The sequence below is a fragment of the Streptomyces sp. NPDC059679 genome (genome assembly GCF_042734105.1).
Classification (GTDB): Bacteria; Actinomycetota; Actinomycetes; order Streptomycetales; family Streptomycetaceae; genus Streptomyces.
In genome coordinates, this window is record NZ_JBHWES010000021.1 from 1 (window position 1) to 113,091 (window position 113,091).

The 113,091-nt window shown below is 69.1% G+C and carries 99 protein-coding genes and 17 pseudogenes; 55 read left to right on the forward strand and 61 right to left on the reverse strand.

The window, feature by feature from the left end:
• Positions 1–157 precede the first annotated feature (157 nt).
• The 4 genes from ACFV2X_RS22615 to ACFV2X_RS22630 form a co-directional block, all read right to left on the reverse strand.
• Positions 158–337: a hypothetical protein gene (locus ACFV2X_RS22615; protein ID WP_385619213.1), complete on the reverse strand. Its 180-nt coding sequence runs from the start codon at positions 335–337 to the stop codon at positions 158–160.
• Positions 338–461: 124 nt separating this feature from the next.
• Positions 462–1,226 (reverse strand): malonate transporter subunit MadM, encoded by a 765-nt coding sequence (gene madM / locus ACFV2X_RS22620; protein ID WP_385619216.1) that lies wholly within the window; start codon positions 1,224–1,226, stop codon positions 462–464.
• Between the two features lies 1 nt (position 1,227).
• The gene (madL, locus tag ACFV2X_RS22625; protein ID WP_385619217.1) at positions 1,228–1,638 is read right to left on the reverse strand and encodes a malonate transporter subunit MadL; all 411 of its coding nucleotides are present in this window, start codon (positions 1,636–1,638) and stop codon (positions 1,228–1,230) included.
• 110 nt (positions 1,639–1,748) lie between these two features.
• Positions 1,749–4,688, reverse strand: a complete 2,940-nt coding sequence (locus ACFV2X_RS22630; RefSeq protein WP_385619219.1) for an AMP-binding protein — start codon at positions 4,686–4,688, stop codon at positions 1,749–1,751.
• Between the two features lie 132 nt (positions 4,689–4,820).
• Between ACFV2X_RS22630 and ACFV2X_RS22635 the strand changes: the two genes are divergently transcribed.
• Positions 4,821–5,498: a GntR family transcriptional regulator gene (locus tag ACFV2X_RS22635; protein WP_385619221.1), complete on the forward strand. Its 678-nt coding sequence runs from the start codon at positions 4,821–4,823 to the stop codon at positions 5,496–5,498.
• Here ACFV2X_RS22635 and ACFV2X_RS22640 read toward each other — a convergent pair.
• Positions 5,440–5,919: an ABC transporter substrate-binding protein gene (locus tag ACFV2X_RS22640; RefSeq protein WP_385619223.1), complete on the reverse strand. Its 480-nt coding sequence runs from the start codon at positions 5,917–5,919 to the stop codon at positions 5,440–5,442. The two genes, ACFV2X_RS22635 and ACFV2X_RS22640, sit on opposite strands and share 59 nt — an antisense overlap.
• 9 nt (positions 5,920–5,928) lie before the next feature.
• Positions 5,929–6,773, reverse strand: a pseudogene (locus ACFV2X_RS22645) (integrase core domain-containing protein).
• A gap of 15 nt (positions 6,774–6,788) precedes the next feature.
• On the opposite strand from ACFV2X_RS22645, the pseudogene ACFV2X_RS22650 reads away from it, so the two are divergent.
• Positions 6,789–6,938, forward strand: a pseudogene (locus tag ACFV2X_RS22650) (IS982 family transposase); the annotation flags it as partial.
• On the opposite strand, the gene ACFV2X_RS22655 reads toward ACFV2X_RS22650, so the two are convergent.
• Positions 6,935–7,351 carry a VOC family protein gene (locus ACFV2X_RS22655; RefSeq protein ID WP_385619225.1) on the reverse strand — a complete coding sequence of 139 codons (417 nt, stop codon included), beginning with the start codon at positions 7,349–7,351 and terminating at the stop codon, positions 6,935–6,937. The pseudogene ACFV2X_RS22650 and the gene ACFV2X_RS22655 sit on opposite strands and share 4 nt — an antisense overlap.
• 231 nt (positions 7,352–7,582) lie before the next feature.
• Here ACFV2X_RS22655 and ACFV2X_RS22660 point away from each other — a divergent pair, with 231 nt between their 5' ends.
• Positions 7,583–8,218 (forward strand): hypothetical protein, encoded by a 636-nt coding sequence (locus tag ACFV2X_RS22660; RefSeq protein ID WP_385619227.1) that lies wholly within the window; start codon positions 7,583–7,585, stop codon positions 8,216–8,218.
• On the opposite strand, the pseudogene ACFV2X_RS22665 reads toward ACFV2X_RS22660, so the two are convergent.
• Positions 8,215–8,433, reverse strand: a pseudogene (locus ACFV2X_RS22665) (hypothetical protein); the annotation flags it as partial. The gene ACFV2X_RS22660 and the pseudogene ACFV2X_RS22665 sit on opposite strands and share 4 nt — an antisense overlap.
• Between ACFV2X_RS22665 and ACFV2X_RS22670 the strand changes: the two are divergent.
• From ACFV2X_RS22670 to ACFV2X_RS22680, 3 genes are all read left to right on the forward strand, one after another.
• Entirely contained in the window at positions 8,383–8,727 is a 345-nt protein-coding gene (locus ACFV2X_RS22670) for an integrase core domain-containing protein (RefSeq protein ID WP_385619504.1), read from the forward strand. The pseudogene ACFV2X_RS22665 and the gene ACFV2X_RS22670 overlap by 51 nt on opposite strands.
• A gap of 199 nt (positions 8,728–8,926) precedes the next feature.
• On the forward strand, positions 8,927–9,385 hold the full coding sequence (locus tag ACFV2X_RS22675; RefSeq protein WP_385619228.1) for an SRPBCC domain-containing protein: 459 nt from the start codon (positions 8,927–8,929) through the stop codon (positions 9,383–9,385).
• A complete protein-coding gene (locus tag ACFV2X_RS22680; RefSeq protein WP_385619230.1) occupies positions 9,382–9,726 on the forward strand; it encodes an ArsR/SmtB family transcription factor in 345 nt (114 codons plus the stop codon). The genes ACFV2X_RS22675 and ACFV2X_RS22680 overlap by 4 nt, the downstream gene beginning before the upstream one ends.
• 16 nt (positions 9,727–9,742) lie before the next feature.
• Here ACFV2X_RS22680 and ACFV2X_RS22685 read toward each other — a convergent pair.
• Positions 9,743–10,581, reverse strand: a protein-coding gene (locus tag ACFV2X_RS22685; protein ID WP_385619232.1) for an IS5 family transposase whose coding sequence is annotated in 2 segments (ribosomal slippage) — positions 9,743–10,227 and positions 10,227–10,581 — 840 coding nt in all. Because the reading frame shifts where the segments join, the coding sequence is not laid out codon by codon here.
• A gap of 79 nt (positions 10,582–10,660) precedes the next feature.
• Here ACFV2X_RS22685 and ACFV2X_RS22690 point away from each other — a divergent pair.
• The gene (locus ACFV2X_RS22690; protein WP_385619234.1) at positions 10,661–10,939 is read left to right on the forward strand and encodes a hypothetical protein; all 279 of its coding nucleotides are present in this window, start codon (positions 10,661–10,663) and stop codon (positions 10,937–10,939) included.
• Positions 10,940–10,948: 9 nt separating this feature from the next.
• Here ACFV2X_RS22690 and ACFV2X_RS22695 read toward each other — a convergent pair.
• Positions 10,949–11,209, reverse strand: a pseudogene (locus tag ACFV2X_RS22695) (transposase); the annotation flags it as partial.
• A 326-nt stretch (positions 11,210–11,535) separates the two neighbouring features.
• Between ACFV2X_RS22695 and ACFV2X_RS22700 the strand changes: the two are divergent.
• The 4 genes from ACFV2X_RS22700 to ACFV2X_RS22715 all read left to right on the forward strand — a co-directional run bounded on the left by ACFV2X_RS22700 (position 11,536) and on the right by ACFV2X_RS22715 (position 15,672).
• Positions 11,536–11,766, forward strand: coding sequence for a WXG100 family type VII secretion target (locus ACFV2X_RS22700; RefSeq protein WP_385619236.1), 231 nt, complete (start codon positions 11,536–11,538; stop codon positions 11,764–11,766).
• 253 nt (positions 11,767–12,019) lie between these two features.
• A complete protein-coding gene (locus tag ACFV2X_RS22705; protein ID WP_385619238.1) occupies positions 12,020–12,472 on the forward strand; it encodes a hypothetical protein in 453 nt (150 codons plus the stop codon).
• Entirely contained in the window at positions 12,472–13,605 is a 1,134-nt protein-coding gene (locus tag ACFV2X_RS22710; protein ID WP_385619240.1) for a DUF6973 domain-containing protein, read from the forward strand. The genes ACFV2X_RS22705 and ACFV2X_RS22710 overlap by 1 nt, the downstream gene beginning before the upstream one ends.
• A gap of 420 nt (positions 13,606–14,025) precedes the next feature.
• Positions 14,026–15,672, forward strand: coding sequence for an IS1182 family transposase (locus ACFV2X_RS22715; RefSeq protein WP_385619242.1), 1,647 nt, complete (start codon positions 14,026–14,028; stop codon positions 15,670–15,672).
• A 324-nt stretch (positions 15,673–15,996) separates the two neighbouring features.
• Here ACFV2X_RS22715 and ACFV2X_RS22720 read toward each other — a convergent pair.
• Positions 15,997–16,241 (reverse strand): annotated as a pseudogene (locus ACFV2X_RS22720) (transposase); the annotation flags it as partial.
• On the opposite strand from ACFV2X_RS22720, the pseudogene ACFV2X_RS22725 reads away from it, so the two are divergent.
• The 12 genes and pseudogenes from ACFV2X_RS22725 to ACFV2X_RS22780 form a co-directional block, all read left to right on the forward strand.
• Positions 16,239–16,801: pseudogene (locus ACFV2X_RS22725) on the forward strand (transposase); the annotation flags it as partial. The pseudogenes ACFV2X_RS22720 and ACFV2X_RS22725 sit on opposite strands and share 3 nt — an antisense overlap.
• 328 nt (positions 16,802–17,129) lie before the next feature.
• Positions 17,130–18,329 (forward strand): pentalenolactone synthase, encoded by a 1,200-nt coding sequence (penM, locus tag ACFV2X_RS22730; RefSeq protein WP_385619244.1) that lies wholly within the window; start codon positions 17,130–17,132, stop codon positions 18,327–18,329.
• Positions 18,330–18,604: 275 nt separating this feature from the next.
• On the forward strand, positions 18,605–19,456 hold the full coding sequence (gene ptlH / locus ACFV2X_RS22735; protein WP_385619247.1) for a 1-deoxypentalenic acid 11-beta-hydroxylase: 852 nt from the start codon (positions 18,605–18,607) through the stop codon (positions 19,454–19,456).
• A gap of 58 nt (positions 19,457–19,514) precedes the next feature.
• Positions 19,515–20,969: an MFS transporter gene (locus ACFV2X_RS22740; protein WP_385619249.1), complete on the forward strand. Its 1,455-nt coding sequence runs from the start codon at positions 19,515–19,517 to the stop codon at positions 20,967–20,969.
• Positions 20,970–21,096: 127 nt separating this feature from the next.
• The gene (gene ptlF / locus ACFV2X_RS22745; RefSeq protein ID WP_385619252.1) at positions 21,097–21,897 is read left to right on the forward strand and encodes a 1-deoxy-11-beta-hydroxypentalenate dehydrogenase; all 801 of its coding nucleotides are present in this window, start codon (positions 21,097–21,099) and stop codon (positions 21,895–21,897) included.
• A 17-nt stretch (positions 21,898–21,914) separates the two neighbouring features.
• Positions 21,915–23,669, forward strand: coding sequence for a neopentalenolactone/pentalenolactone D synthase (gene ptlE / locus ACFV2X_RS22750; protein WP_385619506.1), 1,755 nt, complete (start codon positions 21,915–21,917; stop codon positions 23,667–23,669).
• Between the two features lie 33 nt (positions 23,670–23,702).
• Positions 23,703–24,602 carry a neopentalenolactone/pentalenolactone F synthase gene (ptlD, locus tag ACFV2X_RS22755; protein WP_385619254.1) on the forward strand — a complete coding sequence of 300 codons (900 nt, stop codon included), beginning with the start codon at positions 23,703–23,705 and terminating at the stop codon, positions 24,600–24,602.
• Positions 24,599–25,612 (forward strand): polyprenyl synthetase family protein, encoded by a 1,014-nt coding sequence (locus ACFV2X_RS22760; protein ID WP_385619257.1) that lies wholly within the window; start codon positions 24,599–24,601, stop codon positions 25,610–25,612. The genes ptlD and ACFV2X_RS22760 overlap by 4 nt, the downstream gene beginning before the upstream one ends.
• Positions 25,613–25,736: 124 nt before the next feature.
• Positions 25,737–26,750 carry a pentalenene synthase gene (gene ptlA / locus ACFV2X_RS22765; RefSeq protein WP_385619260.1) on the forward strand — a complete coding sequence of 338 codons (1,014 nt, stop codon included), beginning with the start codon at positions 25,737–25,739 and terminating at the stop codon, positions 26,748–26,750.
• A gap of 111 nt (positions 26,751–26,861) precedes the next feature.
• The gene (gene ptlI / locus ACFV2X_RS22770) at positions 26,862–28,256 is read left to right on the forward strand and encodes a pentalenene oxygenase (protein WP_385619262.1); all 1,395 of its coding nucleotides are present in this window, start codon (positions 26,862–26,864) and stop codon (positions 28,254–28,256) included.
• Positions 28,257–28,982: 726 nt separating this feature from the next.
• On the forward strand, positions 28,983–29,207 hold the full coding sequence (locus tag ACFV2X_RS22775; RefSeq protein WP_385619264.1) for a hypothetical protein: 225 nt from the start codon (positions 28,983–28,985) through the stop codon (positions 29,205–29,207).
• A gap of 174 nt (positions 29,208–29,381) precedes the next feature.
• Positions 29,382–29,555, forward strand: coding sequence for a hypothetical protein (locus tag ACFV2X_RS22780; protein WP_385619266.1), 174 nt, complete (start codon positions 29,382–29,384; stop codon positions 29,553–29,555).
• Between the two features lie 452 nt (positions 29,556–30,007).
• Here the strand turns inward: ACFV2X_RS22780 and ACFV2X_RS22785 are convergent, their stop codons facing one another.
• Both ACFV2X_RS22785 and ACFV2X_RS22790 read right to left on the reverse strand, forming a co-directional pair.
• Entirely contained in the window at positions 30,008–30,604 is a 597-nt protein-coding gene (locus tag ACFV2X_RS22785; protein ID WP_385619268.1) for a LysR family substrate-binding domain-containing protein, read from the reverse strand.
• The gene (locus ACFV2X_RS22790) at positions 30,601–31,431 is read right to left on the reverse strand and encodes a helix-turn-helix transcriptional regulator (RefSeq protein ID WP_385619271.1); all 831 of its coding nucleotides are present in this window, start codon (positions 31,429–31,431) and stop codon (positions 30,601–30,603) included. Before ACFV2X_RS22790 ends, ACFV2X_RS22785 begins: the two co-directional genes overlap by 4 nt.
• 71 nt (positions 31,432–31,502) lie before the next feature.
• Here ACFV2X_RS22790 and ACFV2X_RS22795 point away from each other — a divergent pair, with 71 nt between their 5' ends.
• The gene (locus ACFV2X_RS22795) at positions 31,503–32,219 is read left to right on the forward strand and encodes an SDR family oxidoreductase (protein WP_385619273.1); all 717 of its coding nucleotides are present in this window, start codon (positions 31,503–31,505) and stop codon (positions 32,217–32,219) included.
• Between the two features lie 289 nt (positions 32,220–32,508).
• Here ACFV2X_RS22795 and ACFV2X_RS22800 read toward each other — a convergent pair whose 3' ends face one another.
• Positions 32,509–33,681: a Tn3 family transposase gene (locus ACFV2X_RS22800; RefSeq protein ID WP_385619275.1), complete on the reverse strand. Its 1,173-nt coding sequence runs from the start codon at positions 33,679–33,681 to the stop codon at positions 32,509–32,511.
• Between ACFV2X_RS22800 and ACFV2X_RS22805 the strand changes: the two genes are divergently transcribed.
• The gene (locus ACFV2X_RS22805; RefSeq protein WP_385619278.1) at positions 33,616–33,981 is read left to right on the forward strand and encodes an integrase core domain-containing protein; all 366 of its coding nucleotides are present in this window, start codon (positions 33,616–33,618) and stop codon (positions 33,979–33,981) included. The genes ACFV2X_RS22800 and ACFV2X_RS22805 overlap by 66 nt on opposite strands.
• Before the next feature lie 157 nt (positions 33,982–34,138).
• Here the strand turns inward: ACFV2X_RS22805 and ACFV2X_RS22810 are convergent, their stop codons facing one another.
• The 3 genes from ACFV2X_RS22810 to ACFV2X_RS22820 form a co-directional block, all read right to left on the reverse strand.
• Entirely contained in the window at positions 34,139–34,381 is a 243-nt protein-coding gene (locus ACFV2X_RS22810) for a DUF5302 domain-containing protein (protein ID WP_385619280.1), read from the reverse strand.
• Between the two features lie 159 nt (positions 34,382–34,540).
• A complete protein-coding gene (locus tag ACFV2X_RS22815) occupies positions 34,541–35,956 on the reverse strand; it encodes a DEAD/DEAH box helicase (protein WP_385619283.1) in 1,416 nt (471 codons plus the stop codon).
• 114 nt (positions 35,957–36,070) lie between these two features.
• Entirely contained in the window at positions 36,071–37,285 is a 1,215-nt protein-coding gene (locus ACFV2X_RS22820) for an integrase core domain-containing protein (RefSeq protein ID WP_385619284.1), read from the reverse strand.
• A 135-nt stretch (positions 37,286–37,420) separates the two neighbouring features.
• On the opposite strand from ACFV2X_RS22820, the gene ACFV2X_RS22825 reads away from it, so the two are divergent.
• Positions 37,421–37,828, forward strand: coding sequence for a hypothetical protein (locus ACFV2X_RS22825; RefSeq protein WP_385619286.1), 408 nt, complete (start codon positions 37,421–37,423; stop codon positions 37,826–37,828).
• Between the two features lie 93 nt (positions 37,829–37,921).
• Positions 37,922–38,434, forward strand: coding sequence for an NUDIX hydrolase (locus ACFV2X_RS22830; protein ID WP_385619287.1), 513 nt, complete (start codon positions 37,922–37,924; stop codon positions 38,432–38,434).
• A gap of 5 nt (positions 38,435–38,439) precedes the next feature.
• Here the strand turns inward: ACFV2X_RS22830 and ACFV2X_RS22835 are convergent, their stop codons facing one another.
• On the reverse strand, positions 38,440–38,724 hold the full coding sequence (locus tag ACFV2X_RS22835; RefSeq protein ID WP_385619290.1) for a hypothetical protein: 285 nt from the start codon (positions 38,722–38,724) through the stop codon (positions 38,440–38,442).
• Positions 38,725–40,057: 1,333 nt separating this feature from the next.
• Between ACFV2X_RS22835 and ACFV2X_RS22840 the strand changes: the two genes are divergently transcribed.
• The 3 genes from ACFV2X_RS22840 to ACFV2X_RS22850 are packed head-to-tail and all read left to right on the forward strand — an operon-like array spanning position 40,058 to position 41,000.
• Positions 40,058–40,261: a hypothetical protein gene (locus ACFV2X_RS22840; RefSeq protein WP_385619292.1), complete on the forward strand. Its 204-nt coding sequence runs from the start codon at positions 40,058–40,060 to the stop codon at positions 40,259–40,261.
• Positions 40,258–40,674: a PIN domain nuclease gene (locus ACFV2X_RS22845; protein WP_385619294.1), complete on the forward strand. Its 417-nt coding sequence runs from the start codon at positions 40,258–40,260 to the stop codon at positions 40,672–40,674. The genes ACFV2X_RS22840 and ACFV2X_RS22845 overlap by 4 nt, the downstream gene beginning before the upstream one ends.
• Positions 40,675–40,691: 17 nt before the next feature.
• The gene (locus tag ACFV2X_RS22850; RefSeq protein ID WP_385619296.1) at positions 40,692–41,000 is read left to right on the forward strand and encodes a helix-turn-helix domain-containing protein; all 309 of its coding nucleotides are present in this window, start codon (positions 40,692–40,694) and stop codon (positions 40,998–41,000) included.
• A 963-nt stretch (positions 41,001–41,963) separates the two neighbouring features.
• On the opposite strand, the gene ACFV2X_RS22855 is transcribed toward ACFV2X_RS22850, so the two are convergent.
• Positions 41,964–42,677, reverse strand: coding sequence for a GntR family transcriptional regulator (locus tag ACFV2X_RS22855; protein ID WP_385619299.1), 714 nt, complete (start codon positions 42,675–42,677; stop codon positions 41,964–41,966).
• Between the two features lie 211 nt (positions 42,678–42,888).
• Here ACFV2X_RS22855 and manD point away from each other — a divergent pair, with 211 nt between their 5' ends.
• The 6 genes from manD to ACFV2X_RS22885 all read left to right on the forward strand — a co-directional run bounded on the left by manD (position 42,889) and on the right by ACFV2X_RS22885 (position 50,013).
• Complete coding sequence (gene manD / locus ACFV2X_RS22860; protein ID WP_385619301.1) at positions 42,889–44,097, forward strand: D-mannonate dehydratase ManD; 1,209 nt, start codon at positions 42,889–42,891, stop codon at positions 44,095–44,097.
• Positions 44,094–45,548, forward strand: coding sequence for a mannitol dehydrogenase family protein (locus ACFV2X_RS22865; RefSeq protein WP_385619304.1), 1,455 nt, complete (start codon positions 44,094–44,096; stop codon positions 45,546–45,548). The genes manD and ACFV2X_RS22865 overlap by 4 nt, the downstream gene beginning before the upstream one ends.
• A 99-nt stretch (positions 45,549–45,647) precedes the next feature.
• A complete protein-coding gene (locus ACFV2X_RS22870; RefSeq protein WP_385619307.1) occupies positions 45,648–47,042 on the forward strand; it encodes an MFS transporter in 1,395 nt (464 codons plus the stop codon).
• Between the two features lie 65 nt (positions 47,043–47,107).
• On the forward strand, positions 47,108–48,139 hold the full coding sequence (locus ACFV2X_RS22875; protein WP_385619310.1) for an L-idonate 5-dehydrogenase: 1,032 nt from the start codon (positions 47,108–47,110) through the stop codon (positions 48,137–48,139).
• Between the two features lie 136 nt (positions 48,140–48,275).
• Positions 48,276–49,313 carry a sugar kinase gene (locus ACFV2X_RS22880; RefSeq protein ID WP_385619312.1) on the forward strand — a complete coding sequence of 346 codons (1,038 nt, stop codon included), beginning with the start codon at positions 48,276–48,278 and terminating at the stop codon, positions 49,311–49,313.
• Between the two features lie 61 nt (positions 49,314–49,374).
• Positions 49,375–50,013 (forward strand): bifunctional 4-hydroxy-2-oxoglutarate aldolase/2-dehydro-3-deoxy-phosphogluconate aldolase, encoded by a 639-nt coding sequence (locus tag ACFV2X_RS22885; protein WP_385619314.1) that lies wholly within the window; start codon positions 49,375–49,377, stop codon positions 50,011–50,013.
• Between the two features lie 32 nt (positions 50,014–50,045).
• Here ACFV2X_RS22885 and ACFV2X_RS22890 read toward each other — a convergent pair.
• Both ACFV2X_RS22890 and ACFV2X_RS22895 read right to left on the reverse strand, forming a co-directional pair.
• Positions 50,046–50,226, reverse strand: a pseudogene (locus ACFV2X_RS22890) (integrase core domain-containing protein); the annotation flags it as partial.
• A 37-nt stretch (positions 50,227–50,263) separates the two neighbouring features.
• Complete coding sequence (locus ACFV2X_RS22895; RefSeq protein ID WP_385619317.1) at positions 50,264–50,491, reverse strand: hypothetical protein; 228 nt, start codon at positions 50,489–50,491, stop codon at positions 50,264–50,266.
• 38 nt (positions 50,492–50,529) lie between these two features.
• On the opposite strand from ACFV2X_RS22895, the pseudogene ACFV2X_RS22900 reads away from it, so the two are divergent.
• Positions 50,530–50,751: pseudogene (locus ACFV2X_RS22900) on the forward strand (integrase); the annotation flags it as partial.
• 125 nt (positions 50,752–50,876) lie between these two features.
• Positions 50,877–52,061: an acyl-CoA dehydrogenase family protein gene (locus ACFV2X_RS22905; protein WP_385619320.1), complete on the forward strand. Its 1,185-nt coding sequence runs from the start codon at positions 50,877–50,879 to the stop codon at positions 52,059–52,061.
• A gap of 11 nt (positions 52,062–52,072) precedes the next feature.
• Here the strand turns inward: ACFV2X_RS22905 and ACFV2X_RS22910 are convergent, their stop codons facing one another.
• The 3 genes from ACFV2X_RS22910 to ACFV2X_RS22920 form a co-directional block, all read right to left on the reverse strand.
• On the reverse strand, positions 52,073–52,708 hold the full coding sequence (locus tag ACFV2X_RS22910; RefSeq protein WP_385619323.1) for a cysteine hydrolase family protein: 636 nt from the start codon (positions 52,706–52,708) through the stop codon (positions 52,073–52,075).
• A gap of 131 nt (positions 52,709–52,839) precedes the next feature.
• Positions 52,840–53,031 carry a hypothetical protein gene (locus tag ACFV2X_RS22915; protein ID WP_385619325.1) on the reverse strand — a complete coding sequence of 64 codons (192 nt, stop codon included), beginning with the start codon at positions 53,029–53,031 and terminating at the stop codon, positions 52,840–52,842.
• Positions 53,004–53,444, reverse strand: a complete 441-nt coding sequence (locus ACFV2X_RS22920) for a hypothetical protein (RefSeq protein ID WP_385619326.1) — start codon at positions 53,442–53,444, stop codon at positions 53,004–53,006. Before ACFV2X_RS22920 ends, ACFV2X_RS22915 begins: the two co-directional genes overlap by 28 nt.
• Positions 53,445–53,587: 143 nt before the next feature.
• Between ACFV2X_RS22920 and ACFV2X_RS22925 the strand changes: the two genes are divergently transcribed.
• Positions 53,588–54,208 (forward strand): hypothetical protein, encoded by a 621-nt coding sequence (locus tag ACFV2X_RS22925; RefSeq protein WP_385619328.1) that lies wholly within the window; start codon positions 53,588–53,590, stop codon positions 54,206–54,208.
• A 503-nt stretch (positions 54,209–54,711) separates the two neighbouring features.
• Here the strand turns inward: ACFV2X_RS22925 and ACFV2X_RS22930 are convergent.
• From ACFV2X_RS22930 to ACFV2X_RS22945, 4 genes and pseudogenes are all read right to left on the reverse strand, one after another.
• Positions 54,712–55,317 (reverse strand): lytic polysaccharide monooxygenase, encoded by a 606-nt coding sequence (locus tag ACFV2X_RS22930; RefSeq protein ID WP_385619508.1) that lies wholly within the window; start codon positions 55,315–55,317, stop codon positions 54,712–54,714.
• A gap of 666 nt (positions 55,318–55,983) precedes the next feature.
• Positions 55,984–56,379, reverse strand: a pseudogene (locus tag ACFV2X_RS22935) (integrase core domain-containing protein); the annotation flags it as partial.
• On the reverse strand, positions 56,298–56,540 hold the full coding sequence (locus tag ACFV2X_RS22940) for a hypothetical protein (protein ID WP_385619520.1): 243 nt from the start codon (positions 56,538–56,540) through the stop codon (positions 56,298–56,300). The pseudogene ACFV2X_RS22935 and the gene ACFV2X_RS22940, both read right to left, overlap by 82 nt.
• Before the next feature lie 2 nt (positions 56,541–56,542).
• Positions 56,543–57,294, reverse strand: a pseudogene (locus ACFV2X_RS22945) (response regulator transcription factor).
• 103 nt (positions 57,295–57,397) lie between these two features.
• Between ACFV2X_RS22945 and ACFV2X_RS22950 the strand changes: the two are divergent.
• The 3 genes from ACFV2X_RS22950 to ACFV2X_RS22960 are packed head-to-tail and all read left to right on the forward strand — an operon-like array spanning position 57,398 to position 59,549.
• Positions 57,398–58,114, forward strand: a complete 717-nt coding sequence (locus tag ACFV2X_RS22950; protein ID WP_385619329.1) for a glycosyltransferase family 2 protein — start codon at positions 57,398–57,400, stop codon at positions 58,112–58,114.
• A 17-nt stretch (positions 58,115–58,131) separates the two neighbouring features.
• Positions 58,132–58,752: a DUF2064 domain-containing protein gene (locus tag ACFV2X_RS22955; protein ID WP_385619511.1), complete on the forward strand. Its 621-nt coding sequence runs from the start codon at positions 58,132–58,134 to the stop codon at positions 58,750–58,752.
• A complete protein-coding gene (locus ACFV2X_RS22960; protein ID WP_385619331.1) occupies positions 58,749–59,549 on the forward strand; it encodes a class I SAM-dependent methyltransferase in 801 nt (266 codons plus the stop codon). The genes ACFV2X_RS22955 and ACFV2X_RS22960 overlap by 4 nt, the downstream gene beginning before the upstream one ends.
• Positions 59,550–59,865: 316 nt before the next feature.
• Here ACFV2X_RS22960 and ACFV2X_RS22965 read toward each other — a convergent pair whose 3' ends face one another.
• Complete coding sequence (locus ACFV2X_RS22965; RefSeq protein ID WP_385619333.1) at positions 59,866–61,101, reverse strand: molybdopterin-dependent oxidoreductase; 1,236 nt, start codon at positions 61,099–61,101, stop codon at positions 59,866–59,868.
• Between the two features lie 113 nt (positions 61,102–61,214).
• Here ACFV2X_RS22965 and ACFV2X_RS22970 point away from each other — a divergent pair, with 113 nt between their 5' ends.
• The 3 genes and pseudogenes from ACFV2X_RS22970 to ACFV2X_RS22980 all read left to right on the forward strand — a co-directional run bounded on the left by ACFV2X_RS22970 (position 61,215) and on the right by ACFV2X_RS22980 (position 65,197).
• Positions 61,215–62,588: a hypothetical protein gene (locus ACFV2X_RS22970; RefSeq protein WP_385619335.1), complete on the forward strand. Its 1,374-nt coding sequence runs from the start codon at positions 61,215–61,217 to the stop codon at positions 62,586–62,588.
• 154 nt (positions 62,589–62,742) lie between these two features.
• A complete protein-coding gene (locus ACFV2X_RS22975) occupies positions 62,743–63,234 on the forward strand; it encodes a MarR family winged helix-turn-helix transcriptional regulator (protein WP_385619337.1) in 492 nt (163 codons plus the stop codon).
• 230 nt (positions 63,235–63,464) lie between these two features.
• Positions 63,465–65,197 (forward strand): annotated as a pseudogene (locus ACFV2X_RS22980) (chloride channel protein).
• On the opposite strand, the gene ACFV2X_RS22985 reads toward ACFV2X_RS22980, so the two are convergent.
• Complete coding sequence (locus tag ACFV2X_RS22985; protein ID WP_385619339.1) at positions 65,115–65,666, reverse strand: nitroreductase family deazaflavin-dependent oxidoreductase; 552 nt, start codon at positions 65,664–65,666, stop codon at positions 65,115–65,117. The pseudogene ACFV2X_RS22980 and the gene ACFV2X_RS22985 sit on opposite strands and share 83 nt — an antisense overlap.
• 170 nt (positions 65,667–65,836) lie before the next feature.
• On the opposite strand from ACFV2X_RS22985, the gene ACFV2X_RS22990 reads away from it, so the two are divergent.
• Both ACFV2X_RS22990 and ACFV2X_RS22995 read left to right on the forward strand, forming a co-directional pair.
• A complete protein-coding gene (locus ACFV2X_RS22990) occupies positions 65,837–67,783 on the forward strand; it encodes a galactose oxidase-like domain-containing protein (protein WP_385619341.1) in 1,947 nt (648 codons plus the stop codon).
• Positions 67,784–67,964: 181 nt separating this feature from the next.
• Positions 67,965–68,630: a DUF4142 domain-containing protein gene (locus ACFV2X_RS22995; protein WP_385619344.1), complete on the forward strand. Its 666-nt coding sequence runs from the start codon at positions 67,965–67,967 to the stop codon at positions 68,628–68,630.
• Positions 68,631–68,717: 87 nt separating this feature from the next.
• Here ACFV2X_RS22995 and ACFV2X_RS23000 read toward each other — a convergent pair.
• The 13 genes and pseudogenes from ACFV2X_RS23000 to ACFV2X_RS23060 all read right to left on the reverse strand — a co-directional run.
• Positions 68,718–69,131, reverse strand: a pseudogene (locus ACFV2X_RS23000) (PP2C family protein-serine/threonine phosphatase); the annotation flags it as partial.
• Positions 69,132–69,357: 226 nt separating this feature from the next.
• Positions 69,358–69,660, reverse strand: a pseudogene (locus tag ACFV2X_RS23005) (formate dehydrogenase accessory sulfurtransferase FdhD); the annotation flags it as partial.
• Between the two features lie 19 nt (positions 69,661–69,679).
• Complete coding sequence (locus tag ACFV2X_RS23010) at positions 69,680–71,062, reverse strand: L-serine ammonia-lyase (protein WP_385619346.1); 1,383 nt, start codon at positions 71,060–71,062, stop codon at positions 69,680–69,682.
• Positions 71,063–71,129: 67 nt separating this feature from the next.
• Positions 71,130–72,401 (reverse strand): serine hydroxymethyltransferase, encoded by a 1,272-nt coding sequence (gene glyA, locus ACFV2X_RS23015; RefSeq protein ID WP_385619348.1) that lies wholly within the window; start codon positions 72,399–72,401, stop codon positions 71,130–71,132.
• Positions 72,398–72,736 carry a glycine cleavage system protein H gene (locus ACFV2X_RS23020; protein ID WP_385619512.1) on the reverse strand — a complete coding sequence of 113 codons (339 nt, stop codon included), beginning with the start codon at positions 72,734–72,736 and terminating at the stop codon, positions 72,398–72,400. The genes glyA and ACFV2X_RS23020 overlap by 4 nt, the downstream gene beginning before the upstream one ends.
• A 95-nt stretch (positions 72,737–72,831) precedes the next feature.
• Positions 72,832–74,006: pseudogene (locus ACFV2X_RS23025) on the reverse strand (NAD(P)/FAD-dependent oxidoreductase).
• 173 nt (positions 74,007–74,179) lie between these two features.
• Positions 74,180–74,622: pseudogene (locus ACFV2X_RS23030) on the reverse strand (ATP-binding protein); the annotation flags it as partial.
• An 88-nt stretch (positions 74,623–74,710) separates the two neighbouring features.
• Positions 74,711–74,851 (reverse strand): annotated as a pseudogene (locus ACFV2X_RS23035) (dihydropteroate synthase); the annotation flags it as partial.
• Positions 74,842–75,111, reverse strand: a complete 270-nt coding sequence (locus ACFV2X_RS23040) for a dihydropteroate synthase (RefSeq protein WP_385619350.1) — start codon at positions 75,109–75,111, stop codon at positions 74,842–74,844. The pseudogene ACFV2X_RS23035 and the gene ACFV2X_RS23040, both read right to left, overlap by 10 nt.
• 110 nt (positions 75,112–75,221) lie before the next feature.
• Complete coding sequence (locus ACFV2X_RS23045; RefSeq protein ID WP_385619353.1) at positions 75,222–75,824, reverse strand: sarcosine oxidase subunit gamma; 603 nt, start codon at positions 75,822–75,824, stop codon at positions 75,222–75,224.
• Entirely contained in the window at positions 75,817–79,083 is a 3,267-nt protein-coding gene (locus ACFV2X_RS23050; RefSeq protein ID WP_385619354.1) for a sarcosine oxidase subunit alpha family protein, read from the reverse strand. The genes ACFV2X_RS23045 and ACFV2X_RS23050 overlap by 8 nt, the downstream gene beginning before the upstream one ends.
• A gap of 11 nt (positions 79,084–79,094) precedes the next feature.
• Complete coding sequence (locus ACFV2X_RS23055; protein WP_385619356.1) at positions 79,095–80,327, reverse strand: sarcosine oxidase subunit beta family protein; 1,233 nt, start codon at positions 80,325–80,327, stop codon at positions 79,095–79,097.
• A 70-nt stretch (positions 80,328–80,397) separates the two neighbouring features.
• On the reverse strand, positions 80,398–81,258 hold the full coding sequence (locus ACFV2X_RS23060; RefSeq protein ID WP_385619358.1) for a bifunctional methylenetetrahydrofolate dehydrogenase/methenyltetrahydrofolate cyclohydrolase: 861 nt from the start codon (positions 81,256–81,258) through the stop codon (positions 80,398–80,400).
• Between the two features lie 502 nt (positions 81,259–81,760).
• Here ACFV2X_RS23060 and ACFV2X_RS23065 point away from each other — a divergent pair.
• From ACFV2X_RS23065 to ACFV2X_RS23080, 4 genes and pseudogenes are all read left to right on the forward strand, one after another.
• Positions 81,761–84,265, forward strand: a complete 2,505-nt coding sequence (locus ACFV2X_RS23065; RefSeq protein WP_385619360.1) for an FAD-dependent oxidoreductase — start codon at positions 81,761–81,763, stop codon at positions 84,263–84,265.
• A gap of 49 nt (positions 84,266–84,314) precedes the next feature.
• Positions 84,315–85,082, forward strand: coding sequence for an electron transfer flavoprotein subunit beta/FixA family protein (locus tag ACFV2X_RS23070; protein WP_385619362.1), 768 nt, complete (start codon positions 84,315–84,317; stop codon positions 85,080–85,082).
• The gene (locus ACFV2X_RS23075; protein WP_385619364.1) at positions 85,079–86,068 is read left to right on the forward strand and encodes an electron transfer flavoprotein subunit alpha/FixB family protein; all 990 of its coding nucleotides are present in this window, start codon (positions 85,079–85,081) and stop codon (positions 86,066–86,068) included. The genes ACFV2X_RS23070 and ACFV2X_RS23075 overlap by 4 nt, the downstream gene beginning before the upstream one ends.
• A gap of 299 nt (positions 86,069–86,367) precedes the next feature.
• Positions 86,368–88,539, forward strand: a pseudogene (locus ACFV2X_RS23080) ((Fe-S)-binding protein); the annotation flags it as partial.
• 773 nt (positions 88,540–89,312) lie between these two features.
• On the opposite strand, the gene ACFV2X_RS23085 reads toward ACFV2X_RS23080, so the two are convergent.
• From ACFV2X_RS23085 to ACFV2X_RS23105, 5 genes are all read right to left on the reverse strand, one after another.
• Positions 89,313–89,984 carry a GntR family transcriptional regulator gene (locus ACFV2X_RS23085; protein ID WP_385619366.1) on the reverse strand — a complete coding sequence of 224 codons (672 nt, stop codon included), beginning with the start codon at positions 89,982–89,984 and terminating at the stop codon, positions 89,313–89,315.
• Positions 89,985–90,199: 215 nt separating this feature from the next.
• Positions 90,200–91,186 (reverse strand): ABC transporter substrate-binding protein, encoded by a 987-nt coding sequence (locus ACFV2X_RS23090; protein WP_385619368.1) that lies wholly within the window; start codon positions 91,184–91,186, stop codon positions 90,200–90,202.
• A 13-nt stretch (positions 91,187–91,199) separates the two neighbouring features.
• Positions 91,200–93,200 (reverse strand): ABC transporter permease, encoded by a 2,001-nt coding sequence (locus ACFV2X_RS23095; RefSeq protein ID WP_385619370.1) that lies wholly within the window; start codon positions 93,198–93,200, stop codon positions 91,200–91,202.
• Positions 93,200–94,285 (reverse strand): glycine betaine/L-proline ABC transporter ATP-binding protein, encoded by a 1,086-nt coding sequence (locus tag ACFV2X_RS23100; protein WP_385619371.1) that lies wholly within the window; start codon positions 94,283–94,285, stop codon positions 93,200–93,202. Before ACFV2X_RS23100 ends, ACFV2X_RS23095 begins: the two co-directional genes overlap by 1 nt.
• A 20-nt stretch (positions 94,286–94,305) precedes the next feature.
• Positions 94,306–95,775: an aldehyde dehydrogenase family protein gene (locus tag ACFV2X_RS23105; RefSeq protein WP_385619374.1), complete on the reverse strand. Its 1,470-nt coding sequence runs from the start codon at positions 95,773–95,775 to the stop codon at positions 94,306–94,308.
• Positions 95,776–95,994: 219 nt separating this feature from the next.
• On the opposite strand from ACFV2X_RS23105, the gene purU reads away from it, so the two are divergent.
• Positions 95,995–96,867: a formyltetrahydrofolate deformylase gene (purU, locus tag ACFV2X_RS23110; protein ID WP_385619376.1), complete on the forward strand. Its 873-nt coding sequence runs from the start codon at positions 95,995–95,997 to the stop codon at positions 96,865–96,867.
• A 492-nt stretch (positions 96,868–97,359) separates the two neighbouring features.
• Here purU and ACFV2X_RS23115 read toward each other — a convergent pair whose 3' ends face one another.
• From ACFV2X_RS23115 to betA, 3 genes are read right to left on the reverse strand one after another with little or no spacing between them, the layout of a single operon-like run.
• The gene (locus tag ACFV2X_RS23115; RefSeq protein ID WP_385619379.1) at positions 97,360–97,536 is read right to left on the reverse strand and encodes a hypothetical protein; all 177 of its coding nucleotides are present in this window, start codon (positions 97,534–97,536) and stop codon (positions 97,360–97,362) included.
• A gap of 12 nt (positions 97,537–97,548) precedes the next feature.
• Positions 97,549–98,385: a 5,10-methylenetetrahydrofolate reductase gene (locus tag ACFV2X_RS23120; RefSeq protein WP_385619381.1), complete on the reverse strand. Its 837-nt coding sequence runs from the start codon at positions 98,383–98,385 to the stop codon at positions 97,549–97,551.
• A gap of 3 nt (positions 98,386–98,388) precedes the next feature.
• A complete protein-coding gene (gene betA / locus ACFV2X_RS23125; RefSeq protein ID WP_385619383.1) occupies positions 98,389–100,059 on the reverse strand; it encodes a choline dehydrogenase in 1,671 nt (556 codons plus the stop codon).
• Between the two features lie 203 nt (positions 100,060–100,262).
• Between betA and ACFV2X_RS23130 the strand changes: the two genes are divergently transcribed.
• Entirely contained in the window at positions 100,263–101,009 is a 747-nt protein-coding gene (locus ACFV2X_RS23130; RefSeq protein WP_385619514.1) for an IclR family transcriptional regulator, read from the forward strand.
• Here the strand turns inward: ACFV2X_RS23130 and ACFV2X_RS23135 are convergent.
• From ACFV2X_RS23135 to ACFV2X_RS23170, 8 genes are all read right to left on the reverse strand, one after another.
• A complete protein-coding gene (locus ACFV2X_RS23135; protein WP_385619386.1) occupies positions 100,997–102,142 on the reverse strand; it encodes an aromatic ring-hydroxylating dioxygenase subunit alpha in 1,146 nt (381 codons plus the stop codon). The genes ACFV2X_RS23130 and ACFV2X_RS23135 overlap by 13 nt on opposite strands.
• 164 nt (positions 102,143–102,306) lie before the next feature.
• Entirely contained in the window at positions 102,307–103,470 is a 1,164-nt protein-coding gene (locus ACFV2X_RS23140) for an NAD(P)/FAD-dependent oxidoreductase (RefSeq protein WP_385619388.1), read from the reverse strand.
• Positions 103,467–103,829, reverse strand: a complete 363-nt coding sequence (locus tag ACFV2X_RS23145; RefSeq protein WP_385619390.1) for a bifunctional 3-phenylpropionate/cinnamic acid dioxygenase ferredoxin subunit — start codon at positions 103,827–103,829, stop codon at positions 103,467–103,469. The genes ACFV2X_RS23140 and ACFV2X_RS23145 overlap by 4 nt, the downstream gene beginning before the upstream one ends.
• Before the next feature lie 214 nt (positions 103,830–104,043).
• On the reverse strand, positions 104,044–104,673 hold the full coding sequence (locus tag ACFV2X_RS23150) for an MBL fold metallo-hydrolase (RefSeq protein ID WP_385619392.1): 630 nt from the start codon (positions 104,671–104,673) through the stop codon (positions 104,044–104,046).
• Entirely contained in the window at positions 104,673–105,758 is a 1,086-nt protein-coding gene (locus ACFV2X_RS23155; protein WP_385619395.1) for an S-(hydroxymethyl)mycothiol dehydrogenase, read from the reverse strand. Before ACFV2X_RS23155 ends, ACFV2X_RS23150 begins: the two co-directional genes overlap by 1 nt.
• Positions 105,759–106,439: 681 nt before the next feature.
• The gene (locus ACFV2X_RS23160) at positions 106,440–106,619 is read right to left on the reverse strand and encodes a hypothetical protein (protein ID WP_385619398.1); all 180 of its coding nucleotides are present in this window, start codon (positions 106,617–106,619) and stop codon (positions 106,440–106,442) included.
• Positions 106,620–106,668: 49 nt separating this feature from the next.
• The gene (locus ACFV2X_RS23165; RefSeq protein WP_385619400.1) at positions 106,669–107,061 is read right to left on the reverse strand and encodes a hypothetical protein; all 393 of its coding nucleotides are present in this window, start codon (positions 107,059–107,061) and stop codon (positions 106,669–106,671) included.
• 78 nt (positions 107,062–107,139) lie between these two features.
• Positions 107,140–107,283 (reverse strand): hypothetical protein, encoded by a 144-nt coding sequence (locus ACFV2X_RS23170; protein WP_385619402.1) that lies wholly within the window; start codon positions 107,281–107,283, stop codon positions 107,140–107,142.
• Positions 107,284–107,602: 319 nt separating this feature from the next.
• Here ACFV2X_RS23170 and ACFV2X_RS23175 point away from each other — a divergent pair, with 319 nt between their 5' ends.
• Both ACFV2X_RS23175 and ACFV2X_RS23180 read left to right on the forward strand, forming a co-directional pair.
• Complete coding sequence (locus tag ACFV2X_RS23175) at positions 107,603–108,478, forward strand: helix-turn-helix domain-containing protein (protein WP_385619404.1); 876 nt, start codon at positions 107,603–107,605, stop codon at positions 108,476–108,478.
• A gap of 86 nt (positions 108,479–108,564) precedes the next feature.
• The gene (locus tag ACFV2X_RS23180; RefSeq protein ID WP_385619407.1) at positions 108,565–110,718 is read left to right on the forward strand and encodes an MMPL family transporter; all 2,154 of its coding nucleotides are present in this window, start codon (positions 108,565–108,567) and stop codon (positions 110,716–110,718) included.
• Between the two features lie 207 nt (positions 110,719–110,925).
• Here ACFV2X_RS23180 and ACFV2X_RS23185 read toward each other — a convergent pair whose 3' ends face one another.
• Positions 110,926–112,377, reverse strand: coding sequence for an ATP-binding protein (locus ACFV2X_RS23185; RefSeq protein ID WP_385619409.1), 1,452 nt, complete (start codon positions 112,375–112,377; stop codon positions 110,926–110,928).
• Positions 112,374–113,066 carry a response regulator transcription factor gene (locus ACFV2X_RS23190; RefSeq protein WP_385619412.1) on the reverse strand — a complete coding sequence of 231 codons (693 nt, stop codon included), beginning with the start codon at positions 113,064–113,066 and terminating at the stop codon, positions 112,374–112,376. The genes ACFV2X_RS23185 and ACFV2X_RS23190 overlap by 4 nt, the downstream gene beginning before the upstream one ends.
• Positions 113,067–113,091 lie beyond the last annotated feature (25 nt).

Here is a 113,091-nt window from a genome sequence, read left to right on the forward strand (position 1 = left end):
GACCAGCAGCTTGACCAGCGCGGACGCGGGCAGCAGGGCGTACGGCTCCCCGTCGTCGTCCATCACCAGCACCCCGGGCAGCCGCTGCTCGGCCAGCAACCGCGCCGCGTCCAGCGCATCGCTGTCCAGCCTCACCGACGGGTACTCCACCACCAGATCACGTGCGCGCATCCGCGTCCTCCTCCATCCGGATCTTCGACGGCGTGGCCCCGGCAACCCGCGTCGCCTTCTCCTCACCCTCATCGTCATCGTCCGGAATGCCGACGAGATCCTCGACGTCGAAGAGACGGGCGACCGGCACGTCCGTGCTGCTGTGGGCGGCGATGCAGAACGCCATGCGCAGAAGGCCGCCGCTGGCTTCTCCCCCGGCCGAAGCGAGTGTCGATCAGCGAGATCGCACAGGTTGTGGAGTCAGGAAGGCACCACCGATGGTGCCCCGCTCACCCCACCGACGATCGCCCTCACCCACCGACGATCGCCCGCAACACCATGTACAGCAGCGACGGGCCGAGCAGGCAGCCGACGCCCGTGTAGAAAGTGGCCGTCATGGCCCCGTAGGGGACCAGGCGCTTGTCGGTGGCCGCGAGACCGCCGGCCACGCCGGAGGTCGTACCCAGCAGGCCGCCGAAGGCCATGGCGGACTTCGGGTTGTTCAGTCCGATCAGTGGGGCGATGAGTGGTGTCCCCACCATCACCACCACGGATTTGACCAGCCCGGCCGCCACCGACAGGGCAATCACGTCCGAACTCGCGCCCACCGCCGTGCCGGTCACCGGCCCGACGATGTACGTGGCCGCACCGGCGCCGATGGTCGTCAGCGATTTGGCGTCCGTGTAGCCGAAGAAAGCGGCGATCACGGCCCCGACCACGAACGAGATGAGTACGCCCAGCAGGATCGACAGACCGCCGGACAGTCCGGCACGCTTGATCACCTTCAGGTCGACGCCGTAGGCGGTGGAGACGATCGCGAAGTCCCGAAGCATCGCGCCGCCCATCAGGCTCAGCCCGGAGAGCGCTGAGAAGTCGGCGAGCCCGTGCTCGCCGTCGGTCACCGTGCCGCCCCAGTAGGCCAGGACCAGGCCGAGGAGGATGGCGATGGCGGAGCCCTGCATCCGGCCGCGGGTCAGCGTCTTGGACAACCACCCGCCGACCAGCATCAGCGCGCCGACCAGCCCGAAGGCCACGAGCAGGCCGTTGTCTTGGAAGACGGATGTGAACCGGTCCATTTCATGCCTCCTGCTTCTCGTCCGTGCTCAGCGTCTGCGGCGTCTCCAGTGGTTCGCCCGGTTCGCCGATCCGCGCCAGCGCTGGTACCAGGGCGAACCCCGCGGCGACGGCACCGAGGCCCGCCAGGATCGCCATCGGGCCGCCGGTGACCGCCTTGACCACGTTCTGCGCGGAGGCCATGGCGATGACGATCGGTATGTACATCGCGCTCCAGAAGAGCACGCCCTGCTCGGAGGCCTCGGGGAACTTGCCCTTCCGGCGGAGCTGGTGGGTGACCAGCACCAGCATGATCATGGCGAAGCCGACTCCGCCGACATTGGCATCGACGCCGACCACGGCGCCGAGCAGTTCACCGACGAGTGCGCCCGCGAGCATGCACACCGCCAGTGCTGCAACTCCATAGATAACCATCGTCTTCTCCACACTGAGAGACACTGGGGGACATTGGGAAACAGGGGGACTTGCAGGGTGGGAGAGGGGTGGGGCCGGGCGGCGCCGTTGTCCACGTCCTGGCCGGTGGGTCAGGCGTCCGCGCCCGCGAACAGGTCGGCGTAGCGCTTGCGCAGTTCGGCCTTCTGGACCTTCCCCATCACATTGCGAGGCAGGGCGTCGACGACGCGAACGGCGCGCGGGTGCTTGAACCGGGCGAGGTCCTTGGCGACGAAGTCCAGCAGTTCCGCCTGTTGGGGTTGCTGGTCCGGAGCCGGTACGACGACGGCCACCACCGTCTCGCCGAAGTCCGGGTGGGGAACGCCGATCACGGCGGACTCCTGCACCGTGGGGTGGGCGTCGAGCAGTTCCTCGATCTCCTTGGGATAGATGTTGTAGCCCCCGGAGATTACGAGGTCCTTACCCCGGCCGACGATGCGCAGATAGCCGTCCTCGTCGATGCGGCCCAGGTCACCGGTGATGAAGAAGCCGTCCTCGCGGAACTCCGCGGCGGTCTTCTCGGGCAACTGCCAGTAGCCGGTGAAGACGTTCGGACCGCGAACTTCGATGCTGCCGACCTCGCCGTCGGGCAGCGGCCGTCCGGTCGTGCCGTCCGCCACCCGGATCTCGGTGCCGGGGAGCGGCATGCCGACAGTGCCGGGCTTGCGCGGTCCGCCGGTGTAGGGGTTGGTGGTGTTCATGCCGGTCTCGGTCATCCCGTAGCGCTCCAGGATGGCGTGGCCGGTGCGGGCCTCGAATGCCTGGTGATCGCTCGCGAGCAGCGGAGCCGATCCGGAGACGAACAGCCGCATCGAGGCGCAGGCCTCGGGGGTGAGCCGGTCGTTCTTCAGCAGCCGGGTGTAGAAGGTGGGGACGCCCATGAGCACCGTGGCCCCAGGTAGCAGGTCGACGATCGTCCCGGCGTCGAACTTCGGCAGGTAGTACATGGAGGCGCCCGCCGCCAGGGTCATGTTCGCGGCGACGAAGAGCCCGTGGATGTGGAAGATCGGCAGGGCGTGGATCAGCCGGTCCTCGGCGGTGTACTGCCAGGCTTCCAGCAGCGCCCGGCAGTTGGAGGCGAGGTTGCCGTGGGAGAGCACCGCGCCCTTGGAGCGCCCGGTGGTGCCGGACGTGTAGAGGATCGCCGCCGGGTCGTCGGCCGATGCGTCGAAGACCTTCTCATGCCGACCGTCGCCGTCGCCGTCGCCGTCGCCGTCGAGGAGGGTGCCGTCGCCGGTGGTGCCGAGGGTTTCGACGACGAGCCCCTGCTCCGCGCGGTGCGCGTGGTCGGCCAGCCGGTCCGGGGAGCAGACGAGGACACGGGGCCGGGCGTCGCCGATGAAGTACTCCATCTCCGCACCGGTGTAGGCGGTGTTGAGCGGCAGGAAGACGCCGCCGATCCGCAGGGTCGCCAGGTACAGTGCGATGGCCTCCGGGGATTTCTCCACCTGCATGGCGACCCGGTCACCGGGGGTGACGCCGTCGGCGACGAGACGGGCCGCGATCCGCCGCACGGTCTCCGCAGTCTCGCGATAGGTGATCCTCTGCCCGTCGGGCAGCTCGAAGAGCGCCTTGTCCGGCCGGCGCTCCGCCTGCTCGACGAAGGACCGGTAGATGGTCGTGAAGGGCGCCATCGGGGGTGTTCCTCTCTCGTCGTCCGAGGTGGTGGACGCGTCTGTGGTGGGGGAAGCCGTCGGGGCATCCGGGAGGACGTCGCGCAGCGGTCCGCCGAGCGCCACGGTGCGGTTGCGGACGAAGTCCTCGTGCCGGCGCTCCAGCTTCTCCGGCTCATAGCGGTAGTTGATCATCGCGCCGTAGGACTGCCGCCAGGCCTCCGACGAGCTGTTCGCCGGCCAGTTCAGCCGCCAGGCGATGGCCCCGTTGCCCAGGTGGAAGCGGGCGACCGGGTCGAGGGGGCGCCCGTCGTCGCGCCGCTCGACCGCGATGTACCGCGCCAGGACGGGAAGGAGCCGGGGACGGATCTGCTCGGCGTCCTCCGAGCCGAGGTTCGCCGGTTCTTCCACAGTGTCCAGCTCCCGGACGAGCAGCCGCAGGTCGGCGTCCTGCTCGGCCCGCTCGCCGAGCCAGCGCCGGAATCCGGGGATGGGCGAGAGCGTGACGAACTGCGCCAGGTGCGGCAGTTGCTCCCCCACTTGCTCGATGACCTGTTTGATGAGGAAGCTGCCGAAGGAGACTCCGGCCAGGCCGTCCAGGGCGTTGTTGATCGAGTAGAGCGCTGCCGTGTCTGCTTGCGAGGGGCTCAGTGCCGGGCCGTTCTCCAGAAGCGGGGCGATGCGCTCCGGCATGCCGCGCATCAGGGCGACCTCCACGAAGATCAGTGGTACGTCCCCGGTGGCCGGGTGGAAGAAGGCGTACACACGGCGGTCCTCGGGCTGCAGACGACGGCGGAGCTCGGCCCTGCCCGCCATCGGGTGGACCTTCTCGTAATGCAGCAGGTGGTCGTGCAGCTCCCTCGGTGAGTCCCAGGTGATCTCCTCCATGCGGAGGAAGCCGCGGTTGAACCAGGAGGTGAGCAGGTGGTGGAAGTCGTGGTCGAGGGACCGCAGCTCCGGATGACGGCGCGTCAGCCGACGCAGGTCCGCGCGCATCCGGACCAGGGCGAGCGTGGCACCGGGTGCGTGGTTCATCCGGCGCAGCAGCTGCTGGCGGGCCGGCTCGACCACGTCGAACAGCCGGACCAGTTCCTCGCCGCCGTCGGATCCGGAGTTCCTGGCGTCCTCCCACCGGCGGAAGGCGGCGCGGACCCGCTCTGCGTCGACATCGTAGGTCTTGGTGATGTGGGTGAAGAAGACGAGCCTGCCGACGTCGTCGAGCGTGTCGTAGGCGGACAGGGCTCGAGCCGCGACCGCCCGCATCGAGGCTTCACCCACGTCACTCATCAGGACTTCACAGGCGGCGAGCAGCTGGTCCAGCGGGGAGTCGTACGGCTCTCCGGCCGCCGGGTCGCCGCCACGCCGTCGCCCGAGCGCCTGGAACAGCTCGGTGAGCAGCCAGCCGTCACGACGTCCCATCTCCGCTCCTTCGCCCTGCCTCCGGTTCCAGACGCATTTCATATGCGTAAACGCGTCTGATGTATATAACAGCGCGAGAGTGAGATGCACCACCCCCTGTCCAGGTCGGATATTCTGGGCTCGGAGGTGTCCATGGCTCGAGTCCCGGAATCACAGCGCGTGCGGGACGCGCTCGAGAACGCCGTCATCGACGGCCGCTACCGCCCCGGTGAACGCCTCGATCCAGCACAGCTCGAGCGGGAGTACGGATGCTCGCGCACGCCGATCCGAGAAGCCCTCCAGGCCCTGGAGCGCTCCGGACTGGTGCAGATCCGCCCCAAACGCGGCACATTCGTCACCGAGTTGAGCATCTCCGAGCTGGCCGAACGCTTCGAAGTCATGGCCGAGCTCGAGGGAATGGCGGCACGGCTCTCCGCCCGCCGTATCGAGCGGGAGTCGCTGGACGAGCTCGAACGCGCCCTGCAGGAGTGCGTGAAACACGCCACGGCCGGCGACGCCGACCGCTACTACTACGCCAACGCCTGGTTCCACGACATCGTCTATGACTCCTGCGGCAACGAGTACCTGCGGCAGCAGGCCCATGCGCTCAAACGGGCCCTCCAGCCGTACCGGCGGCTGCAGTTGCGCGTGCCGGATCGCATGCGGCGCTCGCTGGCCGAGCACCGTGAGATCGCCGACGCCATTGCCGGCGGGGACGCGGACACCGCGGAGAACGCCGCCCGCGACCATGTGCTCGTCCAGGTCAAGGAGTTCAGCCAGCTGATGCGGACGTGGCGGCAGGTGACGGAGCCGGCACACAGCGCCAGGTGAACCGCGCTCCCGGTACCGCGGAGGCGGCCGCGAGCATCATCCATCCGCTGCGAGGGCCTCCGCGGCGATCGTGTGGTCGATCGCCGCGTTCCAGTCGACGCTCTTGGTCAGGACGCCGGACGCCTTGAGTTCCCTCTCCTGGCGCGAACGGGTCCCAGGTCTGTACGGCGCCCACGGAGCCGGTCAGCAGCGCGGCGGTGATCTGGTCGGTGTTGAGGGGGACGAACTTGATCTCGCCCGCGTCGATTCCGGCCTTCTCTGCCGCGGGCAGCACGAACAGGTTCGCGTTGATCGTGGTGCCGTAGGAGCCGAGCTTCCTGTCCTTGAGATCAGTGACGCTCTTGATACCGGAGTCCCTGCGGACCAGCAACGCCTGCGAGCGTCTTCTGCTTCTACAGCACTGCGGGTGCCGATAAATCATCCGTGCAGTTCACGCCGCGTGCTGGTATTCGTGGAGGATTCCGCCGAGTCGGTCTCGTCTGTGGACTTCCAGGTGGGCGAGTTGGGCTTGTTGGGTGATGGGCGTGGGCAGCGGGCGGCAGGGAGCGGCTTGTTCCAGGGCCCTGTGCGGGCGGTGCTCGTTATAGAAGGATTCGTACTCGCGCAGGGCGTGGAGGAGGTGGCTCCGGTTCCAGATCAGGGTCCGGTCCAGCAGCTCCCTGCGGCAGGTCTGCATCCAGCGCTCCATGACCGAGTTCATACGCGGTATCCGAATGCCGGTGGTGACGACCTTGAGACCGGCATCGGTCATCAGGGCATCGAAGGCGGATGTGAACTTGGAATCGCGATCGCGATGAGGAACTTCGCCTTGCCGTCCGCACCCTCGAGGTCCATGAGGAGATTGCGTCCGAGCTGCACGATCCACTCCGCAGTGGGGTGTCGGGTGGCGCCGAGGACCCGGATGCGACGGGTGGCGTGCTCGATGACAGCGAAGACGTACAGGCGCGCCCCCGTCAGCGAGCGGACTTCGAACAGATCGCGGGCGAGAAGAGCCTTGGCCTCTGGCTGCGGAGAAAGTCGGCCCAGGTCCCACGCGGCATTCTCCCTGGCCAGGCGAAGAACCAGGGCGCGGATCGACCGTAGGGTGCGCGGGCGTCCGCGTCGCCTGGGTACGCAGGTTGCGGCATGGCGCCGCCTGAGCAGTTCACGATGCCAGTGCAAGATGGTCTCGGGGCGGACCAGCAGCAGAAGGTGCCGCAGTCTGTCTTTGGGGAGGTGGTGGAGCAGGCCCGCGAGGACGGCACGGTCGCTGTCGATGAAGCCCGGCTTGCCGATTTATCGGCACCCGCACAGCTCGACCTGGAGCGGCACCACGGCCGCACACCCGCCGGCGTCGTCGCCCGCGTCATGCAGCGCATCCTCCCGCTGACCACCGCCATCTGGCACAACGACCAGAGCGGACAGCCCATCCTGCGCTCACTGACTGCCTACGACCACTAACCCTTGGGATCGATCATGTAGTTGGACGGTGCCAGGGTGCGCAGGACGTCGAACTCGTTGCCCTCGGGGTCGGCCATGACCACCCAGCTCCGGCCGGATCCCTGGCCCCCGCCCACCTTGGCGGCGCCAAGGCCAAGCAGTCTGGCCATCTCGTCGTCAGTACTGCCGTCGATCGGACTGACGTCCAGGTGGAGCCGGTTCTTCACCATCTTGCCGTCGGGCACCCGGATAAACAGCAAGGTGGGCGGCATCTGGCGGGCCCGGACCTCCTCGACGGTCGGCTCCCAGGAGCCGATCTCGACCTTGCCCTCGCTCCGGTCGATCACCTTGAAGTCCAGGACCGCGCACCAGAAGGCCGCGAGCCGCTCCGGATCGTGGCAGTCGACAACCAACTCGGTGAACCTACTGGTCATTACTCCCCCAGACAGTGCGGACGGGGGCTCAGCCTATGGGGCCGCGCCACCAGTCCGGCAGGTCCGGGATCGTTAGGACCCAACCCTTGGAATCGATCATCTAGTGCAGTTCGGTTACAGAACGGCCGTTCCCCGCACCACCGATCTGTACAAGGATTCCAGGCATCGACACACTGACCTGGATCAGTCGTCATACTGACCTGGTCCATCGGGAATGTACGGGGGGATCCCATGCGCCGTTCCATCGCGGCTGCCGCCGCAGTCGTCACGCTCACCGCCACCCTTGTGGCATGCGGGGGTTCGGACGGGGGCAGCGACAAGGCCGGGCCCACGGGGCCCACGGGGCCCACGAAGGGCGTCGGCTCCAGCAGCACCGCCCAGCCGGCCGGGGAGCAGTCGCCCGGCGGCAGCACGCAGGCGCCGGTCGGCAAGCTCGGCGACACCCTGAAGCTGGTGGGGATGGAAGGCAGCCTGAACGGCACGGGCACGCTCGAGGCCGACTTCACGTTGGAGAAGTTCGAGAACCACGCCAAGTCGTCGATCGGCGCACTCGAACCGGCCGCCGCAAACCGCCTCGTGGCCGCCAAGTTCACCATCGTCGAGACCGGCACCGGCACCTACCAGGACTCCGGGTACGCGGAGGCGATGGTCTACGACGCGAACGGGCAGGGATATCAGGGCAAGCCCGGAACCCCCACCGTCGGCAAGTCCCTTGGCGGCCTCCAACTGATCGTCAAGCCGGGTCAGCGGGTCTCCGGCTGGATCGTCTTTGAGGTGCCGAAGGACGCGAAGATCACGTCCGTGACGTACCTGATGGAAAAGGTCGGGCCGGACCCCGAGCGCACGGGCAAGTGGACCCTCGACTAGGCGGTTTCGTTTGGATCACCGGCGGACCAGAGGAAGATGCCGGCGATGTGGAGTCCGGCCAGGTAGATGGTGGCTGTCTTCTCGTAGGGGTTGGCGATGCCTCGCCACTGCTTGAGGCGGTTGATGCACCGCTCGACGGTATTGCGCTGCTTGTAGGTCTCGCGATCGAAGGCCAGTGGTCTGCCTCCTCGGCTGCCGCGTCGCAGTCGGTGGCCGTCAGCGGTGTTCAGATGCCGAGGATGAACTCGATCATGGAACGGTGGGTACAGACCTGCAGACGGGAACTCCTGGACCGCACCCTGATCTGGAACCACCGGCACCTGCTCCACGCCCTGCGAGAGTTCGAGCAGTTCTACAACGCACACCGGCCACACCAGGGCATCGCGAACGCCAGACCGCTGCACGCCTTACCCACGCCGATCGACGATCCTGAGCAGATCAGCCGTCTCGACATACGACGACGCGATCGACTCGGCGGCATCCTCCACGAATACCGACATGCTGCGTGACCTGCATGGATGACATTCTCGGCAAGGGCAGGGTTGCCGGCGCGAGTCCGGCTCAGAACTCCTAACGGAATGAGAGCCGGTGTTCGACGCTGGGTGGGGTGTCCGGGCGGCCACCAGCCTCATGCGCAACAATCTAGTTGCGCATGCGGTCCGGATGTGCAACCTTGGGGTAGCGCATCCGGATGAGGAGAGGTTGCCAATGATCCCCAACACGATCGAACGCGCCATCGTGATCAATGCCTCCAGGGAACGGGTCTGGTCCGTTCTGACGGAACCCGCGTTCCTCGGCCGCTGGTTCGGTAGCGGAGAGCCGGTCAAGATCGACCTGCGCCCCGGCGGTCTTCTGGTCTTCGACCACGGGATCCACGGCGTCATTCCCGCTCGTATCCAGGCGGTCGAACCACCACACGTTTTGTCCTGGCGGTGGTCCCAAGGTGCCGCCGGCGAGGAGCCGGACGGCACCAACGCCACCCTGGTCGAGTTCACTCTGGCCGCGGACGACTCCACAGGAGGCACCAGGCTCACCATGGTCGAGAGTGGCTTCGTACACCTCGGGCTGCCCACCGACGAGGCCACCGACCGGCACCGCGCCAACAGTCAGAACTGGCCCGGCAAGCTCAACCAACTGCGCGCGGATTGCGAACCGATCACGGCATGACCCGCACCACCGAGCGCGAACCAGCCCCCGAGGACGTCCTGGTGGCCCTGGCCGACCCGATCCGCCGGGAGGTGCTGGCCATCCTCGCCCGCGAAGGCGGCGCGACCTCGACATCGCTGGCAGCAAGCCTTCCCGTCACCCGCCAGGCGGTGGCCAAACACCTCGCAGTCCTCGATCGTGCCGGGCTGGTACGTGCCCACCGAGCCGGACGGGAGGTCCGCTACGAAGCCGATCTGCAACCGTTGAAGCGGGCAACACGGTGGATGGACGCCCTCGCTGCCCAGTGGGAACACCGCCTGAACGCGATCAAGGATCTGTCGGAGGGATCCGCTTCCCCTTGAACTCGGCAGGGGCGGCTCAATGACCCATCAGGGGACGCAGCCTTCTCCAGCAGATTAGTGCGCATCCGAGGGTGAGGAAGGCTTCGTGGATGTCGTCACGTATCTCCCAGCGGATCCGCAGGCGGCGGAACCAGTGCAGATGGGCGAACGCGCGCTCCACGACCCAGCGTTGGGTGCCCAGCCCGGAGCCGTGCTCGGTGCCCCGGCGGGCGATCAGCGGCTTCACGCCGAGATCTCGGACCAGGCGGCGGTACTTGTCGTGGTCGTAGCCGCGGTCGCCCAGTACAACGTCCGGGCGGCGCCGGGGCCGGCCTCGTTTGCCCCGCACCGGCGGTACAGCCTGAAGCAGTGGGATCAGCTGGGTGACGTCGTTGCGGTTGCCGCCGGTCAAGGTGGCGGCGAGTGGGATGCCGGTGGCATCAGTGATCAGGTGGTGCTTGCTGCCCGTCCTGCCCCGGTCGACGGGGCTTAGTCCGGTCTTTGGGCCCCCTTTAACACCCGGATGTGGGAGCCGTCGACGGCCGCCCGGGAGAAGTCGAGGGCGTTTGCGCTGCGAAGCCGGGCCAGGAGGACCTCGTGCAGCCGGGGCCACACACCGGCTTCGGTCCACTCGGCCAGGCGGCGCCAGCAAGTCATGCCTGAGCCGAAGCCGAGTTCCTGCGGGAGGTGTTCCCAGGCAATCCCGGTGTGCAGCACGAACAGGACGCCCTGGAACACCAATCGGTCCGGATGGCGCTTACGCCCGGGATGCCGGGCCCGACGCTCGACCTTGGGCAGCAGTGGCTCGATCACCGCCCACAGCTCGTCGTCGACCTCCCATGGCTTTGGCCGAGCCACCCAGCACCCCCGGATCATCAGTCCCAGAGTGATCCAACCACCTCGAAGATCATTTCGTTAGGAGTTCTTAGTCCCCATCGTGCTGGAGGTCGTCTCAATGCCTGCTGCGTACCCGTCCCTGACGCGAGTTCTGGCCGAGGCGCTGGTCGATGTCCTCTGGTTCATTGACGGTTCTGAAGACGAGCAAATGGATCCGGACGACGCCCTCAAGGTCCTGGAGGGCGTCGCCTGCGTCGTGAGCAAACTGTCGCCCGGGCAGCGGAACGAGTTCCTCGACATGCTCAGCACGATGGCCCGCGAGGAGTCCAATCCGTCTCGGCGGGCGTTTCTGGAGGAGTTCCCGGACGGCTTCGGGCTCCTGGAGGACGAGGGCTGACGCGGACCCTCAGGCAAGCAGGACCCGTTTGCGGAGAAGGCCGAAGCTGGCGCGGCCGAACATCTGCCGTTTGAGCATCTTGATCCGGTTGACTGCGCCCTCGACCGGGCCGGAGTTCCAGCCGGTCGTCAGGCCGGCGGTCACCGCGTCGAAGTCGCTGTGCAGGCCGACGGCGAAGCTGCTGATGCCGGGCAGGTTGGCGTCCGTGGCCTCGGTGATCCAGTTGGGCAGGCGGGTGCCGCCGAGCGTGGTGAGCATTTCAGCGAACGAGCTGGTCAGCTCGGCGCAAACCCACCCCTGTCAGACGATCTACACCCCAAACTGCAGCCCACGACCAGCACGCACCCCGAACCGGCGTCACACCAGCGCCCTGACCAGCTACTTCAAGATGAAGCAGCTTTAATTAATGAGCACAGCCACGCAGCCTGACCAGCAGCGATGGGTTTCTGAACGACACAGGAACAGTGCTTGATTTCGTTGCGCTGGACGTCAAGAACCCTTGCGCCTGGCGTCAATGACATCCCGGTTCCTACCGGGGAAGCTCCTTTCAATGCCTCACCCATGGGCAGACCATACGACCGAAAGGAAAACCACTCATGTCCAGTCTCCGCGGTGGCAATCTCGAAGAGATGCGACTGACGGCAAAGATGTTCACCGAGAACCTGGACAAGCTGAACGGCATCATCAGCGCCCTGAACAGCCGTACGGTGGGCAGCGAACACATTTGGACCGGGTCCGCCGCCGACCGATTCGCCAGATCAGGACCGCGCTGGAACGGCTGCCCGGCTGTTTCGGCACGATCGCCCGGAACCTTCGCGATACGGTGAAGGACCTCAGGTCCAAGGACCATCACTAGCCCCGCCCGCTCCGGGCGGCGCTCCTGCTCACCTCAACCTCGCTCGCGTCCCGGAGATCCGCGATCTGCTCACAGAGCTCGTCCCCGCGACCGGCACCTGCAGACCACGATCAGCGGTCACGCCCACGTTCGCGCCATCGCAAATACCAGGTCAGCCGCCATAGGGGCTTCCTATGAGTCTCAACGTGATGACGCTCATGGGCTAAACAATACATGGGGGAAATATGTCCTTTGAGGAGGAATGGGCACGGCTGAAAGCTGACGCGGCAGCACGGCACTCCACTCACGTGCGCCTCAACCAGCTACCCGGTTCACCCGCAGCCGGCGGCAGCGATCCGCAGGGCGACCTTCGGGTGGATCAAAAGGACTTGGCCGCTATCGGCGACGCCGCGTATAGGCTGCACCAGAACCTGGGCCGGGACGGGTACCACGCCCAGACCATGAGTTACCAGGCGGCGAGGGGGCTGAAGACGGACTTCGCCATCGGTGCCGCGCTCGACCATGTGACCACGCGCTGGGGCGACCAGCTTCGCTCCCTGCAGGGCGCGTGCGCTCACATCTCCAACCACCTCGACTACACGCAGCATGCGCACCAGGGCGATGAGACGTATCTGGTCACGAAGTTCAGCGAGATCTCTACCCTGGACCAGGGCTTCAGTGAGGGAGTCGTGCCTTAATGGATCTCGACGCCTTGCGTAACGGGAACTTCAAGGATCTCGATGCCGCCATCACCGACTGGGACCAGATGGTGCACAAGCTGGAGAAGCTTCAGTCGCATGCTGAGGAGGGGCTCGACGGCAAGTCCCGGAGGGCCAACTGGGCAGGTGTGAACGCCACGGTCACGCGGGAGTTCATCACCAAGACGTCCAGAGAGTTCAAGCAGGCGGTCACCGAGGCCACCTCGATCCGCAACATTCTCCGCGACACCTACGCCGAACTGATGTATTACCAAAAGGAGTTGACGGGGGCTCTCGACCGGGCCAGAAAGCGGGACATCCACGTCATCGACAAGGGCGAGGGGAGGTTCAAGGTGATGGCCCTGTGTGAGGTCGACCCCAAGAAACAGGCTTCACAAGCGGAGGTCGACGGGCTCACAGCGGAGGTGCAGGGCATCCTCTCCAAGGCCGCGAACTCCGACGACTCCGCGGCGAAAGCCCTGCGCGGACTGGTGGACCTGGCGCAGGTGGGATTCAGCAGTGCGCCAGTGATGGCCGACCGTGACCACGCGGGCGCGGTCATACGGCGGGAGCAGATCCGGCAGAGAGGGATCAAGCTCGCCGCGGACTACCGGAAGAACACCAAGTGGCCCTTCGAGTGGGGCCCGGACGGCACTCACCCGAGGGGTCGCGCGGCGGAGTCCGATCAGCAAGGCGTCCACTGGGCGGAGCGGGACCTGTTGAAACAGCGTCCGTGGGAGGCGGCGAAATGGGCCGACATCACATACTGGGCGAAAAAGACAGCCGAGCAAGAGCACCACAAGAATCCCAACATCGACGAGAACGCGTTTCGCCACACCATCTGGCAGGCCAGACTTACCTACGAGTTGGGCAGTGAGGGGGCGGAGCGCTGGGCCGATGCCCATGAAGCGTACTACCCCAAGTCCGAACGCGCGGATCATATGGCGGACTTGGTAAACAACGAAAACGGAAGAAATTTAGGCAAACAGGCCAAGGAGAGGGTTCCGTTCGAGGCACCGCCCAGGGGCGTCCCGAACTACAGGTCACCTGTGGAACAGTACATTCTCAACGAGGCGCGCCGTTACGCACAGTCCGACCAGGCAGCGAAGCAGCAACACTTTGCGGACCGGTGAGCGAACAGCCCCTCGCGAAGGTGAACACCGTTGATGGTTGGTCGGTTGCGCCTGCCTGAAGCGTGTCTCTATTGCAGTACGGTCGTTGACCTGGGGCTTTGTGTTGGCCCAAATAAGCGCGGCACTCCTGCTGCTGTCGTCGACGCTGTGTTTCGCGACGGCAACAGCAAGGCCCCCGAGGTGCTTCGCTGCATGAACACCTCGCGGGACGCTGAGAAGCTTGTGCAGTTCAGAAATGCGTCGCTGCAGCTCATAGGGGGGTCTGGCGAGACCTTGTCGGACTCCGTCGCCCGATTCTTGGGAATCGGCTGACCTGGGGGTTCTCGGGGTGGGATGGTGTTGGGGATCGGTCTGTTCGCGGGGAAGTGAGGAGGATCGGCGGTATCGCTGCGTCCTGTCCCCGCTCCCGAGATTCCTGAGATGACCGCTCGGGTTGCTCGTGCGGCTTTCCCCAAGGGCTGTCTGGCGATGCGGGTCCGCGATGAGCTGGGTGTGCTGTTCCAGGACGCGGACTTCGCGGCAGCGTTCCCGGCCCGTGGCGGGCCGGGGCTTGCTCCGGGGATGCTGGCCGTGGTGTCGGTCATGCAGTTCGCTGAACGGCTGACGGACCGCCAGGCTGCCGATGCCGTCCGCTCCAGGATCGACTGGAAATATCTCCTCGGGCTGGAGCTGGAGGACGAGGGCTTCCACTTCTCCGTCCTCTCCGGCTTCCGGACACGCCTGGTTGAACACAGCCGCGAGCAGGTGGTCCTGGACCGGCTGCTGGCGCGCCTGTCCGGGTTGGGTTTCCTGCGTGCGGGCGGACGTGTGCGCACGGACGCCACCCATGTCCTGGCTCTGGTGAGGGATGTGAACCGGCTGGAGTTCTGCGCAGAGACCCTGCGGTGCGCGCTCGAGGCCCTGACGGTCGCCGCCGGTGACTGGCTGCGCGCGGCCCGGATCGCGGATGTGTCCTGGCAGGAGCGTTACGGACAGCGCGCGGACTCCTACCGGCTGCCGAAGGGCGATGTGGAGCGCGGGGATTTCGCGGTGCAGGTCGGAGTGGACGGCTTCGCCCTGCTGGAGGCGGTCCATCGGCCTGATGCGCCGGCCTGGTTGCGGCAGCTGCCTGCCGTGCAGGTCCTGCGCCGGGCATGGATCCAGCAGTACCACCGAGGCGGCGAGCACGGTGAGGGGGTGCGCTGGCGGGAGGGCAAAGACCTCCTGCCGGGCAGATTCCGGCTGGTCAGCCCGCACGATACGGACGCACGTTGCGCGGTCAAGCGCGGCATGATCTGGGACGGTTACAAGGTCCACTACAGCGAGACCTGCGACAATGATCTCCCTCATTTGATCGTGAACGTGGCCACCACGCACGCCGCGGTGGACGACTCCCGCCTGGTCGCAACCGTCCACGAACACCTGGAACGACGCGGGGCAGAACCAGGAGAGCACCTGGTCGACGGCGGCTACACCTCCGCCGCAATCATCCTGACCGCACGCGCCCAGGGCATCGACATCCTCGGGCCACTACCACCCGCAAGTGACCGCCAGACCCGGGCCAACAAAGGCTTCGCGCTCACCGACTTCCAGATCCACTGGGACGAGGAGTACGCCGTCTGCCCCAAGGGGGCCAAGAGCCGCTACTGGGGCAGCACCCGCATGGACGGACAGCCGCGGACCGTGGTCATCTTCCCCGAATGGGACTGCCGCAACTGCAAGGTCCGCACCTCGTGCACCAGCGGCTTCACCCGACGCCTCACCCTGCACCCCCGCGAGGAACACGAACTCCTCCAACAGCAGCGCGTCGCGCAGGAAACCGACGCCTGGAAACAACGCTTCGCAAAGCGCGCGGGCGTCGAGGGCACGATCTCCCAGGCCGTCGGCACTACTGGCATCCGCCGCAGCCGTTACCGAGGCCAGGCCAAGACCGCCCTGGCCCACGTCTTCAGCGCCGCAGCAATCAACCTCCACCGCATCGACGCCCACCTGACCGGGCGCCCTATCGGCACCACACGCCGCACCCACTTCGCCGACCTCGACCTCAATCCCCCACCCCGCAGGAAAACACGCACACGACGTCCATGAATCGGGCGACAGAGTCGCACAGGCTGCCGCTTCACCGTGTCTGCGGTCCGGCTTCCTCCAGTCATTTATGGAAGACGGCAAGTCGTCCAGCCATACCACGCCGCGCTCGCCGGCGTCCGCCGATGGAAATCGGTCGACCCCGCCACTGACAGGCATGCAGAAGTAAAGTTGTCGCAGTTCTTCGGAGGTTGAGTTGGCATAAACCTCCAACATAAGACGAGCGGGGGTTCAACTGATTACCGCCCAGATAGTCGGCCCTGCGGCAGTGCCGATCAGGTGGTCGACTCCGCTGCAGCCGAGTCGCGCTATTACACTGAAATGACTGGCGCTGGGCTCGCTCGGGCGGCCTTCGGCCTCGCGGACTTTGCTGCGTAAGAGGCCGGTGAGCTGGTCGAATATGCCATCGGCTTCCCAGCGGGCGAAGTAGCCATAGACGCTTTGGTTGGGCGGGAAGTCGTGGGGCAGGTGGCGCCAGGGATGCCGGCGCGGTCGACGCAGAGGATGGCGTTCATCAGGGTGGGCAGGTCGTGGGTGGGTTTGCGGATGCCGTTGCGGGCCTGACGCCAGGCAAGGGAGCGGAGTCGTCCGCGTGCGCGATCGACGCGCAGAGCGTCAAGACGTCCACCAGCGTCCCGACCGCCGGGCAGGGCACGGATGCGACGAAGAAGACATCGTGGGCCGCAAGCGGAGCATCGTCACCGACACCCTCGGACTGCTGCGCGCGGTGCTGGTCACGGCCGCGAGCGTGCAGGACTCCGTCGCCGACACCCACCTGGTCGGCTAGGTCGCGGCCGCCCATCCCTCGATCCGCAAGGCCGGGGTGAACGGTGGCTACCTGCAGCACCTCGTCGAGCACGCCGCCCGCCTTGGCGTCGACATGGAAAGCGTCCAGCGCGCCCCCGGGACCAGCGGATTCACCCCACCGCCGAGGCGCTGGACGGTGGAGCGGACCTATGGGTAGCTGATGTTCCACCGCCGCCTGGCCCGCGAAGACGAGACCCTGCCCGCCCGCTCCGAAGCCATGATCCACCTCGCCATGACCGACCTGATGGCCCACCGTCTCACCGACGAAGCCACCATCTCCTGGCGCGACCCGACACCGTGGGATCAAACAGCAATTCCGGGATGAAGCACAGGAGAAAACGACCTCTTAGTACGTTCTGGGATCGCCGCCGCCTGGATCGGGCATTCGCCTTGGGGCACAGGGCTGCCCTATCAAGGAAGACTTACCGCAGAAGCTCCCCTACGCCGTGCTCGCAGCCAAGGGGGTCGCTGTGTGATCTCCCCGAAGCTGATGGCCTGCTATTTCCCGCCGATGTCAAGGAAACGGCACCGGCATTCTCCCGGACTTCGAGCAAACACGCTGGCACTAACAGTCAACCCACGTTGATTCGACCACTGAAATACCTGACTCAAACTTATTGACATAAAAACCCTACACATATGATCATGACCACATGAAGGAACTGCCGAGGTTACCGTTCGACAACCCAGCCGTGCTCGGCATCGCGCCCCAGTTGCGCGCACTGCAGCAGGAGGGGCCGATCACCAGGGTGCGGACCGCCGGTGAAGATACTGCCTGGCTGGTCACCCGTTACAACGAAGTGAGGGCGCTACTCGCCGACCGCCGACTCGGCCTCAGCAATCCCGACCCGCAGCAGTCGGCCAAGAGCGCGGCCAGGCGCTTCATGGTCGCGCTGATGGCAGGGGACGACCCCGACACCGAGGCCACCAGGCATGCGCAGATGCGCGCGCTGCTTGTGCCCCGGTTCTCCACGCGCCGGATGCGCCTGATGAAGACCCGCATCGAGCACCACGTGGACGACCTGCTCGACCAGTTGGCCGCCGGCACTGCGCCGGTCGACCTGCACCGCGCGCTGTCGTTTCCGTTGCCGACCATGGTGATCTGCGATCTACTCGGCGTGCCGCTGGCCGACCGGGAGCGGTTCGGGCAGTGGGCGAGAGGCACGTTCGACCAGACCGACGACCAGCACTCGGCGAACACCTTTCAGCAGGTCGTCGACTACATGACGGAACTGGTGGCGCGCAAGCGAACCGAGCCGGGCGACGACATCCTGTCCGAGCTGATCGCCGATAAAGACGGCGCACTGTCCGATGCAGACATTGCCCACTTGGGTAACGCCGTGCTGTTGTTCGGCTACGAGACCACCATTGTGCGCATCGACCTCGGCACCCTGCTGCTGCTGCGCAATCCGGCCCAGCGTGTCCTGCTGGCCGAGAATCCCGAACTCGCGTCGGTCGCGGTCGAGGAGATCCTGCGCCTGGGCGTTGGCGGCAACGGAGCCAACGCGGTAATACCCCGCTACGCGCACAGCGACATCACCGTCGGCGAGACAGTGATCAGGACCGGAGACGCGGTGATGCTGGCCATCGGCGCGGCCAACTACGACGGCCGGGTATTCCCCGACGGCGACCTGCTCGACTTGGTCCGGCACAAGCCCAAGTCACACCTGGCATTCGGGCACGGCGCCCGGCACTGCATCGGCCGCACACTGGCCCGGATCGAGCTGACCGCGGTGTTCGAGCGGCTGTTCCGCAGACTGCCCAACCTGCGGCTCGCGGTGCCCGAGGAGTCGCTGCGCTGGCAGGAGCACCGAATCACCGGCGGGTTCGATGAACTCCCCGTTACCTTCTAAGTGGCATTGCGCGAGTGAAACACAGCCGTCCACCGTTCATGGTCGACCGCTTCGCCAGAACGATGCCTGGCGTGTCGTCTCTGACGGATCATCTCTGACGGATCACAGCGCGTCGGCGCATCACCGGCCCCCGCCATCCTGAACGTCAGCACCAGCCGTCCCCGGCGGTCGTCCCTCGTCACCTCCGCCTCACCCGGCGCCACCGAAGCCGTCCGCCCGACCGGATGTTTGACGCTCCTTCCCCTCACGCACAGACGTCAGGAGGACAAGGAACCATGACGGACACTTTCAGCGACTACGTCGACTGCACGCCTCTTCTCGACGACCGTGAGGCCCTCGACCGCTTCTACGACGAGCACGGCTACCTCTATCTGCGCGGCGCCCTGGACCGTGAACTCGTCCGGACCGCCGCCGAGCAGATGCTTGAGGGCCTGATCGCACTCGGCCACGCCGCCCCCGGCACCACGCTCGACACCCTCACCATCGAGTCCTTCGAGGCGGTCGACGAAGTGGCGATGCACGACTACGTCAAGTACGACGACCTGTGGAACCACCCCTCGGCCCTGAAGGTCTGGGAGAAGGTCTTCGGCGAGCCCGTCTTCGTCTTCAAGTCGACGACGATCCGCTACTACCCCTCCGCCGCGGGCTCCGCGGAGCCGAGCTTCCTGACCCCGCTGCACCAGGACGGCTTCTACATCGGCCCGAACAAGGACTTCCGCACCGCCTGGGTGCCGCTGCTCGCGACGACCCCCGAGATAGGCGGCGTCGCCGTCGCCGACGGCAGCCACCAGAAGGGCCCGCGCGAGCACGTCGTGACCGAGAACTTCCGCCGCTTCGGCCACGCCGTGCGCGGCATCCCGGCGGAGAAGTTCGGCGCGGACGAGCAACTGCTGTTCTCGCCCATGGAACCGGGCGACGTAATCATCTTCCACGCCTTCATGTGCCACAAGTCCATCCCGAACGTCTCGGTGAACCCGGCCGGCATGCGGATGTCGATGGACACCCGTATCCAGCCCGCCTCCTCGCACCGCGGGTTCAACGCTCTGACCCCCTGGCCGGAGTCCGCGAAGGACCCCTCCAAGGGAGTCATGTCGAAGATCACCGGCACCCCCACCACCACCGAGTGACATTGTTATCCCCGCACCCGCCTCAACCGTCCCCCACAAACGCCTGGGTAGGCAGCGCATGACGAAACACGAGGGCCTCCCCCCTCTGAAGGGGCCCAACGCGACACCCGAGTCCTCGGCCGACACGGAGCCGGCCGCCGCGGGGCTCAGTGGCATCGCCCTCGTGGTGGTGCTCACCGGATACGCCCTGTCCATCGTGGACGCCTCCATCGTCAATGTGGCGCTGACCTCGATCAGTGACGACCTCCACGGCGGCCCCGCCGCACTGGAGCTGGTGGTGTCCGGCTACGGCCTCACCTACGCCCTCGGCCTGGTGCTGGGCGGACGGTTGGGCGACGCCTTCGGCAGACGGCGCCTGTACGCCTACGGGCTCGCGGCGTTCACCGTCACCTCGGCGCTGTGCGGACTCGCCCCGACCATCGAGTTCCTTGTCGCGGCCCGGCTGCTGCAGGGCGCCGCCGGCGCCATGCTCGTACCGCAGGTGCTGGCGACGATCCAGGCGGCCACCGAGGGCCAGGCGCGCGCCCGTGCGATCGGCATGTACGGCGCGACCGCGGCCCTCGGCATGGTCACCGGGCAGATCCTGGGCGGGCTGCTGGTCTCGCTGGACGTCGCCGGGATCGGCTGGCGGTCGGTCTTCGCGATCAATGTGCCGATCGGAGTGGCCGCGCTGCTGGCCGTCCGACGTGTCCCCGCGACCAGGGCCGACACGAAGCCGGGCTTCGATCCGGTGGGTACCGTGCTGTTCGGTGTCACCATGGTCTGTGTGCTGGCCCTGGTCGTGGCGGGCCCCGACCTGGGCTGGCCGCTGTGGCTGTGGTCGCTGCTCGCGGTCGCCGCGGTGGGGGCGCTGGCGCTGGTGCGGGCCGAGCGTGGGCTGGAGGCACGGGGCGGCTCACCGCTGCTGTCCCCGTCGGTGCTCTCCCAGCCGGGGATGCGCAGAGGGCTGGCGGCGATGGTGCCGTTCTCGGCCGGCTTCGGCGCCTTCCTGTTCGTCTACGCGCTGATCGCGCAGGGTCACTTCGGCTTCGGCGGGCTCGCCTCCGGCGGGGTGCTGACGCCGTTCGCTGCGGCGTTCTTCGTGGTGACGCTGTTCACCCCGAGGATCGCGGCGGCCCTGGGCAGCCGGATCGTCACCCTGGGCGCCCTCGTCCAGGGCATGGGCCTGCTGCTGCTGGCACTGGTGCTCCGGCTGGGTTGGCCGCATCCCTCCCTGGCGCTCGTGCTCGTCGGGATCGCCTTCTTCGGCGCAGGCGCGGCGCTGATCGGCCCGACGCTGTTCCGGACGATCCTCGCCGACGTACCCCCCGCGCAGGCCGGCATGGGCAGCGGTGTGCTGGTGACCAGCCAGCAGATGGCGACCGCGCTGGGCGCGACCGTCGGCGGAACCTTCTATCTCTCCCTGGCCAGTTGGCTGTCGACGGTGTCAGCGGCCGTGCTCGTGCTTGCCCTGTTGGCATGTTTCTCGGTGACCGTTCTCGTGATCAGTCTGAAGCTCCCCGACCCCAGCTGACACCCGCGCCCCTCGAACGGCGCGATCTGATCCAGACCTTCTCGTTGGCAACGGCGCGCCGTCCTTCGGCGTACCCGCGCGCAGAAGCGGAGACAGCCAAGTGCATTTACAGACAAGGACAGCCGTGGTGACCGGCGCGGCCAGCGGCATCGGCCTCGCCCTCAGCGCCCGCTTCGCCCGGGCCGGCGCCGGCGTGGTCATGGCGGACGTCGAAGGCGACGCACTGCACCGCCGTACCGCCGAACTCACCGCACAGGGCGCTCAGGTCACCGCAGTGACCGCCGACCTGACCGACCCGGACGCCGTCGAACGGCTCGCGGACACGGCGTTCGACCTGCTCGGCGACATCGACGTGGTGTGCAACAACGCCGGGGTCCTCGGCCCCGTGGGACAGCCCCTGTGGGAGGTGCCGCTGGAGCGGATGCGGCAGGTCTTCGAGGTGAACCACTGGGCGCACGTCCTGGTGGCCCGCGCCTTCGTTCCCCGGCTGCTGGAGCGCGGCCGGCCCGCTCATCTGATCCACACCGCCTCGATGTCCGCCTTCGTCGTCGGCGCCGGCAGCGCCGCCTACGCCGCCTCCAAGCACGCCGACCTCGCGGTCGCCCGCAGTCTGCGCGCCGATCTGCGGGGCACCGGGGTCCGGGTGTCGGTGCTGTGTCCCGGCCGGGTCGACACCCCCATGGTCCAAGGCCTGACGGCCCCGCGCGGCGCGGGCGGCGACACCTCGGTGAGCGCCGAGGACGTCACCGGACTCGTATGGGAAGCCCTCGGCTCCGATCGCTTCTATCTCTTCACCAACTCCGACGCCCCGATGCGGCTGCGCGATCAGTTCGACGACGTATGGCGTCATGTTTCCCTTCCACCCCCTTCCCCCGAGGAGGAGCTGTGGCCCGCGCCGAAAGCGACGACCGCGGCGATGAAACGCTGACCATCGACCTGGAAGCGGTGAGGGAGAAATACCGGCAGGAACGCGACAAGCGCAGCGTCGGTCGCACCTACCAGTTCGCGCGCGGTGACTTCAGCCGCTACGCGCGAGACCCCTACACCGAGCGACAGGAGCGCGAGCCGCTCACCGACGAGGTGGACGTTGCCGTTGTCGGCGCCGGCATCGGCGGCCTACTGACCGGCGCCCATCTGCGCAAGGAGACCGGCCTGAAGCGCATCCGGCTGATCGACGAGGCCGGCGACGTCGGCGGCACCTGGTACTGGAACCGCTTCCCCGGCATCCGGTGCGACGTCGAGAGCTACATCTATATGCCGCTGCTCGAAGAGATCGGCACGATACCCACCGAGAAGTACTCCACCGGGCCCGAGATCTTCGCCCACCTCCAACAGATCGCCCACAAGTACGACCTCTACCGCGACGCCCTCTTCCAGACCACCGTCACCGAGCTGCGCTGGGACGAGGCCGCCATGAAGTGGCTGGTGAGCACCGACCGCGGGGATCTGATCCGAGCCCGGTACGTGGCCATGTCGATCGGTCTGATGCACCGCCCCAAACTCCCCGCGCTGCCGGGTCTGGAGACGTTCGCCGGGCACTCCTTCCACACCAGCCGCTGGGACTTCGACTACACCGGCGGCGACAGCACCGGCGGCCTGACCAAGCTCAAGGACAAGAAGGTCGGCGTCATCGGCACCGGCTCGACGACCATCCAGCTCGCCCCGCACCTCGCCGAGTGGGCCCAGCAACTCGTCCTCTTCCAGCGCACCCCGGCCACGGTCGACGTCCGCGGCAACCGGCCCACCCCGCCCGACTGGGCGGACAGCCTCGAACCGGGCTGGCAGCAGCGCCGGATGGAGAACTTCCACGCGCTGACCTCCGGTATCCCGCAGGACGAGGACCTGGTCCAGGACCGCTGGACCCAGACCACGGCCAAGCTGGCCGCCGCCATCCTGCCCACCGGCGACACCGGGGGCGACCCGAAGGAGCGGGCGCTCGCGGCCGAGCGGGCGGACTTCCTCAAGATGGAGGAGCTGCGCGCCCGCATCGACAGCGTCGTCACCGACCCCGCGACCGCCGCCGCCCTCAAGCCGTACTACCGCGTGTACTGCAAGCGGCCCTGCTTCCACGACGGCTACCTTCAGACCTTCAACAGGCCCAATGTGACCCTGGTCGATACCCAGGGGCAGGGCGTGGAGCGGCTCACCCCGGCCGGGGTGGTCGCCAACGGCCGGGAGTACCCGGTCGACTGCCTGATCTTCGCCACCGGCTACGAGCATGAGTTCTCCGTCCCGTACACGCACCGCGCCGGCTACGACATCGTCGGCCGCGACGGCGTGAAGCTGTCGGAGAAGTGGGCGGACGGGGCACACACTCTGCACGGACTCCAGGTGAACGGCTTCCCTAACTGCTTCATCCTGTCCAAGATCCAAGCCGGCCGGCACGTCAACATCCCCTACATACTGTGCGAGCAGACCCGGCACCTCGCGCACATCGTCAAGTGCGTCGAGGAGCGCGGCCACCAGGTCGTGGAGGCCTCCGAGGCCGGCGAGAAGGAATGGGTCGCAGAAATCCTCCGGCTCGCCGCCAACGACCTCGACTTCCTCGAGAACTGCACGCCCGGCCTCTACAACAACGAGGGCGACCCGAGCGGACTGCCCCGTCTCAACTCCAGCTACGGCGGCGGCTCGGTGGAGTTCGTGAACATCCTCAGGCGCTGGCGCGAGGCGGGCGACCTCGTCGGCCTCGAACTGCGCTGACACCCCACCCTTCTGTGAAAGGCGGCAACGCCCATGGACGTAACGCCGATACCCGGCGCCGCTCTCGGCGCCGTCGTGCACGGCGCCCATGTCACCGGCCATATGGACAAGACCCAGTCAGAGGAGATCTGGGCGGCGCTCGACGCGCATCTCGTACTCGTCTTCCGCGGCCATCAGACCCCCTCCTACAAGGAGTTCCTGGCCTTCGGCCGCCGCTTCGGGTACATCCCGAAGACCGGCCTGACCAGCGGCGCCCACCCCGACCACAACGAGATCCTGATCGTCTCCAACCTGGTCGAGGACGGCCGCAAGATCGGCGTCGGCGACGCCGGGTGGATGGACTGGCACACCGACTACTCCTTCCGCCCCCGCGTCTCGCAGGTCGGTTTCCTGGAGGCCATGGAAGTGCCGGCCTCCGGCGGCGGGCAGACCCTCTTCACCGACATGTACGCCCTGTACGAGTCGCTGTCGCCCGAAGAGCGCCGACGCCTGTACTCCTACCGGGTCCGCCACGCCCTGCGCACCGGGTACGAGGAGACCATCGAGGAGGAGCTTCAGGGCGAGGTGTCCCTCGGCGAGAGCACCGAACAGATCCAGCCCGAGGACGGCACATCCACCATCCACCCGCTGATCGCCCGCAATCCGCGCACCGGCCGCCAGTCGGTCTACGTCAGCACCCTGAACACCAAGCGGATCGTGGACCTCGCCCCCGACGACAGCCGCAAGCTGCTCGATGAACTGCTGTCGCACGCGGGCAAGCCCCAGCACACCTACGCCCACACCTGGCAGCCCGGGGACATCGTCGTATGGGACCAGCTCGGCACCGTCCACGCCAAGCATGCCTTCGACCCGGCCGAACGGCGCATCATGCGCCAGGTCGTCAGCATCTTCGACGACCCGACCGCCCCCTGGCGCGCGGAGGTCGCGGCATGAGCACCGCGCCCGCCTGCCTCAGCCACGGCCGGGTCACGATCACCCCGGCGCTGCGCGCCGCCGTCGACCGGCTCGACCACCGCTCACGTCACCAGGCGGCCTACCACTTCGGCTGGATCACCGTCGGCGGCGCGCCCACCAGCGCCGATGCCGGCAAGGCCGTACGGCCGGCGCTCGCGCTGCTGTCGGCCGAGGCGGTCGGCGCACCGCCGGAGGTCGCCCTGCCCGGCGCCGTCGCCGTGGAGCTCGTGCACAACTTCTCCCTGGTGCACGACGATCTGATGGACGGCGACGAGGAGCGCCGCCACCGGCGCACGGTGTGGAAGCTGTGGGGTCCGTCCAGCGCCATCCTGACCGGTGACGCGATGCTGGCGCTCGCCCAGGAGGTGCTGCTGGACACCGGGCTGCTGACGGCGGCCCCCGCCGCCCGGCTGCTGGCCCGCGCCACCCGGCAGCTGATCCGCGGCCAGGTCCAGGACCTGTCCTTCGAACAGCGCTCGCACGTCACGGTCGAAGAGTGCGTCGACATGGCCGCCGGCAAGACCGGCGCGCTGCTGTCGGCGAGCGCCGCGATCGGCGCCGTCCTCGCCGGGGCACCGGAGGCGACGGTGGACGCGCTGGCGCTCTACGGCGACCAGGTCGGCGTCGCCTTCCAGCTCGTCGACGACGTTCTCGGCATCTGGGGCGACCCGGCCGTCACCGGCAAGTCGGTCCACTCCGATCTGCGCTCCCGCAAGAAGTCCCTGCCGGTGAGCCACGCACTGAACCAGGACGGCCCGCTCAGCGACGAGCTGGCCGCTTGGCTCGCCACCCCCGGCGAACCCGGCGAGGAGGAACTACGACGCGTGGCCGGCCTGATCGAGGGCGCCGGCGGCCGGGACTGGGCGCTGGCCGAGGCCGCCCGGCGGATAGCGCTGGCCGAGGACGCGCTGACCAGTATCACGTTGGACGCCGGCGCGCGGGACGAACTCCTCGCGCTCGGGCGGTTCGTCGTCGACCGCGAGGTCTGAGACCGAGCCGGCCCCGTACCCGTATGCCCCTTTCTGACTTCTGACTCTCCGATCAGCGCACCACCCCCGCCAGGGCACCACCATGCCCACTGCCCCTCCGCAACCCACTCCCAAGGATTCCGTCATGCCCCAGGACATCGACTTCCACATACCCCTGCCGGGGCGGCAGAGCCCGGATCACGCGCGGGCCGACGCCGAGCAGCTCGCCTGGCCGCGGTCGCTCGGGCTGATCAAGTCCGAGGCGGCGGCGACGCGTCATCTGCGCGGCGGCTACGCCGACCTGGCCTCCCGCTTCTACCCGCACGCCACCGGCGCCGACCTGGACCTGGGCGTCGACCTGATGTCGTGGTTCTTCCTCTTCGACGACCTCTTCGACGGGCCGCGCGGCGAGAACCCGGAGGAGACCAAACAGCTCACCGACGCGGTCGTGGCGGCGCTGGACGGCCCCCTCCCCGACACCGCGCCCCCCATCGCCCACGGCTTCGCCGACATCTGGCGGCGCACCAACGAGGGCATGACACCCGCCTGGTGCGCGCGCAGCGCCCGGCACTGGCGCAGCTACTTCGATGGCTACGTCGACGAGGCGGAGAGCCGCTTCTGGGACACGCCGTACAACTCCGCGGCCCAGTACCTGGCCGTGCGCCGGCAGACCATCGGGGTGCAGCCGACGGTCGACCTCGCCGAGCGCGCCGGCCGCTTCGAGGTGCCGCACCGGGTCTTCGACAGCGCCGTGCTCTCCGCGATGCTCCAGATCGCCGTCGACGTCAATCTGCTGCTCAACGACATAGCCTCGCTGGAGAAGGAAGAGGCCCGCGGCGAGCAGAACAACATGGTCATGATCCTGCGCCGGGAGCACGACTGGTCAAAGGACCGCAGCGTCGCCCACATCCAGAGCGAGGTGCGCGCCCGTCTGGAGCAGTACCTCCTGCTGGAATCCTGCCTGCCGCAGGTCGGCGACATCTACCGGCTCGACGAGGCCGAGCGCGAGGCCCTGGAGCGCTACCGCAACGACGCCGTGCGCACGGTGATCCGCGGTTCCTACGACTGGCACCGCTCCTCGGGCCGCTACGACGCCGAGTTCGCGCTCGCCGCCGGTGCCCAGGGCTACCTGGAGGAACTCGGCAACACCGCCCACTAGCAGCACCGCACACCAGCGATACGCCCCCGCGTCCGGCCGTCGCGGCGGCACAGCTGTCAACAGACCGGAACGGCCGTCAACGGATCGATAGAGACGGGAAGTTGAGAATCAGTGACCGAGCAGACCACCTTCTCGGCGGGAGCGGCACCCGGGGCGCTGCCCGTCGTGGGACACGCCCTCCAGATGATGCGTCACCCCGTGAACTTCATGGCCTCGCTGTCGGCCCACGGCGACCTGGTCGAGATCAAGATCGGCCCCGCCACGGCCTACGTCCCGACCCACCCCGAACTGCTGCGGCACGTCCTGACCAACGACCGCATCTTCGACAAGGGCGGCGTCTTCTACGACCGTGCCCGTGACATCGCCGGCAACGGCCTCGTCACCTGCCCGTTCGCCGACCACCGCCGCCAGCGCCGGCTGATGCAGTCGGCGTTCACCCGCGGCCGGCTCAAGCGGTACGCCGAGGCCATGCACGCCGAGATCGAGGACACGGCGTCGCGCTGGCAGGACGGCATGGTCGTCGACGCCTTCCAGGAGATGTACGGCATGGCCCTGCGCACGGTCGGCCGCACCCTGTACTCCACACCCGTCAGCCCCGAGCTGACAGCGAAGGTGGAACGTTCCTTCGACGTCGTGCTCAACGGCCTGTTCCGGCAGATGTTCCTGCCGGCCTCGATCCGCCGGCTGCCCCTGCCGTCCCAGCGCCGCTACAAGAGCAACCTGAACTTCCTGCACGAGACCACCCAGCAGCTCATCGACGACTACCGCAGCTCCGACACCGAGCGCGACGACCTGCTCGCCGCCCTGATCGCGTCCCGCGACGACGACGGCGGCCGACTCGGCGACAAGGAGATCCACGACCAGGTCATCACCGTCATGGCGGCCGGCACCGAGACCGTCGCCTCCACCCTCACCTGGGTCTTCTATCTCCTCTCCCAGCACCCGGAGATCGAGGCCGCTCTCTACGACGAGATCGACACCGTCCTCGACGGCCGCGCCCCGCAGTGGGACGACCTGCCGAACCTCTCCCTGGCCGACCGGATCATCTCCGAGACGCTGCGACTGCACCCGCCGGCCTGGCTGTTCACCCGCCTCACCACCTCCCCGACCGAACTCGCGGGCCGTCAGCTGCCCACCGGCTCCACCGTCGTCTTCAGCCCCGCCGCGGTCGCCCAGTACGAGGACGCCTTCGACAACCCCAAGAAGTTCGCCCCCGACCGCTGGCTCCCGGACCGTATCGCGCCGGCCTCCCGCCACGCCTACGTGCCGTTCGGCACCGGCGCCCGCAAGTGCATCGGCGACCTCTACGCACGCACCGAGGCCACCCTGGGGCTCGCCACCATCCTCGGCCGCTGGCGGGTCACCTGCGAGCCCGGCATGGACATCCGCCCGGTCCCGCTGGCCACCGTCTACCACCCGCGCCGGCTGCGCCTGAGGCTGGACGCACGCACCCCGCGCCGGACGACCTCCGCCTTCCCCGCACCAGCCGGGGGTGACGCGACGTGAGCGAAGGGAACGTCGTCCTGGCCCAGCCGCGCGGCTTCTGCGCGGGCGTACGGCGCGCCATGGGGAAGCATGCGAGGCTCAGCACGCCCATGGCGCACTCGGCAGCTGAGACCAGGGCGGCGCACGAGTCGGGCGTACGTAGGGCGGGGTCGGGCACAGTGCGCGCGGCGAGGTGGTCGGCCAGCTCCTCGCCCAGTTCCCCGAGCCCGCGCCGCAGCGGCATGTCGCCGTAGCGCATTTCGTGCCACCGGTCGAAGGCCCGACCCCACATATCCTCAAGGGCCTGCTCGATCCGCTGTTCTGCGACTGCGTGACGCGTCACTTCCTTGATCGTCATGCCTGCCATCGTGGCAGTGCCACCGACAGCGCGGTCCCACGTGCCTCCCCGGCCACGTATCAGGGCGGGAACAATTCTGCTGTCGAGCGAGCGTCCGCGAAGCGGTTCGGCCAAACCATCCACGCACATGCCTCACGTGCCTACATGTCTCAGTAGCCGCCTGACCTGCCGAGGACCCAGCTCTGACCAGCGCGCTCAACCTCCGGTGAGAAAGAAGCCCGTCGGTCAAGGCTCAGTGAGAACACTCAGTCTTTCGCTGCGACAGATCCAGGGCAACCGCCTAGGAGAAGCCGACAACAGCGCTCAGACAGGCCTACTCAACCGCTCAGGAGCCAAGTGAAGCGCTCGGTCTCACAACATCACCATGCGGGTGAATCGTCTGTGCACTCATGCTGCCCTTCCATTTCGCCGTCGCCTACGCCGTCAACGCCCGCATGGTGGTGCTCTCCGAGCGCGAGGCGAGCATCAAGCCGGAGCTGCTGCTCGCGCCGACCGTGCTCATCCAGTGCCAGTTCTTCGGCTGGCCGTGGTCACGCGCGCGTCACGCCTTCGCCGACCGCCGAACCTTTGCTGAGGCCCTTGCTCGCATCAACGGAGAGCCCACCGCACCATAGGGGCGATCAGGCAAGCCGGGCCCAGGACGTTGGGCCTGTCGGCGAGATGAGTGTGGGGCCTGTCAGATACAGGCGCCCCATATACCCGCCGGTCGGAGGTACCGGCAGACCTTCCCGCTCAACGTCGAACCAATCGGATCGCAGCAGGTCCAGGTCGATATGGTGTCCCCGGCTGTGGGCAGCCGGGGACACCGTTTCGCGTTCAGCGTGTCGGCGCGCGCCACCAAGGCGGGCTACCGCACACAGGGAGATTCGCTCGACGTGTTCGCACCGGCCTGGCGGCCCGGCACGGACTACGTGGCCCTGGGGATCCTGCTGGCCGAGGACTCCACTCTGCGGCGCGACTGATGCGGCTGAGGTCGAGCAGGTACCGTTCCTTAGGACTGAGCGAGCCCACTCAGCCGCACGCCCCGAACGGTCTTGGGCGCACCGGTCCCCGACGTGCTCGCCCCCAGGGCAGCGACACGGATCCTGCCCGTGGTCAGATCCCGGGAGGCTGGCTCCCTCACGACCTGGCCATATGGGACTGTCGGAGAGCGCGGCCGTGGACACGGGCAAGGTGGACATGTACGACGGCTCCGCCCGCCTGCTGAAAGGCGAGTGATCATGCCCCGCGCTCCGCGGCGAGGGGGAGACGCGGCTAGACGCCATGCCGGCACCATCCGCGTCGCGCCGTTCCAGGTCCCCCGCCGCTGTGCCAGGCTGAGGAAGAGGTCGTCGAACCGGGCCGCGCACACACCGACTTACGACCGACCCGACCCGACCTGCCGTCAACCAACCCGCGCCACCAGAATCAACGGTCAACGCTCTGTCACTGTTTGGTCGTCGGCAGGATGTGTGGTGGTCTCGGACGTTGCGGTGAAGGAGTGCACGAGGGGGCGGTCGTCTCCTTGGCGGGTGGCCATGAGGATCCGGCTCACGTGCGGAGGTCCGTCGAGTTCGAGCCTCCGGGCGCCTGGTGGGAGCGGTGTCGTGACGCTGTGGGGAGCGATGGTGACGCCGAGGCCGACGGCGACGAGCATGATGATGGTGTGCCAGTGTGAGCACTCCTGCGCGACCTGGACGTCGATACCGGCGTCTCGCATCGGCTGCGTGTTCATGTCGAACGCGTGAGGTCCCGCTGACCGTGGAAAAAGGATCAGCGGGTCGGCCGCCAGCGCCGTCGCTGCCACATGGTCACCCTGCGCGGCAGGGTGCTCGGCCGGAACGACGGCGACGAACCGTTCCGTTGCCAGCGGGGACAGGGTGATGCCGTCCCGCTCCTCGGCGTCCCGGACGATCCTGACGTCGGCCGTGCCCCGCTCCAGAGCGGTCAGCACATCGACGGTGAAGCCGTCATGGAGTTTGACCTGGACGTCCGGGCGGATGCGGGAGAGCGCGCGGAGCCGTTCGCTCACGATCGCGGCGGCCGAGGTGATGAAGTGGCCAGCCTGTGCAGGATCCGCGCGGTAGGTGATCCCTGGTCGGCCGTGATCAGGACGACTTCCTGGTCGTCCTCGGGAACAAGCAGGACGTCGCAGTTCAACCGCAGCGGGCCGGTCTCCGGGTGGTCGAGGGTCTTGGTGCGGTGCCCGGGGGCGTGGACCGGACGCGTCGCCCAGATCTGCCGAAACTCCTCGCTGCCGGCGTGCAGTTCGGCTAGCAGGGCGGTCAACAGCGGGTCGTGCGGGTAGCGGTCGGCGGCCCGGCGCAAACGTGCCACCACTATGTGCCCGGACTCCTCAGCGTTGGAGCTCTCGTGCATCCGCCCTTGGCCCAGGAAGCGGTGCCGGGCCAGGTTCGTCATACCGCCTCCAAGGTCGCCGCCGAGCAGTGCCTGGGCCAGAGGATTCCAGGCGACGACGCCGTACGCCGCGTCAGTGACGATGGCGCCGGTCTCCGGCAACCGCTCCAGCATCCGGGCCACATGCGGGCGTATCCGCCGCATGGCGCTGATGCCGGGCGGCGGGCTTGATCCCGCCAGGCGGAACAGGTGGCTGCGCTCCGCCAGCGTGAGCCGCAGCGCCTGGGCCAGCGCGTCCAGGATCCGGGCCGATGGCCGCGGTCCCCGGGCCTGCTCCAGCCGCGTGTAGTAGTCGACCGACATATGGGCGAGCTCCGCCACCTCTTCGCGCCGCAGGCCCGGTGTGCGGCGAGCGGTACCCGTCTCCGTCAGGCCGATCTCGTGCGGACGCAGACTTGCCCGGCGGTCCCGCAGGTAGTGGGCCAGCTCCTGCCGTGTCATACCGCCTCCTCCCCCTGCCTGGTACAGGCTGTCCCTGGCAGGGCGCCCACAACCAGGGAACCGTAGTCGTCATGAATGAACGCACAGCTCTGGTCACTGGTGCCAACAAGGGCATCGGCAAGCATATTGCCCGGCTCCTCGCCGCCGAGGGCCTCACCGTGTACGTGGGCGCCCGCGACGCCGGTCGCGGGCAGCGGGCCGTCGAGGAGATCGGTGCCGGCACCCGCCTGCTGATCCTCGACGTGAGTGATCCTGACGGCATTGTGAAGGCCGCAGCTCAGGTGGACCGCCTGGACGTACTGGTCAACAACGCCGGGGTCGCACTGTCACTCGCCCCGCCGGCCGAAACAGACGTCGAGGAGTTCCGGCGCACGTACGAGACCAACGTGTTCGGGGCGTTGGCGGTGACCAATGCCTTCCTGCCCGCCCTGCGCCGGTCGCCGCACCCGCGCATCGTCAACATCTCCAGCGGTACAGCATCGCTGACCTGGAGCACGAACCCCAACCCGCAGTTCACCCCGGGAAGCGGTGGCGCCGCCGCCTACCGGTCGTCCAAGGCCGCCCTCAACGCCCTCACCGTCTTTTACGCCCAGACGCTGGCTGAGGACGGCTTCAAGGTCAACGCGCTCGCCCCCGGCGCGCGGGCCACCGATCTCACCCCTCGGGCCGCTGCTCTCGGCGGCGACCCGGCCGAGGCCGCTCAGGGTGCCCTTCGCCTGGCTCTGCTCTCGGACGACGGCCCCAACGGTGGCTTCTTCTCCTGGGACGGAACGCTCGTGCCCTGGTGAGCACGCTGGCATCCGGAACCGCTGGGCGGGGCGCCTTCACTCCGTGCGGCACAGCCACCGTCGACCAGGTGGAGGCCGCTGAAGACGCCGCGCGGAGGGACAGCAGTGGGCCGAGCACCTGCGCATGCAGCCCGAGGATCTGTCCCAGGACGGGCCGATGGGCCTGCGCGGCGTCGCGGAGAACGGGGTGCCCGGACAGGAGCGGCGCGTGAGGATCATCTTGATCGCCAAGTTCTACGAGTCTCCCCCGCCGAGCCGGTCGCCGGGTGACCGGGCCGGGCGAGCCCGGTCAGTGGCGGGGGCGCCGGCGCATGAAGATGCACTCGCTGTCTTCTAACCGGGGCGGCAACATGTAGCGCCCACACCCGATGAACCCTCCCGGCCGGAGCCTGGTGCGCGCAACCACCAGGCCCCGGCCGGGGCCGTCCTGGCCCTCGGCGGCACGGTGACCTGGGACGGCACCGACCTCGCCGAGGCGGACCCGCACAGCGTGTGGTCCCGGGTCGGCCTGGTCCCGCAGGACTTCACCCGCTGGCCCATGGACCTGCGCGCCAACATCCACCTCGGCCAGCCCCGCACCGCCGACGACGCCCTGCTGCTGGACGCCGCCGCAGCAGCGGCGGGGGCGGACAGCGTCATCGCGAAGGTCCCGTACGGCCTCGACACTCTCGTAGCCAGCTCGAACTGGGACGGTACCGATCTGTCCGGCGGACACCGCCAGCCTGAGCAGGTCGCCCCAGTGGTCGGCGACCAGGTCCAGATTGGCCTTCTTCGTCAGCAGCGGCCCTGTGCTCGGGAAGCGCTCGGTGTAGTCGGCCTTGCTGCCCATCCGGTACAGGGTGATCTTGCCCAGGTCGCGGATGCGGGGCGAGAGCTGCTTGCCGACCAGGTCGAACAGGCCGAAGTTGACCAGGGTCACGCCGTGCGTATCGGCCGCGTGCTCGGTGATCGGCAGGTCCGTGGCGTTGCCGAGGATCTCGTCCAGCACGTAGTAGGCCTCGCGGTGCGTGGCCACGATGACCGTGCTGCCGAACGTCGAGTGCTGGTCGGAGACGTGGGTGTAGGTGGAGATGCCCTCCGAGACGAAGTACTTGTTCAGATGCCGAGCGGTGACCGACTTGCCCCGCGTCGGGAACCTCTGCCCGTCCGAGGAGGACAGCGTGCCGGAGCCGAACATGGCCGTCATCGGCAGCCGGTGGTGGTAGTTGACCAGAACGATGTTCGCCTCGCGCAGCGTCTCCTCGCGGATGTACCACTCCGCGGTCCACGCCAGCACGTCGTACGGAATGCCGCACGAGGCGGCCATCCCGTGCAGTCCGACGTTCGTGGAGAGCCCGATCAGGCAGGCGATCAAGTTCCTCTTGAGCTGCGGAGAGCGGGCCTGCTTGCCGCCAGCATGGACGAAGCAGTCCAGGAACCCGGTGTGCCGGTCCATCTCCACCAACAAAGAGGCGATCGGCACGTTCGGCAGCATCTTCTCCAGCTCGCCGTCCCAAGAATGAACTCGATCATGGAGCGCTGGATACAGACCTGTCGCCGCGAGCTCCTGGACCGGACATTGATCTGGAACCAGCGACACCTCCTCCACACCCTGCGTGAGTTCGAGCAGTTCTACAACGCACACCGACCACACCAAGGCATCGCGAACGCCAGGCCACTGCACCCCTCGCCCCCGCCGATCGACAACCCCGACGTGTTGGCCCGCCTCGACCGACACGATCGCCTCGGAGGCATCCTCCACGAATACCAACATGCGGAGTGACCTGCACTGATGAGATTTCCGGCAAGAGCAGAGCTGCAGCGACGCATTTATGAACGGCACAGGCTCTTCCGCAGATCCCGGTGCAGTCCGAATCGAATGTCGTCAATCTCCGCGGCCGTGCTCACTTGGAGCGGCAATGCTGAAAGAGCTCATTGACTCAGCCGCCGCTCTTGCGGCGGAACGACCGCTGGCTCGCAGCCGGGCCGTTCGTCCTACGGACCTTCGACGCCTCGACGTTCGCAGGGAGGTCAGCGGCGTCCGCCTGCGCACCGCGTTTGCGCGCCAGGGCCTCCCGGAACTTGCGTTTCAGGTCGTAGTGGCCGTCGCTGTCGGGCACCAGAGCGGACGTCTCGGGGTCGGTCGGCTCCGAACCTTCTTGGGATGCAGATTCTGCGGTCATGGCGACCTCCTGGGTTCGGGCAGTGGGAAGCACAGCTTGTCATACCAGGCACACCACGTGGGCGTTCACCTCCTAGGTGTAGGCACAGGAGGGTTTCGGGCCGGGCTGGAGGTTCTCCGTTCCGGGATCGGAAGTATTCGATGAGCAGGGCAGCGGCTCTCAGCCGCCGCGACGCACCCGGGCCGCCTTGCGGGCTTCGGCGAGCTTGCGGGCCTCGCCGGCCTTTCGGGACTTGCCGCCGGCGCCGCGGGAGGTGTCCTTGCTGGTACCCAGGCCGCGGAAGGGAGCGTTGGTGCTCTTGGGCCGGGGCGCGGCGGGCCCGCCGTCGAGCGGGATGCCGGAGGGGGCCTTGGCCCCGGTGATCCGGCTCAGCTCCGCCTCGCCTGAGCGTACCTTGGTGATGGTCGGCTCGATGCCGGCCTCTGCCATCAGCCGGCTCATCTCGCGGCGCTGGCCCGCCGGCACCAACGTGACGACGCTGCCGGACTCACCGGCCCGGGCGGTACGGCCCGCGCGGTGCACATAGTCCTTGGGGTCGGTGGGCGGGTCGACGTTGACCACGAGATCGAGGTCGTCGACGTGCAGGCCACGGGCCGCGACATTGGTCGCCACCAGGACGGTGAGCTGGCCGTTCTTGAACTGCGCCAGGGTCCGTGTGCGCTGCGGCTGGGACTTGCCGCTGTGCAGGGCCGCGGCGTGCACTCCGCTGGCTCGCAGATGCCGGGTGAGCTGGTCGACCGCGTGCTTGGTGTCCAGGAACAGCAGTACGCGGCCGTCGCGGGCGGCGATCTCCGTGGTGACGGCGTACCGGTCGGGGCCGTGGACGACCAGAACATGGTGGTCCATCGTCGTGACCGCGCCCGCGGACGAGTCGACCGAGTGGACGACGGGGTCGTGGAGGTAACGGCGGACCAGGTGGTCGACGTCGCGGTCCAAAGTGGCCGAGAACAGCATCCGCTGACCGTCCGGATGTACCTCGTCGAGCACCTCGGTCACCTGCGGCAGGAAGCCCATGTCGCACATCTGGTCGGCCTCGTCGAGGACGGTGATCCCTACCCGCCCCAGGCGGCAGGCCCTGCGCTCGATGAGGTCGTGCAGACGGCCGGGGGTGGCGACGACCACCTCGGCTCCATGGCGCAGCGCAGCGGCCTGCCGGCCGATCGACATGCCGCCGACGACCGTGGCCATCCGCAGCCGCAGTGCCTCCGCGTACGGCGCAAGCGCCTCGGTGACCTGTTGAGCCAGCTCTCGGGTAGGCACCAGGATCAGAGCCAGGGGCTGCTTCGGTTCCGCGCGCCGCCCAGCCGTCCGTGCGAGCAGCGGTAGGCCGAAAGCGAGCGTCTTGCCCGATCCGGTGCGCCCGCGCCCCAGGACATCGCGTCCCGCGAGGGCGTTGGGCAGCGTGGCTGCCTGGATCGGGAAGGGCTCGCGCACACCGAGTTCGCTGAGCGTTCGCAGCACCGCGGCTGGTAGTTCCAGGCCGGCGAAGGAAGCTACCGGGGGCAGCGTTGGCGCAGTGGCCATGAGCGGGGCGAGATCGCTGTGCGAGGTGCCGGGGAGGTCAGGATGATTCATGAAGAGCCTTCCGCATGCGAACGTACCGAGGAAGGCCCGGTAGGAATGGGCAGTTGACGAACAAGAGAAACCGGACAGGCAGGATCGCCAACCGTCACGAGCAAAACCATGAGGCTAACACAAAGTGAAAGCCCCGCGGGCCTTGACTCTTGATCTTGGACACACGAGACACTGGATCCTGAGGATCTGAGAACGGTGAAGGGTGTCAATATCGCGATCAGGCTGCTGAGCTGGTGTTTCTTGTGGATGGAGAAGTCGTTGGGGTGGCGTGGTGTGGTACTCGTTGAGCAGGCCGCCGAGTAGCTGTCGCCGTCGGACTACGGCAGCGGGCAAGGGGATGACGCTCGGGTGGTCGTCCGGGGCTCGTAGGTCGAGGCTGCGGTGGGCCCGTCCGGTGTTGCAGTGCTCGGTGTACGTGGTGAGGACGGTACGGAGGTGTCGTTCGCCGGTGATGAGGAGGCGGTCGGTGCATTCGGCTCGGGCTGTGCGTATCCATCGTTCCGCGAATGCGTGTGACCGGGGGCTTTGCGGCGGGGTCGGGATGACGGCTGTGCCGTTGTCGGCGAAGACGGCGTCGAAGGCGGCGGTGGACTTGCTGTCCCGGTCACGGATGAGGAACCGGAAGCACACCGCCCTGTCTCCGAGGTCCATGAGCAGGTTCCGGGCGAGTTGGGTGACCCATGCGTCCGTCGGGTGGGCGGTGACGCCCAGAACGTGGACGCGCCGGGTGGCAATCTCCATGACGAAGGAAACGTAGAGGCGCTTGAGGAAGACGGTCTCCACATGCATGAAGTCACAGGCGAGCAGGGTGTGGGCTTGAGCGCGGAGGAACGAGCGCCAGGTCTGCTGGGATGCACGCTGCGGTGCGGGCGGCAGACCAGAACGGCGCAGAACGCGCCGGACCGTGGCGGCGGCGGCCCGATGACCAAGCCGAAGCAGCGCACCCTGGATCCTGACGTACCCCCAGGTCGGGTTCTCTCGCGCCAGCCGCTGGATGAGCACGACCGTCTCTTCCGGCAACAGTGGACGACCGGGTCTGACCGGTACTTGGCGCCACTTCCAGCGCACCAGACGACGGTGCCAGGTCAGCAGCGTGCCCGGGGCGAGCAGCCGGTGACGACGCAAGGCGGTCGGTAGCCCGCGGGCGAGAGCGGAGAGCACGGCACGATCAGCCCATGAGAGCCGCGGACGCTTGATCTGCCGGCGCAGCACAGCGACCTCATGACGAAGGGCAAGGGTCTCGGCGTTGTTCGCGGCGGTCGACCGGCCTAACAGCAGGAAGCAGCCCAGCGGGCGGCAGAAGATCAGGTAGAGCAGTCGCAGACCCACAATCACTGATCATGCCCACACTCAGGCGATCGCAAAGCCCCAGGTCAACCACCGCACGGCACTAAAGACACCCTTCAGGGGTATAGAGGTGGCCGGCGAGGAGGCGCGCTCAACTCGCCTGACACGATGGAGGCCTTGGCTGGCGCACTCGTGGGCTTCCACGGGGTGGCGAGTCCGCAGCTGGCAGCGCTGCAACTGACCGACGTTCGTGATGGTCGCCTCTACCTGCAAGACCGCAGGTTCCCGCTTGCCGGCCCCGTCCTGACGCGCTTGGTCACATACCTCGGCCACCGGACAAAGACCTGGCCCACGACCCGTAGCACCCACCTCTTCACCAACCGCAAGGCCGCTCCGCGAACCACACCGGTCAGCCGCAACTTCCCTTGGGTCGCAGCTCTGTTGAAGCCACAGGCGCTGCGCGAGGACCGCATCCTCCGAGAGATCCATGCCACGGGCGGCGACGTCCGGCGTATCTGCGACCTATTCGGCCTCTCGATCACTGCCGCGCTCCGATATGCCAACACGCTCGAGCACCCGTCTTGACCGGTGGCCCCGCCGAGAACCCGAGCGCCAGCGGGGCGAGCTAGCGCGAGTACCTGTTGGCTGCCGCAAGCAACCCCTGGCATCGTGTGTCCCATGGGTGAACTGGTTGACCGCGTCGACGAGCAGGACCAGGTTCTGGGAGTCGTTGACCGAGCCGAAGCGATTCGCAAGGGCTGGCTGCACCGCATCGCCACGATCGTGTGCCGCGACGAAGACGGACGGTTCCTTGTCCACCGCCGCCCCGACGGTTCGTCCCGCTTCCCAGGTCAGTACAACTGGATGCTCGGCGGTGCCGCTGATGTCGGCGAGTCGTACGAAGAGGCGGCAGCCCGGGAACTGTCGGAGGAACTGGGCGTTCATGCCGCCCCGCGCTTTGTGCTCAAATTCCTTTGCGCGGGCGTGATCAGCCCCTACTGGCTCGGACTGCACGAGGTTGTCATCACGACGCCCATCCGGCCGAGTGTCGAGGAAGTTGCCTGGCACGACTGGCTCACCGAGCCGGAGCTCGAATCCCTCGTACAACAGCAGGAGTTCGTCCCGGATGCGCGCGAGGCATTCGATTGGTACCGCAACCCGAGTCGGGCGGACCGGCGACCCTTGAGTTAGGGTCCTCATCGGCCTATCAACCTTCGGTTCATAGGGATCAGCACGTCAGTATTCGTGAACTCACTGACTTTTTTGAGCATGTTGACAACGGTAAGTGTCGGAGATGACTCGTGGTTCGTGCCGATCCGCCGTTGGAACAGGAACGGCATGGGCGCGCTGCTGCGGCGCTCGTGAGGGACGTAGCGCGGCAGCAGCGGGATCGTACGGCCGTCCCGCGTGTGGCGCCGGATGATGGACGCGATGACGCCGAACAAGTCTGCAGACATGGAGACGATCTGCTTCCCGGTCACATTTGGACGGTGCGGCCACGAGTAGGGCAATGACTTCCCCACCTGGCCGCTGGTACTGCCGGATGCTGAGATGAGTGAGAGCGCAGACGCAGCCACAGGCCAACCAGCAGACACACCTTGCCAGAGACAATCGGGACGAAGGCCAGGATCACGATTGCCGTATCCATCCGGTTCCCCTCACGAAAGGCCGGGCCACCGCAACCCGGCACAAGTTGAGAGGCCCAACCCACCGTCACCGTGTAACGGCAACACCAGATTTGTCGCAACACCCTGGCCAGCAGCTCGTCACTTCGCGCACCACAGGCCAGGCACGGCCCGGCCATCCCGCTGACCTTCCAGCCCAAGAACGACCGGGCCGAAGCCCTGCCCCCTGCGAAGACCCTCTACGGCCAGCCCAGGGCAGCCGCTTGGCACACTATTTCCTACGACGAGCGCACCCGCCGACTGTCTCGCTACAGCGCCACAGAGCCCGATAGGGCGCTCACGCCCTGGGAGTGCCCCGTCTACTGGCGGACGCCAAGGGGCATTACTTCGCCTTGACACGGCAGGCACGGTGCGACCGGAACACCCGAGCACCGACTGCCTGCAGAAACACGCCGACCGAGGCCCTTAAGCCCGCAGCTTCCCCCTGTCGCACAGGGAGCACGAGATCGTGCTCCCACCCCGAAAGGGGGTCGAGAGCCGACAAGGGGTTCTTATGCCCCTCGATGCAGAGAGCGTCCGAATCGATCGGGTGATCCCAGGGGCCTGTGGTTGACGACGGCGCGTGGGGGCGCGGTACGGCGCGGTAGGTCTACCGGATCGGGTGACGGACGAATCGGGCAGCGTTGATACGTCTGCGAGTTGGGAGCATGAGGGCTCCCCATTGCTCCCAGTCCGGACATGGTTAAGGCCGCTTCCGCTACCCGCGGAAACGGCCTCCGACCTGCGCTGATGCTGGTCGGGACGACAGGATTTGAACCTGCGACCCCTTGACCCCCAGCTGCGACTACTCTCCGCAACCAGTCGCACCATGCTGTAGCAACCCGTTCAGGGTCATACGCCGCCACACGAAGCCCAAGAGGTACGCACCCCGCACACTACGCGCCAGCCGGCGTCGCCGGGACGCAGTCGGGCGACGTATCCCTCCTTCGAGTGACGCGGACCACGGTCCGGCGACTTTGGCCGCGTGGACCCGAGCTCCCCTCCCCCATCCATGGGAGCCGGTGCGGGGCATCCCAGCCGAGGCCAACCCTCAGCATGCGCTTTCATGTCGACCGCGCGACACCTGCGCCAGCACCGGCGATAAGGGATTTGTTATCATTGTGAGGGTGCCCAGGCACTCAGGGAGGACATGATGGCCAAGATCACCATTGAGATCGACGAGGAGCGCCTCACCGAGGCCAAGCAACTCCTGCACACCGAGGATGACGCCGAGGCCGTGGCCAAGGCAGTGGATATTGCGGTCGGTGCGATCTACCAGCGTCGCGCGGCCCGGCAGCGGCTGAGCGAGCTCGCGGGTGAGGGCGGCGCCTTCGGCGAGGCCCGCCCGGCGTGAGCGCGTCCTTTCTGATCGACACCAGCGCCTGCAACCGCCTGTTCCGCACCCCCGCCGTGGAACGATACTGGGCCACCGTCCTGGACGAGGGCCGCGTGCGCGTGTGCGAGATCACCGAACTCGAACTGGTCCGCGCCACCGTCGGCCGCGACGAGCGGGCCGTGCTGGAACGCTACCTCCACGACGCCTTCGGCTGGACCCCCGTACCCGACCGTGCACTCACCCGGGCCCGGCAGGTGCAAGACCTCCTCGTCGCCACAAGCTGGCACCAGGGACCAGGCGACCTGATGACCGCCGCCACCGCAGAACTATGCGGACTGACCTTGCTGCACTACGACGCGGACACCGAAACCATCGCCAAAGTGACCGGACAACCCCACCAGTGGATCGCCCCACGCGGCAGCCTCGACTGACAAGGACAACGGCCACCATGGACCACGCCACACACCCGGCCAAGCACACCGACGCGGCACCGCCTGAGAAAACCACCACCCACGCCTGGGGGGCATTCCTGAAAAAGGCCCGGCGCAGCCGGGGGATGAGCCAGCGGGCACTGGCGCGGGAACTGGGAGTCAGCCAAGCCCGGATCGCGCAGATCGAAAACGGAGCCAGCACCCCGCAGATCGATACCATGGCCGCTTACATCACCGCCCTCGGCGGCGAGCTGACCCTGCGAGCCGACTTCCACGACCACGTCACCCAGACCACATGGCCCGAACAACACCCCACAGAAAGCTGACCCGCACACAGGCAGGCTTCACGTGACGGTGGCACTCTCCACACCAACGGCCCTCGCACCCGTTGCCCCATTTGATCGACGATCCAGAGAAGTCAGCCCTCGGCATTGCCGGTGCCGATAAATCATCCGTGCGGTTCACGCCGCTCGTTGGTACTCGTGGAGGGTTCCGCCGAGTCGGTCTCGTCGGCCGACTTCCAGGTGAGCGAGCTGGGCTTGTTGGGTGATGGGTGTCGGTAGCGGGCGGCAGGGGGCGGCTTGTTCCAGGGCTCTGTGCGGGCGGTGCTCGTTGCAGAAGGAAGCACTTGGACGAATGCAAGGAGAGCCGAAGATCCGTGATCAGCTCCCGACCTGCGTGGATGATTTATCGGCACCCGCAGAGTTCGCCCAGCACTGTGTCCTCGTCGAACGGCCTCAGGGCGGGCGTGCGGACCACCGCCGTGTCCACACGGTGTACCGTCGGCCGCTCGTCCGGCTGAAGGGCTTGCATCGTCATCAGGCCCGCCGGAGACCAGCACCACGTCGGATCCGCCGCGCGGCACGGCCGCCCTTCCGAGCTGGAAGGTGTAGTCGCACTCGTCCAGCACGACCGGTACCTTGCCGCGCAGCAGCCGCAGGTAGGTGGTGTCCTCCCGAGCGGCGACCTGTGCGTCGGTCGCGTCGCAGGGGTCCACGATCGTCAGACCCGGCATCCCGCGCAGGGCGTAGGGACCGCTTCTTCGGGCTCCCGAAATCTTGGCCGCGGTCGCTTTCACGTGGCCCCGTCACACCGATCGGGCACGCGAACTCCGCATTGACGAACAACTCACCGAACCGGTCACGGACCGCTACCGGCAGCGGCACCTCACGCCCCGAATACTTCGCCCGCACCGCCCGCACAACCTCCACCACCGGCTACGGCTCCCTCAACACCCCCAGGACCGGATCCGCACCACGACAGCGCGATGGAGCGCGCCAGGAGCGGGGCTACTCCCAGACCACGACGTTGCGCCGCACCGGCACTCCCGAGGGGTCGGTGGCGAACAGTTCGGGTGAGTGGGTGCGGATGCGCTCGATGTCACTGAAGACCGCTCGCAGATGGGTGCGCATGGAGATGCGGGCGAGCGCAGTGTTCCCGCCGACGACCGCGTCGAAGATCTCGTGGTGCTGGGCGATGAAGATGGCAGGGGACACGTTCTCGTGGAGGCCGAGGCGCCGTGCCCGGTCCAGATGCCCCTTGGCCGCGGCGACCGTGGACCAGACGTTTCCATGACCGCTCAACCGCATCAGGCCCTGGTGAAAGGCCTCGTCCAGCTCGAAGAACTCCTCAAGGCCGAGGTCCGCGCGCTGCTGGCGTTTCAAGTTGTCCCGCAATTCCTCGACGACCACGGGGTCGAGCCGCGGGGGCAGATTGTCCAATGAGGCGAGTTCGACGGCCTCCCGAAGGAACTGCGCGTCCGCGACCTGCGCCGGGTCCACCCGGGACACGAAGGACCCGATCTTCGGGAAAACCTGCACCAGGCCCTCCTGGGCCAGCATGATCAGGCTCTCCCGCACCGGGGTGCGGCTCACGCCCAGGGACGCCGCGAGTTCGTTCTCCGACAGGGCGGCGCCCGGGGCGAGTTCGAGGGTCAGGACCATGTGACGCAGCTTGAGGTAGATAGCGCGCCGACTCGTCCGACGGCGATTCGATTGAGCCATGCGCCCATCGTACGTATCGGTGGAGCGCACCCGGCGGGGGTCGGTGAGCTGTGGCCCGGCTTTGGGCCACACGTAAAAACGCGGTGACGACAGTATTGCCGCACAGCACGACAGATGCTTGTATACAAGCACTGCGCGACAGAACTGCCCGACCGCGTGGCGGACGCTTGGTCGGCAGCCGTGTCCCACTCCGCCGCAAGGAGAGCCCTCCGTGAGCAAGATCGAACGTGTCGACGTATTCGTCGCCTCCCCCGGGCGTACCTTCGTCACGCTGCGCATCATCACCTCGGACGGGGTGACCGGACTCGGTGACGCCACGCTCAACGGCCGTGAGCTGTCCGTGGCGAGTTATCTGCGCGACCACGTGGTCCCGCTGCTGATCGGCAAGGATCCTGCCCGCATCGAGGACATGTGGCAGTACCTGTACAAGGGCGCGTACTGGCGTCGCGGGCCCGTCACCATGACGGCCATCTCCGCCGTCGACACCGCGCTGTGGGACATCAAGGGGAAGACCGCCCAGCTGCCCGTCTACCAGCTCCTCGGCGGACGGTCCCGCGACGGCGTACTGGTGTACTCGCACGCCAGCGGCGCCGACGTGGCCTCGCTGCTCGACGACGTCGAGCGCTATCTGGAGCTGGGCTACAAGGCGGTGCGAGCGCAGGCCGCGGTGCCCGATGTCGGCGGCACGTACGGGGTCCGCAAGGGCAAGGTCTATGAGCCGGCCGCGACCGATCTGCCCGACGAGCAGCCCTGGGACACCGATGCCTACCTCGGCTTCGCGCCCACCTATCTGGAGGCGGTGCGGGAGCGCTTCGGCTTCGGCTTCCACCTCCTGCACGACGTCCATCACCGGCTGACCCCCCTCGAGGCGGCCCGGTTCGGCAAGAGCGTCGAGGGCTGCCGGCTGTTCTGGATGGAGGACCCGACTCCGGCGGAGAACCAGGAGGCGTTCCGGCTCATCCGCCGGCACACCACGACCCCCATCGCGGTCGGCGAGGTGATGAACTCCATCTGGGACGTCCAGCACCTGATCACCGAGCAGCTCATCGACTATGTACGCACCACCGTCGTCCACGCGGGTGGCATCACCCACCTGCGGCGGATCTTCGACCTCGCGGCGCTCTACCAGGTGCGCACCGGCTCCCACGGTGCGACCGACCTCTCCCCCGTCAGCATGGCCGCCGCCGTGCACCTCGACGTGACGGTGCCGAACTTCGGCATCCAGGAGTACATGGGCCACGCCGACGAGACCCATGAGGTGTTCCGCAGCGGGGTCACGTTCGCCGACGGCATGCTCCACCCGTCCGAGGAGCCGGGTCTCGGCGTGGAGTACGACGAGAAGGCGGCCGAGCGCTTCCCCTACCAGCGGCGCTACCTGCCGGTCGCGCGCCGCCTCGACGGCTCGGTGCACGACTGGTGAGCGCCGCCGCCCTCCCCGCACTGAACCGTGCGGTGCTCTCCCGCCTCGCCCCGGGCCTGCGTCCCGCGGTCGATCCCGCCGAGCTGCGCGCCAAGGTCGTCCACTTCGGCCTCGGTGCCTTCCACCGGGCACACCAGGCTGTCTACACCGAGAACGCCGCCGCCCGGTCCGGCGAGCCCTGGGGCATCACCGCCGTCGCGCCCCGGTCGGCTGAGACCGTGCGCGCGCTGCGGGACCAGGACTGCCTCTACTCGTGCGCCGAACGCCGACCGGACGGCAGTGTGTCCCGCGTCGTGGGTTCGGTCGTCGGCGCGCTGGCGATGGGGCCGGACGCCGCAGCCGTGGACGCCCTGCTCGCCGACCCCGAGGTGACCGTGGTGACCCTGACCGTCACGGAGAAGGGCTACCACCGCTCGCCGCTGACCGGCGGTCTTGACACCACGGCAGCACCGGTCGCCGCCGACCTCGCGGCGGCCCCCGACGGTCCCCTCGCCACGGTGGTGGGCCGGCTGGCCGCCGGGCTGGCCGCGCGGATGCGCGCCGGCGCGCCGCCGATCAGCGTGGTGTCCTGCGACAACATGGCGGGCAACGGCGCCGCGCTGAGCCGGGTCGTCCGTGACTTCCTCCGGGCCTCCGCCTGGCCGGACCGCGACAGTATCCTGGCCGAAATGGCTGAAAGCGTCACCTTCCCCGCGACAGTCGTGGACCGGATCGTGCCCGCTTCGAGCGGGGCCGACCAGGCAGCCGCGGCGGCCGCGCTCGGGGTGCACGACGCCCTTCCCGTGGCGGGTGAGCCCTACCGGCAGTGGGTGCTGGAGGACTCCTTCGCCGCGCCCCGGCCGCCCTGGGAACGGGACGGCGCCCTGTTCGTCCCCGACGTCGCGCCGTACCAGTTCACCAAACTACGGCTGCTCAACGGCTCCCACTCGGCGCTGGCCTACCTCGGCCTGGCCGCCGGGTGCGCCACCATCGCCGACACCATGGCGGCGCACTGGGGCGAGCGCCTGGTCCGGATGCTGTGCGCGGAGGTCGCCCCCACCCTCCCCGCCGACGGCCCCGATCCGGTCGCGTACGCCGACGACCTCGTCGTACGCTTCCGCAATCCCGCGATGCGCCACCTGCTCCGGCAAATCGGCTCCGACGGCTCTGTGAAGATCGCGGAGCGCTGGCTGCCCGCCCTGCGCGAGCTGCGCGCCCGCGGCGCGCACACCCCGGTGCTGGAGCTCGCCCTCGCCGCCTGGGCGCACGCCACCCGCCACGCCGACGGCACCTTCGCCGACCCTGCGACCGAGGCGCTCGCCGCCTGCTGGGAACTGTCGGCGCAGCCCTCGGCGTCGGTGCGGGCGCTGCTGCGCCTGCTCGGCGCGACGGACCTGGCGGAGGACGACGCTCTCGTCACCGCCGTCGCGGACCGGCTGCCCGCTCTCCGCGCGGGCCGCGTGGAGATCTGAGCCCGGCCACCGACACCCCTCCCGCACATCACTCCATCCCCGAACACCCGCTCGCAGTCCCCGAACACCGCTCACCCTCCCCGAACAACGGAGTTCACCATGCAGGACAGCACCATGACCGAGGAGCAGACGCGCCCCGCGCAACGCACCACGCGCGATCTGGCCAGAGCCGCCGTCTCGGGCTGGCTCGGTACAGCCATGGAGTTCATGGACTTCCAGCTCTACTCGCTGGCCGCCGCGATCGTCTTCAACAAGATCTTCTTCCCGGACGTCAGCCCCGCCATCGGCCTGATCGCCGCCATGGCCACGTACGGCGTCGGCTACGTCGCCCGGCTCGCCGGCGCCGTCTACTTCGGGCGGATGGGCGACCGGATCGGCCGCAAGAAGGTCCTGTACCTCACCATCCTGCTGATGGGCGCCTCCACCACCCTCATCGGCGCCCTGCCCACCTACTCCGCCATCGGCATCGCGGCGCCGATCCTGCTCGTCGCGCTGCGGCTGGTGCAGGGATTCGGCGCGGGCGCCGAGATCGCCGGGGCCACCGTGATGCTCGCCGAGTACGCCCCCGTCCGCCGGCGCGGCCTGGTCTCCTCGCTGGTCTCGCTCGGCACGAATTCCGGGACGCTCGCCGCCTCGGGCCTGTGGGCGCTGCTGCTCGGTGTACTCAGCGAGGAGCAGTTGCTCTCCTGGGGCTGGCGGCTGCCCTTCCTGCTGAGCTTCGTGCTGATGCTCTTCGCGTTCTGGCTGCGCCGTGGTCTCAAGGAGAGCCCGGTGTTCGACGAGCGCGCCGATGTGGTGGACGGCGTGGCCCTGCGCCGTGACGAGGTCGAGTCCGCCATCGCCGAGGCCGACGACCACCGGGGCGATGTGCTGGCGGCCGGTGTCCGGCAGCGTAAGGGCAAGGCCTTCTTCCTCGCACTCGGACTGCGCTTCGGCCAGGCGGGCAACTCCGGGCTCGTCCAGACGTTCCTCGTCGGCTACATCGCCACCAATCTCGCCGTCGGCAAGGCCGTCCCCACTGACGCGATCATGTACGGCTCGCTGCTGGGCTTCGCCACCGTGCCACTGATCGGCCTGCTCGGCGACCACTTCGGACGCCGGGTGCTCTACCTCACGCTCACGGTGCTGACCATGGCGGCGGCCTTCCCGGCGATGCTCCTCATCACCTCGGGCTCCACCCCGGGCGTTCTGATCGGCATGGTGCTCGCCCTGAACATCGGCGTCCTCGGGCTGTTCTCGCTGGAGAGCGTGACGATGGCCGAACTCTTCGGCGCCCGCGCCCGGTTCACCCAGCTCGCACTCGCCAAGGAGATCGGCGGCATCCTCGCCACCGCGATCGGCCCGGTCCTGGCGGCCACGCTCACGGCCGTCACCGGTAGTTGGTGGCCGATCGCGGCGATGCTCGTCGTCTACTCGCTCATCACCTTCGTCAGCGCGCTTCTCGCGCCCGAGACACGCGGACGCGACCTGGTCCGGCTGGAGGACGCCGTATGAGCGCGGCCACGGGCGTGCGCCGGATGAGCGATGCGGTCACGGAAAACCTCGCAGAAGAAGAGCGTATGAGGGCGGTAGTGGTGCACGGCCCCGGCGACGTGCGCGTCGACGAACGGGCCCGGCCGGTGCCGGGCCCCGGCGAGGTCCTCCTGGCCCTGGAGTGGGGCGGGATCTGCGGATCCGACATCGCCTACTGGAAGAAGGGGGCGTCCGGTACGGCCTCGCTCACGCACCCGCTGGTGCTCGGGCACGAGGTCGCGGGCCGGATCGCCGGGCTCGGCCCCGGGGTCACCGGCCTCGGCGAAGGGCAGCCGGTCACCGTCCACCCGGCCCAGCTCGTCGGCGACGGCGTACTGCCGGAGCGCATCGCGGGACGCACCAACCTGTACCCGAGTGTCCGCTACTTCGGCTCAGCCGCCTTCGACCCCCACACCGACGGCGGGTTCAGCGAGTACCGGGCGGTCCGCGCGGACCAGATCCGGCCGCTGCCGGACGGCGTAGGCACCGAACAAGGCGCCCTGGCCGAGCCGTTGGCGGTCGCCCTGCACGCCGTCGGCCGGGTCCAGGGACTGCGCGGCCGGACCGTCCTGGTCAACGGGTCGGGACCGATCGGCTCCCTGGTCGTCGCCGCGGCCCGGCACCACGGTGCGGGCACGGTCGTCGCCGCCGACCTGGCGGCATCCTCCCTCGCCGTCGCCCGCGCCATGGGCGCCGACGAGATCCGCGACCTTTCGCGCGGCGACGGCCTGCCGCAGGACGTGGACATCGTCTTCGAGGCCTCCGGCGCCCCGGCGGCGCTCGGCCCGGTATTGCGTGCCACCGCCCGCGGCGGGACCGTCGTCCAGGTCGGCAACCTGCCCGGCACGCCCGCCCCCGCGGTCCTCGGCGACCTGGTGACCCGCGAGATCACCTGGATCGGTTCCTACCGCTTCGTCGACGAGATCGACGACGCCCTGCGCGCCCTGCGGGACGGCCTGGACGTGACTCCGCTGATCACCCACCGCTTCCCGCTGGAACGGGCCGAGGAGGCACTGGCCCTCGCCGCCGACCCGCAAAGCGGCAGCAGCAAGGTCATGCTGCGGCTGGCCGGCGCATGAGGCCCGGCGCGCCGCTCCCCGCCCCGAACGTCACCCCTTCGTCCCAGGGCGTCCACGTCACCGCCGTCGCCGCCGTCATCGCCGTCATCGCCGTCGCGTACGTACGCCCTCATCCACCGTCCGCCAGGAGATCCCCGTGCCCCTGCTGACCCCGTCCCGTGCCGCTGACAGTCGGGAGCTGGCGGCCGACGTCGTGTGCCTCGGCGAGACGATGGCCGTCCTCAGCCCGTCGGACACCCGCTCACTCGCCGAACAGTCCACCCTGAGAATGGCCATCGGCGGCGCCGAGTCCAACGTGGCATGCGGGCTGGCCGGTCTCGGACACCGCGCCGCCTGGGTCAGCCGCGTCGGCGACGACCCGTTCGGGCGCCGTATCCTGACCGAACTCACCGCGTGCGGCGTCGATGTGAGCGGTGTCGAGACCGACCCGGACCGGCCGACCGGGATCTATTTCAAGGACCCGGGCCCGGACCGTACCCGTACGCATTACTACCGCGGCGGATCGGCCGCCACCGGGATGGGCCCGGATCTGGCGCGGCTGCCCGCACTGCGCCGCGCCCGCGTGGTGCACCTCTCGGGCGTGGCCGCGGCACTCTCCGACAGCTGCGCCCGGCTGCTGGAGGCGATCCTCGTCGACCGGGTCGCCGGCGAGAAGGCCCCCGGCGACGACGGCTCCACCGGCGGACCTATCGTCTCCTTCGACGTCAACCACCGTCCCGCGCTCTGGCGCGGCGGTGCCGCGGAGGCAGCGCGGAGTCTGCTGGCCCTTGCCCGCGCCGCCGACCTGGTGTTCGTCGGCCGGGACGAGGCCGAGGCCCTGTGGGGCACCACCCGGCCGGACGACATCGCGGAACTGCTCGCGCCCGTGCCGGTCGTGGTCGTCAAGGACGCCGAGCACGGGGCGACCTCCTACGCCGACGACACCCGGACGTTCGTTCCGGCAATGCCCGCCAAGGTGGTCGAACCGATCGGCGCGGGCGACGCGTTCGCGGCCGGTTATCTGGCCGGTGTACTGGAGAGCCGCGACGAACGGTCCCGGCTGCGCCTCGGCCACCTGACCGCCGCCGCCGCGCTGCGAACCAGGGACGACGTGCCCGCCATTCCAGCGCGCGCGGAAACCGACCGCCTGCTCGCCCTGAACGACGACACCTGGGCCGCCACCGCACCGCGCTGAGCGAACCCGCCGCCTCAGGCACAGCCGCCGCGCCGCGGCGACCGAAGGAGAACCCCCGGCCATGACCGCCGACGTCCTCGCCCAACTGTCCAAGGACCGCGTGATCGCCGTCGTCCGCGCACCGGACATCCCGGACGCCGCCGCGCTGTGCGCCGCTCTGCGCGCGGGCGGCATCCACTGGATCGAGTTCACCCGCACCACCCCCCACCTCGCGGCACATCTGAGACGTGCGGTGGCCGACAGTCAGGACGGCGTCGGTGCGGGCACCGTACTGACTGCCCAGCAGGCAGAGGAACTGATTGACGCCGGGGCCCAGTACCTGGTCACCCCCGGCTGCCGCCCAGATGTCGCCAAGGCGGCGGCAGCGGCCGGTGTGCCCGTCATCATGGGCTCCCTCACCCCGACTGAGGTCGGGGTGGCCCTCGATCTCGGCGCGGACGCCGTGAAGATCTTCCCCGCGCGCGCCGTCGGTCCCCAGTACTTCCGCGACCTGGCCGGCCCCTTCCCGGACGTGGCGCTGGTGGCCTCAGGCGGCATTACCGCGGACAACGCCGCCGGTTTCCTCGCGGCCGGAGCACATGCGGTGTGCGCAGGTTCCAACGTAGTGCCACCGGCCGCGGTGGCCGCCGGCGACTGGCCAGAGATCACCAGACGCGCCCGGGACTTCACCGACTCACTGCGCGCCGCACCGTCCGCCTGACCGGCTGGGCCCTCGCGGAGTCGGCACGTGGCGTGCAGCGGTCTGGCGTTTGCGATGCCCTGGTGCGGCCGGTGTGCGTTGTAGAACTGCTCGAACTCGCGCAGGACGTGGAGCAGGTGCCGCCGGTTCCAGATCAGGGTGCGGTCCAGGAGTTCCCGTCTGCAGGTCTGTACCCACCGTTCCATGGCTCGGGTTCATCCTCGACATCTGAACACTGCCGGGCAGGCTCGTGTTTCGCGGTCTTGATTGATCAGGTTCCGGCGGTGGCCCAGGCTGTGAGGACAGCCTGGATTTCTTCGGGTTGTGCCTGGTGGGGGTGTGGGCCGCGAAAACGGTGGGCGATGATCGTGCGGCGGAGCTTGGCTGTCATGTCCTCGAAGGAGGGCTGGGTTTTGGTGGTGTACCAGCGGGCTCTGGCGCGGTGCTCGTCGGTGTCGGCGGGCTGGTGGCCGGCCAGCGCGTACCAGGTGGTGACCACGGTGCAGGCGAGGAGACCGAAGGGGACGGTGCGTTCGGCTGGACCGGACGTTGATCTGGAACCAACGACATCTCCTCGCCACCCTGCGCGAGTTCGAGCAGTTCTACAACGCACACCGGCCGCACCAGGGCATCGCCAACGCCAGACCGCTACGCCCCTTGCCCCCACCCATCGACGATCCCGACACGTCAGCCCGCCTCGACATACGCCGACACGATCGCCTCGGCGGCATCCTCCACGAATACCGACATGCAGCGTGACCTGCACGGATGAGATTTCCGACAAGGGCAATCGCCTCCGGCGGTGCCCTGACCGGGCATTGACAGTCGCCGGGATCGGCGCCACGGTGAGTGTTCTCCTGTGACCCGAGAGTGGAGGTCGCCCCTTGGCCGGTTCGTCAGCACCTCGTTCGGACACCGACCTCGTCGAACGCGTACGTGAGCTCCAGCCGCTCATCCGCTCGCACGCCGCGCGCGCGGAGCAGCAACGGCGGGTGACGGGCGAGGTGGTCGAGGCTCTCACGGGCGCCGGGATCCATCGTATGAACGTCCCCCGCCGCTACGGGGGTCACCAGACCTCGTTGCGGACTCAGATCGACACGCTGAGCGAGGTCTCCGCCGCGTGCGGGTCGGCCGGGTTCATGGCGATGATCCAGGCCGGGTGCGCGTTCATCGTGGCCCTGTTCCCCGACGAGGCTCAGGACGAGATCTTCACCAGTCCCGATGCACGGGTCGGTGGCACTCTCATCCCGAGTTCGAAAGCCGTTCCGGTGGACGGCGGTTACCTGGTGAACGGAAAGTCTCCCTTCGCAACCGGATGCCAGGACGCCGACTGGCATCTGCTGACCGCGCTCGCCGACACCGGGGAAGGCCCGCCGGAGACGCTGTGGCTGGCGATCCCCATGACCGATCTCAAGGTGCTGGACGACTGGAACGTCTCCGGCCTGGCCGCGAGTGGCAGCAACACCGTCGTTGCCCAGGATGTTCACGTACCCGCCCATCGCGTCCTGCCGGTCGAGCCGTTGCTGGCAGGCGCGTTCCCGTCGCGGCGTAACAGCGCCGACCCCTTCTACCGGATGCCGGTGCTGCTGCTGTTCTGTGCCTGGGCCGCCGGGAACGCCCTCGGTCTGGCACGGGCTGCCCTGACGGAGTTCGGCGAGCGCATCCATCAGCGGGGCATCACGTACACCTCCTACGAGCGCCAGCACGAGGCCCCGGTCACGCATCTCCAGTTCGCCGAGGCCGCGATGAAGGTCTCCTCCGCGGAACTGCTCTCCGCGGACCTGGTGAAGCTGATCGAGTCCAAGGCGGCCGATGGAGAGGCGTACACGACCCAGGAGCGCACCCGGATCAGGGCGCAGTGCGGGTATCTGGCGCGGTTGTGCAAGGAGGCCGCCGACCTGATCGGGTCCGCTTCGGGTGCCTCGTCCCTGCACCGGGAGGTGCCCATCCAGCGGATCGTGCGGGACCTGAACGCCCTGAACCTGCACTCGTTCGTCAACCCCGCCGCCAACCTGGAGCTGTACGGCAGGGTGCTGTCAGGGCTCGACGCGGGGACTCCCTTCCTCTAGGGGTGCTTCAGCTAGGAGTACTTCGGGGCTGCGCCTGCCGAAAAACCTGCCCGTCCTGGGGGGACGTTGTAGAGCGTGGCGTCCATGCAGTACGGGGGCGAGGTCGTGGCCACCGCGTCCTCCACCATGAGGACGTCGTAGCCGAGGTTCGCGGCGTCCATGAGGGTGGCCAGGACGCACTGGTCGGCGTTGACCCCGGCAAACAGCAGGGTGTCGACCCGTAGGTTGCGCAGCACGCTGTCCAGCTCGGCGTCCTGGAAGCCGCTCATCCGGTACTTCGGGACGTGGAGGTCTTCGTCCGCCGTCTCCAGCCCGGCGACGATCGCGGCGGAGGGGCTGCCTCGCTCGAGTACCCGGCCCGCACCGCCCGGCAGCGGGGCCCCGATGCCGCCGCCGGTGCCGTCCGGGTCGTAGACGTGCAGGACGCCGGGCGGGAGGTTGGCCCGGTCGGGGCGGTTGCCCCAGTTGAGCCAGACGACGGGGACGCCGGCGGCGCGCAGCGGGGGCAGCGGGTCGGCGATGACGGGGATCGGGGCTCGGGCAGGGGTCACGTCCACGCCGATGGAGGCGAGCCAGCCGTCGGGAGAGCAGAAGTCGTTCTGCATGTCGACGACGATCAGCGCGGTGGCGGCGAGGTCGGCGACCACGGTCTGCGGCAGCGCCGCTACGGAGACCGGACGCGGGTCTCGGCGGGGGCGGGCCAGGGTGACGGACCCGTTGTCGGGCCCGCCAGGCGTTGCGGGGGTTCGGCCCGATCAGGGCGTCGCTCTCGGACACCTCAGCCATGGATGGAGCTCCTCGATTCTGTGGTGGAGGCGGTGAAGTCCAGCAGCGCCCGGTCCGTGCCCCGGGCGCCCAGAGCGCACAGCCCCACGGGCAGTGAGCGCACCCGCAGCAGCGGGGCGACGACGGCCGGGAGGCCGGCCAGGGAAGCGAGGCAGGTCAGGCGCAGGGGGGCGGCGCGTACCACTTCCACCTCCTCGGGCGGCGCGTCGGCGAGGGGGGGGCGGGCCCGCTGGTGGCGGGCAGGAGCAGGGCGGTGCCGGGCGGCAGCGCGGCATCCAGCACCTGCCGCGCGCCCGACAGGATCTGTTCCGCCTCCGCCCGCCCGGCCGCGGTCACCCGAGGTCCGCTCTCGAAGCGCGCCGCGACGTCCGGGGCGAGCGCGCCGGGGTGACGGGTGATCCAGTCACCGTGTTGCTCCCAGGCCTGCGCGGCCTGAACCGTGCGGAAGGCGGCGAACCACTCCTCCAGGTGCTCGGCGGCACCGGTGGATGTGCGCGCCAGAGGCAGCCCGCTGCGCAGGGCCAGCGCTCGGCAGGCGGCCTCGAAGGAGGCGCGGACTTCGGGTCCGGCGAGCGCCGTCAGCTCCTCGTCGACCACGAGCCCGGCGACCGGTACGGGGGCGTCGCTCGAGGTCAGCAGCGCCTCGGCCGCTGTGCGCAGGAGGGCGGGTCGCGGGCCAGGAGTCCCGCGGTGTCGAAGGCGGGTGCCAGCGCGAGCAGGCCTCCGGTGGGGCTGGCCCCATGCGTGGGGCCCCCGGGCCGGCTTGCGGTTCTTCGCCCACGCGCCTGGCGCTCCTACCTGCGCGCTCGGCCTGGAATCCGTCGCCCACCATCTCCTCAAGCTCGAACTGGCGGCAGCCGCCCGCGACGCCGGCGCCCACGCCGAACTGGAAGTCCCCCGGCCCCGGCGGCGCCTGGAGGGCCGACGTCCTGGCCACCGCCCCCACCGGGGCCTGGAAGACAGCCCTCGAAGCCCAGCTCGCCCCCATCACCAACGCCGACATCACCGACCGCACCGAGAAGATGCGGGCCGACGGCGTCACCTCGATCTGGTTCAGCGACCGGCCCCGCCCGCCCTGGCTGGGCACCACCCCCTCCGTACGGCTCACCACCGCGGACACCGGCCAGGGCCTTCTTGTCGCCGAGGGTCTGGTGAAGTTCGACGGCCGCGGCTGGGAGCCGGTCCCGGCCTCTCTCACCGACTTCCTCGCCTGGGCGTTCGCCCGCCGCGTCGTCCCGCACACCCCGCAGACCTCGCTGTGGTACCCGCAGCGTGCCTTGCCCACGGTATGGACGGCGCCGCACTACATCACCGCCGAGACCGCTCATCTGGAGGAAGAAGAGCGGCAGCCGCATCCGTGAAGCCCGGCTGGCTGCGCTACGGCAGGAGAAGGAGAAGAAGCGGGAGAAGACCCGGGCCAGGAACGCGGTCACCCGGGCCAAGGCCCTGGCCGAGGCCACCACCGCCGAGCAGGCCGCCCGCACTCAACCGCCCGGCAGATGCCGGCAGGCGGCCTGCGTTTCCCGCCTCGGCGTCGACCAGGCCCTGGCCAAGCTCGCCGACGAGCACGGCATCACCGCGACCGTGGGCTTCAGCACCGACGACCCCCGGTACTGGACCAGAACGAGATCCCCCGGTCGAAGTCCTGGCGGAATCCTCGGCAGTTGAGCCCGACCATCCAAGATCTCCGACATCTCCAGCCGCTTGACGATCTATAGGAGCTTCAGAGTCAAGTGAGGAACGCAGGAAGCCCCGTCGGGGCAGGGTGACCAATTGGGTCCCCTGCCCTGACGGGGCTCGGTCGGCCGGGCGGCGGGTTACCGGCGCCCGGCAGAGGCCGGTGCCGTGTGCGGTGCTTTGCGGCTCAGCCGAAGTTCACGTCGCTGCACCACATGTAGGCCTGGTCGAGGTGCGAGGCCTGCCAGATCACGAACAGGATGTGGTGTCCGGTGTAGCCGGAGGTCTGGACGGGGAACGTGATGTCCTGCGCCGGGGCGAAGCGGCCGGTCTGCGTGATGAAGTCGAGGTTGCTCCAGCCCAGGGTCTGGGTCTTGGGGTTGAAGCCCTGCTTGCTCACGTAGACCTTGAAGTAGTCGGCACCGTGGGACGCCTGGTCGTACAGGTGGACCGAGAAGTTGTTGCCGATGGTGGTGGTCTTCCACGGTCCGGGCTTGTCCAGGCTGGCATTCCTCGAGAGGTTGTTGCTGCAGAGTGTCCCGTCGGGGGTCCGTGCCTGGAACTGGCCTCCGAGGCCGTCGCGGAGCGCGCTCATCCAGTTCCACATGGTGTCGGGGTTGGCCTGGAATGCCTGCCAACACATGGGGTCTTGGGTCTGCATGGCCGGGTTCGTGTGGTCGTTGCCCCACGTCTTCCAGCACTGGTACGCGCGGGTGGCGGGGCCGACGACGGTGCCGTGAGCCTGGGCGGGGGTCGACCAGGCGAGGGCGCCGACGACCATGGCGAACAGCATGACGAGCGCCTGGAGAGGCCGGCGGAGGAACGCCCGCGAACGCCCGGTTAACGGACTCTTTTTGCGCATGTGGGGGGACTCCTTCCAGTTGCAAGGCTGCTATGGGAGCGCTCCCAAAGCGTAGGTCTTCTGAGTGAGATGTCAATGAAGCAGACGGAGTTGATTACAGGGGTGGGTGGCGAGCAGGGAATCTGCCGTGAGCCGGGAGTCAGAATTGTTCGCGGGACCGGAAAACGAGGATGCGGCCTGGACCGGTGTGCCTGGCCGGCGATGCCACCCCCTCCTGACGCGACCCGACACCCGGGCATCAAACACTCATTCCGGGATAAAATATCGATAGAAAACGACCTCTAAGCCGAAAAGCAGGAGTGCCACGCACTACCGTCCACGACTTGCGCCACCTCGCCGCCACCATCTCCATCACCGCCAACGCCCCGCCCTGGCCGTCGTCTCCAAGACCCTGCGGCACTCCACCCTCTCCGCCAACCTCTACAGCCTGTGCGACTCTGTCGCCCGATTCGTGGCGAGGTCCGATTCGATCAGCGCCACCTCCGCTTTCTCCGCCAGCGGTCCACCGGTCTCGCCAGGTCGGCTGAATCGGGCGACAGAGTCCTGTGCCGTTCGGAAACTCATCGCTGCAGCTCACGCTGCGTATCTGTACTCATTGCGATGACCGTTGTAGTGCCGGGCATAGGCGTCGAGGACCTGCCGAGCATGGGACTCGTTCCATATCAGCAGGCGGTCAAGGACTTCGCGCCGCAAGGTGCCAATCACCCGCTCGCAGTGCGCGTTCATCCGGGGAGCCCGCGGCGCGGTCTTCACAACCTCGATGTCGTCGGCCGTGAAGACCGCGTCGAAGGATTCGGTGTACCTCGCGTCCCGGTCGCGAAGCAGGAAACGTAGCGAGTCCACCCGCACGCCGAACTCGACAGCGAGGTTTCTCGCCTGCTGGACCGTCCAGGCCCCGGTGGGATGCGAAGTCACTCCCGCGACGTGCAGCCGACGTGTGCCGTGCTCAAGGAACACCAGCACGTACACTCGGCGCAGGTCGACCAGGTCGACAGTGTGCCCGCGAGCAACGCGGTGACGGCGACGGCGGCCACCACGGTGAGCGAGGTGATGAGCGACCGCCGCCGGGTCAGCAGCAGTGCGCACGCCCCGAGCACTCCGGCCGCGGCGGCGCCGAGGAAGGCGAACAGCGCGATGAGGAGGATGTCGTGCATGGTCACTCCTCGCCGCTGGTGGGGGCGAAGCGGTAGCCCATGCCCCATACGGTCTGGATCAGGCGGGGCCGCGCCGGGTCGTCCTCGACCTTGCCGCGCAGTCGGCGGACGTGGACGGTGACGGTCGACAGGTCACCGAAGTCCCAGCCCCACACTTCGCGCATCAGGTCCTCCTGGCTGTACGCGCGGTTCGGGTGCTGGAGGAAGAAGGCGAGAAGGTCGAACTCACTTACCATGAGGGCGAGTTCACCGCCGTCCTTGGTGGCGCGGCGGGCGGCGGGGTCGACGGTGAGACCCGCCGCACTCAGGGGCCGTACTTCCTGGGCGAGCCTGGGGAGCCGTGTGCGGCGCAGCACCGACTCCACCCGCAGCACCCGTTCCGGGGGCTGAACGGCTTGGTGACGTAGTCGTCGGCGCCAACCTCCAGGCCCAGGATCCGATCGTCCTCGTCGCCGCGCGCGGTGAGCATGATGACCGGCACGGCCCCGCGGCCACGCATCCGGCGGCACACCTCCAGGCCGTCCATGCCCGGCAGCATCAGGTCCAGCACGACCAGGTCGGGCCAGTGCGCGGCGGCGTGGGCGAGGGCGGCGGGCCCGTCCCCGGCACGGTCCACGACGTACCCGGCGCGGTTCAGATATCCCGAGACGACCTCGGCGACGGTGCGATCGTCCTCCACCACAAGGACGCGGGCGGCATCGGCCGGCCGGTGTTCGGCGGCCCCTGTCCCCATCAGCTCGTACGGCTGCCGCATGCAGCCGGCGTCGCACCGCATCCCCGCTGACGTCGCCTCCCACTGCCGACGTCCGTGTTTCGTAAGGAACCGAAGTCCGGAATGCCCCTTTCGCGCTCGTAGGGTGAGAGCCGTGACGACCTCTCCCACACCCACGGACATCGATGTGGTCCTGCCCTGCCTGAACGAGGCCGACGCCCTTCCCTGGGTGCTCGCCCGCATCCCGCACGGCTGGCGCGCCCTCGTCGTCGACAACGGATCCACCGACGGCTCGGCGGAGCTGGCCCGCGAGCTGGGCGCGTTGGTCGTCCACGAGCCGCGCCGCGGTTTCGGCGCCGCCTGCCACGCGGGGCTGACCGCCGCCACCGCCGACGTGGTGTGCTTCTGCGACTGCGATGCATCCCTCGACCCGTCGCTGTTGTTGCCATTCGTGCGCGCGGTACGCGCCGGAGCCGCCGATCTGGTGCTCGGCCGACGACGCCCCCGGGGGTGGGGCGCGTGGCCGGCGCATGCCCGAGTCGGCAATCTCGCGCTCGCCCGGATGCTGCGCCGCCGCACCGGGCTGCGCCTGCACGACCTCGGCCCGCTGCGCGCGGCCCGCCGCGAGGCGCTGCTGGCCCTCGGCCTCACGGACCGGCGCAGTGGCTATCCACTGCAGATGGTCGTGCGGGCCGCCGACGCCGGGTGGCGGATCGCCGAGCACGACGTCCCGTACCTGCCACGCACCGGCGCCTCCAAGGTGACGGGCACCTGGCGCGGCACGTGGCAGGCGGTACGCGACATGCGTCGGGTGCTGGCAGAACCGACCACATCAGCCACAGGAGGAGGGGGCCCTCGTTGACCGTGCCGATTACGACCATGCCGGCCACGCTGCTGGTGATCGCCAAGGAGCCGCGGCCGGGACGGGTGAAGACCCGGCTGACCCCGCCGTTCACCCCTCGGCAGGCGGCGGCGCTCGCCGAGGCGGCTCTCTCGGACACCCTGCACACTGTGGCGGTGACCCCTGCGTCCCGGCGTGTCCTCGTGCTCGACGGGGCACCGGGCGACTGGCTGCCGCCTGGCTTCGAGGTGGTACCGCAGTGCGCGGGCGGGCTGGACGAGCGACTTGCGGACGCCTTCGCCGGATGCGACGGCCCGGCGCTGCTGATCGGAATGGACACCCCCCAGGTGACACCCGAACTCCTCACCGTGGACTTCGCCGACTGCGACGCGTGGATCGGCCCCGCCGAGGACGGGGGCTTCTGGACCCTGGGACTCGCCGATCCCGATCCCGGCCTGCTGCGGGGCGTACCCATGTCTACGGCCGTGACAGGAGCCGTCCAGCGAGAACGGCTCGTCGCGGCGGGCCTGCGTGTGCGCGACCTTCCCCGCCTCCGCGACGTCGATACGGCCCTGGACGCCGAGGCCGTCGCGGCGTCCGCTCCGCACGGCCGGTTCGCCACGGAGTTCGCCCGGCTCACGGAGGTCACGGGCCGATGAGCACGACGCGCAACATCGGGCCACCGGCCACTTCGGGAAGCACACGTGTCGCCACGCCTCCGTGGAGCGCGGACGACGCCTACTCCCACGCCCTGCGCACCGGTCGCGGCCCGCTCTTTCTGCGGCGAGCCGACGGCTGGCTGCTGCCGCTGGAGGTGGAACGGTGGTGTGCGGCCGCCGACACGGTGGACCTGGGGGTGCTCGGCCGCTGCGAGGGCGCCGTGCTCGACGTGGGTTGCGGGCCCGGGCGGCTGGTGGCGGCGCTCGCCGCGCAGGGGCGACGCGTCCTCGGCATCGATATCAGCGAGGCTGCCGTCGACCGGACCGTCCGGCTCGGCGGGTCAGCGCTGTGCCGCTCCGTCTTCGACCCGGTCCCCGGTGAGGGCCGGTGGGGCACGGCCCTTCTCATGGACGGCAACATCGGTATCGGCGGCGACCCGCGCGCCCTGCTCCACCGGCTGGCCCAACTGCTCGCCCCGCATGGGCTTCTGATTGCCGAGACGGCGCCCGTGGACGTCGACGAACGCGTCCGTGTCCAGGTCCTCCGTGTCTCGGACACGGGGCACACCATCGGCACCCCGTTCCCCTGGGCCCGCCTGGGCACCCCGGCCCTGCTGCGCCACGCGGACCGCTCCGGGTGGCGTGCCGTCGATCAGTGGACGGCCGGCGGCCGCTGCTTCGTCGCCCTGCGCAGCCGCAGCACCAGCAGCAGCGCCGAGCCGCCGAACAGCACGGCCGTGATCAGTAGCCAGCGGACGAGGAAACCGTCCGGCGAAAGCCCGGTGGCCGACCCGTAGCGGTCGGCCACCCGGCCGCTGATCAGCGGGAACCACACGAGCAACAGCAGCCCGGACAGGACGGCCGGTACTCGCACATACGCGGTCCACCCCCGGCGGCCGACGGCGCCGAGCGCCCGTACGACCGCCCGGTCCGCCGCCGCGTACAGCGGCAGCAGCACCAGGTCATGGAGGACGGCCGCCCCCACGAACCACAGCGCCACCCCGAACCAGTCGCCGGCCAGCAGCCGCGCCCCCGCATAGCCGACCAGCGCGAACGAGCAGGCCAGGAGCAAAAGTTGGCGCGGGCTGCCGAGGGGAGGGAGCCGTCTTTTCATCACAGGTCTCCGAACGTCATCCGGGACACCCACTTGGTGTTGAGCACACCGGGCGCCGCGGGCACGATGACCCGGGCCGGGTAGCCGTGGTCGGGGGTCAGCGGCTCTCCGTTCACGTACAGGGCGAGGAGGGAGCGCGGGTCCGCAACCTGGTTGCCGCGCAGGGCGGCCCGGCGGAAGGCGCCGCGTCGCTGGAGGGACTCCACCAAGACGTCGGGCACCGCCTCCGCGTCGTATCCGGCGAGGACGGCGAGGTCCCCCAGCCGTACCCCCCTCCACCACTGGTCGGAAGTCGACCAGCCCTCCACGCAGGCGATGGGCAGCGCCGAACTGTGCAGGGGCAGTCGCAGCAGGTCGGCCCGGCTCAGCCGAACGGTCCCCGAGCGCCCGGTGACGATCAGCCGCCACGCCTCCTCGCTTGTTTCCGTGGTCTCGATCCCCGCGTACGAGGCCGTCTTGTTGACCTGGAAGCCGCCGGGACCGCTGCCGGGATCGGCGCCACCGTGCGGCGCCAGGAGGGCCGTGGCCCGCAGCGGCCCGTCGAAACTCTGCCCCGCCGTCGTCCCGAACAGCAGCAGCGAGCCGCCCCCGACCAGCCACAGCGCCCCGCGCCGGGAGACGGTCGGCGGATCGGGCCGCGGGGATGTCAGCTCGGACGCCGGCTCCCCTTCCCTCAGGCCGGTGCGGAGTGTGCGTACTGCGGCTGGCGCCCGCAGCACCACGTGCACGACGAACGCGGTGAAGAACACCCACGCGCCGTAGAAGTGCAGCGGATAGAAAGATCCGGGAAAGACGTAGTCGAGCTGGACGTTGAGCACGCCGGTGACGAACTCGAACAGCACACCTCCGACCAGCAGGAGCAGCGAGATCCGCTCCAGCGCGTGCGCGAGTGAGCGCGCCGGCGGCAGCGCGAACAGCTTCGGCACCACCGACCACAGCTTCGCCAGCAGGACGGGGATGAGCGTGATGCCGAGCGTGACGTGGACACCCTGGGAGAGCCGGTACAGCCAGGGCGGATCGGTCGGCCAGGGGAAGAGATAGAAGCCGAGGATCCCCTTGTCCGGGGTCTTGTCGTTCACCGGCGACAGATCCGGGTTGTAGGCGGCGTACGAAAGCAGCCCCGTCACGAACAGCACCGTGATCCCACCGAGCAGGACCACGCCGAGAACGGAGGTGAACCAGGGACCGCGCAGCGGGCTGCGCCAGAACGAGGGGGAGGACGGAGAGCGTGGCATGAACCGACCGTAGGCCCGGGCCACCCTGGAAAAGCGTTCGTGACTCATGACGAAACGCTGACATCCGGGCCGCGCGCCGCTCGGGCCACCGCCCCGCGGCCTAGCGTTCCGGTGTGACCCGCGCTCTCGTCCGTGATCTGCTCACCGCCGTTGCCGCCGCCCTGCTGGTCGTGGCGGCCGTGCTGGTCGGCCGCCACATCCAGCACACCAGCCACACGCTGTTCGTCGGCTGGCCTCCGCTGTACGCCACCTGGAACCCGCACGTCGGGCCCGGCACCCCGGCCGCCCTGACGGTGGCCGTCGCCGTGGTGGCGTACGGACCGGTTCTGGCCGCGCGGCTGCCGTGGCGCACACTGCTGGCCGTGGCCTGGGGCACCGCCATGGCCTGGACGTGGTCCCTCGCCCTCGTCGACGGCTGGCACCGGGGCATCGCCGTCCGGCTCACCACGCGCTATGAGTACCTGCAGGTCATCGACCGCTTCCACGACATCCCGGCCGCCCTGAAGGACTTCACCCATCACATCCTGCTCCACTCCCCCGAACACTGGCCCCCGCACACCGCCGGACACCCGCCGGCGGCCACCCTCACCTTCGTCCTCCTCGACCGGATCGGGCTCGGCGGCGGGGGCTGGGCCGGGGTCTGGTGCATCACCGTCGGGGCCGCGGCCTGCGTCGCGGTACTGGTGGCGCTGCGTGTGCTGGCCGGGGAGGATCTGGCGCGGCGGTCGGTGCCGTTCCTGGTGCTGGCGCCGAACGCGGTGTGGATGGGCACATCGGCCGACGGGTACTTCGCGGCGATCGCGGCCTGGTCCGTGGCGCTGCTCGCGCTCGCGCTGTCGGGGCGCAAAGGGCCCGGGATGTATGCCGCCGCCTTCGGCTCGGGGCTGCTGTTCGGCCTGACCTGCTATCTCTCCTACGGGCTCACGCTGTTCGCACTGATCGCAGCAGGCGTAGTGGTGGCCGGGCGGGAGCGGGTCCGCCACCTGATCGGAGGGCTTCCCTTTCTGCTCACCGGACTCGCCGTCGTCCCGGCCGCATTCACTCTCGCCGGCTTCAACTGGTGGGAGGCGTACCGGCTGCTGGTCGAGCGGTACCACCAGGGCGCCGGCGGTATCCGGCCGTACGGCTACTGGGTCTGGGCGAACCTCGCGTGCACCGTACTCATCACCGGCCTCGCCACCGCCGCGGGCCTGCGACGAGTCGGCGTCACTCTCATCCGGAACCGCACTGACCTCCTCCCTGGGCCAGGAGCACCCGGCCATCCCACCACCGAAGCGCGCCTCGCCCTGCTGGTACTGTCCGCCCTGCTCGCCCTGCTCGTCGCAGACCTGTCCGGCATGAGCAAGGCCGAGACGGAACGCATCTGGCTGCCTTTCGCGATGTGGCTGCTGCCCGCGTGCGCACTCCTCACCCGGCCCCGTGCCTGGCTGACGGCACAGGCCGGCCTCGCCCTGCTCCTCAACCACCTGCTTCTGACCGGCTGGTGACCATTGATCCGGCCACGTGCTCGGTCAGACCGGCCAGTAAGGCACGTGCCGTCGTCTGCCGCTACACACCCCCGCGCCCGCGAAAAGGGACCGACCGGCGTCCAGGGAACCGGCGGGTGCGCCATGTCGCGGGCCGGGACGGTAGAAAGGGGGTATGTCGCGCCGTTCACCAGCCTCCGAGTCCGATGCCGAGGCGATGGTCACCGCCCTGCTGACCGCGTCCCGTCTACTGGTCGCCGTCTCCGCCCGGTCCCTGGCCACGGTCGAGGATTCGCTGACACTGCCGCAGTTCCGGATGCTGGTGGTCCTTGATGGCAGAGGGCCACTGAGCCTGTCCGGGCTGGCGGGGGAGCTGGAGGTCCAGCCGTCGACCGCGATGCGCATGATCGACCGGTTGGTCGCGGCGGGCGTGGTTGCACGCGGCGTCTCCGCCGAGGACCGGCGCACCAGTGTGATCTCACTCACCAAGGCCGGCCGCCGGATCGTGGTCGACGCGACCGCTCGGCGCCGACAGGAGATCGCACGCATCGTCGAGGCCATGCCCGCCGGACAGCGACGCCATCTCATCGAGGCATTGCAGGCGTTCACGGAAGCCGGCAGCGAGCCCTCCGTCGAAAACACCCAGCAGGCACGCGCGTCCTGGTGATCCCAGCCGGGTGGTATGACTGCCCGGCTCAAGCTCCCGCCCGTCCCACTTCACCCTGAACAGAGCGGCGCTTGTACGGCTTGGCCATGCTTTTGCATAATGCAAACATGGGCACTGACATGACGGGCCGATGCACCTCCACTCGTTCCGCCTGGCCAGGTGCTGCACGGCACCTGGCCGAGCGGGCGTCCCGCCTGCTCACAGGGGCGCGGCAGGTTCAGCGGAGGCTGATCCTGCTCACTTTGGTGGTCGGGTGCGGAGCCGGGCTCGGTGCGATCGTCTTCCGTTGGCTGATCCAGAGCTTCACCCGGCTGTTCTCCGGTCACTCCGACTTCTCCGCGGCCGGACACGCCTCCCATCCGCACCTGTCCTGGCTCGGTCCGTGGTTCGTGGTGCTGGCGCCGGCGGTGGGCGGGCTATTGTACGGGCCGCTGGTGCAGCGTTTCGCCAAAGAGGCGCGCGGACACGGCGTGCCGGAGGTGATGTACGCCGTCGCCCACCGTGGCGGCCGGATCGCGCCGCGGGTCGCGGTGGTCAAGGCGCTGGCTTCGGCGCTGTGCATGGGATCGGGCGGCTCGGTGGGGCGGGAGGGACCGATCGTGCAGATAGGTTCCGCGCTCGGTGCGACCGTCGGGGGTGTGCTGCGGGTCCCGGAAGCGAGCAGGCGGCTGCTGGTGGCCTGCGGTGCGGCGGGCGGGATCGCGGCCACCTTCAACGCCCCCTTGGCGGGGGTGTTCTTCGCCATGGAACTGATCCTGAGGGATTCGCGGTGGAGTCCTTCGGCGCGGTGGTCGTCTCCAGTGTGACCGCGAGCGTCATCGGCCGGGCGGTGCTCGGCGACGAGGCGTTCCTGACCCTGCCCGCCTTCCATGTCGGGCACGCGGGCCAGTATCTGCTCTTCACGCTGCTGGGCGTGGTGGCGGGAGTGGTCGGTGTGGTGTTCACCCGGGTGCTGTATCTGGTCGAGGATGCCTGTGACTGGGTCTGGCACGGCCCCGAGTGGCTGCGTCCCGCCGTCGGCGGGCTGCTGCTGGGGAGTGTGCTGCTGTGGCTGCCCCAGATGTACGGGGTGGGTTATCCGGTGCTGGAGAACGCCATCGAGGGCAAGTATGTCATCGGCTTTCTGCTCGTCCTGCTGGTGGGCAAGATCGTCGCGACCAGCCTGACCATCGGCATCGGCGGCTCCGGCGGGGTGTTCGCGCCCAGTCTCTTCCTCGGCGCGATGACCGGCACCGCCTTCGGCAGTGTCGTCCACCGTGTTCTCCCCGGCGCGGCGGGTCCGGTGGGTGCGTACGGGCTGGTCGGCATGGGCGCGGTCTTCGCGGGCTCGGCCCGTGCCCCGATCACGGCCGTGATCGTGCTGTTCGAGCTGACCGGCGAGTACTCCATCATCCTGCCCATCATGCTGGCGATCGTGCTGGCCACGCTCACCAGCCGGCTGCTGTCCCGCGACACCATCTACACGCTCAAACTCCGCCGCCGCGGTGTCGATCTCGACACCGCCCGTCTGGAGTCTCCCCTGGCCGGCGCGACCGTGGGCGATGTCATGGAGGAGCTCCCCGCCCCGCTCGTCGGCGCCCTATCGCTGGAGAAGGCCGCCGACGCGCTCGCCCGATCGGGTCACGGCGTCCTCCCCGTCGCCGGTCCCGACGGCGTCTACCTGGGCGTGGTCACCGCGCGGGCCGTCGCGGAGGCACTCACCGAGCCCGAACCGGCCCTCGATCCGGTCGGCGCCGCCCGCAACGCCTCCGACCTGGCTGAGCGTCCCGCGACCGTCACCGCCGACATGCCGCTCACCGAAGTCCTGCGCACTCTGGTCACTGCCGATGGCACAGGTTTTCCCGTACTGGCCCGGGGCAGCGGCCAACCGACGGGCTGGCTCACTCATCAGACGGTCCTGAGTGCTCTTCACTCTTCCGCGGCGCCTGGCCATGCCGCCCCTGCGGTCGTTCGGCCGGAGTGACGCGGACGAAGGGGATGTGGTCCCGGCCGATCAGGTAGTAGTCCTGCTCGCTGCCATCGGCTTCCAGGCCGCACACCCGCATGAGTCTGCGGGCCAGGCGCGGATGGCGCAGGGCGTAGGCGGCCATCACGCGGCCGGACTCCTCCGGTGTCAGCGGCTGAGCGATGGCCGCCGTACGGTGCCTGCCGACCTGGATGGTGACCCGTGGTGTGTGCTGGATGTTGCGGTACCACTGCGAGCGGGGCCCGAAGCCGGAGGCGAGGTGGTACGCGCCGGTCGCCGGATCCCGGCCGGTCACCTCCAGGACCGCCTGCCGCGGCAAGCCGCTCGCCCGCCCTGTGTGGGTGAGCAGCACAAACCGGCCGCCGAGCAGCCACCCCAGATGCCACCGGTAGAGCCGGATCGGGGCCCGGAACAGCAGCCTGCGCAAGCCCGACGGCGGGGACACCGGCTTTCGGCGGACACTCATCACTCAGTTTCCTTGCCTCACGAGCCGACTCCGCACGCCACTGCACACGTTGCCCGCACTTCGTCCATAAGTGGCGGTACCGGCGTTTCTTGACGACCAAGAAGGTTCGACTATGCAAACGTTGCCTGGTCTCACCATACTCGTCGGCCTCCGTACCGGGGAGGAAACGCATGAGGACACGCAGATTCGGTCAGCACCGGCGCAAGACCCTTCTCGGGGCCACGATCGCCATGATGCTCGCCGGGCTGAACGCACCGGCCGTCGTCGACTTCACCGCGGAGCGGTATCACCGTTACAAGATCAACCGGCCGGACTACCGGGCCCGCTACGGACACTGGGACGTGGCCCCCATGCCGGAGAAGTTCCACCTGAACTCCATTCACGCCGCCCTCCTGCCCACCGGCAAGGTCCTGCTGATCGCCGGTTCCGGCAACAACATCAAGCTCTTCGAGGGCGGCACCTTCAAAAGCACCCTGTGGGACCCAGCGAAGAACACCTTCAAGAAGATCGACACCCCGAAGGACATGTTCTGTTCAGGCCACACCCAACTCCCCGACGGACGGCTGCTGATCGCCGGGGGCACGGCCCGCTACGAAGTTCTGGAAGGCGATGTGGAGCGAGCCGGCGGGGCCATGCTCATCAAGAACGAGAACCCCGACAAGGCCCGTGTCTTCCCCAAGGGCACCCTCTTCCGGTCGCCCGACGGCAAGGAGTACGCCTCCCAGACGACCGTACGCGTCCCCAGGGCCAGGAAGACCGAGAAGACCAGGAGGGCCGAAGGCACGAAGACCACCGAGGCCACTGTCACCGCGAGCGAAGCCCGCGTATACGTCGAGGCAACATCGAAGGGCTCGAAAGGCATCACCAACACATCCGAGCACTACGAGATCAAGGGCCTGACCGGCAGGGACCGGAACAACTTCTACGGCCTGGCCAACAAACTCGGCATGGACAAGAAGGACTTCCAGGGAATCAGGGAAGCCTACGTCTTCGACCCGTTCACCGAGCGGTACCGCAAGACCGACTCCATGAGCGAAGCCCGGTGGTACCCCACCCTGGTCAGCCTCGCCGACGGCCGGGTGCTCGCCGTATCCGGACTGGACGACATCGGACAGGTCGTCCCCGGCAAGAACGAGATCTACCACCCGAAGACGAAGAGCTGGTCCCGAGGACCACACCGCTACTTCCCGACCTACCCCTCACTCTTCCCGCTCCAGGGCGGCAAACTCTTCTACTCCGGCTCCAACGCCGGATACGGTCCCGCCGACCGCGGCCGCACCCCCGGCGTATGGGACCTGGAGCACAACACCTTCACACCAGTCCCCGGCCTGCCCGACCCCGACATCCTGGAGACCTCCTCCTCGGTCCTGCTGCCCCCCGCGCAGGACCAAAAGGTCATGGTCCTCGGCGGAGGCGGCGTCGGCGAATCGAGCAAGTCCACCGCCCGCACCGCCGTCGTCGACCTGACCTCCCGGCACCCGGTCTTCCGGCAGGGACCCGACCTGCCCGAGAAGACCCGCTACCTCAACAGCGTGATCATGCCGGACGACACCGTCTTCACCACCGGGGGCTCCCGCGACTACCGCGGCCGCGGCGCCAGCGACATCCTCACGGCCCAGATTTACCACCCCCGGTCCCGTACCTTCACCACCGCCGCCGCCCCCACCGTCGGCCGCGACTACCACACCGAGGCGCTGCTGCTCCCCGACGGACGGGTCGCCGTCTTCGGCTCCGACCCCCTGTTCGGCGACAAGGACAACACCCGGCCCGGCACGTTCGAGCAGCGCGTCGAGGTATTCACCCCGCCCTCCCTGTACCGGACACCACGGCCCACACTGAACGGCGGCCCGCGACACCTCCACCGCGGCGCCACCGCCACCTACACCACGCCCGATGCCGCCCGTATCACGACAGCCCGACTCATCCATCCGGGCTCCACCACCCATGTCACCGACGTCGACCAGCGTTCCATCGCCCTCGGCCTCAAGCGAACCGCGGCATCAGTGACGATCAGCATCCCCCAGGGCCGGTCCCTGGTGCCCTCAGGCTGGTACATGCTCTTCGTCACCGACCGGCACGGCATCCCCTCCAAGGCACAGTGGGTCCACGTACGGTGACGCCTCCCCATGCCGCCAAGGAGGCGAGGGACTGTAGCGGACACCGGCAGAGCCCGCCACGCGTTCAGCAGAACCCATCAAAGTGCAAAATTTGCACTGACTAAATTCCTACCGTGCTGAGTGCCCAACCCCATGGGTCCGTACCCCCTACAGACGGACTCACCCGAAACCTGGAGGCACCATGACCGCCCACGCCCGGTCACTGCACGGCCGCTCACGCAACCTCACCATCACGGCCATCCTGTTCGTCGCCCTGGCCCTCCTCGCCGCAGCGGTGGTCTGGGCCACCCGGGGAAACGCAAGCGCGACGGAGGGCACATCGTCGAACTTCCCCAGCGCCAAACCGGCCTCCCCCGGCAGCGTGGTCACCACAGCCGGACCCGTGAGCAAGCTCGACATCGAGTTCCTGAAGAAGGTGCGCCAGGCCAACCTGTGGGAATCCCCGGCAGGGCGGCTCGCCCAGACCCACGCCACCAGCGAGTCCGTCAAACGGGCCGGCCTGCACATCATGGAAGGCCACGCCAAGCTCGACGAGTTCGTCCGCAACACCGCCGAGGCACTGAACGTCTCCCTGCCGGACGAGGCCAGCGAAGAGCAGCAGGGATTCGTCCGCACCCTGGAAAACGCCCAGGGCGCCGACTTCGACGAGAAGTTCGCCAACATCCTCCGCGGCACCCACGGCAAGATCTTCGTCACCATCGCCCAGGTCCGCGCCAGCACCAAGAACTCCCTCATGCGCCGCTTCGCCTCCGAGGTCAACGTCACCGTCCTTGACCACCAGAACGTCCTGGACGACTCCGGCCTGGTCGACGAAGCCACCTACGACGACATCGCCTCCACCTTCTGACCGCGCCACGCCTTCCACGGCAGACCGACACGTCCCGCCGAACGGCGGCGGGCCGGGGAGAACTCTCGCGGCCCGTCCGCCCTCCGGTCACTCCTCGCGGTTGCGCAGCAGGAGCATTGCCGCGTCATCATGCGGCGGCGCTTCCACGTGCTCGACCAGGTCCTGCCGCACAGCCGCCAGTGCCGATTCCGGGTCAGGGTCCGCGAGCAGCCCCACCCGCTCCTCCAAAGGGTAGAACCGGCCCGAGTGGTCACGGGCCTCAGTCACCCCGTCGGTATAGAAGAGGAGAGCCAGGACCGCAGTGACGAACTTCTCCCGCGTCAGATGCCGCTCCAGAGCCTGCTCCAGGCGCTCACCAACGGCCTTGAGGTCCGGCTCGTCGTACGCCGCCTCCCGGAAGGCACCGACAACCACGGCCGCGGTCTCCACCGCCTCCAGCCCTTTCCCCTGCACGTCGCCCACAATCACGCGCACTCCACCGGGCGTGGTCGCCACCTCGTAGGATCTCGGCGTTGTTCGCCGCGGTCGATCGGCCCAGCAAGAGGAGGCCGCCCAGCAGTCGGCAGAAGATCAGGTAGAGCAGTCGCAGACCCACAAGCATCGATCATGCCCACACTCAGGCGATCGCAAAGCCCCAGGTCAACCACCTTACGGCAATAAAGACACCCAGGCCGGAACACCACGACGTCGGAGATGCCGAGGCGGGCCGCCAGCTTCTGCAGCCCTTCGGGCTCGGCCAGGCCGGAGCGAGCCGCACGTCGACGACGTTGTACGTGTTCGCCCCGTCCTCCGTGGCGCCCGCGCAGTACACGATGTTCGCCACTTCCTCGGCCCGGCCCACAACGCCCTCGCTCACCAGGAACCCGGCGGCGAGCGCGAAGTCGTCCCCGGGCGTGCGCATCGTGATGGCCAGCGGTTTGCCGGCCAGCCGGATCTCCAGTGGCTCCTCCGCGACCAGCGTGTCCGGGCGCGTGCTCAGCGCTCCGTCCCGGATCCGCAGCACGCGCCGACGCTCGGTGATTCGTCCCATGCCGAGTCGCTTCCCCTGGTCAGCACTCGATGACGTTGACGGCGAGGCCGCCGCGCGCGGTCTCCTTGTACTTGACCTTCATGTCGGCACCGGTCTCCTTCATGGTCTTGATGACCTTGTCGAGGGAGACGTGGTGGCGGCCGTCGCCGCGCATCGCCATCTTCGCGGCCGTGACGGCCTTCACCGCGGCCATGCCGTTGCGTTCGATGCACGGGATCTGGACCAGGCCGCCGACCGGGTCGCAGGTGAGGCCGAGGTTGTGCTCCATGCCGATCTCGGCGGCGTTCTCGACCTGTTCGGGGCTGCCGCCGAGCATCTCGGCGAGCCCTCCGGCAGCCATCGAGCAGGCGGAGCCGACCTCGCCCTGGCAGCCGACCTCGGCGCCGGAGATGGACGCGTTCTCCTTGAAGAGCATGCCGATCGCGCCGGCGGCGAGCAGGAAGCGGACGATGCCCTCCTCGTCGGCGCCCGGCACGAAGTCGAGGTAGTAGTGCAAGACGGCGGGGATGATGCCCGCGGCGCCGTTCGTCGGAGCGGTGACGACCCGGCCGCCTGCGGCATTCTCCTCGTTCACCGCCATCGCGTAGAGCGTCACCCATTCCATGGCACGCCCCGCCGGGTCACCCTCGCTGCGCAGGGCCCGAGCCGCCGCCGCGGCCCGACGACGGACCTTCAGTCCACCAGGAAGGATGCCCTCGCGGCCCAGACCTCGGGAGACACAGGCCTCCATGACCCGCCAGATCTCCAGCAGACCCGCGCGGATCCTCTCCTCGGTGCGCCAGGCCTTCTCGTTCTCCAGCATCAGCGCGGAGATCGACAGGCCGGTCTCCCGGGAGAGCCGCAGCAACTCGTCGCCCGTGCGGAACGGATGGGGCAGCGCCGTGTCGTCGGGCTTGATCCGGTCCGCGCCGACCGCGTCCTCGTCCACGACGAAGCCGCCGCCCACCGAGTAGTACGTCTTCTCCAGCAGCGGCACACCATCGGCGTCGTACGCGAAGAGGATCATGCCGTTGGCGTGGTACGGCAGCGAGCGCCGCCGGTGCAGGACCAACTGCGTCGCGATGTCGAAGTCGATCTCGTGGGCCGGGCCGATCTCGGCACCGAGGAGGCGGACGCGTCCGGTGCCGCGGATCCGCTCGACGTCCAGGTCGGCCTGCGCGACGTCGACCGTGTGCGGCTCGTTGCCCTCCAGGCCGAGCAGCACCGCCTTGGGGGTGCCGTGGCCGTGGCCGGTGGCGCCGAGGGAGCCGAACAGCTCCGCCCGCACCGCGGCGGTCTGGGCGAGCACGCCGTCCTGCTTCAGCCTGGCCACGAACCTCCCGGCGGCGCGCATCGGGCCGACGGTGTGCGAGCTGGACGGGCCGATGCCGATGGAGAACAGGTCGAAGACGCTGATTGCCACGCCATACTCCGTGGGATTGGTGGGGGCGTGACGAACGGTCACGGCACGCCCTGGGCAAGGTTGTCGGTTACAGGCCGGGGTACAGCGGATGCTTGTCGGCCAGGGCCTTGACCCGGGCCTTCAGTGCCTCCGCGTCGGCCTCCCCGAAGGGAGAAGGCGCCTTGATCGCCTCGGCGATGACGTCCGCGACCTCGGCGAAGTCCTCGGCCCGGAAGCCGCGGGTGGCCAGGGCCGGGGTGCCGATGCGCAGTCCGGACGTCACCATCGGCGGGCGCGGGTCGTTCGGGACGGCGTTGCGGTTGACCGTGATGCCGACCTCGTGGAGACGGTCCTCGGCCTGCCGGCCGTCCAGCTCGGAGTCGCGCAGGTCGACCAGGATCAGGTGCACGTCCGTGCCGCCGGACAGCACGTTCACCCCGGCCTCACGGGCGTCGGCAGCCGTCAGCCGCTCGGCCAGGATCTGCGCGCCCTCGACCGTGCGGCGCTGGCGCTCCTTGAACTCCTCCGACGCCGCCACCTTGAAGGAGACCGCCTTGGCCGCGATCACGTGCTCCAGGGGGCCGCCCTGGAAGCCCGGGAAGACGGACGAGTTCAGCTTCTTCGCGAAGTCCTTCTTCGCCAGGATGATGCCACCGCGCGGCCCGCCCAGCGTCTTGTGCGTCGTGGAGGTGACGACATCCGCGTACTCGACCGGGTTCGGGTGCAGTCCCGCCGCGACCAGACCCGCGAAGTGCGCCATGTCCACCCACAGGTACGCCTCGACCTCGTCCGCGATCCGCCGGAACTCGGCGAAGTCCAGCTGGCGCGGGTACGCCGACCACCCGGCGATGATCACCTTCGGGCGGTGCTCCTTGGCCAGCCGCTCCAGCTCGGCCATGTCGACCAGACCGGCGTCGTCCACGTGGTACGGAACGACGTTGAACTGCTTGCCCGAAAAGTTGATCTTCATGCCGTGGGTGAGGTGGCCGCCGTGCGCCAGGTCCAGACCCAGGATGGTGTCGCCGGGCTGGGCCAGCGCGAACAGGGCGGCCTGGTTGGCGGAGGCGCCGGAGTGAGGCTGGACGTTGGCGTACTCGGCGCCGAACAGCTCCTTGATCCGGTCGATGGCGATCTGCTCGGCGACGTCGACGTGCTCACAGCCACCGTAGTAGCGACGGCCCGGGTAGCCCTCGGCGTACTTGTTGGTCAGGACCGAACCCTGCGCCTCCATCACCGCGAGCGGCGCGAAGTTCTCGGAGGCGATCATCTCCAGGGTGGACTGCTGGCGCTCCAGCTCGGCGTCGACCGCGGCGGCCACCTCCGGGTCGAGCTCGTGCAGGGGCTGGTTGAACAGGGTCATCGGCGGTCTCCTTGGGTGTGGGCACAGTGGGCGGCGTAGGCATCGGGGGTCAGCGCGCCGGCGATGTTCTCGACCCGCAGCCCGAACAGCCAGCCGCCGGTGTAGGGGGCGGCGTTGACGACGCCGGGGTCGTCGGCCAGAGCGGGGTTGACTTCCAGGACCCGGCCCGAGGCGGGGGCGTACAGGCCGCGGACGGCGGTCCGTGACTCGATCCGCCCGCAGCTCTCCCCCGCCTCGCCCCAGGTCCCGACGTCGGGCAGTCGGAGGTGGACGACGTCACCGAGCGCTTTCGACGCGAACGCGGTGATACCGACGGTGGCGTTGCCCTCGTCCACGACCAGCCACTCGTGGTCCCAGGTGTAACGCAGGTGCCGCGGAATGCCCGGGGCGGTCTCTCCTGCAGATTCCAGGGAGAGTTGGGACGCGGAGCTCATGACGCGACGGCCGCGGCGGCGGGGACGAGGGTGCGGCGGAGCCGGTTGAAGAACTTTGGCCGGTTGAGGGAGAGCACGGCGACGGGGGGCCCTCGCGCCGGTCGACGGCCGTGAACGTGCGGCTGTCGATGTCGCCCTCGACGACCTCGGGCTCGGCGCCCGGGGCGGCGTACCCGGCGACCTGGATGCAGGTCTGGTACTGGTCGGACCAGAAGTACGGCGGGGTGAGCGGGGCCTCGGCCGACACACCGGTCAGCAGCGTGCGGGCGGCGGTCTTCGCCTGCTCGGTGGCGTTGCTCCAGTGCTCGATGCGGGCGTGCCGTCCGGTGAACGGGTCGGGGCAGCGGGCGACGTCACCGACGGCGACCACGCCCGGCACGCCGGCCGAGCAGCCGGCGTCGCACACCACGCCGTCGTCCACCAGCGCACCGGAGCCGGCGAGCCAGTCGGTGTTGGGCCGCACGCCCACACCGGCCACGACGATATCGGCGGGCAGCACCCGCCCGTCCGCCAGCCGTACGCCCGTGACCCGGCCCTCGCCGATCAGTTCCGCCACGCCGGTTCCGCACAGCAGCCGGACCCCGTGATCACTGTGGAGCGAGGAGACCACCAGCCCCATCTCGCGCCCGAGTTGACGCTCCAGAGGGACTGGGAGCGCCTCGACGACGGTGACGTGGAGTCCGAGCCGGTGCACGGTGGAGGCCACCTCGGCGCCGATGAACCCGGCGCCGATGCCGACGACCCGGGGCAGGCCGTCGAGCAGTTCGGCGCGCAGGGCCTGGGCGTCCTCCAGAGTGCGCAGGGTGTGGACGCCCGCCAACCCGTCGGTGGCCGGGAAGGTACGAGGGGCGGCGCCGGTCGCAATGACGATGCCGTCCGTGCGCACATGCCGTCCGCCGGCCAGGGTGACGGTAACGGGGTCGAGCCGCACGGCGCGCTCGCCGAGCAGCCACTGCGCGTCCAGGACCTCGCACTCGTCCGCGTCGCCGAGCGCGAGGGCGGCGGCGTCGATGTCGCCCTTGAGGAAGTCCTTGGACAGCGGCGGACGGTCGTAGGGAGCGTGGCGCTCCTCCTCCACGACGACGATCTCGCCGTCGTAGCCCTCTGCGCGCAGCGCGCGGACCGTGCTCAGGCCTGCCAGCGACGCTCCGACGACGGTGATGCTCCTCATGCCGGCTCCAGACGGAGAGGTGTCTCACATAACACAACAGTATCCGCTATGCGCAACATGCTTTCCGCGCGATGCGGGCATTGTCAAGAGTGGCGGCATCTTTCGATTTCTGATGATGCTTGGCGTTGTGCGATCCGCAACCCACGCATGACGAGAAGCCCCGCCGCTTCCGGTTACGGCGCCGGCTCGTCCCACTGGTCCAGGAGCAGGGCGCCCATGGCTTCGTCGAGCCCTGCCTCGGTGGCATCCAGGGACTGTTCGCTCCAGATGACCTTGCCGCGATCGGTGTACCGGGTGCCCCAGCGCCGGGCGGACTGCGCGACGAGGAACAGCCCTCGGCCGCCCTCGTCGGTGGTGGCGGCGCGGCGCAGATACGGGGACGTGCTGCTGCCGTCGGAGACCTCGCAGATCAGGCTGTCCCGGTCGGACAGAAGCGGGAGGCGGATGGGATCGCCGCCGTAGCGGATGGCGTTGGTGACCAGTTCGCTGAGGATGAGTTCGGTGGTGAAGGGATCTCGTCCAGCCCCCAGTCCCGGAGCCGGCGGGCGCAGGCGGGGCGCAGGGGGCCGAGGGCAGCGGGGTCGCGGGGTATGTCCCAGTCGGCGACCCGGTCCCGGGTCGGCCGGGCGGGGTCGTCCCGTCGCCCGGTCCGCGAGCAAATGGCCCAGGAACGACTTGCGGGAGGCGCCCACAAGGACGGGGTGGCCGAGTACACGGACCTCCCCGAGGCGGCCCAGCAGCTCCCAGTTGTGCTCGGGCGCCTTGGCGAAGCCCGGCCCGGGGTCGATGATCAGGCAGCCGGGCGGGATCCCCGCCTCCAGCGGGGCCTCGGCCCTCAGCCGCACTCCTCGACCGGCGGGCGTGCCGTACCGGGGCGGGTCGACTCACCACCCACGTCCACGATGTCCGCTCCCTGCTCGAGCAGCGTGAGTCCGTGCGCGACGGCCGCGTCCGCGGCGAACGACAGCCCGCCGTCGGAGAACGAGTCCGGGTGGCGTTCACGACACCCATGACCAGCGTCCGGCCCGGGGCGCGGAAGTCCGTGCGGGTGGAGTTCCGGCGTTCCCGGGTACGGAGGGGTGGTGGCGTGGGCCGTGGTGGTCACAGGGGTCCGACTTTCCGTGCGTGTCACGAGAGTTGCTCCACGAAGTCCTGTGGGAGCCCCGCGGTGGAGCTACCACAGGGGCGACTCGGCGGCAACCCCGCATAGGTCGCTCAGATGTACTCCGCCGCCGCGTCGAGCAACCAGTCCGCCAGATAGCCGGCGAACGACGAGCGGGCCAGGACCCAGAATCCGGCCCTGGGTTCGTCCCGGGCGACCAGGACGACCTGCGTGCGGCCCAGTGTCGTCTGGGCGCAGCGTCCGTAGCCGAAGGTCCGCGGATGCAGGTCCAGCGGGCAGCCGTGGGCCAGCAGGTCGTGGGCGCGGGGGCCCGTGACCAGGAGCGTGGTGCGCTGCGCGGAGACGTCGATGACCGAGACGGGCTCGTCTCCCGCGGCCTGACGGATCCGGCTCTCCAGGTCCCGTTCGCTCCCGGGCGGTCCCACGAGCAGCCACTCGTCCGGGCCGAGCCACAGCGCGGTCAACTCCCCCGCGCGCGCGACGGTGTTGGGCTGGAGGGGCAGTGGGAGGTCCAGCGCGAGCCCGACGGCTTCCGCCGCCGCTCCCTTGGCGTCGAGGCGCACGTTGAGCTGGGCCAGGAAGGGGAGTTCCGCCAGCCGGATCGCACCTTCGGACATACGTGTCGCGGCGGCCAGGCGGTCCGCGACCTGTGACAGGGGGCTGCGGAGCGGGGCGGTCAGGGCGTTGTCAGCCATCGCGGCGGGCTCCCTCGGGGTCGTAGAGGACGGGGCTTGCGACGGTCACTGGGACCAGTCGGTCGCCCACGGGGGCGTACAGCCGTTCGCCGATGCGGTCCCGGCCGCCCTTGATCAGGGCGAGCGCGAACGTTCGGCCGAGCGCCGCGCTGCGGTAGCTGGAGGTGACGTGGCCGAGCATCGGGACGGGCGGGGTCGGCGGCACACCGTCGGCGATCAGATGGGTGCCCTCCGGGAGGAAGGTTCCCGCGTCTTCGGGTAGGAGGCCGACGAGCTGCTTGCGGTCGGGGCGGACGGTGTCGGCGCGGGCGTAGGACCGCTTGCCGATGAAGTCCGGCTTCTTCTTCGACACCACCCAGTTCATGCCGAGGTCCTGGGGAGTGACGGTGCCGTCGGTGTCCTGGCCGATGATCGGGTAGCCCTTCTCGGCCCGCAGGACGTGCATGGTCTCGGTGCCGTAGGGGGTGATGCCGTACGGGGCGCCGGCCTGGTACACGGCCTCCCAGAGGGCGAGGGCCGCCCAGGGCGACACGTTGATCTCGTAGGCGAGTTCGCCGGAGAAGCTGATCCGGCACACCCTGGCCTCGATGCCGGCGACCGTGGTCTCCCGCCAAGCCATGAACGGGAAGTCGTCGTTGGCGACGGCCAGTCGGGGTGCGAGCGAGCCGAGTACCTCGCGGGACTTGGGACCGACCAGGGCGACCGTGGCCCACTGCTCGGTCACGGACGTGCAGTGGACCTTCAGCTCGGGCCACTCGGTCTGCAGCCACTCCTCCATCCAGTCGAGTACGACGGCTGCGTTGCCCGTCGTCGTGGTGACCAGGAAGCGGTCCTGGGCGACGCGGATGACCGTGCCGTCGTCGAAGACCATGCCGTCCGGGCGGCACATGACGCCGTAGCGGATCATGCCGACCTTCAGGGTGCTCATCATGTTGGTGTAGAGCAGGTCCAGGAAGACGCCGGCGTCCGGGCCCTGCACGTCGATCTTCCCGAGGGTGGAGGCGTCCATGAAGCCCACACTCTCGCGGGTCGCCCGGCACTCGCGCAGCACGGCGGCTTCCATGTCCTCGCCGTTCTGCGGGTAGTACCAGGGGCGCTTCCACTGGCCGACGTTCTCGAACAGGGCGCCGTGCGCGACGTGCCAGTCGTGGATGGCGGTCGTGCGGACCGGGTCGCTCAGCGCGCCCCGGTCGCGGCCCGCGAGGGCGGCGAAGGAGACCGGGGTGTACGGCGGGCGGAAGGTCGTCGTGCCGAGCGCCGAGATGTCCACGCCGAGGAGTTCCGCGACCACCCCGCTGGCCAGGACGCCGGAGGTCTTGCCCTGGTCGTTGGCGGTGCCGGCCGTGGTGTAGCGCTTGGTGTGCTCGACCGAGCGCAGGCCAGCGCCGGTCGCGCGGGCCAGGTCGTCGACAGTGACGTCGCGCTGGAGGTCGACGAATCGGGGGGCGTCCGAGCTGCCCGGGACGACGTACACGTGCATCGGTGCCGTCTGTCGCGGCTGTGCCGCCACCGCCGGGAGGCGGGGCGCCTCGGGTGTGTAGCCCTCAGCCTCGATGGCACGGGCACCGGCGGCCGCGCCCTGTGCCAGGACAGTGGCCGGGTCGAGGACGCCGCTCGCGCTGCCCACGACCTCGACCGCCTGGCGGCAGGTGTCGGGCACGAAGGAGCCCAGCGCCTCGTCGTGGCGCAGCTTGCCGCCCGACTGGCTGAACAGGTGCGCCACCGGGTTCCAGCCGCCGGAGACCAGCAGCAGGTCGGCAGCGAACTGCCGCTGTCCGGCGGACTCTCCGTACGGGGCGACGGTCACGGCCGTGAGGCGCGTGTCGTCTTCCGTGCCGGTGACGGCATGGCCGGGCAGGACTTCGATGCCGGCCGCTCTCGCGCGCTCCGCCCACTCCCCCGGTTCGGGGCGCGTGTCGACGATCGCCGTGATGGCCAGGCCCGCCGCGGTGAGGTCCAGCGCTGCCGCGTAGGCGCTGTCGTTGGTGGTGAAGACCACCGCGTGGCGGCCGGGCAGGACGCCGTGGCGGTTGACGTAGGTGCGGGCCGAGGAGGCCAGCATCACTCCGGGGCGGTCGTTGTCCGCGAAGGCCAGCGAGCGCTCGTGGGCGCCGGTGGCGAGGACGACGCGGCGGGCGCGGATGCGCCAGACGCGTTCGCGGGAGACGTTCTCGGGGGCCTCGGCACCGAGGTGGTTGGTGCGGCGCTCGACGGCGAGGAGGTGATTGTCGTCGTAGTAGCCGAAGACGGTGGTACGGCGCAGGAGGCGGACCTCGGGTTCGGCTTCCAGTCGCTCGGCGACCGACGAGACCCAGTCGAGGTGTTCGGCCGTGCCCAGGAGGCTGCCGCCCGGCTCCGGCTGGTCGTCGGCCAGGATGACGCGGGCTCCGCTACGGGCGGCGGCCGCCGCCGCGGCGAGGCCTGCCGGGCCCGCGCCGACGACCAGCAGGTCGCAGTGGGCGTGTACGGCGTCGTAGCGGGCGGGGTCCGGTTCCGTGGCGAGGCGGCCCTGGCCGGGGAGGCTGGTGGCCACGAGGCCGTCGTAGAGCTCGACGGTCGTCGCGGGCAGCATGGGCTCCGGGAAGGGCTCCTCGATCTGGACGACCGCGTTGGGCTCTTCGACGCCGACGGAGAAGATGCCGCGGGGGCGGCCGAGCTTGATGCTGGTGCCGGCCTGGATGACGCCGTTGGCGAGGAGGGCGGAGGCGAGGGTGTCGCCTCGGTAGCCCTGGTATTCGGTGCCGTCGAAGGTGAAGGTGAGGGGGGTGTCGCGGTCGATTCGGCCGCGGGTGGGGTGGCGGAACGGCTGGCCCGCGGCGGAGCCGCTCAGGGATGCAGCGCCCCCGCCGCCCCTACCCGTCCCGTCCTGAAGGGGCTCCGCCCCTTCGACCCCGCCAGGGGGCTCCGCCCCCTGGACCCCCGTCGGCCCCGAAAGGGGCTCGTCCTCAAATGCCGGACAGGCTGACAACAGCGGCCTCGGCTCAACAGTTGCCGGGCGTTCTTCCCCCGCTCCGTACACCGCCAAGATCTCGTTCGTCGCCGTGTCCCGCACCATGTTGAACCAGCGGCGGCAGCCCGCCGCGTGGCTCCAGCGCTCGGCGAAGGGGCCCTTCGGGTTGTCGCGGAAGAACAGGTAGCGGGCCCACTCCTCGTCGGTGAGGGCCGCCGGGTCCTCCGGGTAGGGCACGTGGGCCTGGCCGCCGTAGTGGAACTCGGCCTCGTCGCGGGGCCCGCACCACGGGCAGTGGATGAGCAACATGGTTCGGCTCCCTAGTGGGCCACCGCGGCCGCGCCGTGCTCGTCGACGAGCGCGCCGGTGGTGAAACGGTCGAGCGAGAAGGGGGCGTTGAGGGCGTGCGGGGTGTCGTGGGCGATGGTGTGGGCGTAGACCCAGCCGACGCCCGGGGTGGCCTTGAAACCGCCCGTTCCCCAGCCGCAGTTGAGGTAGAGGTTGTCGACGGGGCTGAGCCCGACGATCGGTGAGGCGTCGGGGCTGACGTCGACGATGCCGCCCCAGGTGCGCAGGACATGGGCGCGGGCGAAGACCGGGAAGAGCTCCACGGCCGCGGACATCTGTTCTTCGATGATGTGGAAGGCGCCGCGCTGGGTGTAGGAGTTGTACGCGTCGATGCCCGCGCCCATGACCAGCTCGCCCTTGTGGGCCTGGCTGACGTACACGTGGACCGCGTTGGACATGACGACCGTCGGGTGCACCGGCTGCAGCAGTTCGGACACGAGCGCCTGCAACGGGTGGCTCTGGACGGGGAGTTCGATGCCCGCCATGGCGGCGAGGACCGAGGTGTGGCCAGCCGAGCAGAGCGCCACCTTGCCGGCCGCGATGAGGCCGAGGCTGGTCTGGACTCCGACGACCCGGTTGCCGACCACGTCCAGGCCGGTGACCTCGCAGTTCTGGATGATGTCGATACCCGCGGCGTCCGCCGAGCGGGCCAGGCCCCAGGCCACGTAGTCGTGCTTGGCGATGCCCGCGCGCGGCTGGTAGGTGGCGCCCAGGACCGGGTAGCGCACGTCCGGGGAGATGTTGACGATCGGGCAGACTTCCTTGACGCCGTCCGCGTCGAGCCACTCCGCGTCCACGCCGTTGAGGCGGTTGGCCTCCACGCGGCGCACGCTGTCGCGGACGTCCTGGAGGCTGTGCGCGAGGTTCAGCACGCCGCGCTGGGAGAAGAGGATCGGGTAGTCGAGCTCCTCCGCCAGGCCCTCCCACAGCTTGAGGGCGTGCTCGTAGATGCCGGCGCTCTCGTCCCACAGGTAGTTGGAGCGGATGATCGTGGTGTTGCGGGCCATGTTGCCGCCCGCGAGCCAGCCCTTCTCCAGCACGGCGACGTTCGTGATGCCGTGGTTCTTGGCCAGGTAGTGGGCGGTGGCCAGGCCGTGTCCGCCGCCGCCGACGATCACTACGTCGTACGACCGCTTCGGCTCAGGCGTACGCCACAGCCAGTCGGGGTGGTCGGGAAGGTCGGCGCCGGGGGTGCGGGGGCTCATCGGACGTCTCCGTCTTCTGAAAGGTCTTCTGAAACGTGCGGATACTGCGGGTACTTGGGGACGTGCGCGTTCATACTGCGGTGGCGTTCCTCTCGGCGGCCTCGACGACGTTGGCGAGCAACATCGCTCGGGTCATGGGGCCCACTCCGCCGGGCATGGGGGCGAGCCATCCGGCGACCTGGGCCGCGTCCGGGTGGATGTCGCCGACCAGCCCGTCGTCGGTGCGGGTGATGCCGACGTCCAGGACCGCGGCGCCGGGGCGCAGCATGTCCTTGGTGATCAGCCCCGGCGAGCCTGCGGCCGCGACGACGATGTGCGCCTCGCGTACGTGCCAGGCCAGGCCCTTGGTGCCGGTGTGGCAGAGGGTCACGGTGGCGTTCTCGGAGCGGCGGGTGAGCAGGAGGCCGATGGGGCGTCCGACGGTGATGCCCCGGCCGATCACGCACACCCGCGCTCCGGCGAGCGGGACGTCGTGGCGGCGGAGCAGTTCGACGATGCCGCGCGGGGTGCACGGCAGCGGGGCCTCGACGCCCAGGACGAGCCGGCCGAGGTTGACGGGGTGCAGGCCGTCGGCATCCTTGGCCGGGTCCATTCGTTCCAGTACGGCGTTGGCGTCCAGCTGGCGCGGGAGCGGGAGCTGGACGATGTAGCCGGTGCAGGCCGGGTCGGCGTTGAGCTCGTCGATGACATCCTCGACCTGCTGTTGCGACGCGTCGGCGGGCAGGTCCCGGCGGATGGAGGCGATGCCCACCTGGGCGCAGTCGCGGTGCTTTCCGCCGACGTAGGCGTGACTGCCGGGGTCGTCACCGACCAGGACGGTGCCGAGGCCGGGCGGGCGGCCGACGGCAGCGGTCAGCTTGGCCACGCGCTCGGCGAGTTCGCGGCGGATGTCGGTGGCGGTCGCCTTGCCGTCGAGCAGCTGTGCGTTCACCGGCAGTGCTCCTTTCCCTTCAATTCGGTCCTGTGCTGGCCACGGAGGTGGGTCATGGTCGGGTCGAACAGGGGTTTCTCGGCGACGACCGCCTCGACGCCCGGGTCGAGACAACCGATGTCCGTGGTGGTGCCGGGGGCGGCGAGTTCGGCGGGGAGCCGGCGTGGGCGATGCCCTTGCTGATGATGTAGCCGTAGGCGGCGCTGGTGACGTGGCCTGCCAGCCGGTCCCGGTCGGGTCGTCGATGTCGGGACTGCGCCGGAACGGGACGTCTCGGAACGGGTGGCACGTCGATGTTCGTCACCACTCATCCACGACTAACATTCGACTGATATATAAGAGATCTGTCAAGGACCCATCGAGCCTCTTTTCCCGCTCAGCGCCAGCCCGCCGCACAAGGACCTCTTGAGTTCGGCGACTCGACCCTTGACCGCCGCCCGTCTGTCACATAACGTGCCCACAACTAGTATATCAGTTGCGTGTCACTCTGAGGGAGGTCGTCGTGGCAGAGGTTCCATCGCAGGCGAAATGCGTCGTGATCGGGTCCGGCATCGTCGGCAACAGCCTGGTCCACCACCTGGCGCGGCTCGGCTGGCGCGACATCGTGCAGCTCGACAAGGGCCCCCTGCCCAACCCCGGTGGCTCGACCGGTCACGCCTCCAACTTCATCTTCCCCGTCGACCACTCCCGCGAGATCACCGACCTGACGCTGGACTCGATGCGCCAGTACAAGGAGCTGGGCGTCTTCACCGAGTCCGGCGGCTTCGAGATCGCGCGCACCGAGGAGCGCATGGAGGAGCTGCGCCGCCGGATGTCCAGCGCCAAGGCCTGGGGCATCGAGGCGGAGCTGGTCTCTCCCGCGTTCGTCAAGGAGAAGGTGCCGTTCATCGAGGAAGACCAGTTCATCGGCGCCTTCTGGACCCCGAGCGTCGGCGTCGTCGACTCCCTGCGCGCGGGCACGATCATGCGTGACGGCGCCATCGCGAGCGGCGCACTGACGAGCGTGCCCAACGTCGAGGTGGTCGGCCTGGACGTCGAGGACGGGCGGATCCGCCGGGTGCGCACGAACAAGGGCGACATCGAGGCCGAGTACGTCGTGATCGCCTGTGGCGTGTGGAGCCCGAAGATCGGCGACATGGCCGGTGTCAGCATCCCGCTGACTCCCGCCGTCCACCAGATGATCTCCGTCGGCCCCTGCCCGCAGCTGTCCGGGCTGCCCGGCGAGATCAACTTCCCGATCGTCCGGGACATGGACACCTTCTGCTACGAGCGCCAGCACGGCGCGGACATGGAGGTGGGCTCCTACGCCCACCGGGCGATCCTGCACGAGCCGGAGGACATCCCGAGCATCGAGCAGTCCAAGCTCAGCCCCACCGAGCTTCCGTTCACCTCCGACGACTTCGACCCGCAGCTGGAGCAGGCCTATGAGCTGATGCCGGAGTTGCTGGGCGCCGAGGGCGCGGAGATGCGGTACGCGATCAACGGCCTGCTGTCGCTGACCTGCGACGGCAACCCGATCCTCGGTGAGAGCCAGGTGAAGGGGGTGTGGACGGCGGCCGCGGTGTGGATCAAGGAGGGGCCGGGCGTCGGCCGCGCGGTCGCGGAGTGGATGACCCACGGCCACAGCGAGATCGACATCTCCGGGGCCGACATCGCCCGGTTCTACCCCCACCAGATGCGCCGCGAGCACACCCGGCTGCGCACCACCGAGTCGTTCATCAAGACCTACGGGATCATCCACCCCGCCGAGCAGTACGAGTCCGACCGCGGGCAGCGGCTCTCCCCGATGTACGAGTCGGAGAAGAAGCTCGGCGCGGCCTTCTTCGAGGCGGTTGGATGGGAGCGGCCGCAGTGGTACGAGTCCAACGCCGACCTCCTCGAGGTGTACGGCGACCGCGTGATGCCGCGCGAGCACGAGTGGGACGCGCGCTGGTGGAGCCCGATCATCAACGCCGAGCACCTGCGGATGCGCGAGGCCGCGGGCGTCATCGACCTGACCGCCTTCGCGATCTTCGACATCACCGGTCCCGGCGCACTGGACGCCGTACAGCGCACCTGTGTCGCGCAGTGCGACGTGCCGGTCGGCAAGGTGATCTACACCCCGGTGCTCGACCGCAAGGGCGGGTTCCGCTCCGACCTCACCGTCATGCGCCTGGGTGAGAACCACTTCCGGGTCGTCACCGGCGGCGCGCACGGCATGGCTGACAAGAAGTGGTTCGCCGACCAACTCGGCGACGACGCGTCCCTTGAGGACCTCACCGACGGGATCTCCACGATCGGGCTGTGGGGCCCGCGGGCCCGCGACATCCTGTCGCAGCTGACCGATGCGGACGTGTCCCACGAGGACTTCAAGTTCCTCACCTGCCGCGAGATCGACCTCGACGGCATCCCCGTGCTGGCCTCCCGGATCTCCTACGTCGGCGAGCTCGGCTGGGAGCTGTACGTCTCCTTCGACCAGGCCACGGCGGTGTGGGACAAGCTGCTCGCGACGGGCGCGCCGTACGGTGCCCGCCCGGTCGGCATCGGCGTCTACGTGACCACCGCGCGGATCGAGAAGGGCTACCGGGCCTTCGGCAACGAGCTCGACGGCGAACGCACCATCGTCGAGGCGGGCATGCAGCGGCCGAAGGTGAAGGGTGCCGACTTCATCGGCAAGGAGGCCTACCTCGAGCAGCGCGCCGGTGAGCCCGCGGCGGTGCTGTGCACGCTGGCCGTCGACGACCACACGTCGGCGTCCGGGGTGAAGCGGTACATGCTCGGGGGCGAGCCGATCCGCACCCGCTCCGGCGAGGCGCTCGTCGACGGGCACGGGCACCACCCCTACGTCACCGCCGCCGGCTCGGCCCCCTCGCTGGGCAAGCACCTGCTGATGGCGTACCTGCCGCCCGAGCAGGCACGGGTCGGCAACGAACTCGCGGTCTCCTACATGGAGGAGCTCTACCCGGTGACCGTGCTCACCAACGACGCCACGCCCCCCTTCGACCCGGACAACGAGCGGATCCGCTGATGGCGGTGCTGTCAGTGGTCGGGCCTGTCGAGACCACGAGAGGTGAACGATGACGAACGTATTGGTCTGCATCAAGCGGGTCCCTGACTCCTCCGGTGAGGTCCTGCTCACCGACGACCAGCAGAGCGTCGACGGGAGGTACGTCGGCTTCACCGTGAGCAACCACGAGAGCTGTGCGGTCGAGCTGGCGGTCCAGACCGCCGAGGCGACCGGCGGCACGGTCACGCTGCTGACGGTCGGCCCGTCCGAGGCCACCGAGCAGCTGCGGGACACGCTGGCGCTCGGCTGCCACGCCGCCGTACTCGTGGAGGCGGAGCCGGGCCGGTTGGGACCGGCCGACGTGGCCCGGGAGATCGCCCACGTCGTGCGGGGGAAGGAGGCCGCGGGCACGTACGACCTGATCCTGCTCGGCAACGACGCCGCCGACAGCGGCGACTTCCAGGTGGGCATCCGGCTGGCCCACGCGCTCGGCCGGCCGGTGGTCAACGGCGTGTCGACGGTCGAGGTGGCCGACGGCCGCCTGACCGCCCGCGGCGACGGCCCCGACGGCGAGGAGACCTACTCGCTGCCGCTGCCCGCGGTCGCCACCGTGCTGGAGGGCGGGGTGGAGCCGCGCTATCCGACGCTGAAGGGCCGGATGGCGGCCAAGAAGGTCCAGATCGAGACCCTGCCCCTGTCGGCCGAACCCGCCGGAGCCAGCCGGGTGAAGCTGCTGCTGCCTCCGCCCGCGCCGTCGACGGTCGAGGTGCTGGGCGAGGGCCCGGAGGCGGCCGGTGCGGTCGCCGACCTGTTCGCAAAGCTGGGGGTGACCCGATGATTCTGGTGCTGGTCGAGACCGAGAACGGCGCCGCGAGCGAGATCTCGCTGGAGACGCTCGCCTTCGCCCGGTCGCTGTCGGCCGAGGGCGGCGGCATCGCCATCCGCGCGGTCGTGGTGGGCGCGGTAGAGAACCGCGACGCGCTGGCGGCCGAACTCGGAACGCACGGCGCGGCCGAGGTCCTGCACGCGGTGGGCGAGGCGTTCACGTCGTACTCCGGGGCCGCCTGGGCTGCGGCACTGCAGGCGATCCGCGAGTCGACCCGCTCCGTCGTGGTCACCGCCGCGGGCTCACCCCGGGGCAACGAGGTGCTGGCGCATCTGGCCGCCCGGCTCGACGTGCCCATGGCCGCCAACGCGACTGCGTTCCACGGCCTGGCGCCGTTCGTGGTGACCCGGCAGGTGGTCGGCGGGGCGGCCCTGGAGGAGATGAAGCTCGACCAACGGCCTGCGGTCTTCTCCGTCGCCGGCCACTCGTGGTCCGTGTCGCCGGTCGAGGGCGCGTCGCCCGCCGCTTGGGTGGAGGTGACCCCCGAGGTCGCCGAGTCCGACCTGGTGGCGCGGGTCGTTTCGACCGGCACCAAGGAAGTCGACCACTCCGACTCGTTGAAGTCCGCCAAGGTCGTCGTGGGCGCCGGGCGCGGAGCTGGTGGTGCAGACGGCTTCGGCGCGGTCACCGAGCTCGCCGGGCTGCTCGGCGGCGCGGTCGGTGTGTCCCGGGTGGTCACCTCGCTGGGCTGGCGGCCCCACCACGAGCAGGTCGGCCAGACCGGCTCCCGGATCAGCCCGGACCTGTACATTCCGTGCGGGATCTCCGGCGCCATCCAGCACTGGGCCGGCTGCGCGTCGTCGAAGACGATCCTCGCGATCAACACCGATCCCGAGGCTCCGATGATGACCAAGGCGAACTACGCCGTCGTGGGCGACATGCACGAAGTCCTCCCTGCGGTCATCGAGGAGCTCAAGTCGCGCGGGGTGAGCGGTTGACGCACGTGACCCACTGCTGCTGAGTGACTCACGGCAGCGGGAACCGAGGATCTCGCCGCCATTACGAAGCAGCTCATCGCCGTGGAGCGAGGCTGCGGCAACTGCAAGGGATGCCGCAGCCTCCTCCGCTTTGTCACCACGGGACGGGTCGCCGAAACCGCCGTCGGCGACACCTGGCGCAACGCAACCTGCGCCCGAGTTGGACCGCATGCACCTGGTCACCCTGGCCACCCCCGGCGGACGGGCCGCGCAACGCTCCGACACGCCCCCGGCCAGGGGACCGTCCTTGAGGAGCCCTGATGCAGATCTTCGCCATGGTGGCGTCGCTGGCGCTCACGCTGGCCGCCCTGTTCGTCCTGGTCCCCGCTGTCCGGAGCATGCTCCGGGTGATCCGGATGGGCCAGCCCGCGAGCCCGAGCCGCACAGGCGATCCGGTCGCTCGTACGGTCACCATGCTCAAGGAGACCGTGCTGCACACCCGGATGCTCCAGTGGACCTGGGTCGGCGTCATGCACTGGTTCGTGTTCGCGGCGTTCATCTTTCTGAGCACCGCGGTGGTGGGCGCCTACGTCCAGCTCTTCGACCCCGAGTGGGCGTGGCCGATCGCAGGCCACTGGTATCCCTTCGAGTGGTTCAGCGAGTTCATCGGCGCGCTGAGCACAGTCGGCATCATCTGGCTGATCGTCTACCGGCAGAAGCACCACCCCCGCAGCGAGGGCCGTAAGAGCCGGTTCTTCGGCTCGACGTTCTGGCAGGCCTACTTCGTGGAGTACCTGGCCCTGCTCGAAGGTGCGGCGATCCTGTTCATCCGGGGCGCGGAGTACCACCTCGCCGACGATGAGCACGCAACCCGCGCGCACTTCCCCCTCTCGTCCTGGCTCGGTGAGGCGCTCTACCCGGCCGGCCAGAGCGCCAACGAGAACCTGGTCCACTTCATCGCGTTCTTCAAGATCGCGCTGGCGATGGTCTGGCTGATCGTCATCGGCCGCAACCTGACCATGGGTATCGCCTGGCACCGGTTCACCGCCTGGTTCAACATCTGGTTCAAGCGTGAGTCCTCGGGCCGTACGGCGCTGGGCGCTCTCAAGCCGCTCGCCGTCGACGGCAAGGCGATCACGCTGGAGGGCCTCGACGACCTCGACGAGGACGCCGCCCTCGGCGTCGGAGCGATCGAGAACTTCTCCTGGAAGGGCCTCCTCGACTTCACCACATGCACCGAGTGCGGTCGCTGCCAGTCGCAGTGTCCGGCCTGGAACACCCAGAAGCCGCTCTCGCCGAAGCTGCTGATGAAGGGCCTGCGCGAGCACACCTACCTCAAGGCCGCCGGCCTGGCCGGACACACCGACCGGGCGCTGATCGGCAAGGGCGACGCGGGCGGTGAGTCCTACAACCCCGAGGGCGCCGACTTCGTCGTCGACGCGGATGTGCTCTGGTCGTGCACGACGTGCGGCGCCTGCGTCGAGCAGTGCCCGGTCGACATCGAGCACGTCGACCACATCGTCGACATGCGCCGCTACCAGGTACTGATCGAGTCGGACTTCCCCGCCGAGCTCAACCAGGTCTTCAAGGGCCTTGAGACCAGGGGCAACCCCTGGAACATGGCGGCGAGCGCACGCATGGACTGGGCCAAGGGCCTGCCGTTCGAGGTCAAGGAGGTCGGCAAGGACCTCGAGTCGCTGGAGTCGGTCGACTGGCTGTTCTGGGTCGGCTGCGCCGGCGCTTACGAGGACCGGGCCAAGAAGACGACCCGCGCCGTCGCCGAGCTGCTCCACATGGCCGGCGTTTCCTTCGGCGTACTCGGCAACCACGAGACCTGCACCGGCGACTCCGCCCGCCGCGCCGGCAACGAGTTCGTCTACCAGGCCCTGGCCCAGGAGAACGTCGAGACCTTCAAGGAGTTCAAGGTCAAGAAGGTGGTCGCGACCTGCGCCCACTGCTTCAACACGCTGAAGAACGAATACAAGGAATTCGGTATCGAGCTCGAGGTCGTCCACCACACGCAGTTGCTCAACCGGCTCGTGCGCGAAGGCAGGCTGAAGCCGGTCGCCCCCGAGCCCGGCACGAACACGCGGTCGATCACGTACCACGACCCGTGCTACCTCGGCCGGCACAACCAGGTCTACAGCCCGCCGCGCGAGCTGCTGTCGGCGCTGCCGGGCGCTTCGTACGTCGAGATGGAGCGCAACTCGGAGCGGTCCTTCTGCTGCGGGGCCGGCGGTGCCCGGATGTGGATGGAGGAGAGCCTGGGCGAGCGGATCAACATGAACCGCAGCACGGAGGCCGTCGGCACCGGTGCCGACCAGATCGTGGTCGGCTGCCCGTTCTGCCGGGTGATGCTCTCCGACGGAGTCACGGCACTCCAGGCCAAGTCCGAGGCCCGCGAGGAGGTCGAGGTCCTCGACGTCGCACAGATGTTGCTCGCCTCGGTCAAGGCCGGTGAGAGCGCGACCGAGGCCGAGAAGGCGCCCGCCGGTGCTCCCGCGGCCACTCCCGCCGCCGCGGCTGTCCCGGCCGCCCCTGCCGAGCCCGCCGCCTCCGGCGCCTCCGGGCCGTCGTTGTTCGCCGAGGCACCGGCGAAGGCACCCGCGAAGCCGGTCTCCGGCGGATCACTGTTCGACGCGCCGACAGCCGAGCCGACTCCTGCGCCGGCCACCACAAGCAGCTCACTCTTCGACGAAACACCCCCCGAGCACACGCCCCCCACCGGATCACTGTTCGACGAGCCCACAGCCGAGCCGACTCCTGCGCCGACCGTCTCGGGAGGGTCGCTCTTCGACGTCCCGACCGACGAGGCTCCGGCGCCCGCGACCACCGGGACGCCGGAGCCGACCGCCGAAGCCGCCGCGAAGACCGCACCATCAGGCTCCCTCTTCGACATCGAGGAGGAGCCGGTGGCACAGCCCGACCCGAAGGCCGAGGCTGCGTCGGAGGCCGAGCCTGAGCAGCACGAGGTCACGGAGAAGCCGAAGGGCCTCTTCGACCTCTGATCACTTAGACCCGGTAAAAGACCGTGTGCCCCCATGCCGGAATCCGGCATGGGGGCATTGGTCTGCTGAGCCTGCCGAGCGACGGGCCGGGCCCGGACACGGCGGATCTGCCGGCGCTCAGCGGTCGGGGACAGGCTCGTTGCCGCCCGGTGCACTCGCGCAGGTCGCCCTCGGCCTGCGCGCTCCCAGTTGGTCAGGCGCCCACCCCGCGCAAGCGGGAGTCTCGTCCCGCAGTCAGTCGGCGAGCGCGCAGAAGGTCAGAGCACGCCGCGGATCTCACGGGCAAAGCCGGCGATGTGTTCGCGGGTGAGGCGCTCGGCTCGGTCGGCGTCGCCGTCAGCGACGGCGTCGAGCAGGTCCGCGTGCTCGGTGATGTGGTGTGCAAGGTCAGGAAGCCGGTCGATGACCAGGCACCAGATGCGGGTGGCCAGGTTGTCGTAGCGGATCAGCACGTCCTCGAGGTGTGGGTTGCCGGCCGCCTTGTAGATGAGCCGGTGCAGCGACATGTCCATCCGCATCATTGCGGTGCGATCATCGCGAGGCCTCTCGAGGCTCCTCACCTCGTCGGCCTTGGCGCGCAGCGCGTCGCGCATGGCGCTACTGGCCTGAACGGCGGCCCGCCGTGCCGCGAACGGCATGAGCTGCTCGCGGATGTCGGAGATCGCGCCGAGCTCGGTCACGTCGATGGCGGTGGCGAATGTGCCCCGGCGCGGGTAGGACACCACGAGATGGTCGGTCTCGAGTCGCTTGAGTGCCTCGCGAACAGGTGTGCGTCCGACGCCGATCTCCGTGGCAAGCTGATTGTCGTTGATCGGCTCGCCGGGCCGGATGTCGAGCATGACCAATCGATCCTGAAGGCGCTCATACGCCAAGTCGGCCAATGACATCGGCGCCGAGTCAGCCACGGGGGAGACCTCGGGCGTGTTCATCTTTCGGCCGCCTCTTCCTTCGCGCGCCACTGTGGGCATCAAGCGTCCTACCTCTGACATACTTCAAATATATCAGCTTGCTGTGGTCGGCATCGGAAATTGGAAGCGCCGAAACACAAGGGGGCCCGGCAGGCTGTCGGCGCAGCCTGCCGGGCCCTTCTCAGGGGTTGCCGTCCAGTCCCCCCGACCGGGTGCAGCGACCCGGCCGAGCGGCACTACTTGATCCAGGCCTTCACCTTGTCCGGGTTGGCCTCGACCCACTTCTTCGCCGCCGCCTCAGGGGTCATCTTGTCCACCGCGATGTACTTGGCCACGAGGTTCTGGTCCTCGTTGGTCCAGGTGAAGTTCTTGACCAGGTCATAGGCCGGGCTGCCCGACTTGGCGAACTTCGCGCTGACGATCTTGTCCAGCTTGTACACGGGATAGTCGCAGTCGACCTTCTCCTCGTCGGCGTCGCAGCCCTCCTTGTACTCGGGCAGCTTGACCTTCTCCAGCGGCACCTCGGACATGAACCACTGCGGCTCGTAGAAGTAGCCGATCACCCATTCCTTGTTCTTCTCCGCCCTGCGGAAGGCCTGGATGAGGGCGGTCTCACTACCTGCGTACACGACCTTGAAGTCCAGCTTCAGGTTCTTCACCAGGGCCGCGTCGTTGGTGACGAACGACGGGTCGCCGTCGAGGAGCTGGCCCTTGCCGCCGGACTCGGACGTCTTGAACTCGGCCGCGTACTTGTTGAGGTTCTTCCAGTCGAGGATGTCGGGGTGTTCCTTGGCCAGCCACGGCGGCACGTACCAGCCGATGAGGCCTTCGTTGCCGGTCGGGCCGGCGTCGACGGCGGTCTTCTGGCCGGTGATGTACTTCTTCTTCAGGTCGTCGTGACCCCAGTTCTCGACGACGGCGTCGACCTCGCCCGTCCCGAAGCCCTGCCAGGCGATCTCTTCCTTGAGATCCTTCTTGGTGACCTTGCAGCCGAGGTCCTGCTCCGCGACGTACGCGATCACCGCCGCGTTCGCTTCGTACCCCACCCACGGGTTGACCGCGAGGTTGAAGGTGCCGCACTTGCCGGATCTGCCCGAACCGCCGGCGTCCGAAGAGCTGTCACCGACCTTCGCACCGCCACAGGCGGTGAGGGTCAGTCCGAGGACAGCCACGCCCACTATGCCGGCCGCGCCGACTCTCCGCTGTCTTGCTTGCCTTGCCATGGTCAGTTGCTCCTTACGCGCTGGTACGCCGCGCCGCTGCCTGAGTGATCCGGTCGAACATGACTCCGAGAAGGACGATGGCGAGCCCCGCGGCGAGCCCCTTCCCGAACAGCTGACCCTGCGAGAAGCCGGCTACGACGTCGTAGCCGAGGGCGCCGGCGCCTACCAGGCCGCCGACCACAACCATCGACAGCACGTAGATGAGGCCCTGGTTGGTCGCGAGAGTCAGGGCGCCGCGTGCCATCGGCAGTTGAACCTTGGTGATGATCTGCCAGGTGTTGCACCCAGCGGAGGTCGCCGCCTCCACGGTCGTCGCGGGCACGTTCCGCACGCCGTCCGCGATGATCTTCATGGCGACGGGAGCCGCGTAGACGACAGCGGCGACGATCGCCGTGAAGCGGGTCGCGCCGAACAGCGCGAGGAACGGTACGAGATAGACGAACGGCGGCATGACCTGAGCCGCGTCCAAGGTGGGCCGGATCAGCCGGTCCACCAGCGCGCTGCGTCCCATCCACACACCGAAGACGACGCCGAGCAGCATCACGAGCACCGTGGCGACGAGGGTGGACGCCAGCGTCGTCATGCCGTCCGACCACACACCGGTGCCGACCAGCAGGCCCACGCACACCGCGGTGGTGACACCGGCGCGCCAGCTGCCGAGGACGACGGCGAGTGCGATCAGTACCGCGCCGACGAGCCACCACGGGGAGTCGGTGAGCAGCGCCTGGAACGGGTTGAGCAGGCTGTTGGTGATGGCGTCCCGGAATGCGTTGGTAACGCCCGAGAGGTTGTCCTGCACCCAGGTGGTCACGCTGTCCGCCGTGCTCCTGATGGCGCTGCCGGTGCCTCCCTCGCCGGGGAACTCCGCCGCCCACAGATAGGTGTGGGACAGATAGGCCAGGACCGCCGTGACCGCCGCACCTGCCGCCAGCAGCGGGCGTCTCCAGGTCAGGAAGCGGTTCTTCGAACGGCGGGCGGCCGCCTCGCGTGCGCTCGCCGCGGTGGTGACCCGGTCCAGCACGATGGCCATGACGACGATGGCCAGACCCGCGTTGAAGGCCGTGCCGACGTCGAGCGTCTGGAGTGCCTGGACGACGGTCTTGCCAAGGCCGGGCGCGTCGATCAGGGCGGCGATGGTCACCATGGCCAGGGCGGCCATGATGGTCTGGTTGACGCCCATCACCACGGTCCGCTTGGACATCGGCAGCAGGACCTTCATGAGGGACTGCCGTCGCGTGGCACCCAGCGAGTCGGCCGCCTCCACCGTCGTCTCCGGTACGGAGCGGATGGCGTGCGCGGTGATGCGGATCGTCGGCGGCGCCGCGTAGATCAGCGTGGCGATCGTGGCGGAGGCCGGGCCGATCTGGAAGAACAGCGTCAGAGGGGCCAGGTAGACGAAGGTCGGCATGGTCTGCATGAGGTCCAGGAAGGGCGTCACGAACCGGTTGAACCGGTCGGACAGCCCCGCCCACACACCCAGCGGGATCGCGAACACCAGCGCCACGAAGACGGCGGAGACGGTGAGCGCCAGCGTGTCCATGCTCTCCTGCCACAGGCCCTGAAGGCCCAGGAAGGTGAAGCCGGCCACCGCCAGCAGCGCGACCCGCCAGTTGCCCACGGCCCAGGAGACATAGCCGACGATGCCGACGACACCGAGCCAGCCGATCTGCGGGACGGGGCGGCCGACGGGCGCCTGCGCGATCAGCTCCTGGATGAAGGTCACCAGGTTGTCGATGACCAGGCGGATCTCGTTGAAGAAGTACAGGAAGACGGGGTTGGAATTGCGGTTCGCGCCGATGGAGTCGTTGACGTCGTTGAACCACCGGTGCAGATCGGTGAGGTCGGCCGCCGCGAGGGCGAGGGTCTGCTTGCCGCGCAGTACGACGAACAGCACCAGCCAGACGACCAGGATGGCGCCGACCACCATGGGCCGGCGGACCTTGCGTGTCTCGTCGACAGGAGCAGCCGGCTCGGCTGCCTGTGTCTTCTCGGGTCTCTCCACGGCGACGGTCATCACGCGCCGCCTTCCTGCCCGACGACCACCGCGAGGATCTCCTCGTCGCCGACGATGCCGAGCAGCTTGCCGTTCTCGATGACCTTGACCGGCCTGTCGGCCGCCAGCACCGCCCGGGTGGCCTCCTTCACCACGACGTCCGGGCCCAGTTCGGGACCGTCCAGTTCGTCGCCGTCCTCCGGCGCCCGCATGATCCAGCGCAGGGTGAGCACGTCGCCGCGCGGCACGTCCTTGACGAACTCGCGCACGTAGTCGTCCGCCGGGGCACCCACGAGTTCGTCGCCGGTGCCGCACTGGACCATCTTGCCGTCGCGCATGATGAGGATGCGGTCGCCCAGTTTGAGGGCCTCGGAGAGGTCGTGGGTGATGAACACCATCGTCTTGCCGACCTCGTGGTGCAGGCGGATGACCTCGTTCTGCATGTCCCGACGGATCAGCGGGTCGAGCGCCGAGAACGGCTCGTCGAAGAAGAGCACGTCCGGATCGCCGGCCAGTGCCCGGGCGAGGCCCACGCGCTGCTGCATGCCGCCCGACAGCTGGTCGGGGTAGGAGTTCTCGTAGCCCGCGAGGCCGACCAGCTCGACGACCTCCCGGGCCCGCTTGGTCCGCTTGGCCTTTCCCATGCCGCGGATCTCCAGCCCGAACGCCACGTTGTCGACGACGCGACGGTGGGGCAGCAGACCGAAGTGCTGGAAGACCATGGAGAACTTGCGGCGCCGCAGATCGCGCAGGCGCTTGTCGTCGGCCTGGCGGATGTCCTCGCCCTCGAAGACGACCTCACCGGCGGTGGGTTCGATCAGGCGGGTCAGACATCGCACCAGCGTGGACTTGCCGGAGCCGGACAGGCCCATCACGACGAAGACCTCGCCGGGCGAGACGTCGAAGTGGACGTCTCGTACGGCGGCGGTGCATCCGGTGCGGTCCATGAGCTCACGGCGGGTGAGGCCGCACAGCTCTTCGGAGTCCGGGACCTGGTCGGCCTTCGGCCCGAACACCTTCCACAGCCTGCGCACGGAGATGACCGGGGTGGAGCCCGAATCCTGGGGCGTGCCGCGCCACTGCGGCACCTCGGTCTTTGTGGTCACGTTCGACCTCTTTTCGGCATTCAGCCGCGGAACCAGTGCTGCGGCCGGGGATGGATGTTCTGCCAGATGTGTTTGGGCTCTCGGTACTCGTTCAGGCCGGTAGGTCCCAGCTCCCGGCCCACGCCTGAGTGCCCGAAGCCACCCCATTCCGCTTGCGGCACGTAGGGGTGGTAGTCGTTGATCCACACCGTGCCCTGGCGCAGCCGCCGGGCGACCCGCTGGGCCTTGCCGGCGTCCTGCGTCCACACGGCTCCGGCAAGTCCGTACTCGGTGTCGTTGGCGATGCGTACGGCATCCTCCTCGTCGGTGAAACGCTCCACGGTGAGCACGGGCCCGAACGACTCCTCGTGCACCACGCGCATGTCCTGCCGGCATTCGTCGAGGACGGTCGGCGGGTAGTAGTGGCCGTTCACCAGCGCGGGATCGTCGGGCCGTGCGCCACCGCAGCGCAGTACCGCGCCTTCGGCGAGGCCGGCCGCGACGTACGCCTCGACCTTCGTCAGGTGCTGTGCGGAGATCAGCGCCCCGGTCTCGGCCTCGGGGTCGAACGGCCCGCCGAGGTGGATCTGCCGGGCGCGGCGGACGACCTCGTCGACAAAGCGGTCATGCAGCGAGTCCTCGACGATCAGCCGGGCGCCGGCCGAGCAGACCTGGCCCGAGTGCAGGAAGACAGCGGTGAGCGCGAAGTCCACGGCGGCCTCGAAATCGGCGTCGGCGAAGACGACATTGGGGTTCTTGCCGCCGAGCTCCAGCGCGACCTTCTTCACTGTCGCGGCGGCGGTGGCCATGATGCGCCTGCCGGTCTCCAGACCTCCGGTGAAGGACACCATGTCGACAGCGGGGTGTTCGGAGAGCGGTGCCCCCACCTCGGGCCCGGTGCCGAGGACGAGATTGGCGGCGCCGGCCGGGAGCCCTGCCTCGTCCAGTGCCCTCATCAGCAGGATCGAGGTGGAAGGGGTGAGCTCGCTGGGCTTGAGGACGATCGTGTTGCCGGCGAGGAGCGCCGGAGCGACCTTCCAGCTCGCCTGCAGCAGAGGGTAGTTCCAAGGTGTGATCAGCCCGCACACCCCGACCGGCTCGTACACCACGCGGCTGACGGCGTCGTCGCGGCCGGTGTCGATCACGCGGCCGGCGTCGGTGCCGCCGAGCCCACCGTAGTAGCGGAAGCAGGACACGACGTCGGCGATGTCGTACTCGCTCTCCACCAGCCGCTTGCCGGTGTCCAGGGACTCGGCGCGGGCGAATTCCTTCGCATCGCGCTCGATGAGGTCGGCGGTGCGCAGCAGCAGCGCGCCGCGCTCCCGCTCGGGGGTGCTCGGCCAGGGGCCCTCGTCGAAGGCGCGGCGGGCCGCGGCGATCGCCGCCTCGGTGTCGGGGCGTGTCGCTTCCGAGACGGTCGCCGCGAGCGTGCCGTCGGCGGGACATCGGATGTCCCGGTGCCCGCCTGCCACCGGATTCCGCCATTCGCCATCCACGTACAGGTCTGCCACGCGCCGAGCCTTTCAACTGAAATGCGTTGCGCATTGTGCACCAGATTGCTTGTGGTGGAACACCCTGGTCGAATGTCCGGACAGACGTCAAGAGGTTCGCCGATGACGATTTCGTAAGGGGCCCATTGACCCTTCTCTCTTGACCGCGGGTCCCGCGGACACCGACCATGTTGCGCATCGCTCATCGTGTTGTGCAATACGCACCCGACGGAGGCCCGCATGTCCCCCAGACCGCAACCCGGCCGCGAGTATGTCCTCACCCTCTCCTGCCCCGACAGCGCCGGACTGGTCCACGCAGTGAGCGGCTTTCTCGTCAGGAACTCCGGCAACATCCTGGAAAGCCAGCAGTTCGATGATCGACTCCAGGGCCGTTTCTTCATGAGGGTCCATTTCGATGTTTCCGATCCGAACGCCGGTCTGGAGCAACTGCGTTACCGGTTCGGGCCGGTGGCCCAGGCCTACCGGATCTCCTGGAACCTGAGCGAGGCGGCAACGCCGACCCGGACGCTGATCATGGTGTCCAAGTTCGGCCACTGCCTGAACGACCTGCTCTTCCGCCGCCGCACCGGCGCCCTCAACATCGAGATCCCGGGCATCGTCTCCAATCACCGGGACTTCGAGGGGCTCGCGGAGACGTACGGCATCCCCTTCCACCACATCCCGGTGACCAAGGAGACCAAGCCCAAGGCCGAGGCACGGCTGCTGGAGCTCGTGCGGGAGCTGGACATCGACCTGGTGGTGCTAGCCCGCTATATGCAGGTCCTCTCCGACGACCTGTGCAAGGAGCTGGAGGGCCGCGCCATCAACATCCACCACTCCTTCCTGCCCAGTTTCAAGGGCGCACGCCCCTACGAGCAGGCCTACCGGCGCGGGGTGAAGCTCGTCGGCGCGACGGCGCACTATGTGACGCCGGACCTGGACGAGGGCCAGATCATCGAGCAGGACGTCGTCCGGGTGGACCACTCCCTCGACCCCGGCGACCTGGTCACCGTCGGGCGGGACGTGGAGGCACAGGTGCTCGCGCACGCGGTGAAGTGGCACAGCGAGAGCCGCGTGATGGTGGACGGCAACCGCACGGTGGTCTTCCGCTGACCCGCACTCGCAAGGGGGCGGGACCGGATTCCGGTCCCGCCCCGTTCTATGTCCCGCCCCCGTCGTATACGGCCCCGGGAGCGCCGCCCTCCGTCACAGCCTTTGCTGGAGGAAGGCGATGAGCGCGGCCGTGAGCTGCGCGGGGGCATCCTCCTGGACGCGGCGACCCGCGCCGGCGATCGGTTCGAAGCGCCCGCAGGGGATGAGAGCGGCAAGCTGGCGCCCCTTCGCCACGGGGATCCACGGCTCTGGATTTCATCGGTGCAGTGCTGATCGGTTGGCCGGGGCCGTCCAGCCAGGGGGGCGCTGCACAGGCCGGGCGCGGCATCGCCCTAAAGGGCCGCGGGGAACTGCGCGATCAGCCACGAAGGCGCCGCAGACGAACGACGGCACATCGCGGCACTTACAGCGGAGCACTGGCCGGCCCGTGCAGCAGATGCGCTCGCAGGGCGACCGCGCCGCCGACATCGTGGGCGACGACGAGCGGTTCCGTCAGGCCCAGTGGCTGAGGAGCTCGGTGAAGACGCGGCCCTGGGCGGCCAGGGACACGTCCTGGCCCATGGCCATCTCGGAGGTTCCGTAGCCGGGCATGACCCAGACGAACACCTGATGGTCACCGGATGTGCCGGCGAAGGTTCGAGTCAGATTCCAGTCGATGTCCGTTGTCATCCTTCTCTCGGTTCAGCCGCCCAGCCGGTCCAGCAGCGCGCGGCGCCACCGCTCCGTCTCGGCGATCTGGTTGAACGTGAACAGGTGCAGACCGGCCACCCCCGCCCCGGGTGCGATGAGCGCCTCCTCCGCGCGGGTCAGCAGCCTCTCGGGGGCATACCCGCCGGGTGCCGCGAAACGCACGAACCAGGAGGCGTGCTTCGCCAGGAAGCGCGTCGACTCCCCCACTCCGATCTTCGTGGCCATCGCCAGCAGCTTCGCCCGCTGCACGGGCCCGGCGACCCCCACGTACAAGGGCAGGGTGACGTCCCGGCGCCGTATGCGCACGATCCACTCCCCCAGCACCCGCGGATCGAAGCAGAGGTTGCTCACGAGGTACGTGGCGTGCTCGCGCTTGTCCCACATCGCCTGGACGGTGACGTCGTCGTCGATGAGGGGGTGGCTCTCGGGGTAGCCGGTGACACCGACGTGCGCGAAGGGCCTGCCCAGCTCACTGAGCCTGCGCAGCACCGGCAGCGCCCCGTCGTAGACCCCGGCGGGCGGGTCGGCGTCGCCGGCCGGGACGAAGACGTCGTCCACGCCCGCCTCGCGCAGCCGGCCCGCGACCTCCTTCAGATGCAGGTCGTCCCGCAGCAGCCGCGCCGGCACGTGCGGGACGACCCGGTAGCCGTGGCCCGCGAGCCGACCGGCCAGGTCGAGGGTCGGTTCCAGGCCCTTGACCGGCGACGCCGTCACGGTGACGGCGACGTCGCGCGGGACATGGGCGAGGACCTTGTCCTCGGTCGCCTTCGCGGGCAGCACCTCGTAGCGGACGCTGTGCAGCAGCGCCCGGAGCCCTGCGGTGCCCAACGCCTACCCCGTCTGCTTCTGGGCGTCGCGGTGGCGGTAGTACGCGGCTTTCGACGGTTCCAGCGGCTGCCTGCCGAGGATCAGGTCGGCGGCCTTCTCTGCGATCATCATCACCGGGGCGTAGATGTTGCCGTTGGTGACGTAGGGCATCACCGACGCGTCCACCACGCGCAGGCCCTCCACGCCGTGCACCCGCATGCTGGTCGGGTCGACGACGGACATCTCGTCGGTGCCCATCTTGCAGGTGCAGGACGGATGCAGGGCGGTCTCGCCCTCCTTCGCGACCCAGGCGAGGATCTCCTCGTCCGTCTCCACCGACGGTCCCGGTGAGACTTCGCCGCCGTTGTACGGGGCGAGCGCGGGCTGGTTGAGGAGCTTGCGGGCCACGCGGATCGCCTCGACCCATTCGCGGCGGTCCTGCTCGGTGGAGAGGTAGTTGAAGCGCAGCGCCGGGTGTTCGCGCGGGTCCTTGCTCTTGATCTTCACCGAGCCGATGGCGTCGGAGTACATGGGTCCGACGTGCACCTGGTAGCCGTGGGCACCGGCGGGTGACGAGCCGTCGTAGCGGACCGCGACGGGCAGGAAGTGGAACATCAGGTTGGGGTAGTCGACGTCCTCGTTGCTGCGGGCGAAGCCGCCGGCCTCGAAGTGGTTGGTCGCCGCAGGCCCCTTCCGGAACAGCCACTGCAGGCCGATGAAGGGGGCGCGCCACTTCGCCATGTACGGCTGCATGGAGACGGGCTGCTTGCAGGCGTACTGGACGTAGACCTCCAGGTGGTCCTGCATGTTCTCGCCGACGCCCGGGAGGTCGTGGACGACATCGATGCCGAGGGCGCGCAGTTCCCCGGCGTTGCCGACGCCGGAGAGCTGGAGCAGTTGCGGGGAGTTGATGGCGCCTCCGCAGAGGATGACTTCCTTGGCGCGGACTTGCTGGAGCGCTCCCCGGCCGCGCTGGAACTCGACACCGACGGCGCGCTTGCCCTCGAAGAGGACGCGGGTGACGAGGGCGCGGGTCTTGACGGTGAGGTTGGGCCGCTTCATCGCGGGCTTGAGGTACGCCTTCGAGGCGGAGAGCCGGCGTCCATGATGGACATTCCGGTCGAACTTAGCGAAACCTTCCTGTCGATAGCCGTTGACGTCCTCGGTCGGCGCGTAGCCCGCCTCCTGAGTGGCCTTGAGGAAGGCGCCGAAGAGGGGGTTGGCGGCCGGGCCGCGTTCAAGTACGAGGGGGCCGTCGTGGCCGCGGAACTCGTCGTCCGGGTCGGCCGCCAGACAGTTCTCCATCCGCCGGAAGTACGGCAGACAGTGGGCGTAGCCCCAGGTCTCCATGCCCGGGTCCGCCGCCCAGCGCTCGTAGTCCATGGGGTTGCCGCGCTGGAAGATCATGCCGTTGATGCTGCTGGAGCCACCCAGGACCTTGCCGCGGGCGTGATAGACGCGCCGGCCGCCCATGTGGGGCTCGGGCTCGGACTCGTACTTCCAGTCGTAGAACCGGCTGCCGATCGGGTAGGTCAGCGCCGCGGGCATGTGGATGAAGACGTCCCACGGGTAGTCCGACCGGCCGGCCTCCAGGACCAGCACACGGTTGGCCGGGTCGGCGGAGAGTCTGTTCGCCAGTGCACTGCCGGCCGAACCGCCGCCGACGATGACGAAGTCGTACTGCACAGGAGCCATGGTGCCTCGTCTCGCTCGCGCCGTAGATATGCGAGGCATGCTAAACCCAGTCGCGTTATACGCACCAGGTTGCGAACCACGCAACCTTCAACATCTTGGTTTCGGTCCTGTTACTTGCAGGGGCGTTGTTTACTACGCGTATAGTTTTACTGGTGAGCAAATACAGCCCTGACACTGAAACGTCGAATTCGCAGGCCGGCGGCGTGCAGTCGGTGGACCGCGCCATCAGCGTCCTGGAGATCCTCGCCCAGCGTGGCGAGGCGGGCGTCAGTGAGGTGGCCGGCGAGATCGATGTCCACAAGTCCACCGCCTTCCGCCTGCTCGGCGCCCTGGAGGCGCGCGGCCTGGTGGAGCAGGCCGGTGAGCGCGGCAAGTACCGGCTCGGCTTCGGCATCGTCCGCCTGGCCGGCGCGGTCACCGGCCGTATCGACATCACCCAGCAGGGCCGCCCGGTCTGCGAGCGCCTCGCCGAGGAGATCGGCGAGACGGTGAACATCGCCGTCATGCAGGAGCACTACGCGATCAACCTGTATCAGGTGCGCGGCCCCGGAGCCGTCACCGCGCACAACTGGGTCGGTCAGCTGACCCCGCTGCACGCCACCTCCAGCGGCAAGATCTTGCTGGCGCATCTGCCGGCCAAGGAGCGCGCCGCGCTGCTGTCCGCCGCCGGATTGAAGAAGGTCACCCCGCACACCATCACCGCGAAGACAAAGCTCGAGAAGAACCTCGCTGAGGCGCGGGAGCGGGGCTACGCGTTCACCCTGGACGAGCTGGAGGTCGGTCTGCACGCGATGGCCGCCCCGGTGCGCAACCGGGACGGTGAGGTCATCGCGGCGCTCAGCGCCTCCGGGCCCGGGTACCGGCTCACCGAGGAGCACCTGCACGAGCTCTCCCCGATACTGCTCAAGGGCGCCGAGGAGATCAGCCACCGGATGGGCTACCTCGGCTGAGTCACCCCTGAGGGGTGCCCCAGGCGCTCGTTCACCCAGTCGTGGAAGGCGCCGATGTGGTGCTCACTGGGCACCAGCACGCCGCCCTTGGCGTACATCCGGGAGCTCATTCCGGGCTGCGTGCGCTCGCAGGCGTCGAAGTCCTGCTGGTTGACGCGGTGGAACAGTTCCACGGACCGGCTGACGTCCTTGCCGCTCTCGACGACACGCGGCAGGTACAGCCAGTCACACTCGACGATCGTGCGGTCCACCGACACCGGGTACATCCGGTGGAAGATCACGTGGTCGGGCACGAGATTGATGAACACCTGGGGCTTGACGGTGATCGCGTAGTACCGGCGGTCCTGGTCCTCGGCGACGCCCGGGATACGGTCCAGGCCCTCGGAGCCGTCGACGGTAAAGCCCTGCACGTCCTCGCCGAACTCCGCGCCGTGGCCCACGTAGTACTGGGCGGCGAAACCGTCCGCGAACTCCGGGAGCACCTCGGTGAGTTCGGGGTGGATCGTGGCACAGTGGTAGCACTCCATGAAGTTCTCGATGATGAGCTTCCAGTTCGCCTTCACGTCGTAGGTGATCCGCTTGCCGACGGAGAGGTTCTCGATGCCGTAGCGCTCGATCGACTCGACGTCGCCCAGGCGGTCGACGATCTCACCGATGACGTCCTCCTCGAAGGAGGGCGGGTTCTCGGCCAGGCAGACCCAGACATATCCGAGCCACTCACGTACGGCCACGCTCACCAGACCGTACTCGGTACGGCCGATGTCGGGCATCTTGGTGAGGTTGGGCGCCGCGACGAGCTTGCCGTTCAGGTCGTACGTCCAGGCGTGATAGGGGCACTGGAAGGCGCGCTTCACCTCACCGGTCTCCTTGGTGCAGAGCTTGGCTCCGCGGTGCCGGCACACATTGAAGTAGGCACGGATGCTGTTGTCCCTCGCCCGGGTGACGAGGATGCTCTCGCAGCCCACGTCGACGGTGCGGAAGGCACCGGGCTTCGCCAAGTCGGAGGCGCGCGCCACGCAGAACCACATGGTCTCGAATATGCGCTCCTGCTCCTGGGCGAAGATCCCCGGGTCCGTGTAAGAGGAGCCGGGGAGGGTGGCGATCAGGCTGTCCGGCAGGCTGGTCGAGGTCACGGTGCACTCCTCGGGAGAGCGTCGGGGAGGGGTCATTCACGCGCCGGGAAGAGCGACTCCGGACGGCGTTGTGCAAAGAGCAACGCTGCGTGCTATGTGCAACCGCAGCATGGGATGCCACTGGGGTGGTGTCAAGATGCGAGGGGTGTCAGGATGCGGTGGCGTCAGGTTGCGGTGGCGGCGAGCTGCTTGCGCCAGCGCATGAACAGCCGCGGCTGGTTCATCCCGAGCACGGCGACCGGACCCCCGGCCCGCCGGTAGACGGCCAGGACGTCGCGGTCGCCCGCGGCGCCCGCCTCGATGGACACGCTGTCCGCGCCGGCCGCGTGACCGGCGAACTGGATCTTCACGCCGTACTGGTCGGACCAGAAGTACGGCGGCCGGGGCACACCCGGTTCCACCGCGCCGCCCGCCAGCAGGGTGGCGATCGCGGCGTCGGGCCGCTCCCGCGCGCCGGTCCAGTGCTCGACGCGGCGGTGGAAACCCGCGCGTGGGTCGTACCAGTTGGCGCAGTCGCCGACCGCGACGACGCCGGCCAGGCTGGTGCGACCGTCGGCGCCGCACTTGACGCCGTTGTCGAGGGCGATGCCGGAGCCTTCCAGCCACTCGACGTTCGGGCGTGCGCCCACCCCGACCACGACGATGTCGGCGGGGATGCTGCGGCCGTCCTCCAGCAGGACGGCGTCGACACGGGTCTCCCCGCTCAGCCCCTTGACACCCACGCCGCACTCCAGCCGTACGCCGTGGTCGGCGTGGAGGGCGGAGACGATGGCGCCCATGGTCTCGCCGAGCGGTCCGGCGAGCGGCGTCGGGGCCGCCTCGACGACGGTCACGTCGAGTCCGAGGGTGTACGCGGTGGAGGCGACCTCGGCGCCGATGAAGCCGCCGCCGATCACCACCAGGCGTCCGCCGCGCGCCAGTTCGTCCCGCAGCGCGCGGGCGTCGTCCAGCGTACGCAGCGTGTGCACTCCGGCCAGACCCTCGGATCCGGGCAGGATGCGCGCCGCGGCGCCGGTCGCGATGACGACCCCGTCGGCCTGCACCTCCCGTCCGTCGCCGAGCCGGACGGCACGCCGCGCGTGGTCGAGTCCGGTGGCGCGGGCGCCGAGCAGCCACTCCGCCCCGAGGTCCTCTTCGTCGGTCTCCAGGGCGAGTTCGGCCTCGCCGAGAGTGCCGGAGAGGAACTCCTTGGACAGCGGGGGCCTGTCGTACGGGCGGTGGAGCTCGTCGCCGATGAGGACGAGCCGCCCGTCGTAGCCCTGCTTGCGCAGTGAGCGCGCCGCCGACAGGCCGGCCAGCGAGGCGCCGACCACGGCGACGGTCCTCACGCGGGACCCCCGGCGAGCCGGGCCGAGATGCAGGGCGGCAGGTTGGGCGCCTCGGTGGACAGCCGGACGTGGATCATGCCGTCCGCGACGACGACCTCGTGCGTCCGGACCGGGAGCTTGGCCGGCGGGGCGTCGACCGCGCCGGTCCTCAGGTCGAACTTGGAAGCATGCAGGGGGCATTCCACCTCGCAGCCCTCCAGCCACCCGTCGGCGAGCGACGCGTCCTGGTGGGTGCAGGTGTCGTCGATGGCGAAGAGTTCGCCATCGTCGGTGTGGAACACCGAAACCGGCGGATCGATGTCGAGCCGGTGGGCCTCGCCTCGAGGGAGGTCCCCGAGACGGCACGCGGGAATCATCATGACACCTCGGTGCATATAACGAAACGGATTGCGGTAAGCGCAACAACAGTCTGAGGTCGGCCCGAACCCCTGTCAAGGCATTCAGAGGCCGCTCTGAGTCTGATTTTTGGTTGCGCCATAAAAAACTTCATTCGCATAGAGCAACAACAGCCCGCCACGTCGGCTCGCGGTGGCCGCGAGCCGAGGGCGGGCGTGTGAGGGGCGCCGGTGGGCGTCAGAAGCCGCGGTCGACCCACTCCTGGAGGTGCCGGGCCTCGGCGGCGACGGTGGTCGTGTCCCCATGTCCGGTGTACACGACGGTTTCTCCCGGCAGCGTCAGCAGCCGGTCCCGGATCGAGTCGATGATGGTCGGGAAGTGGCTGTACGATCGCCCCGTCGCCCCCGGCCCGCCGGCGAACAGGGTATCGCCGCTGAAGAGCGCCTCCAGGGCCGGCGCGTACAGGCAGACCGCCCCAGGGGCGTGTCCCGGCGTGTGCAGCACGGTCAGCTCGATGCCGGCCACCGTGAGGCCCTGGCCGTCGGCGAGTTCGGCGTCCGGCGCCCTGTCGGGGTGGGTCTGCTTCCACAGCGGCAGGTCGTCCGGGTGGAGGAGGACCGGGGCACCGGTGCGGTCGGCGAGTTCGGGCGCGGCGTCGATATGGTCGTTGTGCGCGTGGGTGCACACGATCGCGGTCAGGCGCCGGTCGCCGACCGCCGCGGCGATGGCCTCGGCGTCATGGGCGGCGTCGATGACGATCGCCTCGGTGTCGTCGCCGACGATCCACACATTGTTGTCGACGTCCCAGGTGCCGCCGTCGAGCGTGAACTGCCCCGAGGTGACGAGACGTTCGATGCGGGCGGCCATCAGAGGACCACCACCGAGCGCAGGACGTCGCCGTGGTGCATCCGCTCGAAGGCCTTCTCGACCTCGTCCAGCGCGATGGTCTCCGTGACGAAAGCGTCCAGGTCGAGCCGGCCCTGGAGATAGAGGTCGATGAGCATAGGGAAGTCGCGTGAGGGCAGGCAGTCGCCGTACCAGGAGGACTTCAGGGAGCCGCCTCGGCCGAAGACGTCCAGCAGCGGCAGTTCCAGCCTCATCTCCGGGGTGGGCACACCGACCAGGACGACCGTGCCGGCGAGGTCGCGGGCGTAGAACGCCTGCTTGTACGTCTCCGGGCGGCCTACCGCCTCGATGACGACGTCGGCGCCGAAGCCGCCGGTCAGCTCGCGGATCGCCTCGACCGCGTCGGCGTCCTTGGAGTTGACGGTGTAGGTCGCGCCCAGCTTCCTGGCCGTGTCCAGCTTGCGGTCGTCGATGTCCACCGCGATGACCTTCGCCGCGCCCGCCAGGTTCGCCCCGGCGATCGCCGCGGCCCCGACACCGCCGCAGCCGATGACGGCGACCGAGTCACCCCGCCCCACGTTCCCGGTGTTGATGGCGGCGCCAATGCCCGCCATCACGCCGCACCCGAGCAGACCGGCGGCGGCCGCCGACGCGGTCGGGTCGACCTTGGTGCACTGCCCGGCCGCGACCAGCGTCTTCTCCGCGAACGCACCGATGCCCAGGGCGGGAGACAGCTCGGTGCCGTCCAGCAAGGTCATCTTCTGCTTCGCGTTGTGGGTGTTGAAGCAGTACCACGACTCTCCGCGCTGACAGGCACGGCACTGGCCGCACACCGCACGCCAGTTGAGGATCACGAAGTCGCCGGGCGCGACCTCGGTGACGCCCTCCCCCACCGACTCCACGATCCCCGCGGCCTCATGCCCCAGCAGGAACGGGAAATCGTCGTTGATGCCGCCCTCGCGATAGTGCAGATCGGTGTGGCAGACCCCGCATGCCTCGATCTTCACCAGCGCCTCACCCGGACCCGGGTCGGGCACGATGATCGTCTCCAGGCTGACGGGGGCGCCCTTGCCCCGCGCGACGACAGCACGGACCTGGTGCGTCATGGCCACTCCTCGGCTGATACGAGATCTGAATAAGACGTTGCTCATTACGGCACACATCTCGTGTCCCGCAACACAGCATCACGGAGCGCCGACCCGGGGTCAAGGATTCGACCATCCATCGACCGAGTGGCCAGAGGGCGGATACGACGCCAGGACGTGAGGGCGCAGGCGCGGCGGCTGCAGTATCGACTTTCACCGTCTTCGGCTGGGATGCGCCGCCGACCAGCATGCCTGCCACAGCCGGAACACCGCCCGCCGCCATGTCAGGCGTCCTGGACAGGCCGGCCGAGCGAGATCATCGCGAGCTGATCCGCAGCCTCGGCGCCTCGACGGCGGAAGCCGTACGCGGTCAGTCACCTCATGTGTCACAGGCCGATTCCGATGCTGGTCGAGAGCCCGACAACTAGCGCGAGAGGGCTTGACGGCGAGACACAGGGCGTGTTCGCTGTTGCGCCAATAGCGAACAATTTCTCATTGCACAACATGCTTGCCGGCCCTGTGCCGCCGAAGTACACGGCAGTCCTACCGACCATGCCTGAGCCCGACGAACAGAAGGAAAGAGAGCATGACTGCCCCCAGACGGCGAAATCGCCAGACACCGCGGATCAAGAGGAACCAGGGTCCCGCTCCTGTGCCGTTCAGAAATTCATCGCGGCTGGTCAGGCCGTGTACCTGTACTCGTTAATCAGCCCGCCCAGGAGGCGATGTGCGGGGGATGGGCTGCATGGTTCTCACGTTGGGTCTCGGCACTGCCCGGTCGTCGTCGAGGGGAGGCCGCTGCTGTCGGGCTTGGTGCGGGCGATGGCCGTTGTAGTGGCAGGCGTACATGTCGAGCACCCGTCGAGCGTGGGCTTCGTTCAAGATCAGCAGGTGATCGAGGACCTCGCGTCGGAGCGTCCCGATGCCCCTTTCACAGTGCGTGCGCGTTCATGCGTGGGGACCGCGGTGCTGTCCCCACGACCTCGATGCTCTCCGACTCGAAGACCGTGTCGAAGGACCCGGTGTACCTGCTGTCCCGATCCCGAATCAGGAAATGCGGTGACTCCAGGCGCAGGCCCAGTTCGAGGGCGAAGTTGCGGACTTGCTGCACCGTCCACCGCGCAGCCGGGTGAGCGGTGACGCCGGCGATATGCAGTCGGCGCGTGCCATGTCCGAGGAAAACCAGCGCGTAGATGCGACGGAGATCAATCAGGCCGATGTGGAGGAAGCCGCAGGCGATGATGGAGCCGGCCTGCGCCGCCAGGAAATCTCGCCACGCCGGCCCGGCTCTCCGGGGAGCAGGACCTACGCCGGCCGCGGTCAAGATCTTCCAGACAGTCCAGGCTCCAACGTGACGCCCGAGCCGTACGAGCTCACCTTGGATCCGGCGACACCCCCAGCGTCAATTCTCCGCGGCCAGCCGCAGCACCAGCTCCTTGACCACCTCCGTGCTCGGTGACCGACCAGGCTTGGTCCGCCGCTCGCTGTAGTCCCATCGGCGCGCGACGAGCCTGCGGTGCCACGCAAGCAAGGCCCCCGGAGCCATCGGAAACACCCGCGCCCAGCGCAATCGGGGTATGAGCGAGGACAGTGCGGCAAACCACAGCCGCTCCACTGGCTCGCAGCGCACCGGACCCGCGAGTTACCGACGCAGCACAGCGATTTCGTACCGAAGAACCAGCAGTTCGGCGTCCTTGCCTCCCTGATTGCGTCACAGCACCGCCGGAACGGACAGCAGCCTCCGCCTCACCTGATACACCAGCGAGACAATCACCCGCGCATGAACCCAGCCTGCCCACAAGGTCCACCAGATCCGCAATGAGCTGCAGCGACACATTTATGAACGGCACAGGGGCAGCCGTCTGGTGGCCCGCTACCGAGCCGAGGGCGAGGCGGCGTTCGAGCCGCGCTCGAGGCGGCCCAAGACCTCACCCACCGCGCTCGCCCCGGACACGGTCGACCTGATCGTCCGCATCCGCAAGGAGCTGACCGAGCAGGGCCTGGACGCCGGGCCCGAGACCATCGCGTGGCATCTTCAGCACCATCACCATACGCGCGTGTCGCCGGCCACGATCAGCCGCCATCTGACCGCCCACGGCCTGGTCGTTCCCGCGCCCAGGAAGCGGCCCCGCTCGTCCTACATCCGCTTCCAGGCCGAGCTGCCCAACGAGACCTGGCAGGCCGACTTCACCCACCACCGCCTCGCCGACAAAGCCGGCACCGACACCGACACCGAGATCCTGACCTGGCTGGACGACTGCTCCCGCTACGCCCTGCACGTGACCTGCTGGGAGCGGGTGACCGGCCCGATCGTGCTCGACACCTTCCGCCTTCTTCGCCGAACTGGTCCCGGACATGCCCACGGTCAGCTGCCGCAGGTCAACGTCCGGTACGACGTGGGCGACGACCACCGGCTCGTCGGCACCCTGTGCCCGGACATGAAGTTGACGCTGGAGCGGCCCGACCCGGACGTCGTCACCGCGGTGACCCGGTCGGCGGACCTGCTGCGTGAGGGTCGTGGTCTCCTGCTCGACCTCGTCGACCGCGCGGAGGTCCGCGACGCCGCGGCCGCGTGGACCGGACGGGGCAACACCGTCACCGCCCGCACGGACCGGGTGGACGTCGACGCGTTGATCATCCGGCCCGACGGCTGTGTCGCCTGGGCCTTGCCCACCGGGCAGGACCTCGACGCCACCGCGCTGGTGCGTGCGCTGGGCACATGGTTCGGCCAACCGGCCTGAGCACCGTATTAACAGTCGTCTCAGGTTCGCTCGGTACGAAGTAGGCATCCAGACAAGCGATGTAACCCGTATGTAGGAGGCTAGTGATGGCAGTCAACGCAGCGCCGTCCGGGGAAGCGCCGGCCGGTCGGTTGGCAGGCCGGTGGGTGCCGTGGTTAGTGATTGGCTTGTGGCTGGTGCTGGCGGCGGGCATGGTGCCGCTGAGCGGAAAGTTGAGCTCGGTCACCACCGACAGCGCCGTAGACACCCTGCCGGCCAGTGCCGAGTCCACCAAGGTGGCGGTGCTGGACGACAGTCTCCCCGGCGGTGACAACAACACGTTCGTCTTCGTGTACCACCGCGCCGGCGGCATGACCGACGCCGACCGCGCGACGGTCGAGCGCCACTACAACACCCTTGCCGAGCGGTACCCGCCGAAGGCGACGGCGGCGGCCGGCGAGGACGACGAGGGCTCACCGACGAGCCCCTCCACAAACGGCAAGGCGATGATGTTCACCCTCGAGGTGAGCACGGCCTACGGCGCACCGGAGGACATCGTCGGCCCGTTGCGTGACGCCGCGAAGGACCGCCCCTCCGGCCTGGAACTCGACGTGACCGGCCCGGGCGCGATCGACGGCGACATGGATGCCGTCTTTGACGGCATCGACGTGCAGGTCCTCCTCACCACCATCGTCGTCGTCACGCTCCTGCTCATCCTCACCTACCGCAGCCCGGTGTTGTGGATCATCCCGCTCGTGGCCGTGGGCGCGGCCGCACTGACCGCGATGGGGACCATCTACCTGCTCGTCAAGGGCTTCGGCATCGTGGTCAACGACCAGAACTCGGCGCTGCTGACGATCCTGGTATTCGGCGTCGGCACGGACTACGCGCTGTTGCTCATCGCTCGATATCGGGAGGCACTGCACCACCATGAGAACGTCCGGGTCGCGATGGTCCACGCGCTACGCGGCGCGGCGCCGGCCATCGTCGCGTCCGCGGCCACCGTGGTCGCCGGCCTGCTCTGCCTGCTCGTCGCGGACCTGAACAGCACCAGCGGGTTGGGCCCGATCGGTGCGGCCGGCATCCTGTGCGCGCTGGTGGCCATGCTGACGCTGTTCCCGGCGGTGCTCGTGGTGCTCGGCAGGCGGATCTTCTGGCCGGCCATCCCACGGTTCAGCACGGCCGTGGAGGAGAAGCCGGGGCTGTGGGGACGGCTCGGCACCGCCATCAGCCGCCGCCGGTGGGTGGCGACGCTCGGCTCGCTCGGAGTCCTCGGCGTGCTCGCCCTCGGGCTGGCGGGCAACACCGGCGCCCTGCGGGAGCAGGACCAGTTCCTGTCCGCGCCGGAGTCGGTCACCGGCTTCACCGTTCTCCGCCAGCACTTCCCGGAGCTCGGCGGCCAGCCGATGACGATCTTCACGCGGCCGGCGCACCAGGAGCGGGTGCTCGACATCGTCAAGGACACTCGCGGTGTGGCCCTGGCCATCCCGGAGCAGACCAGCGGTGGCTGGGCCAACATCTCCGTGTTCCCGAAGGACGCGCCGGACACCGTCGCAGAGTACGACACGATCAAGCGGGTGCGCACCGCCGTGCACGCGGTGAGCGGGGCGGAGGCGATCGTCGGCGGGCCGAGTGCGGAGAACCTCGACACCGAGGTGACCACCGAGCGCGACGAGAAGCTGGTGATCCCGCTGGTGCTCGCCGTCGTCCTGATCGTCCTCGGGCTGCTGCTGCGCGCGATCCTGGCCCCGCTGGTCCTGATGGCCACCGTGATCGTCTCATTCGCCGCAGCCTTCGGCGGCAGCGTGTTCGTCTTCGACACGATCCTCGGGTTCAAGGGCATCGACTATTCGGTGCCGCTGCTGGCATTCCTGTTCCTGGTGGCGCTCGGCGTCGACTACAACATCTTCCTGACCAGCCGGGCCCGGGAGGAGACCGTGCGTCTCGGCACCAGAGAGGGCATGCTCAAAGCCCTCTCGGCCACCGGTGGCGTCATCACCTCGGCAGGCCTGGTCCTGGCGGCCACGTTCGCGGTCCTCGCCACACTTCCGCTGGTGATGCTGATCGAGGTCGGGTTCCTGGTCGCCTTCGGCGTGCTGCTCGACGCCCTGCTGGTGCGGTCGGTCCTGGTGCCCGCCCTCACCTTGCTGATCGGCCGGCGGATGTGGTGGCCGAGCCGGCTGTCCCGTCCAGCGGCGGAGCTGCCGGACGGTCAACAGTCGCTCGCCGACGACGAGGAGCCCGCCGCGCTGCAACGGTGAGCGCGGCGGCACGGACGAGATCCGGGACGGGGCCCCAGGCCCGTCCCGGATTTTTTTCATGGCCCCGACGGCCGCCGCCCTTTGGTCCTGCGCCGTGCGGCCGGGGCTGGGGTCGGCGCATCGCGGTGTCCTGCCCCGACGGTGAGCCGCGCGGGGCCATGCCCGAGGGCCGCCGTCCCTTGTCCTGCGCCGCGCCGCCGGGGCGGGTCAGCGCACCGCGGTGTCCTCCCCGGCGGTGAGCCGCGCGATCGGGGCGGGCGGGGCCGCGGCCGGAAGGTCGACCCGAAGCAGCGCGCCACCGCGTGCGGAGCGGGCGACGGTGACCCGGCCGCCGTGGGCGTCGACGACCCGCTGCACGATCGACAGCCCCAGACCGGATCCCGGCAACGCCCGGGCGCTGTCGGCACGGTAGAACCGGTCGAACACCCGCGGTACGTCGGCGGCGTCGATGCCCGGCCCGGCGTCGTCGACCTCGAGCACCGCCGACGCGCCCTCGGCACGGAGCCGGACCTGGACCGGCTGGTCCGCGGGGGACCACTTGCCGGCGTTGTCGATGAGGTTGAGCACCGCCCGCTCGAGCGCAGCGGGACGCCCGCTCACCCACACAGAGGTCACGTCGAGCGCGACCTCGATGTCGGGCGCGCGGGAACGCGCCCGGGTCGCGGCAGCCACCACCACGTCGGCGAGGTCGAGCAGCTCGGTGCTCTCGTCGCTGACGTCACCGCGCGCCAGGTCGGTCAGCTCGGCGGCAAGGGTGCTCAACTCGGCCACCTGGGCGCCGAGATCGTTGAGCAGCCGGGTCCGGCTCTCCGCCGGCAGTGCGCTGTCCAGGGTGCCGCGCCGATCGAGCCGGATCAGCAGCTCGACGTTGAGGCGCAGGCTGGTGAGCGGGGTCTTGAGCTCGTGGGCGGCGTCCTCGGCGAGCAGCCGTTGGGCCCGCCGGGAGTTCCGGAGCGCGGCGAGCATGTCGTTGATCGACTGGATCAGCCGCCGGATCTCCCCACCGCCCTCATCCGGGATGTCGGCGTCGAGATCCCGGGTGTGCGCGACACGTACCGCGGCGGCGGTCAGCCGGTCGATCGGTGCCAGCCCGGTCCGCGCCACGGTCCGCCCGACAAGGGCGCCGCCGACCACGCAGAGCAGCCCGATCAGCAGCATGCCCAACCCGAACTGGTTGATCGGGCTGTCGTCGGCGACGCGGGCCACCTGGACCGCGCCGTCGCCCGCCCGCAGCGTGTAGATGAGGTAGCCGTCCTCGTCGCTGTCGTTCGACTCCATCAGGTCGGCCGACGCGCCCTGCGCCACGCGCCCGGCGTGCTCGCTGACCGGGGGCAGCGCGGGTTGGCCGGCCGGCGTCCGGGTCGAGCCGTCGGGCAGGACGACCCGCACCAGCCGACCGGATCCGGGATACGGCGGTAGCTGGACCTGCGCCAGACCGGCGCGCTCCGCGTTCGTCGCCAGGACGCGGGAGTCGGCGCGTAGCTGATTCTCGGCGGTGTGCTGCAGCTCCCAGCCCAGTAGCTCGCTGGCCACCTGGAAGGCAACGAACACGCTGACCGCGATGGCCGTCGCCGCGATCATCGTCAGCCTGGTCCGCAGGGACCGCCGGCGCCACCATCGGGTCAGCCGGCGCGGTTCCCGGCCGGCGGGCCTGCTCACGGAGGAGTCTCCCGCAACGTGTATCCCAGGCCGCGCAGCGTGTAGATCAATCGCGGCTCACCCTCGGCCTCCATCTTGCGGCGCAGGTAGCTCACGTATACCTGGAGGTTGTTGGCGGTGGAGCTCATGCCGAAGCCCCAGATCGCCCCGAACAGCGCGTCGCGGGTCAAGACCCGGGTCGCGTTGCTCACGAGGACCTGCAGGAGGGAGAACTCGGTCCGGGTCAGGTGCAGCGGCCGCCCGCCCCGCCACGCCTCGAACCTGTCGGGATCGAGCCGGACGTCCGCGAACGACAGGATCTGCGACTCCTCGTCGGTCGGTGTGCGCCGGCGCAGCAGGGCCCGCACCCGGGCCAGCAACTCCTCGGTGGCGAACGGCTTGGGCAGGTAGTCGTCGGCGCCCGCGTCCAGCCCCGCGACCCGGTCGGAGACCTGGTCACGGGCGGTCAGCATCAGCACCGGCAGATCCCGACCCGCGGCCCGCAACCGCCGGCAGGTCTCCAACCCGCCGAGGTGGGGCATCATCACGTCGAGGAGCAGCAGATCCAGCGTGTCACCGCTGGCCCCACCGACCCCGTCGAGCACGGCGAAACCGTTGGCGACGGTGCTGGTGTCGTAACCCTCGACCTGGAGCACCCGCTCCAGCGACTCACGGATGGCCACGTCATCATCCGCGATCATGATCCGCACGCCGGCCCGCCCCCTTCCAGTCGAT

Excerpts from the sequence above, each read along its gene's own strand:
- ptlA (WP_385619260.1), top strand. The coding sequence starts at position 25,737 with ATGCCCCAGGACATCGACTTCCACATACCCCTGCCGGGGCGGCAGAGC.
- ACFV2X_RS23180 (WP_385619407.1), top strand. The coding sequence starts at position 108,565 with ATGGCAGTCAACGCAGCGCCGTCCGGGGAAGCGCCGGCCGGTCGGTTG.
- ACFV2X_RS23155 (WP_385619395.1), bottom strand. The coding sequence starts at position 105,758 with ATGACGCACCAGGTCCGTGCTGTCGTCGCGCGGGGCAAGGGCGCCCCC.
- glyA (WP_385619348.1), bottom strand. The coding sequence starts at position 72,401 with ATGACCCTGTTCAACCAGCCCCTGCACGAGCTCGACCCGGAGGTGGCC.
- ACFV2X_RS22990 (WP_385619341.1), top strand. The coding sequence starts at position 65,837 with ATGAGGACACGCAGATTCGGTCAGCACCGGCGCAAGACCCTTCTCGGG.
- penM (WP_385619244.1), top strand. The coding sequence starts at position 17,130 with ATGAAGGAACTGCCGAGGTTACCGTTCGACAACCCAGCCGTGCTCGGC.
- ACFV2X_RS22675 (WP_385619228.1), top strand. The coding sequence starts at position 8,927 with ATGATCCCCAACACGATCGAACGCGCCATCGTGATCAATGCCTCCAGG.
- ptlD (WP_385619254.1), top strand. The coding sequence starts at position 23,703 with ATGGACGTAACGCCGATACCCGGCGCCGCTCTCGGCGCCGTCGTGCAC.
- ACFV2X_RS22680 (WP_385619230.1), top strand. The coding sequence starts at position 9,382 with ATGACCCGCACCACCGAGCGCGAACCAGCCCCCGAGGACGTCCTGGTG.
- ACFV2X_RS22985 (WP_385619339.1), bottom strand. The coding sequence starts at position 65,666 with ATGAGTGTCCGCCGAAAGCCGGTGTCCCCGCCGTCGGGCTTGCGCAGG.
- ACFV2X_RS22930 (WP_385619508.1), bottom strand. The coding sequence starts at position 55,317 with ATGCTGTTCGCCATGGTCGTCGGCGCCCTCGCCTGGTCGACCCCCGCC.
- ACFV2X_RS22955 (WP_385619511.1), top strand. The coding sequence starts at position 58,132 with ATGCCGGCCACGCTGCTGGTGATCGCCAAGGAGCCGCGGCCGGGACGG.
- ACFV2X_RS23150 (WP_385619392.1), bottom strand. The coding sequence starts at position 104,673 with ATGGCCGCCCGCATCGAACGTCTCGTCACCTCGGGGCAGTTCACGCTC.
- ACFV2X_RS22840 (WP_385619292.1), top strand. The coding sequence starts at position 40,058 with ATGATGGCCAAGATCACCATTGAGATCGACGAGGAGCGCCTCACCGAG.
- ACFV2X_RS22760 (WP_385619257.1), top strand. The coding sequence starts at position 24,599 with ATGAGCACCGCGCCCGCCTGCCTCAGCCACGGCCGGGTCACGATCACC.
- madM (WP_385619216.1), bottom strand. The coding sequence starts at position 1,226 with ATGGACCGGTTCACATCCGTCTTCCAAGACAACGGCCTGCTCGTGGCC.
- ACFV2X_RS22690 (WP_385619234.1), top strand. The coding sequence starts at position 10,661 with ATGCCTGCTGCGTACCCGTCCCTGACGCGAGTTCTGGCCGAGGCGCTG.
- ACFV2X_RS22830 (WP_385619287.1), top strand. The coding sequence starts at position 37,922 with ATGGGTGAACTGGTTGACCGCGTCGACGAGCAGGACCAGGTTCTGGGA.
- ACFV2X_RS23145 (WP_385619390.1), bottom strand. The coding sequence starts at position 103,829 with ATGATGATTCCCGCGTGCCGTCTCGGGGACCTCCCTCGAGGCGAGGCC.
- ACFV2X_RS23115 (WP_385619379.1), bottom strand. The coding sequence starts at position 97,536 with ATGACAACGGACATCGACTGGAATCTGACTCGAACCTTCGCCGGCACA.
- ACFV2X_RS22855 (WP_385619299.1), bottom strand. The coding sequence starts at position 42,677 with ATGGCTCAATCGAATCGCCGTCGGACGAGTCGGCGCGCTATCTACCTC.
- ACFV2X_RS22850 (WP_385619296.1), top strand. The coding sequence starts at position 40,692 with ATGGACCACGCCACACACCCGGCCAAGCACACCGACGCGGCACCGCCT.
- ACFV2X_RS22815 (WP_385619283.1), bottom strand. The coding sequence starts at position 35,956 with ATGAATCATCCTGACCTCCCCGGCACCTCGCACAGCGATCTCGCCCCG.
- ACFV2X_RS22975 (WP_385619337.1), top strand. The coding sequence starts at position 62,743 with ATGTCGCGCCGTTCACCAGCCTCCGAGTCCGATGCCGAGGCGATGGTC.
- ACFV2X_RS22630 (WP_385619219.1), bottom strand. The coding sequence starts at position 4,688 with ATGGGACGTCGTGACGGCTGGCTGCTCACCGAGCTGTTCCAGGCGCTC.
- ptlH (WP_385619247.1), top strand. The coding sequence starts at position 18,605 with ATGACGGACACTTTCAGCGACTACGTCGACTGCACGCCTCTTCTCGAC.
- ACFV2X_RS23075 (WP_385619364.1), top strand. The coding sequence starts at position 85,079 with ATGATTCTGGTGCTGGTCGAGACCGAGAACGGCGCCGCGAGCGAGATC.
- ACFV2X_RS22805 (WP_385619278.1), top strand. The coding sequence starts at position 33,616 with ATGGACGAAGCAGTCCAGGAACCCGGTGTGCCGGTCCATCTCCACCAA.
- ACFV2X_RS22870 (WP_385619307.1), top strand. The coding sequence starts at position 45,648 with ATGCAGGACAGCACCATGACCGAGGAGCAGACGCGCCCCGCGCAACGC.
- ACFV2X_RS22655 (WP_385619225.1), bottom strand. The coding sequence starts at position 7,351 with ATGACCAGTAGGTTCACCGAGTTGGTTGTCGACTGCCACGATCCGGAG.
- ACFV2X_RS22715 (WP_385619242.1), top strand. The coding sequence starts at position 14,026 with ATGACCGCTCGGGTTGCTCGTGCGGCTTTCCCCAAGGGCTGTCTGGCG.
- ACFV2X_RS23095 (WP_385619370.1), bottom strand. The coding sequence starts at position 93,200 with ATGACCGTCGCCGTGGAGAGACCCGAGAAGACACAGGCAGCCGAGCCG.
- ACFV2X_RS22810 (WP_385619280.1), bottom strand. The coding sequence starts at position 34,381 with ATGACCGCAGAATCTGCATCCCAAGAAGGTTCGGAGCCGACCGACCCC.
- ACFV2X_RS23085 (WP_385619366.1), bottom strand. The coding sequence starts at position 89,984 with ATGAACACGCCCGAGGTCTCCCCCGTGGCTGACTCGGCGCCGATGTCA.
- ACFV2X_RS23055 (WP_385619356.1), bottom strand. The coding sequence starts at position 80,327 with ATGAGCCCCCGCACCCCCGGCGCCGACCTTCCCGACCACCCCGACTGG.
- ACFV2X_RS22700 (WP_385619236.1), top strand. The coding sequence starts at position 11,536 with ATGTCCAGTCTCCGCGGTGGCAATCTCGAAGAGATGCGACTGACGGCA.
- ACFV2X_RS22795 (WP_385619273.1), top strand. The coding sequence starts at position 31,503 with ATGAATGAACGCACAGCTCTGGTCACTGGTGCCAACAAGGGCATCGGC.
- ACFV2X_RS22705 (WP_385619238.1), top strand. The coding sequence starts at position 12,020 with ATGTCCTTTGAGGAGGAATGGGCACGGCTGAAAGCTGACGCGGCAGCA.
- ACFV2X_RS22995 (WP_385619344.1), top strand. The coding sequence starts at position 67,965 with ATGACCGCCCACGCCCGGTCACTGCACGGCCGCTCACGCAACCTCACC.
- ACFV2X_RS22615 (WP_385619213.1), bottom strand. The coding sequence starts at position 337 with ATGGCGTTCTGCATCGCCGCCCACAGCAGCACGGACGTGCCGGTCGCC.
- ACFV2X_RS22710 (WP_385619240.1), top strand. The coding sequence starts at position 12,472 with ATGGATCTCGACGCCTTGCGTAACGGGAACTTCAAGGATCTCGATGCC.
- ACFV2X_RS23070 (WP_385619362.1), top strand. The coding sequence starts at position 84,315 with ATGACGAACGTATTGGTCTGCATCAAGCGGGTCCCTGACTCCTCCGGT.
- betA (WP_385619383.1), bottom strand. The coding sequence starts at position 100,059 with ATGGCTCCTGTGCAGTACGACTTCGTCATCGTCGGCGGCGGTTCGGCC.
- ACFV2X_RS22640 (WP_385619223.1), bottom strand. The coding sequence starts at position 5,919 with ATGATTTATCGGCACCCGCAGTGCTGTAGAAGCAGAAGACGCTCGCAG.
- ACFV2X_RS22660 (WP_385619227.1), top strand. The coding sequence starts at position 7,583 with ATGCGCCGTTCCATCGCGGCTGCCGCCGCAGTCGTCACGCTCACCGCC.
- ACFV2X_RS22790 (WP_385619271.1), bottom strand. The coding sequence starts at position 31,431 with ATGACACGGCAGGAGCTGGCCCACTACCTGCGGGACCGCCGGGCAAGT.
- ACFV2X_RS23170 (WP_385619402.1), bottom strand. The coding sequence starts at position 107,283 with ATGGCTCCGGGGGCCTTGCTTGCGTGGCACCGCAGGCTCGTCGCGCGC.
- ACFV2X_RS22885 (WP_385619314.1), top strand. The coding sequence starts at position 49,375 with ATGACCGCCGACGTCCTCGCCCAACTGTCCAAGGACCGCGTGATCGCC.
- ACFV2X_RS22940 (WP_385619520.1), bottom strand. The coding sequence starts at position 56,540 with ATGCACGACATCCTCCTCATCGCGCTGTTCGCCTTCCTCGGCGCCGCC.
- ACFV2X_RS23050 (WP_385619354.1), bottom strand. The coding sequence starts at position 79,083 with ATGTTGCTCATCCACTGCCCGTGGTGCGGGCCCCGCGACGAGGCCGAG.
- ACFV2X_RS22875 (WP_385619310.1), top strand. The coding sequence starts at position 47,108 with ATGAGGGCGGTAGTGGTGCACGGCCCCGGCGACGTGCGCGTCGACGAA.
- purU (WP_385619376.1), top strand. The coding sequence starts at position 95,995 with ATGTCCCCCAGACCGCAACCCGGCCGCGAGTATGTCCTCACCCTCTCC.
- ACFV2X_RS22635 (WP_385619221.1), top strand. The coding sequence starts at position 4,821 with ATGGCTCGAGTCCCGGAATCACAGCGCGTGCGGGACGCGCTCGAGAAC.
- ACFV2X_RS23090 (WP_385619368.1), bottom strand. The coding sequence starts at position 91,186 with ATGGCAAGGCAAGCAAGACAGCGGAGAGTCGGCGCGGCCGGCATAGTG.
- madL (WP_385619217.1), bottom strand. The coding sequence starts at position 1,638 with ATGGTTATCTATGGAGTTGCAGCACTGGCGGTGTGCATGCTCGCGGGC.
- ACFV2X_RS23045 (WP_385619353.1), bottom strand. The coding sequence starts at position 75,824 with ATGGCTGACAACGCCCTGACCGCCCCGCTCCGCAGCCCCCTGTCACAG.
- ACFV2X_RS22960 (WP_385619331.1), top strand. The coding sequence starts at position 58,749 with ATGAGCACGACGCGCAACATCGGGCCACCGGCCACTTCGGGAAGCACA.
- ACFV2X_RS22965 (WP_385619333.1), bottom strand. The coding sequence starts at position 61,101 with ATGCCACGCTCTCCGTCCTCCCCCTCGTTCTGGCGCAGCCCGCTGCGC.
- ACFV2X_RS22740 (WP_385619249.1), top strand. The coding sequence starts at position 19,515 with ATGACGAAACACGAGGGCCTCCCCCCTCTGAAGGGGCCCAACGCGACA.
- ACFV2X_RS22775 (WP_385619264.1), top strand. The coding sequence starts at position 28,983 with ATGCTGCCCTTCCATTTCGCCGTCGCCTACGCCGTCAACGCCCGCATG.
- ACFV2X_RS22925 (WP_385619328.1), top strand. The coding sequence starts at position 53,588 with ATGCGTGGGGCCCCCGGGCCGGCTTGCGGTTCTTCGCCCACGCGCCTG.